The sequence below is a fragment of the Pseudomonas sp. CFBP13528 genome (assembly GCF_005233615.1).
GTDB classification, from domain to species: domain Bacteria; phylum Pseudomonadota; class Gammaproteobacteria; order Pseudomonadales; family Pseudomonadaceae; genus Aquipseudomonas; species Aquipseudomonas fluorescens_AM.
Window position 1 is genome coordinate 1 of the sequence record NZ_QGAJ01000018.1, and the last position, 104,319, is coordinate 104,319.

Below are 104,319 nucleotides of genomic sequence, written 5' to 3' on the forward strand. Positions count from 1 at the left end.
GCCGGGTTGCCCACGGATTCAAGCCTGCGTTCGGCCAGCGTGGTTTAACGGGGCGCCTAAGATCAAAAGCAGATCAAGATCAAGATCAAGAGCGACTCGCTGCGCATCGTGGTTAGCGGGTTGGCGGGTTGGCGTTGGCCGCTGCAGATTTGGATAGTTTGTCCCCGGTGGCACAAGCAGCCGCCGGACATTGCTGATCCGGCGCCTGACTAAAACCGGACAATTCCTACAGGATCCATCAATGCCCATTGCTACCGTCTCGCGGGACCGCCCACCTCCTGTGGTGACGGCACGTGAACAGCAATGGAGTCGATTGTGCAAAAGCGTTTGATCGCAGAACTTCTGGGGACTTTCTGGCTGACCTTCTGCGGGTGTGGCAGTGCCATTCTGGCGGCGGCATTTCCACAGTTGGGCATTGGCTTTGCAGGGGTGTCGCTGGCGTTTGGTCTGACGGTATTGACCATGGCCTATGCCGTGGGCGGTATTTCCGGCGGGCATTTCAACCCGGCGGTGACCATTGGTCTATGGGCCGGGCGCCGTGTGTGCGGTGCGGATGTGCTGCCTTACATCGCGGCGCAGGTGAGTGGGGCCATTGTGGCTGCCGCGGCACTGTACTTGATCGCCAACGGCCAGCCCGGTTTTGAACCGGGCGGATTTGCCGCCAACGGCTATGGTCCGTTGAGTCCCGGCCACTTCGACATGAAGTCCGCAGCCCTGGCCGAGCTGATTGCCACGTTCTTCTTTGTGTTGATCATCATGCGCGTCACGGCCCCGGGCGCGGTGGCCGGTTTTGCGCCTATCGCCATCGGCCTGGCGCTGACCCTGATTCACCTGGTGCTGATTCCGGTGAGCAATACGTCGGTCAACCCCGCGCGGAGCACCGGGCCGGCGTTGTTTGCCGAGGGGCAATACCTGTCACAGCTCTGGTTGTTCTGGCTGGCGCCAATCGCCGGTGGGGTGATGGGGGCGTTGGCAGGGCGTGCGTTGGATGATCGCCCGGAAAACTGATGCTGGCGGGCCAAATGCAGGCGGGGGCGTGCTCCCGCCTGCACTTTTTGACCGCGTTCGGTCTTGCTGTTTCACAGCGCAGCCAGCACGGCCTCGAGTTTCTCCTGATCCCTGGCAAACTGGCGAATCCCTTCGGCCAGCTTTTCGGTGGCCATCGCATCCTCATTGGAAGCCCAGCGAAATTGCGCTTCAGTCAACCGCTGACGTGCTTCACCGTCGGCGCCTGGCGCCAGCTTGCGTTGCAGTGGGCCGCTATCCTCATCCAGCTTTTGCAGCAGTTCCGGGCTGACGGTCAGGCGATCGCAGCCGGCCAATTGCTCGATCTGGCTCAGCGTGCGAAAGCTTGCGCCCATCACCACGGTGTCGATCCTGTTGGCCTTGTAGTAGTTGTAGATACGCGTCACCGACTGCACGCCCGGGTCGTCCGCGCCGGTGTAGTCCAGGCCGGTGTGCTTGCGGTACCAGTCGTAAATGCGGCCTACGAACGGTGAAATCAGAAACACACCGGCATCGGCGCAGGCCTGGGCCTGGGCGAAGGAGAACAGCAGCGTCAGATTGGTCTGGATGCCGGCTTTTTCCAGGCGTTCGGCGGTGCGGATACCCTCCCAGGTGGACGCCAATTTGATCAGCACGCGGTCGCGACCGACGCCGGCCTGGTCATAGAGGGCGATCAACTGATTGGCTTTGGCCCACAGCGCGTCTTCATCGAAGGACAACCGTGCATCGACCTCGGTGGAGATACGTCCCGGAATCACCTTGAGAATGCCGCAGCCCACCGCCACGGAAAACTGATCGCAGGCCAGGCCCAGGTCGCCTTTGGACAGGTCGAGTGCGCTGCGCAGGATTTCGCCGTAATGCTCGATGGCCGAGGCCTTGAGCAGCAACGAGGGGTTGGTGGTGGCATCCACCGGGCGCAGACGGCTGATGGCTTCCAGGTCGCCGGTGTCGCAGACCACGGTGGTGAATTGCTTGAGTTGTTCGAGTTTGGACGTCATGCGTGCAGGCCTCCGATAAGGGTTGGCGCAAACCCCTGTTGTACCACTTCCCGAGCAGTAATCGATGCATTCAGACAGGCGACACAGGCCAAATGTGGGAGGGGGCAAGCCCCCCGATGACGGTGAGTCAGATACAGATTAATTGGTGACCCGTCGCATCGGGAGCAAGCCCCCTCCCACCGGGGTTATGGGGTGCTGGCGGGTCCGGGTTGCAGGCAATCCAGTGCGCGGCGCGGTCGGCGAGGGTGCTGGCCATGTCGCTCAAGATCAGGCGACACAGGCCAATGTGGGAGGGGGCTTGCCCCCGATGACGGTGGGTCAGATACGGATTGATTGGCTGACCCACCGCATCGGGGGCAAGCCCCCTCCCACATGGGTTATGGGGTGCTGGCAGGTCCGGGTTGCAGGCAATCCAGTGCGCGGTCGGCAAGGGTGCGGGCCATGTCGATCAAGTGGGCGGTGGAACAGGCCATGTCGCGTCGGGTGCCTTTGAGGCCTTCGGCGGTTTCGGTGGCCGTGGTGGCGGCGCAGCGTAGCAGCGAGGAAATGTTGGCGATGGCGTCTTCGAAACTCAGGTCTTCGTGGGCAACGAACACCGGATAGGGTGGATCGGGGACGATTTTGCTCATGCGTGAAGCTCCTGCCTGGATTGGAAGCCATTCTCTTGCCGATCTCACACGTCAAAAGGTGGCAGCTATGTGCGGGGTGAGATACCGGAAAGCAGGACCCGGCCAGACCGAAGTCTGCCCGCACATAGCCGCCATAGACGGTTGTAGCGCATGGCGCCTGCTCATACACGGGATCTCACACCCGTCGCTGATATGCAGCGACGAAGCGAGGGCTAGCCAGTGCATTGAGCAGGCGCAAGGCCGAAGGATTGCCTAGGAAACGTCCTGCAAATTAAAGGGATATGGCTTGCTGGCCTTTAACAATGCATGTCGAGCAGGCGATGCAGATAAGGGAAATGATTACTGACTGGGCCGTCAGCGATCTATCAGATGTTTACGACGAAAACCTCGGAATCGTCCGACTTTACCCTAAGTAAATCCCTCTCCAAAGTTTGGCTTGCCACTGACTTCCTCGTTCTCCTTTACCTCGATTGAAATGCGTCATGCATCAGGTTTCTTATCGAGACGAGCAGGGAAATTCGGACAAAAAACTTCATGGACAAAGGAAAAAACAATGAGCGTAGGTTATTTCATTGGCCTGGGTGACAAGACCACCTGCGGCGGGGAAGTGCTGGATGGAGATAGAAGAATCAACATCCATGGCCTTCTCCACGCGTGCGAAGGTGACCGCGTCACCTGTGGCAAGGATGGGCAAACTTATAAGATCTTCGGTGGCATTTCCTTCATGAACAGCCATGGCCGGCTGATGGCCGGTACGCTGGATAGTTACAGCGATTGTCCCTGTAAAGCCGAGCTGATTCCTTCGGTGTTGTCAGCTCAATATGGGAAAGATAGCAGCGCTACGAATTCCGCCAGAGAGGCAGCTGTGCCGGTCCGAGCAGCTACCAACGGATCAGCGCCCTCTCAAGGCGCTTATGCAACACCAAGCCGTTCAGTCCCGCCTGCATTTAACGGTCTATCCGGCCAGGACCCAGGTTTTTATATCGTGCCCAAAAGCATCAGCCGCGAGGTTTTGGAGGCGACTCTTTTTCCAGATCTCGATCCGGCCGTGATGCGTAAATTTCAAACGCTGAACCCCAACACAGGCAACGTCAAAGCCGGTTCGATGATCGTGCTCAGCGATCCGAATAACACCTCCTGCACCTATCAGGAAGCGCAATTGATGCAGGCCGCTCAGCAGGTCGATGCTTCCCTGCATTCCCTGACGCCGGGCGAGGCCGACTTTCTGTATCGCCATGGTGCCGAGATTGCCGGTTTCATCAGCCACACCTCAACCTGGCTGGGCGTCAGCGCGGTGATGATGGAGAAGCACCTGAGTAATCTGCGCGACACGCTCCAGGCCATGGAACGGCTGCATCAGCAAAACTATCGACAGTATGGGCATCTTAGATCACCGCAGTTTTTTGCTGATCGTCAGCGTCTTATGAGCCAGCTGGATGCCCATTTACTTAACTCAACTCGGTTACGCGGCCAAACAACCCTGGGCGATCACCCCAAGTTGAAAACGGCCCTTGGAATATCCAGTCGAAGTTTGGTGCATCACTGGGACAAGGCAGGTGGGCCAGGGCAGATTCCGGGGTATGCCGCTCATGTAGAAGCAACCAGCCGCGCACTCAGATACATGACGGCGGGTGGTTACATTGGAATTGGCCTTGGTGGCGTATCCTCCTCGTTGGCGATACAACAGGTTTGCAATAACGATTCCGAGGCGGCTTGCGAAAAGATCAAGTTCACAGAGGGTGGAAAGTTCACCGGTTCTGTTGGTGGCGGTGCATTTGGCGGATGGGCAGGTGGCATTGCCGGTAGTGCGGTCTGCCTTGGACTTGGTGTTACGACAGGTATCGGAGGTGTTGTCTGTGTCGCGGCTTTGGTTGGGACCGGCGCATGGGTGGGTACGACTATCGGTGGTAAAGGTGGCGAAATGGGCGGAGAGATTTTGTATGAGAAAAGTTTGCCATGACGACGGAAGAGTTTTGGAAATCCTGGCTGGCTTTCTGGATCGTCGCTGGCGGCCCGCTCCTGCTTGGATTTACTGGCCTCGCATTCAGCCTTTACCTCACCCACCGTCACTTGGACGCCATCAAGGAGGCTTTGAAAAACAGCCGTTATATCTACCTTTGGGGAGACAGCCTCGGGAAGCGAGGTTTGATTTGGTCTCTTTTGGAAATGTCAAAAATCGCTGGAATGATCTTGTTGCCAAAATCCCATATTCGCGTAGGCGACTTGGACCCTGTCGACTTTAAAAACTTTCCACCCTATCTAAAACGGTATCTCACAATCGTTACGACGATGATCTTTACCGCCATGATTTGGATGGCAGCTGTAGCCATTGCTTTGGAGTTCAGGTAGCTCAACTGGGCCTCACCCGAGGCCCGACATCAGCAAAAATCACGTGCGATTGCGTCCCCATAAAGGACGGAAATTTGCTTACGAACCGCACTGGCCCTGAGGTCACCACGAGCGGTCTTTGCCCTAAACCAACCTCCCCCCGGAACCATTCCCCACTTCCCTTGTCCCCGCTTCCCATGTCACTCCCCACCCCGCAAATCCCTTAATTTTCCAAGCCTGCCGGAAGCCTCTCCAGGCCCCCGGCTGCGCCCGTTGTTTTTTCAGGGCGCAGAGCAGCCGATTCAAGCGGCAAAACTGAATACGGACATTCTCTTCAACCGTGACTTATCAGGCAGGTTTCCCCATGCAGTTCAGCGAATTACTGGCAGCGATTTCCACCCATGCAATCCGTCTGCAAATGGAAGAGGGCGACCTGATTGTCCTTGGCGATGACGACGCGCTGGATGACGCGCTGTGGGACCAACTGATCGCGCACAAACCCCAACTGCTTGAGTGGGTCGCGGCGCATGGCGGCGACTGGTCGAGCCCGGCCTATCGCATCACCCCGGACATGCTGCCACTGGTCACGCTCGACCAACCGGCCATCGACCGCATCGTCGCGGCGATCCCCGGCGGAGCGGCGAATGTGCAGGATATCTACCCCCTGGCGCCGCTCCAGGAAGGCATGCTCTACCACCATCTTCGCGCACAGCAGGGCGACCCCTACGTGCTGCACGCGCAGTTCGTGTTCGACAGCCGCGCACGTCTGCACAACTTCGCCCAGGCGTTGCAATGGGTCATCGATCGCCACGACATTTTGCGCACGTCGATGGCCTGGGAGCGCCTCGACGAGCCGTTGCAAGTGGTGTGGCGCAACGCAACCCTGGCCTGTGAAGAAGCGCATCTTGACGGCGCCGACCGCCTGGCCCAACTGCTCGCACGCTACGATGCGCGCACCTATCGCATGGACCTGGGCCAGGCGCCGTTGCTGCGCCTGGTGTTCGCCGACGACCCGGCCAACGAGCGCGTGGTGGCGATGCTGCTGTTTCACCACACCATCCTCGATCACACCGCCCTTGACGGCGTGCGCGGGGAAATCCAGCTGTACCTCGCCGGCAAGCAGGCGCAGGCCGCGCCGCCGGTAGCGTTTCGCAGCTATATCGCCCAGGTGCGTCAGGGTGTGAGCGAGCAGGCTCACGAAGCCTTCTTCCGCGACATGCTCGCCGACATCGACGCACCGACGTTACCCTTCGGCCTGCAGGACGTGCAGGGCGATGGCCTGGGCATCGACGAAGCGCGCCTGCCGGTTGATCACACCCTCAGCCTGCGCCTGCGCAGCCTGGCGCGTCCGTTGGGCGTCGGTGTGGCAAGCCTGATGCACCTGGCGCTGGCGCGCGTGCTGGGGGTGGTGTCCGGTCGCGAAGCGGTGGTGTTCGGCACGGTGATGCTCGGCCGCATGGGGGCGGGCGAGGGCGGTGAGCGCGCCTTGGGCATGTTCATCAATACCTTGCCGCTGCGCGTGGATGTCGGTGCGCAAGGCGTGCGCGCCGCGATTAAAGCCACTCACGAGCGCCTCACCACCTTGCTTGAGCACGAGCATGCCTCCCTGGCACTGGCCCAGCGTTGCAGCGGGGTGGCGGCGCCGGCACCGCTGTTCAGTGCGATGCTCAATTACCGTCACAGCGCCGCCAGCGACATGCACGCGGTGATCGAGGTGGCCGAAGGCATCCAGGTGCTCGGCGCCCAAGAGCGCACCAACTACCCGCTGACGGTCAATGTCGATGACCTGGGTGAAGACTTTGCGCTGACGGTGATGGTCGATGCGTCCATCAGCGCGCACCGCGTCGCCGGCTACCTGCACACGGCCCTTGAAAGCCTGGCCGATGCCCTTGAGCAACGACCGGATATGCCGCTCAGCGGCCTGAACATCCTGCCCGACTCCGAACGCCACACCCTGCTGCACCGCCTGAACCAAGGCTCTGTCAACCAAAGCCCCGCGCACTACGCCGACACCGCCCTGATCCACCAGCAAGTCGAAGCCCACGCCGCCGCGCGCCCTGACGCGATTGCCGTGCGCTTCGAACGGCGCAGCCTGACCTACCGTGAACTCAACGAACGTGCCAACCAGGTCGCCCATGCGCTGCTGGCCCAGGGCGTGCGCCCCGACGCGCGCGTGGCGATCTGCGTGGAGCGCGGCCCGCAGATGATCATCGGCCTGCTCGGCATCCTCAAGGCCGGTGCCGGTTATGTACCGATCGACCCGGCGTACCCGCAGGAACGCATCGCCTACACCCTGGGCGACAGCACGCCGGTGGCGGTGCTGGTGCAGGCCGACACCCGGCACCTCGTCGGCAACCTGGCGCAGATCGACCTCGACGCCCTGCACCAGCAGGCCACGGTCAATCCGCGCCTGCACCTGAGCCCGGCCAACCTGGCCTATGTCATCTACACCTCCGGCTCCACCGGCCAGCCCAAGGGCGTGATGATCGAACACCGCCAGGTGGCGCGCCTGTTCAGCGCCACCCAGCACTGGTTCGGCTTCAATCAGCACGACGTGTGGGCGCTGTTTCATTCCTTTGCGTTCGATTTTTCCGTGTGGGAAATCTGGGGCGCGCTGATGCACGGCGGCCAGTTGCTGATCGTGCCGCAACTGGTCAGCCGTTCACCGGATGAGTGCTACGCGCTGCTCTGCGAAGCCTCGGTCAGCATCCTCAACCAGACGCCGAGTGCGTTCCGCCAGTTGATCGCGGCGCAAGGCAACAGCGACCGGGCGCATTCATTGCGCCAGGTGATTTTCGGCGGCGAGGCGCTGGAGCCGGGCATGCTCAAGCCCTGGTATGCACGGGCGGTGAATGCCGGTACGCAACTGGTGAACATGTACGGCATCACCGAAACCACTGTGCACGTGACGTACCGCGCGCTGGAAGCGGCCGATGCGCAGTTGGTCGGCGTGAGCCCGATTGGCGTGCGTATTCCGGACTTGCAGTTGTACGTCCTTGACGCACAGCGCGAGCCGCTGCCGTTCGGTGTGGTCGGTGAGTTGTATGTGGGCGGCGCGGGGGTGGCGCGCGGTTATCTGAACCGTGACGCGCTCAACGCCGAACGCTTCCTGCACGACCCGGCCACCGGCCTGCGCATGTACAAGACCGGCGACCTTGGCCGCTTGTCAGCCGACGGCAGCGTCGAGTACCTGGGGCGCAACGACGACCAGGTAAAGATCCGCGGTTTCCGTATCGAACTGGGTGAAATCCAGGCCCACCTGGCCACCGCCGACGGCGTGCGCGACGCCGTGGTGATTGCCCGGGAAGACACCCCCGGCGACAAACGCCTGGTGGCCTACGTGATTGCGGACGGTGCGCCCAGTGCGGCCGCCTTGCGCGACCATCTGCTGCTGAACCTGGCCGATTACATGGTGCCCGCAGCCTTTGTGCTGCTGGAGCGGTTCCCGCTGACCACCAACGGCAAACTCGACCGCAAAGCGTTGCCCGCACCCGATGCCGACGCATTGGCCCGGCGCGGTTATGCGCCGCCGCAGGGCACGGTGGAAACCACCATCGCCGCGCTCTGGCAGGACTTGCTCAAGGTCGACCGCGTGGGGCGCGAGGATAATTTCTTCGAACTCGGCGGCCACTCGCTGTTGGCGGTCAAGCTGATCGAGCGCATGCGCCAGGTGGACTTGAGCGCCGATGTGCGCGTGCTGTTCGGCCAGCCGACATTGGCGGCACTGGCGGCGGCGGTCGGCGGGCACCCTGAAGTGCAGGTGCCGGCCAACCTCATTGAAGAACACAGCGCGGCCATTACACCGGACATGCTGCCCCTGGTCGACCTCGACCAGGCCGCCATCGACCACATCCTCCAGGCGGTACCCGGCGGCATTGCCAATGTGCAGGACATCTATGGCCTGGCGCCGTTGCAGGCCGGGATTCTCTACCATCACCTGGCAACCGCAGAGGGCGACCCCTACGTGTTGCAGGTGCAGTTCAGCTTTGATGACCAGACGGCGCTGGACGGGTTTGTCCAGGCGCTGCACAGCGTGATCGAGCGCAATGACATCCTGCGCACCGCGATTCTCTGGGAAGGTCTGGATGAACCGGTGCAGGTGGTGCTGCGCCAGGCACCGCTGGCGGTCGAGCGGGTCGAGGCCACGGGCGACGATGCCCTGGCGTCTCTGCAACAACGCTTCGACCCCCGTCACTATCGCCTGGACCTGTCACGCGCGTCGCTGATGCGCCTGGCGTACAGCGAGGAACCGGACCGTCTGGTCGGCATCCTGCTGTTGCACCACATCCTGCTCGACCACACCGCCCTGCAAGTACTGGTGCAAGAGATGAGCGCCAGCCTGTCCGGCAGCAGCGCGCAATTGCCAGACGCGGTGCAGTACCGCAACTACGTGGCCCAGGCCCGCCTCGGTGTGAGTCAGGCGCAGCACGAAGCCTTCTTCAGCGAGATGCTTGGCGATATCGACGAGCCAACCCTGGCCTTCGGCTTGCAGGATGTGAATGGCGACGGCAGCGGCATCGTTGAAGCGCATCTGCCGCTGGATCCGGGGCTGAGCCTGGCCCTGCGCGAACAGGCGCGGCAGTTGGGCGTAAGTACCGCGAGCCTGGTGCACCTGGCCTGGGCGCAGGTGCTGAGTCAGGTGTCCGGCCAGCGCGACGTGGTGTTCGGCACCGTGTTGCTGGGGCGCATGCAGGGCGGCGAGGGCGCCGATCGGGCGCTGGGGATGTTCATCAACACCTTGCCATTGCGGGTCAGCCTTGGCGCCACGGGCGTGCAGGCCGGTGTGCGCGCCACCCACGCACGCCTGGCGCAATTGCTCGGGCACGAGCATGCCTCGTTGTCCCTGGCCCAGCGTTGCAGTGGCGTGCCGGCATCGTTGCCGCTGTTCAGTACCTTGCTCAACTATCGCCACAGCGCCCCGGATGAAGCGCCGGGTGACAGCCCCTTCGCCGCGTCCGGCATCCAGGTACTCAGTTCCGAAGAGCGCAGCAACTACCCGCTGGTACTCAACGTCGATGACCTGGGCGCAGGTTTGGCCCTCACGGTGCAGGGCGTCGCCACGCTGGACGTGCAGCGCGTGGCGGACTACATGCTCACCGCGCTGCGCCAGCTGGTGACGGCCCTGCAACAGGCGCCGACCACCGCGCTGCAGGCACTGTCGATCGTACCGCCGGCAGAGCGCCAGCAACTGCTGGTGGAGTTCAACGCCACTTGCCGCGATTACCCGGCGCATCTGAGCGTCGCCCAGCTGTTCGAAGCCCAGGCGCTGGCACGGCCTGAAGCAGTAGCGGTGGTGCAGGGCAAACTGTCCCTGAGTTACCGCGACCTCAACCGCCGCGCCAATCGCCTGGCTCACTGCCTGATCAGCCAGGGCGTGCAACCCGGCGAGCCGGTGGCCCTGGCGCTGCCGCGCAGCATCGACCTGGTGATCAGCCAACTGGCCGTGCTCAAGTGCGCGGCGGTGTACGTGCCGCTGGACGTCAACGCGCCGGCCGACCGCCAGGCGTTCATGGTGCAGGACAGCGGCGCCCGTCTGGTGCTGGACGATCTGGCCGGGCTGAACCTGGACGGGCTGCCGGCCGACAATCCCGAGCGCGAACAGTCCGCCGACAGCGTGGCCTACATCATGTACACCTCCGGCTCCACGGGCACGCCCAAAGGCGTACTGGTGCCCCAGCGCGGCATTACCCGGCTGGTAATCAATAACGGCTACGCCGACTTCAATGCCCAGGACCGCGTGGCCTTTGCGTCGAACCCGGCGTTTGACGCGAGCACCATGGACGTATGGGGCGCGTTGCTCAACGGTGGCCAGGTGCAGGTGATCGACCACGCCACCGTGCTCGACCCGCAGGCGTTCAGCGCCGAGCTTGCGGGCGCTACGGTGCTGTTCGTCACCACTGCGCTGTTCAACCAGTATGTACAACTGATCCCTGACGCACTGGCCGGCCTGCGCATTCTGCTATGCGGCGGCGAACGCGCCGACCCAGCCGCCTTCCGCAGCCTGCTGGCCCAGGCCCCGGCATTGCGCCTGGTGCACTGCTATGGCCCGACCGAAACCACCACCTACGCCACCACCTACGAAGTGCGCGCGCTTGCCGATGACGTAGAAAGCGTGCCGGTGGGTCGGCCTATTTCCAACACCCAGATCTATGTACTGGACGCGCAGTTGCAGCCAGTGCCACTGGGCATCACCGGCGAAATCTGCATTGGCGGCGATGGCGTGGCCAAGGGCTATTTGAACCGCCCGGACCTGAGTGCCGAAAAATTCGTCCACGATCCATTTTCCGAACAGCCCCACGCCTTGATGTACCGCACAGGCGACCTGGGACGCTGGTCGGTCGACGGCTTGCTCGAGTGCCTTGGACGCAATGACGACCAAGTGAAAATCCGTGGTTTTCGTATCGAACTGGGTGAGATCGAGGCGCGCCTGGCGAGCTGCCCCGGCATCCGCGACGTAGCGGTGCTCGCGAGGGAAGACGTACCGGGGGACAAACGCCTGGTGGCCTATTTCACCTGGACCGACGCCGCGCTGGGCATCGACGAGGTGCACGCGCACCTGCAAGGCCTGCTGCCGGACTACATGCTGCCCTCGGCCTATATGCCGCTGGCCAGTCTGCCCTTGACCAACAACGGCAAGCTCGACCGCAAGGCCTTGCCCGCGCCGGATCCGCAAGCGCTGCTCAGCCGTGCCTACGAGGCCCCCCAGGGCGAGGTGGAAACCCTGCTGGCGCAGATCTGGCAGGACGTGCTCAAGCTCGAGCGCGTCGGCCGGCATGATCATTTCTTCGAACTGGGCGGGCATTCGTTGCTGGCGGTCAGCCTGATCGAGCGCATGCGCCGCGTCGGCCTGAGCGCCGATGTGCGCGTGCTGTTCAGCCAGCCCAGCCTCGCGGCATTGGCGGCGGCGGTGGGCAGCGGGCGTGAAATCGTGGTGCCGGCCAATGGCATCCCGGCAGGCTGCACGCACATCACCCCGTCGATGCTCAGCCTGGTGCAACTGGACGCGGCTGCCATCGAACGCATCGTGGCCAACGTGCCGGGCGGTGCGGCGAACGTGCAGGATATCTACCCGCTGGCGCCGTTGCAGGAAGGCATCCTCTATCACCATATCAGCGCCGAACAGGGCGACCCGTACCTGCTGCAATCGCGCATGGCGTTCGACAGTCTCGAGCGCTTGCATGCTTTCATGGGCGCGCTGCAACAGGTGGTGGCCCGCCACGACATCCTGCGCACCGGGGTGGTCTGGGAAGGCCTGGACAGCCCGGTGCAAGTGGTGTGGCGTCAGGCGCAGCTGGTGGTGCAGGCCGTCAGCCTGGACCCGGCCGACGGCGGCATCATCGAACAATTGCATGCGCGCTTCGATGCGCGGCACTACCGGCTGGACATCACCCAGGCACCGCTGCTGCGCATGGTCTATGCCCAGGACCCGGCCAACCGGCGTGTCGCGGCGATCCTGCTGTTCCACCACCTGGCCCTGGACCATACCGCCATGGAAGTGGTGGGCCAGGAGATGCGTGCCTTCATGCTGGGGCAGGCGGACGACTTGCCCGAGGCCGCGCCGTTTCGCAACTACGTGGCCCAGGCGCGCCTGGGGGTCAGCGTGGCCGAGCATGAACAGTTCTTCCGCGGCATGCTCGCCGATGTCGACGAGCCGACGCTGCCGTTCGGTTTGCACGATGTGCAGGGCGACGGCCGCACCATCGAAGAAGCCGAACGGCAGCTGCCGGCCGAGCTGGCGCAGCGGGTGCGCGAGCAGGCACGCCACTTGGGCGTCAGCGCCGCGAGCCTGATGCACCTGGCCTGGGCGCAGGTGCTGGGGCTGGTGTCCGGGCGTGACGACGTGGTGTTCGGCACTGTCCTGATGGGCCGCATGCAGGCCGGCGACGGGGCGGACCGCGCCCTGGGCATGTTCATCAATACCTTGCCGCTGCGGGTCGATGTGGCGGCCGCTGCTGCCGACGCGGTCAAGGCCACCCATGCACGCCTGAGCGCCTTGCTCGGGCATGAGCATGCCTCGCTGGCCCTGGCTCAGCGTTGCAGTGGGGTGGTGACGGCCACGCCGCTGTTCAGCGCCTTGCTCAATTACCGCCACAGCAGCCCCGGCGAAATGGCCCGCGACGGTCACGGGATCTGGGAGGGCGTACAGCTGCTCGGCGGCGAAGAGCGCAGCAACTATCCGCTGACCCTGAGCGTGGATGACCTGGGCGAAGGCTTCGCACTGGCCGTGCTGGCGTTGCCGCAGATCGGCGCCCAGCGCCTGTGCGACTACATGCACAACGCCGTGGCGCAGTTGGTGGACGCCCTGGAGAACGCGCCGGACACCCGCTTGTACCATCTGCCGATTCTGCCGACGGCGGAACGCGACACGCTGCTGCGCGAATTCAACGCCACCGCCCATGATTTCCCACGCGGGCACACCCTGCACGGCGCCGTTGAAGTCCAGGCCGAGCGTCAGCCCGAGGCCATCTCGGTGATGCAAGACGGTTTGGCGCTGACCTATCGACAGCTCAACCAACGCGCCAACCAGCTGGCGCATCACCTGCTGGAGCTTGGCGTGCAGCCGGATGATCGCGTGGCGATCTGCTGCCGTCGCGGCCCGCAGATGCTGGTGGGCCTGCTCGGCATTCTCAAGGCCGGCGCGGGCTATGTGCCGATCGACCCGGCGTACCCCGCCGAGCGGATCGCCTATCTGTTGCAGGACAGTGCACCGGTGGCGGTGCTCTCTGAAGCTGGCACTCGGGACCTGCTCGGCGGCGTCGCCAGTGTCGACCTGCAGGACCCGCGTTTGCAGCAACATCCCCTGAGCAACCCGCAACTCGGCGCACTGACCCCGGCGCACCTGGCCTACGTGATCTACACCTCCGGTTCCACCGGCCAGCCCAAGGGCGTGATGGTGGAACATCACCACGTGGAAAACCTCGTGCACTGGCATTGCGAGGCCTTTGGCCTGGGGGCTGCCAGCCATACCAGCAGCGTCGCCGGTTTCGGTTTCGATGCGCTGGCCTGGGAAGTCTGGCCGGCGCTGTGCGTGGGCGCGACCCTGCACCTGCCACCCGCCGAGGTGGGCAATGAAAACATCGACGAACTGTTGGCCTGGTGGCTGGCGCAGCCGCTGGACGTGAGCTTCCTGCCCACCCCGGTGGCCGAGTACGCCTTCAGCCTGAACCTGCAACACCCGACCTTGCGCATGCTGCTGATCGGCGGCGACCGCCTGCGCCAGTTCAGCCAGGAACGACGGTTTGCCCTGATCAATAACTACGGCCCCACCGAAGCCACGGTGGTCGCCACCTCCGGCCGCGTACGTGCCGGGCAGCCTTTGCATATCGGCCGGCCCATCGCCAATGCCACCAGCTACGTGTTGGATGCCCACTTGCGTGCGGTGCCCGTGGGCGTGGCCGGTGAACTGTATGTCGGTGGCCGCGGCGTGGCGCGCGGTTACCTGAATCGTCCGGACCTGACCGCCGAGCGCTTCCTGCAAGACCCGTTCAACCCCGGGCGCATGTACCGCACCGGCGACCTGGTGCGCTGGCTGCCCGATGGCAACCTGGAATATCTGGGGCGTAACGATGACCAGGTCAAATTGCGCGGGGTGCGGGTTGAACTGGGCGAAATCGAAGCCCGCCTGGCCGCGCTCGACGGTGTGGCGGAAGCCGTGGTGCTGGTCCGCGAAGGCCGCTTGATCGCGTGGTTCACCGAGCGCCAGGCGCTGTCGTTCGACACGCTGCGCGCGCAACTGCAGAAGGAGCTGCCCGAGGCACTGGTGCCGGTGGCCTACGTGAAACTTGCGGCCTTGCCCCTGACCGCCAACGGCAAGCTCGACCGCAAGGCCCTGCCGGCCCCCGATCAAGCCGCGCTGCTGACCCGTGATTACGAAGCGCCCCAGGGCGAGGTGGAAACCCGCCTGGCGCGGATCTGGGCCGAGGTGCTGCAGGTGGCGCAGGTGGGGCGCCATGACCACTTCTTCGAACTGGGCGGGCATTCATTGCTGGCCGTCAGCCTGATCGAGCGCATGCGCCAGGTCGGCCTGAGCGCCGATGTGCGCGTGCTGTTCAGCCAGCCGACCCTGGCCGCGCTGGCCGCCGCCGTGGGCAGTGGCCGCGAAGTGCAGGTGCCGGCCAACCGTATTCCTGACGGCTGCCAACGCATCACCGCGGACATGCTGTCGCTGGTGACGCTGGAGCAATCGACGCTCGACCAGGTGATCGACCAAGTCCCCGGCGGCGCCGCCAATGTGCAGGATATCTATCCGCTGGCGCCGTTGCAGGAAGGCATTTTCTACCATCACATCAGCGCCGAGCAGGGCGACCCGTACCTGCTGCAATCGCACCTGGCGTTTGACAGCCTTGAGCGCCTGGACGCCTTTGCCCAGGCGCTGCAGCAGGTGATCGATCGCCACGATATCCTGCGCACCGCAGTGGTCTGGGAGGGCCTGGTGCAACCGCTGCAAGTGGTGTGGCGCAAGGCTGAACTGGCCGTGCAATGCGTATCGCTGCAAGGCAACGTCATCGAGCAGTTGCACCAGCGTTTCGACCCGCGCCATTACCGGCTGCCGATGTCCCAGGCGCCGCTGATCCGCCTGGTGTATGCCGAGGACCCCGGTCAGCAGCGGGTCGTTGCGATTTTGCTGTTCCACCATATTGCCCTTGATCACACGGCACTCGACAGCGTACGTCAGGAGATGCAAGCCAGTTTGCTCGGGCAACCCCGTATCGCTGAAGCAGCCATTCCTTACCGCAACTATGTGGCTCAGGCGCGCCTGGGCGTCGAAGAGCACGAACATGAAGCGTTCTTTGGCCAGATGCTGGGAGACATCGACGAGCCGACGCTCCCGTTCGGCTTGCAGGACGTCCAAGGTGACGGCAGTGCAATCGAAGAGGTGCAGCAGAGCCTGGCCCCGGCCTTCAGCCAGCGTCTGAGGGCGCAGGCCCGCCTCTCGGGTGTCAGCGCCGCCAGTCTGTTTCATCTGGCGTGGGCCCGGGTGCTGGCCAGCACCAGCAGCCAGCACCGCGTGGTCTTCGGCACGGTACTGCTTGGCCGTATGCAGGGGGGCAAAGGCAGCGACCGTGCACTGGGGATGTTCATCAACACCTTGCCGTTGCGCGTGGATATTGATGGCACCGGTGTGCGCGCCGCCGTCAAGCACACCCATGAGCGCCTGACGGCACTGCTCGGCCATGAACATGCCTCCCTGGCTCTGGCCCAGCGTTGCAGTGGCGTCGCCGCGCCGCTGCCGTTGTTCAGTGCAGTGCTCAATTACCGCCACAGCGCCAGCCAGGAGGCGACGGTGTCGCAGGCATGGCAAGGGATTCACACCCTGGCCAGTGAAGAACGCACCAATTACCCCTTGACCTTGAACGTCGATGACCAGCGCGATGGCTTCCGCCTGACCGTCATGACCCCCGCGCACATTGGAGCGCAACGCGTCTGCGGTTATATGCAGACGGCTTTGCTTGGGCTGGTCGAGGCGCTGGAACAGGCGCCGCACCTGCCGATCAGCCGCGTGTCGATCCTGGGGCAGCAGGAGCGCGAAAGACTCTTGCACGGCTTCAACGCGACCGCAGTCGATTACAACCTTGACCAGACCTTGCACGGCTTGTTCGAGGCGCAGGTCTTACGCACGCCGGATGCCGAGGCCGTGAAAGCGGGGGATCAACGCCTGAGCTATCGGCAACTCAACGAGCGGGCCAACCGTCTGGCCCATCACCTGCGTGAACTGGGCGTACGGCCCGAGTCACGGGTTGGGGTGTGCCTGGAGCGTGGCCTGGACATGGTCATCGGCTTGTTCGCCATCCTCAAGGCCGGCGGCGGTTATGTCCCGCTTGACCCGGCCTATCCCCACGAGCGCCTCGCCTACATGCTGCACGACAGCGCACCGGTGGTGGTGCTGGCCCACGGCGCAACCCGCGACTTGCTGGGTGAGATACCCACCCTTGATCTGGACTGCGACACCTGGCAGCACCAGCCGAGCACCAATCCCAGCGTGCCGGAGCTTACTGCCCGGCATCAGGCTTATGTGATCTACACCTCCGGCTCCACCGGCCAACCCAAGGGGGTCATTAATGAACATGCCGGGGTGGTCAACCGCCTGCTGTGGATGCAGGACGCGTACGGCCTCAACGCGCAGGATGCGGTGTTGCAAAAAACACCCTTCAGCTTCGACGTGTCGGTGTGGGAGTTCTTCTGGCCGCTGATGACCGGCGCCCGCCTGGTCATGGCACGTCCGGGCGGCCACAAGGACCCGGCGTATCTGTGTGAAGTGATTGAGGCGCAGCGCATCACCACGCTGCACTTTGTGCCGTCGATGCTCGACGTATTCCTGGCCCATGGCGATGTCAGCCAGGCCGCCGGGCTGTTGCGCGTGATCTGCAGCGGTGAAGCGCTGCCGGGCAGCCTGGTGCGACGCTTCAAGCAGCAACTGCCGGGCATCGGGTTGTACAACCTGTATGGCCCGACCGAAGCCGCAGTGGATGTGACCGCATGGAACTGCGCACGCAGCGACGTGCCGGACAACACGCCGATCGGCAAACCGATTGCCAACACACGCATGTACGTTCTGGACGCCCAATTGCAGCCGGTGCCGCTGGGGGTGGTCGGTGAGCTGTTCATCGGTGGCGTGCAGGTGGCGCGGGGGTATCTCAACCGTGCGCAACTGACCGCCGAACGCTTCCTTGAGGACCCGTTCAGCGCGGGTCGGATGTACCGCACGGGCGACCTTGGCCGCTACCTGCCGGACGGCAATCTCGAGTACCTGGGCCGCAACGATGACCAGGTGAAAATTCGCGGCCTGCGCATCGAACTGGGGGAAATCCAGGCGCGACTGATCGAGCATCCAGCGGTGAAAGATGCCGTGGTCGTGGCCTGCGAAGATCGCCTGGTCGCCTACTACACCGGCGCGGCCACCGCCATCGACGCCCTGCGCAGCCAGCTCTTGCAGCACCTGCCGGACTTCATGGTGCCCGCGTTGTTCATGCACCTCGACGCGCTGCCCCTGAGCCCTAATGGCAAGCTCGACCGCAAGGCGTTGCCGGCCCCGGGCACGGCGTCGTTGAGTGTGCGTGAGTACGAAGCGCCCGAAGGCGACTGCGAAATACTGCTGGCCAGACTCTGGGCCGAGCTGCTGAAGGTGGAGCGAGTAGGGCGCCATGACAATTTCTTTGAACTGGGCGGGCATTCGCTGCTCGCCGTGAGCTTGATCGGGCGCTTGCGCCAGGAAGGCATGGAAGCCGATGTGCGAGGGCTGTTCGAGCAACCGACCCTGGCCGGCTACGCCGCAATGACCGAACGAATGGAGATCGTCCTGTGAACATCCAACAATTGCTGGCAACCCTGAAAACGAAGGATGTGCAACTGGCGCTCAAAGGCGAGCAACTGTCCGTACAAGGCAACAAGCAAGCCTTGAGCGACCCGGCGATCCTCGCTGCGTTGCGCGAACACAAGCCGGCCCTGATGGAACGGATCAAGGCGGGTGAATACTCGGCCGGCAAAGCCGGTGAGGTGCAAGTACCGGCCAACGGCATCGCCCCGGGCGCCGAGCGCATCACCCCGGCCATGTTGACGCTGTCCACACTGAGCCAGGATGAGATCAACCGCATCGTCGCCACCGTCGAGGGCGGCGTGGCGAATATCCAGGACATCTACCCGCTGGCGCCGTTGCAGGAAGGCATCCTCTACCACCACGCGAGCACGGAGCAGGGTGACCCGTACATCATGCAGTCGCAGTTCGCCTTCGACAGCCTGGCGCGCTTCGAGCAGTTTGCCAACGCCTTGCAGAGCGTCGTGGATCGGCACGATATCCTGCGTACCGGGGTGGTTTGGGAAAGCCTCGAACAGCCCTCGCAAGTGGTCTGGCGCCAGGTCCGGTTACCGGTGCAAGCCCTTGAGCTGGATCCGGCTGAGGGCGATATCGCAGAGCAGTTGCGCCAGCTGTTCGATGTTCGCCATTACCGCCTGGACGTGACCCAGGCGCCGATGTTGCGCCTGGTGCGCACCTGGGACGAACCCGGCCAGCGCGTGGTGGCAATGCTGCTGTTTCATCATATGGCCCTGGACCACAGCGCGCTGGACGTGGTGCGCCATGAACTGCAGGCGCTGTTGCAAGGCCGTGGCGAACAATTGGGCCAGCCCATCCCGTTTCGCAATTACGTGGCGCAGGCGCGACTGGGCGTCAGCGAGCAGGAGCACGAGGCGTTTTTCCGTCAGATGCTCAGCGATATCTGCGAGCCGACCTTGCCTTTCGGTCTGCAGGATGTGCAGGGCGACGGCCGCGATATCGTCGAAGCGGACCTGCCGCTGTCGGCAGCGCTCAATCAACGTGTACGCGAGCAGGCACGCCATCTGGGCGTAAGCGCGGCGAGCGTGTTCCATATGGCCTGGGCCCAGGTGCTGAGTGTGTTGGCAGGCAAGCAAAGCGTGGTGTTCGGTACGGTGTTGATGGGGCGCATGCAGGGCGGTCAGCAGACCGACAGAGCGCTGGGGATTTTCATCAATACGTTGCCGTTTCGTGTGGACGTCGGTCATGCGGATGTGCGCACCGGCATCAGGGACACCCATGCACGGCTGACGACGTTGCTGCGCCATGAGCATGCCCCTTTGGCGTTGGCGCAGCGCTGCAGTGGAGTGACTGCGCCCACGCCACTGTTCAGTGCGTTGCTCAATTACCGGCACAGTGGTTCCGGCAATCAGGCCGAGGCGGTGGCGGCATGGAACGGCATCGAAATGTTGAGCTCGCAGGAGCGTACCAACTACCCGCTGACGCTGAGCGTGGATGACCTGGGCGATAGCTTCATCTTGCGTTTGCTCGCCTGCACCCAGGTCGACCCGCACCGCGTCTGCGCCTACCTGCAAACCGCACTGGAAAACCTGGTGAGCGCCCTGGAGCAGGCCCCGCACACCGCGCTCAACCAACTGCCGGTGGTGCCGCTGGCCGAGCAACGCCTGTTGCTCGAGCAGTTCAACGCAACCCAGGCGGTGTTCCCCCAGGGCTGCACCTTGCACGCGCGCATCGAGGCCCAGGCCGCGCTGACCCCGGATGCCATTGCGGCGGTGTGCCTGGACCGCACGTTGAGCTACGCCGAACTCAATCAGCAAGCCAACCTGCTGGCCCATCATTTGCTGGCGCTGGGGGTCAAGCCCGATGACCGCGTGGCCATCGTCGCGCGCCGTGGCCTGGACACCCTGGCCGGGTTGCTGGCGATCCTCAAGGCCGGCGCCTGTTATGTGCCGGTAGACCCGTCCCACCCGCCCGAGCGCCTGAGCTATCTGCTCAGCGACAGCGCCCCGGTGGCCGTGCTGACCCAGCACGCGTTGCTCGAGCGCCTGCCGGAGCTGGACGTGCCGGTGATCAACCTGGACCGCTACACCTGGCACCACCACGCGGCGAGCAATCCCGAGGTGGCCATGACGGCGTCGAACCTGGCCTATGTGATCTACACCTCCGGCTCCACCGGCCTGCCCAAAGGGGTGATGGTGGAGCATCACACCGTGGCCAATCTGGTGGATTGGCATTGCAGCACCTTCGACCTGCGCGCCGGGCGGCATACCGCCAGTGTGGCCGGCTTCGGCTTTGATGCGATGGCCTGGGAAGTGTGGCCGGCGCTGTGCGCGGGCGCCACCCTGCACCTGCCGCCGGCCCAAGACGGCGCTGAAGACATCGACGCGCTGCTCGCCTGGTGGTGCGCGCAACCGCTGGACGTGTGCTTCCTGCCGACACCGGTGGCCGAGTACGCCTTCAGCCAGAACATCGAACACCCGACCCTGCGCACACTGCTGATCGGCGGTGATCGCCTGCGCCGGTTCGGGCGTGCACAGCGCTTCGAGCTGATCAACAACTATGGCCCCACCGAAGCCACGGTGGTCGCCACCGCCGGCAAGATCGAGGCGGGCCAGCCGTTGCATATCGGCAAGCCCATCGCCAATGCCAGGGTCTACCTGCTGGACGAACACCTGCGCCCGGTGCCTTTGGGCGTGGCGGGCGAACTGTATGTGGGTGGCAAGGGCGTGGCGCGCGGCTACCTCAACCGCCCGGAGCTGACCGCCGAGCGTTTCCTGCGCGACCCGTTCAGCAGCGGGCGCATGTACCGTACCGGCGACCTGGCGCGCTGGTTGCCCGACGGCAACCTCGAGTACCTGGGACGCAACGATGACCAAGTGAAGATCCGTGGCATGCGCATCGAACTGGGCGAAATCGAGACCCGGCTCAACCAACTGCCGGGCATCCTGGAGGCAGTGGTGCTGGTGCGTGAAGAGCGGCTGGTGGCGTATTTCACCGAAAATCCGCAACTCGATGCGCTGGCCGTCGCTGATATACGTGCGCATTTGGTGGCCCATCTGCCGGACTACATGGTGCCGGCCGCTTTCATGAAACTCGACACGCTGCCCTTGACCGCCAACGGCAAGCTCGACCGCCAGGCGCTGCCGGCGCCGGATATGGCTGCGGTATTCAGCCGTGAATACGAGGCACCGCTGGGCGAGATTGAAAGCGTGCTCGCGCAGATCTGGGCTGATGTGTTGCAAGTGGAGCGGGTTGGGCGGCGCGATCACTTCTTCGAGCTGGGCGGGCATTCGCTGCTGGCCATGCGCATGGTGTCCCAGGTGCGCCAGCGCCTGGGGGTGGAGCTGGTGCTGGGCGACCTGTTCGCCAACGCCGAACTGGCGGCCGTCGCTCACGTGCTGGCCCAGGCAGGTCGCAGCACCTTGCCGGATATTCTGCCGGCCAATCGTGGCGAGGATGTGCCGCTGTCGTTCGCCCAGCAGCGCCTGTGGTTTCTGGCCAACATGGACGGGGGCAACAGTGCCTACAACATCCCCATAGGCCTGGCCCTGCGTGGGCAATTGCACGTGCAGGCGCTGCAAGAGGCGTTGGCCTGCATCGTCAGGCGCCATCACACCCTGCGCAGCCGTTTTGTCCAGGTGGGCGATGACACCCAGGTGCTGACCGTGCCCGCCGCCGATGCCATGCCGCTGCAGTCGCTGGACCTGCGCGGTCATCCCGAGCCGCAACAGGCCCTTGAAGCGCTGATCCGCCACGAGGCCTCGGACACGTTTGACCTGGAGCGCGGCCCGCTGCTGCGTGGGCACCTGGTGATGATGGCCGACGATCATCATGTGCTGCTGCTGACGTTGCACCACATTGTCTCCGACGGCTGGTCCATGGGCGTGCTGACCCGCGAACTGATGGCGCTGTACCAGGCGTTCATCCACGGCCAGCCCGACCCGCTGCCGCCGTTGACCATCCAGTACGGTGATTTCGCCATTTGGCAACGTTTGTGGCTCAGCGGTGAAGTGCTGCACCGCCAGAGCGATTACTGGCAGCACGTGCTGGCGGATGCGCCGGCCTTGCTCACGCTGCCCACTGATCGTCCACGTCCGGCGCAGCAAGACTATGCCGGCAGCAGCGTCGAGGTGCATGTGGACGAGCGCCTGACAGCCGCGCTGAAAGCGTTGAGTCAACGCCATGGCGTCACGCTTTACATGACCCTGTTGAGCGCCTGGGCAGCGCTGCTGGCACGGTTGTCCGGCCAGCATGACCTGGTGATTGGCTCGCCGGTGGCAAACCGGACGCGCAGTGAAGTGGAAGGGCTGATCGGCCTGTTCGTCAATACCCTGGCCCTGCGCATCGATACCTCGGGTGAACCGAGCACCGAAGTGCTGCTGGCGCGGGTCAAGGCGGTGTCGCTGGCGGCCCAGTCCCATCAGGATCTGCCGTTCGAACAGGTGGTGGAGATTACCCAGCCGGTGCGCAGCCTGGCCCACACGCCGCTGTTTCAGACACTGCTGGCCTGGCAGGACGCCAGCGCGCCCACCCTGACGTTGGGCGATCTGGTGATTGAAGGCGTTGCTCAAGAGAGCCTGTTTGCCAAGTTTGAGCTGACCCTGGACCTGGGTGAAGACCAAGGCAGGATCCGTGGTGCGCTGCAATACGCTGTCGCGCTGTTCGATGAGGCGACGGTGCAGCGCTACGTCGGCTATTTCACCCGCCTGTTGCAGGCCATGGTCGCCGATGACCGTGCGGTGCTGGCCCATGTGCCGCTGATGGAGGAACTTGAGCGCCAGCGGGTGCTGGTGGACTTCAATGCGACATCGATGCCCAACAACGTCGAGCAGACCGTGCACGGGCTCGTCGCCGCTCAGGCCGAGCGCACGCCCAATGCCATTGCGGCCAAGGCCGGCGAGCGCCACCTGACCTATGCCGAACTCGACAGGCACGCCAGCCATCTGGCAAATCACCTGCGCGGCCTGGGCATCAAGCCCGACGACCGCGTGGCCATCGTCGCCCGTCGCGGCCTCGATACCCTGGTCGGGTTGCTGGGGATCCTCAAGTCCGGCGCGTGCTATGTACCGGTCGATCCAGCGCATCCCGCCGAGCGCCTGGCCTATCTGCTCTGCGATTGTGCCCCCGTGGCAGTGCTGAGCCAGCGCGCGCTGCTGCCAAGGCTGCCTGCCCTCGACGTGCCGGTAATCGAGCTGGATGGCGATGGCTGGCGTACCCCCACGCCACACCATCCCGAAGTCGCCGCCGGCCCGTCCAATCTGGCCTATGTGATTTACACCTCCGGCTCCACCGGCTTGCCCAAAGGTGTGATGGTGGAGCACCACAGTGTGGTGAACCTGGTGGACTGGCACTGTCGTGCTTTTGATCTGCATGCCGGCGACCATACGGCCAGTGTCGCCGGCTTCGGGTTCGATGCGATGGCCTGGGAGGTCTGGCCGGCGCTGTGTGTCGGCGCGACCCTGCACGTGCCGCCGGCCCATGACGGCGTCGAGGATGTCGACGCGCTGCTCGCCTGGTGGTGCGCGCAACCGCTGGACGTGTGCTTCCTGCCGACGCCGGTCGCCGAGTACGCCTTCAGCCAGCAGATCGAGCATCCGACGCTGCGCACCTTGCTGATCGGTGGCGACCGCTTGCGCCAGTTCACGCGCCCGCTGCGTTACGCATTGGTCAATAACTACGGGCCCACCGAAGCCACAGTGGTCGCCACCTCAGGCCAGATCGAGGTCGGCCAGCCGCTGCATATCGGCAAGCCTGTCGCCAATGCCACGGTATACCTGCTCGACGAACAGCAGCGTCCGGTGCCGCTGGGGGTGGCCGCAGAAGTGTATGTCGGCGGCCAAGGCGTGGCGCGCGGTTACCTGAACCGCTCGGAACTGACCGCCGAACGCTTCCTGCATGACCCGTTCAATGAGGGGCGCATGTACCGCACCGGTGACTTGGCGCGTTGGTTGCCCGACGGCACCCTGGAGTACCTGGGCCGCAACGACGATCAGGTGAAAATCCGTGGTGTGCGCATCGAACTGGGCGAAATCGAAACCCAACTCAACCAGTTGCCGGGTATCCAGGATGTCGTGGTGCTGGTCTGTGACGAGCGGCTGGTGGCGTATTTCACCGCGCATCCGTCGGTGGGTACCTTGGCTGGCGCTGATATCCGTGCGCACCTGGTCGCGCGTCTGCCGGGCTACATGGTCCCGGCCGCGTACATGCGGCTCGATGCGCTCCCGCTGACGGCCAACGGCAAGCTCGATCGCAAGGCCCTGCCAAAGCCGGACCTGTCGGCCCTGTTTATCCGTGAGTACATTGCGCCCGAGGGCGAGCTTGAAAGCGTGCTCGCGCAGATTTGGGCCGATGTGTTGCAGGTGGCGCAAGTAGGCCGGCGCGACAACTTTTTCGAACTCGGCGGTCACTCGCTGCTGGCCATGCGCATGGTGTCCCAGGTGCGTCAGCGCCTGGGCATAGAGCTGCTGCTGAGCGATTTTTTCGCCAATGCCGAACTCAGCGCCGTCGCCGCCGTACTGGCCCAGTCCGGTCGCAGCACTTTGCCGGATATCCTGCCGGCCAATCGCGAAGAACACGCTCCGTTGTCGTTCGCCCAGCAACGCCTGTGGTTCCTGGCGCTGATGGAAGGCGCCAATACCGCCTATAACATTCCCATCGGCTTGCGACTGCGCGGGCAATTGCATGTGCAGGCGCTGCAACGCGCCTTGGCACGTATTGTTGCGCGACATGAAACCCTGCGCAGCCGCTTTGCCCAGCACGGCGACGACGCCCGGGTGCTGATTGCACCGCCTGAAGAGGTGTTGGCGCTGCAATTGCAGGACCTGCGTCGTCATTCCCATCCTCAACAGGCACTGGATGCGTTGATCCACGGCGAAGCCTCGGCACCGTTCGACCTGGTACAGGGGCCGCTGATGCGTGGACGCCTGGTGACGCTGGCCGACGATCACCATGTGCTGCTGCTGACCCTGCACCACATCGTCTCTGATGGCTGGTCCATGGGCGTGCTCACCCGGGAACTGATGGCGCTGTACCAGGCCTTCAGCCATGGCCTGCCCGACCCGTTGCCGCCACTGCCGATCCAGTACGTCGATTTTGCCGTGTGGCAACGGCGCTGGCTGAGTGGCGAAGTCCTCAACCACCAGAGCGCTTACTGGCAGCAAGCCCTGGCCGGCGCGCCGCCGTTGCTGTCCCTGCCTACCGATCGGCCCCGCCCGGCGCAGCAGAGCTATGCCGGCGATACGGTCCAGGTGCGCCTGGATGAGCGTCTGACCGCCGGGCTCAAGGCGTTGAGCCAGCGGCACGGGGTGACGCTGTACATGACCGTGATGAGCGCCTGGGCGTCACTGCTTGCACGGTTGTCCGGTCAGCACGACCTGGTGATCGGCTCGCCGGTAGCCAACCGGGCCCGCAGTGAAGTGGAAGGACTGATTGGCTTGTTCGTCAACACGCTTGCCGTGCGCATCGACACCTGCGGCGAGCTGAGCACCGAGGCGCTGTTGGCGCGGGTCAAGGCGGTGACGCTGGCGGCTCAGTCTCACCAGGACCTGCCGTTCGAAAAAGTCGTGGAGATCCTCCGACCACTGCGCAGCCTGGCACATAGCCCGATCTTCCAGGTGCTGCTGACCTGGCAGGACAGCAGTGCACCGGCGCTGGCCCTCGGCGACCTGACGCTGGAGGCGATCGTCGAGAACAGCCACTTTGCCAAGTTCGATCTGGCGCTGAGCCTGGGCGAAGTCGACGGCTGCATTCTAGGCACATTGGAATACGCGGTGGCCTTGTTCGATGAGGCGACGGTGCAGCGTTACGTCGGCTACCTGATTCGTCTGTTGCAGGCGATGGTCGCAGACGACCAGGCGGTGCTGGAGCATACGCCGTTGCTGGGCGCGCGCGAGCGTCAGCAGGTGCTGTTTGATTTCAACGCTACGGCAGTCGACTACAACCTCGACCAGACCCTGCATGGCCTGTTCGAAGCGCAGGTTGAACGCACGCCGGATGCGATTGCGCTGAAGGCGGGCACGCAGCAATTGACCTATGCCGAACTCAATAGCCGCGCCAACCAATTGGCCCATCATCTGCTGGCGCTCGGTGTGCAGCCGGATGCCCGCGTAGCCATCTGCGCAGAGCGTGGCCTGGACATGGTTATCGCCCTGTATGCGGTGCTCAAGGCCGGCGCGGCCTATGTGCCGCTGGATCCGGCGTATCCCCAGGAGCGGATCGCCTACATGCTGCAAGACAGTGCACCGCAGGTGGTGCTCGCCCAGGTCGCTACGCGTGGTTTGCTGGGCGAGGTGGCGGTGCTTGAATTGGACCAGCCGTGCTGGCAGCACCAGCCGGACGATAACCCTGCGGTACGCGGTGCAAGCGCTTATGTGATCTACACCTCAGGTTCTACCGGGCAGCCCAAGGGGGTGATCAACGATCACGGTGGGGTGGTCAACCGCCTGCTGTGGATGCAGGACGAATACGGACTGACCTGCGACGACGCAGTCCTGCAGAAAACCCCGTTCAGCTTCGACGTATCGGTGTGGGAATTCTTCTGGCCGTTGTCCATCGGTGCTCGGCTGGTGATGGCGCGTCCGGGCGGTCACAAGGACCCCGCTTACCTGTGCGAGGTCATCGAAGGTGAAGCGATCACGACGTTGCACTTTGTGCCGTCAATGCTCGATGTCTTCCTTGCCTATGGCGATGTCGGCCAGGTAGCGGGCCTGCAACGCGTGATGTGCAGTGGTGAAGCGCTGCCAGGCAGCCTGGTGCGGCGCTTCAAGCAGCAACTGCCGGGCGTCAACCTGTATAACCTGTACGGTCCGACTGAAGCGGCGGTGGACGTGACGGCGTGGTCCTGCCTGCCTTGCGACGTGCCGGAAAACACGCCCATCGGCAAACCGATCGCCAATACCCGCATGTACGTGCTGGACACGCAGATGCAGCCGGTGCCCCTGGGGGTGGTGGGCGAGCTGTTCATTGGCGGCGTGCAAGTGGCGCGGGGCTATTTGAATCGTCCTGAACTGACGGCCGAGCGCTTCCTTGATGACCCGTTTACCGAGGGACGCTTGTACCGTACCGGTGACCTCGGCCGTTATCTGCCCGACGGCACACTCCAATACCTGGGGCGCAATGACGACCAGGTGAAAATCCATGGCTTGCGGATAGAACTGGGGGAAATCCAGGCGCGACTGACCGAGCATCCCGCGGTGAACGAAGCGGTGGTGGTGGCCCGTGAGCAACGCCTGATCGCTTACTACACCGCCGACGCGTGCGACATCCATGAGCTGCGCAGTCATTTGGCGCAACAGCTTCCGGCGTTCATGGTGCCCGCTGTGTTTGTGCGCCTGGACGCGTTGCCGCTGAGCCCCAACGGCAAGCTCGATCGCAAGGCACTGCCGGCGCCGGACGTGGAGTCGGTGAGCGTGCGCGACTACGAAGCGCCCCAGGGCGATACCGAAATCGCCCTGGCCAGCGTGTGGGCCGAGTTGCTGGGGGTGGAGCGTATAGGGCGGCAGGATAACTTCTTCGAGCTGGGCGGGCATTCATTGATGGCCGTGAGCCTGATGGGGCGCCTGCGCCAGCTCGGATTGTCGGCGGACATGAACGTGCTGTTCAGCCAGCCGACGTTGACGGCCCTGGCGGCGACCCTGGGTGGCAGCCGGGAAGTGGCCGTACCCGCCAATGGCATCGCCGCCGATTGCGACGCCATCACACCGTCCATGCTGACGCTGGCGCGCCTGGATCAGCCGGCCATCGACCGTGTTGTCGCCGCCATCCCCGGCGGGGCCGCCAATGTGCAGGATATCTACCCGCTGGCCCCGTTGCAGCAGGGAATTCTCTACCACCACCGCGCGGTGCAGGAGGACGACGTGTATGTGCTGCAGGCGCAATTTGCCTTCGACAGCACGGCACGCTTGCACGCATTTGCCGAGGCATTGCAGGCGGTGATCCGGCGTCATGACATCCTGCGTTCCTCGTTCCATTGGGACGGCTTGCAAGAGCCGATGCAAGTTGTGTGGCGTGAGGCGTCCCTGCACGTTGAGAAAGGGCCGTTGCCGCAGCGCCTGGACCTGGCTCAGGCACCGGTGATGCGCCTGGTCTACACCGAGGAACCGCAGCGCGTGGTGGCCACCTTGCTGTTTCACCACTTGGTGATGGACCACGTGACCCTGGGCATCCTCAAGCATGACATGCAGGCCTTCCTGGGGGGCAAAGGCGATACGCTGAGCGCACCGGTGCCTTATCGCAATTACGTTGCCCAGACCCTCCTGGGCATCACCGACGAAGAGCATGAGGCGTTCTTTCGCGACATGCTCGCCCACGTCGATGAGCCGACCTGCCTGTGCGAGCTGGGCCCGGTTGAACAGGTGCAAAGCCTGCTCGATCGTGCGCTGAGCCAGCGCCTGCGCACCCAGGCGCGTCGGGCCGGCGTGAGCGCTGCCAGCGTCATGCACTTGGCCTGGGCCCTGGTCATGGGCAAGGTGGCCGTGCGCGAGTCGGTCGTGTTCGGCACCGTGATGCTGGGCCGCCTGCAGGGCGGCGAAGGTGCCGAACGGGCGATGGGCGTCTTTATCAATACCTTGCCGCTGCGCGTCGACCTGGGTGAACACTCGGTGCGGGGGGCGCTGCGCGACACCCATGCGCGCCTGGCGCAGTTGCTCAAGCACGAACACGCGCCCCTGGCGCTGGCGCAGCGTTGCAGCAGCGTGCCTGCAGGCACGTCGTTGTTCAACGTGCTGTTCAACTATCGTCACAGTGCCGAGGCACCCGGCACGCCAAATGACGATGCAGCAAAGGCATGGCAGGGCATCTATTTGCTCGAGGGCGAGGAGCGCTCCAGCTACGGCCTGTCGATGAGTGTGGACGACCTGGGCGAGAGTTTCAGTCTGAGCGCAGCGGGTCAGGGCGCGCGGCGTCTTTGCGGTTACCTGGCCACGGCGCTTGAGCAGATGGTGACGGCGTTGGAGGGCACAGTCGACAGCGCCATCAGCGCTGTGTCGATCCTGCCGGCCGATGAACGCCGACAATTGCTTGAGGACTTCAACGCCACCGCCCGCCAATTCCCCCGTGCACACACGGTGCAACGCTTGTTCGAGGCCCAGGCCGGGGCCCGTCCCGGTGCGCTGGCGGTGGTGCATGGCGAGCAGCGCGTGAGCTACGTTGACCTCAACCTTCGCGCCAACCGCTTGGCCCATCACCTGCTCGGCCTTGGCGTGCACACCGGGGACAGCGTAGCGATCCTGCTGCCACGCGGCGTGGACTTGATAGTCGGCCAACTGGCCGTGTTGAAATGCGCCGCCGCCTACGTGCCGCTGGATATCAATGCACCCGCCGAGCGCCAGGGTTTCATGCTGCAGGACAGCGGCGCGGTGCGGCTGCTGACCCGCAGTGATATAGCCGTCGACTACCCGGCTCAACGCCTGGACCTCGATACGCTGACCCTGGATGCGCAACCTGACCACAACCCCGACCTGTCGCAATCGTCGGACAGCGTGGCCTACGTCATGTACACCTCCGGGTCCACCGGCACGCCGAAGGGCGTCGTGGTGCCTCATCGTGGCATCACCCGGCTGGTCATCAACAACGGCTATGCGGATTTCAACGCGGGTGATCGTGTGGCATTCGCCTCCAACCCGGCCTTTGACGCCAGCACGATGGATGTGTGGGGGCCACTGCTCAACGGCGGGCAGGTGCAGGTCATCGATCATTCCATATTGCTCGATCCGGTGGCGTTTGGCGCTGCGTTGGAGGGGGCGACGATACTGTTCGTCACCACGGCGCTGTTCAATCAGTACGTGCAACTGATACCCGATGCGCTGGCGGGGTTGCGCATCCTCCTGTGCGGCGGCGAGCGCGCTGATCCGGCAGCGTTCCGCAGCTTGTTGGCGCGCGCACCGGCACTGCGTCTTGTGCATTGCTACGGGCCGACGGAAACCACCACTTACGCGACCACCCATGAGGTGCGCGCACTCGCCGACAACACGGACAGCGTGCCGATCGGTCGACCGATTTCCAATACTCAGGTCTATGTCCTGGATGCGCAGTTGCAGCCGGTGCCGTTGGGCGTGACCGGTGAAATCTGTATCGGTGGCGACGGCGTGGCCCTGGGGTATTTGAATCGTGCGCAATTGAGCGCCGAACAGTTTGTGCACGACCCCTTCAAGCCCGATGCCCTGATGTACCGCACCGGCGACCTGGGTCGCTGGAACGCGGACGGCTTGCTGGAGTGCGTGGGGCGCAACGACGACCAAGTGAAAATTCGCGGTTTTCGTATCGAACTGGGCGAGATTGAAGCACGCCTGGCGATCCACGCCGCCATTCAGGAGGCGGTGGTGCTGGCCCGTGAAGACGCACCGGGCGACAAACGCCTGGCGGCCTATTTCACCTGGGCGGCAGAGCCTGTTGGCATCGATAGCCTGCGTGCCCATCTGCAGGAACAACTCCCGGACTACATGGTGCCGTCAGCCTATATGCCACTGGAGCGGTTACCCCTGACGGCCAATGGCAAGATCGACCGCAAGGCCTTGCCGGTCCCCGCGCTGCAAGCGCCGGCTGACCGCGTGTTCGAACCGCCTCGCGATGCTTTGGAGCACAGCCTGGGTCAGCTATGGGCCGACGTACTCAAGCTTGAGCAGGTCGGCCGCGATGACAGTTTCTTCGAACTGGGCGGTCATTCCTTGCTTGCCATTCGCCTGGTCGGCCTGATGGAGGAGGCGGGTCTGCAGGTGAGCCTGGCCGAGCTCTTTGAGCACGTCAGCGTGGCGAACGTGGCCTCGATGTTGCGCGAGCGTGACGAGCAGGCAACGCGCTGCACCACGGTGGTAACCGTGCGCAGCAGCGGTGCCCAGCCGGCCTTGTTCCTGGTGCACGAGTTCAGCGGCATGGACGTGTATTTCCCGGCGCTGGGTCAGCACCTGCCGGGTGACTACCCAATTTATGGTCTGCCGGGCCTGGCGCTGGGCGAGGCTCACCTGAACACCATGGAGGGCTTGGCGGCGCGCATGGTCGGCCTGATTCGCGAGATCCAGCCGCACGGACCCTACCGTGTGGCGGGATGGTCGTTCGGCGGGGTGCTTGCCTATGAAGTGGCCATGCAACTGTTGGGGCTGGACGAAAGCGTCGCGTTCCTTGGTCTGATCGACACCTTCGTGCCGCGCATGACCGATCAGGGCAAGGCACGCTGGGAAGGGCCGCAGGCGCTCAAGCGGCATCTGCTGCTGCAGTGCACGGCTCATTGGACCGTACAAGGAGGCACGCATGAAGTGGCGAGATTGGCGCAACTGGAAGCAGACACTCAACAGTTGGACCTTGCGGGCCTGCTGCAATGTTGTCGCGATGAAGGTTTGTTATACCCGCAAATGGCGGCGGCCGCGGACGCCGACTTGATCAGTTTCATCGAGCGCGAAGTCGGGCATGGGCATGCGCTGGCGCATTACAGCCTGTTCCCGCTGCCGATTCCGGTGCATCTGTTCAGCGCCCGGGAACGGCCGACCGAACTGTCGCGGCGCAGTGAGTCGTTGGGCTGGGAGGACGCGCTGGCATCCGGGCAGCTGCGCCAGATTGAAGTGCCCGGCAATCACCAGAGCATGATGCAGGCTCCGCATATCCGCAGCCTGGGCGCGGCGATGGCCCAAGCGTTGGCTGAGTCTTTACCGGTGATGGAGGCGGCGCATCAGCCCTTGCTGCGTATCCAGGGCGGCAAGGCCGGGCATGCGCCGCTGTTCTGTGTACCCGGTGCGGGCGACAGCGTGACCGGCTTCGTCGGCTTGAGCGAGGCGCTGGGGCGGGACTGGCCGTTGTACGGCCTGCAGCCGCGTGGGCTGGACGGTGAAGCGGTGCCTCACAGCCAGGTGGAAGCGGCGGCGCAGTGTTATCTGGCGGCGCTGATTCATGAGTGCCCGGCGGGGCCGGTGCACCTGGTCGGGCATTCGTTTGGCGGCTGGGTCGCGCTGGAAATGGCGCTGCGCTTGCAGGCGATGGGCCGCGAGGTGGCGTCGTTGACGGTGATCGACAGTGAGTCGCCGGGGGGCAATGGTGTGGTGGGGCGGCCGTATACGTCGACGGCGGCGTTGTTGCGGTTGATCGAGGCGATGCAGTTGGCGGCCGGGAGGTCCCTGGGGATTGATTCGCTGGATTTTGCCGCGAGTGATGAGGTGGCGCAGCGCCAGGCGTTGCATGCGGGGATGGTTGGGGTTGGTTTGTTGCCGGCGCGGTCTGCCGGGGATGCGATGGTTGGCCCTGCGCGGACTTATGCGGCGGCGTTGCGTACGGTGTATCGGCCGCAGGCTCGGTATGACGGGGTGGTGCGCTTGGTGCTGGCGCAGGATCCGGCGCTGGATGCGGCGGGCAATCAGCGTGAGCAGGGGTTGATGATCGAGGGGTGGCGGGGGCAGGGGCGTGCGTTGCAGGTTTGGTATGGCGGGGGGAATCACTTCACTTTGCTCAAGGCGCCGAATGTGTTGGCGTTGGCCAGGTGGTGGGTTGAGGGGGTTGTGGTTGGGGAGGTGGTGTCTTGATGGCCGCCACATGTGGGAAGGGGTTTGTTCCCGATGGCGGCCTGTCAGCCAACGGTTATCCATCTGATACACCTCGGTTCGAATGTGGGAGGGGGCTTGCCCCCGATGGCGGCCTCTGGGCCGACCAGGATGTTGGGTCGGACCGGGTACATATCCGTTTCTGCGGTCACGGCTGCTTAGGGTTCCGCTTTTACAGCGGGTCACTTTGGAAAAGCCCCAAAGTAACCAAAGGGCTCTTGCCCCACCACTCGGCACCTCGCCTAGGCTCGGTGTGCCCTCTCTCCGGCTTGAATCCGTGGGCCGCCGCAATGGGCCATCCATGGCCCAGTGCGGCTAACCCGGCGTCCTGCCGGGTTGCCCACGGATTCAAGCCTGCGTTCGGCCAGCGTGGTTTGACGGGGCGCCTGAGATCAAAAGCCAGATCAAGATCAAGATCAAGATCAAGAGCGACTCGCTGCGCATCGTGGTTAGCGTTGGTTGCTGCGGCGTTGTGTGGATTTCCATGCTCAATCAAAAAGCCCAACTTTATGGTCATTTATGCAAATGTCTAAGTTACGCAAAATCGGCATATTCGCAGTGTTGGCCATTGCCGTCGGATTGGTTATCTACACCGTCAAGGCGCCGGCCGATGCGCCTCAATATCTCACGGCCACGGTTGAACGCGGCGATATTGAGAATGCCGTTCTCGCCACCGGCCTGTTGGAGGGCGTCAAGCAGGTCGATGTGGGGGCGCAGGTTTCCGGTCAGTTGAAGTCGCTCAAGGTCAAGGTCGGTGACAAGGTCAAGAAAGGCCAGTGGCTGGCTGAAATCGATCCGCTGATCCTGCAGAACACGCTGCGCAAGGCCCAGGTCGATGAGGAGAATCTGCAGGCTCAACGCCGCGCCACGGCGGCGCAGGTCAAGCAGGCCAGGTCGGTGTATGAGCGCTACAAGGGCTTGCAGGCCGATGAGTCGGTGTCGCGCCAGGATTTCGAGGACGCCGAGTCGACCTTTCAGGTGCAGCAGGCCAATCTGTTGTCGTTGGATGCGCAGATCAAAAGTGCGCACATCCAGATCGACACGGCCAAGGTCAACCTGGCTTATACCCGTATCAATGCGCCCATCGACGGCGATGTGGTGGGCATCGTTACCCAGGAAGGCCAGACCGTTATCGCCAACCAGCTGGCGCCGGTGCTGCTCAAGCTGGCCGACCTGGACACCATGACTGTCAAGGCCCAGGTGTCGGAAGCGGATGTGATTCATATCAGCCCCGGCCAGCAGGTGTATTTCACCATTCTCGGTGAGGCCGACAAACGCTATTACGCCAAGCTGCGTGGCACTGAACCGGCACCGCAGAATTTTCTGGAAACCCAGACCGCCGGCACGCCCAAGCAGAATACGGCGGTGTTCTATAACGCCCTGTTCGATGTGCCCAACCCCGACCACCGCCTGCGCATCGCCATGACCGCCCAGGTGCGTATCGTGCTAGACACCGCCGAGGCTGCGCTGATGGTGCCGGTGGCGGCGCTGGGCGCGCGCAATGCCGAGGGCGGCTATGCAGTGCGGGTGTTGGATGCCAAGGGCAAGGCGCAGGTGCGTGAGGTGAAGACCGGTATCAACAACAACGTCAAGGTGCAGATCCTCGACGGCCTGGTCGAGGGCGACAAGGTGGTGATTGGCGACGCCACGCCTGCCGTGGCGGGGAATTGAGCCATGACTCAACCTCTGCTGGAGCTCAAGGGCATCACCCGCAGTTTCATGGCCGGCGAGCGCGAATTCATCGCGCTCAAGGGCATCGACCTGACCATTCACGCCGGGGAAATGCTGGCGATCATCGGTGCCTCGGGTTCGGGTAAATCGACGCTGATGAACATCCTCGGCGGTCTGGATTACGCCACCGCCGGCAGCTACAGGATCAACGGCATCGAAACCCGTTCCCTGGGCGATGAGCAACTGGCGGAACTGCGCCGCGATTACTTCGGATTTATCTTCCAGCGCTACCACCTGCTGGCGCACCTGAGTGCCTTGCACAACGTGGAAATGCCGGCGATCTATGCCGGCGTCCCGGAAAGCCAGCGCCACAGCCGCGCGCGGGAGTTGCTCGCGCGCCTGGGCCTGTCGGGGCATATCACCCATCGGCCGAGCCAGTTGTCCGGTGGGCAGCAGCAGCGCGTGAGTATCGCCCGGGCCTTGATGAATGGCGGTGAGGTGATCCTCGCCGACGAACCCACCGGCGCCCTCGACACCCACAGCGGCAAGGAGGTGATGCGCATCCTCGCCGAGCTGCACGCGGCCGGGCACACGGTGATCATCGTCACCCACGACCCCAAGGTGGCGGCCAATGCCCAGCGTATCGTCGAGGTGTGCGACGGCGAGATCGTCAGCGACAAGGCCAACGACAGTGCCGGCCTGGAGCTGCCCGGCGAAGCGCCGCTTGAGCCCCGGCGCAGCGGCGCACGGCGCCTGGTGGCGAGCCTGGGGTTGTTCAAGGAAGCGTTCAACATGGCCTGGGTCGCGCTGATTTCCCATCGCATGCGCACCTTGCTGACCATGCTCGGCATTGTCATCGGCATCACCTCGGTGGTGTCGATCTCGGCCATCGGCGAGGGCGCCAAGCGTTATGTGCTCAAGGACATCCAGGCCATCGGCAGCAACACCATCGATATCTTTTCCGGCACCAGTTTCGGTGACAGCCGCGCCTCGGCCATCGAGACCCTGATGCCGTCAGATGTGGACGCGTTGAACCAGCTGTATTACGTCGACAGCGCCACCCCGGTGGTGGGGCGCAATCTGTTGCTGCGCTTTGGCAATATCGATGTGGATGCACAGGTCAACGGCGTCAGCGACCGCTACTTCAAGGTCAAGGGCGTGAAACTCGAGGCCGGTATCGCCTTCAGCGAAAGCGATGCACGGCGTCAGGCGCAGGTGGTGGTGATCGACCACAACACCCGGCATCGCCTGTTCGGGGCGAACGTCGACCCCCTGGGCCAGGTGATCCTGGTCGGCAACCTGCCGTGCACGGTGATCGGGGTGACGGCGGACAACAAGAACCTGTTCGCCGCCAGCAAGGTGCTGAACGTGTGGGTGCCGTATGAGACGGCGGCGGGGCGCCTGTTGGGCCAGCGCCATCTGGACAGCATCACCGTGCGCATCAAGGACGGCCAGCCGAGCAAGGTGGTGGAAGACAACGTCAATAAGCTCATGCTGCAACGCCACGGCACCAAGGACTTCTTCACCAACAACCTCGACAGCATCATGCAGACGGTGCAGAAAACCAGCCGCTCGCTGGCGCTGCTGTTGTCATTGATCGCGGTGATTTCATTGCTGGTGGGTGGCATCGGGGTGATGAATATCATGCTGGTGTCGGTCACCGAACGCACCCGCGAGATTGGCATTCGCATGGCGGTAGGGGCGCGGCAATCGGATATCCGCCAGCAGTTTCTGGTGGAGGCGGTGATGGTGTGTCTGATCGGCGGGATTATCGGGATCTCGCTGTCCTATGCCATCGGCTATGTGTTTTCGCTGTTCGTGAAGGAGTGGGAAATGGTGTTTTCCCTGGGCTCGATCATCACCGCGTTTGCCTGCTCGACGCTGATCGGCATCGTGTTCGGCTTTGTGCCGGCGCGCAATGCGGCGCGGCTGGATCCCATTGAGGCATTGGCTCGGGATTGATCCCTTTTCATCCAATGAGTAACAAATGTGGGAGGGGCTTGCCCCCGATGTCAGGGTGTCAGTCAATGCATAGTCAAGCTGACACACCGCTATCGGGAGCAAGCCCCCTCCCACATTTTTACCGATGTCGACTTAGAGACTGGTGTTGTCTTCGGTGGAATACATCCACCGCAACAACGAATGCCGGCGCGCAATGCGGCGCGGCTGGACCCGATCGAGGCACTGGCTCGGGATTGATCTCTGTCTGCCAATGAGTAGCAAATGTGGGAGGGGGCTTGCCCCCGATGGCAGTGTGTCAGTCAATGCATAGTCAAGCTGACACACCGCTATCGGGAGCAAGCCCCCTCCCACATTTTTACCGATGTCAGCTCAGAGACTGGTGTTGTCTTCGGTGGAGCACATCCACCGCAACAACGAATGCCGGCGCGGCTGGACCCCATCGAGGCATTGGCTCGGGGTTGATCTCTGTCTGCCAATGAGTAGCAAATGTGGGAGGGGGCTTGCCCCCGATGGCAGTGTGTCAGTCAATGCATAGTCAAGCTGCCACACCGCTATCGGGAGCAGGCCCCCTCCCACATTTTTACCGATGTCAGCTTAGAGACTGGTGTTGTCTTCGGTGGCATACATCCACCGCAACAACGAATGCCGCCCGCTGATGCCCAGCTTGATCGCCGCGCGCTTGAGGTAGCTCTCGATGGTGTTGACCTTCAGCGCCAACTGTTCGGCCAACTCCGGCGCGGTGCGCCCGGCCAGCAGGCCTACGCAGACTTCCAGTTCACGGTTGGACAGCGTTAACCCCGATTGCACCAGGCGCTCCTGAATGCGGCGGCGCAAGGTTTCGATGCCCTGGTTTTGTGGTTCCTGCGGCGTACTGCCAGGGGGGCATGGCTGGATCGCGCTGATGTGATTTTCTACCATGGGCAGCAGCAGCGTGGAGAAGTCCTGCAGCATGCTGCGCTCTTGCGCCGAGAAGGTTTCGGACTGGTGCGAGCGGTACACCGACAACACATACCGCACATCGTCTTTACGGCGGGTGAGGTGCAGTTGGGCGGCCGGTTGCTCTTCGCCCAACGCCACCGCCGAGTCGGTATAGACCGGGCTGATCCTGCGGCGGGTGTGGCCGGCGGCATTCACTCGCAGTTGTGTGATGTGCGTGGCGTCCACTGCCAGTTGGGTAAGGATCAGGTCATGCAGCATACGTGGGAAGTGGCGACTGCCGGTGCTGGCGATGACCTTGCCTATATGTGGGAACAGGTGTGAGTTCATCAATTCGTCCATGAGTTTCGGGTGCAGGTATTGGGTCTTATAGCGACGGGGATTAAGAGGCTAGCCAATGGGAATAACCTGCAATGTTAGTGCTGCCCGCCGAACCCTATGCTAGTACAGCCTGACAAAAGGGTGGGGATCCAATCGTTAAAAAAAACAGATTAAAAGCGCATAACGACCATTGCGCCTGATTTCGTGGTGGGCGTAAGGAGGTCGCCTACAGCTTCGGTGGTCGATGCCCAAGCCAGTTTCCGTAAGCGCCTATACAAGAGGGCGAAGCAACGTGCAGTTTGTCGGGTTGGGGGCGCTCAAGATGGAACCCCAGCCAGATAGGAGTGTGCGTATGAAAACTGTTGCCTCTCTCCCCAGTGATGCGTCGCGGCTTATCGAAGCCTTCCGGCATCGAGATGATCGCGGCGGTGACATCCGCCATAACGGCTTGCCCTCCAAATCTGCCGAGGATGCGGCCTCGCACCTCTGGCGAAAGAGCCCGGGGTGGCCGGACAAGAACGGTGATGGCCGCTATGACGTGACCTACGAATTTCGTACCCCGCCCGTTGACAAGGACGCGAGGCAGTTGGGTAAAACCGGGTTCACCCATATCCTGGAGAACCAGCGCCAGCAGACCCGGCTCAGCATGCAGAGCATTGCAGACGTTGCGAATGTCAGGTTTACCGAGGGGCCGAGAACGGCAGCCAGCGAAGGGCACATTACCCTTGGAAACTTCGGCCAGAGAATCAATGGTAAAGGTCAGCTTTACAACGATACGAGCTATGCCGTGTTGCCTGCGCCAGGTGTTGCCAGCAGCGGTGATATCTGGTTTGCGGTCAGCAAAGGCAACACCTCTGTGGTTGACGCCGCATTGGGAAATGCGGGGCGCTATACCATCGTCCATGAACTGGGGCATGCCCTGGGGCTAGCCCATACGGGCGACTACGACAGGACGCTGACTAAAGAACAAGTGGGCTATCACGAGGACTCGCAGAGTCACAGCGCCATGAGTTACCGGGGCGAGCGCACCGGCTATATGAATCATGCGGGCATGCGCGCTTCGGCGCCGCAGCTTGACGATATCAGTGCCTATCAACGCAAGTACGGCGCCAACCACGACACCCGCAAGGACGACACCACCTACGGCTTCAACTCCAATTCGGACCGCGACTTCCTGAGCGTCAACACTGCCAAGGATAAAATGGTAGCGACCATTTGGGACGGTGGCGGCAATGACACCCTGGACTTCTCCGGCTACACGCAGCTTCAGCGAATCAGCCTGCGGGAGGGGACCTTCTCTGACGTCGGTGGCCTCAAGGGGAATGTGTCGATTGCCTACGGCGCGATGATCGAAAATGCCATCGGCGGCTCCGGCAACGATTTGATGGTAGGTAACGAGGTGGCCAACGAGCTCAAGGGCGGAGAGGGCGATGATTGGTTATATGGGGCAGAGGGGGCCGACACGCTGTGGGGCGGCAAGGGCAAGGACCTGTTTGCATATGGGCGCGCCAGCGATTCGACCCAGGCCGCACCCGACCGGATCATGGATTTTGTCAGCGGCGAAGACAGGGTCGATGTCTCGGGCGTCAGAGCCTCGCTGGGGATTGCGCAACTGACCTTCGTCGACGCATTTTCCGGCGCCATGGGTGAAGCTATGTTGACTTATAACCCAGTGCTGAAAATGAGTAGCCTGGAGATCTGCGCTGCGCCGAATGAGCCGAATTTCGTGCTTAGCGTAGAGGGTCAATTGCAGCGCAGTGATATCGTCAGTTGAGGCTTTTCATGCCTGCGCAAGCCGATGCCGCAGCAGCGCCTCGAACACCCGCTGCGCCCGTGGCTCATCACTATGGGCCACATTGAAGCGCATCAAGTCCCGGTGAGCCGGGTCATAGCCAAACAGCACGCCGGGCGCCAGCACCATGCTGCGCTTCAGGGCTTGCTGGGCCAGCAGTTCGCCGTTGACACCCGGCGGCAGGCGCGCCCAGATAAACATGCCGCCTTCGAAGGCCATCGGCAGTTCGCAGCCGCAGCGCTTGAGCCATTGCTCGACGCGCCCACCGGCTTCCATCAGGCGCTGGACCATGCGCTTGCGGTGTTTGGCGTAGCTGCCTTCACTGAGCATGCGGTACACGATCTGCTCGAACAGCTCCGAGGTCACGCCGCCGCTCATCAACTTCATGTTGGTCAGGTTGGCGGCCAGTTGCGGCGCGGCCACCACGTAGCTGACGCGGGTATTGGCGCTGAGGATCTTCGAGAACCCCGACAGGTAGGTGACCTGGTCCAGCCCGGCGACGGCGGCCAGGCGCGGCGGCGGATTGGGGTGCAGGTCGCCGTAGAGGTCATCCTCGACGATATGGCAGTGATACTGCTGGGTCAGTTGCAGCAGGCGAAACGCCTGGCCGGGGCTGAAGGAATGGCCTGTGGGGTTATGCAACACGCTGGTGGTCAGGTACAGGCTGGGCCGGTGTTCGGCCAGCAGGTGTTCGAGGGCGGTGAAGTCGAAGCCGTCGGGGCGGCGTTCGAGCGTCACCACCTTGACGCCATGCAGGGCCAGGTTGGCGTGGAAGTTGAAGTAGCAAGGCGCGTCCAGCAGCACCGTGTCGCCGGGACGCACCAGCAGGCGCATGAGCATGTCCAGGCCCTGCACGGTGTTGGGTGTGGTGATGATCTGTTCCACCGGCACCGACAGGCCTTCGCTGTGGAGTTTCTGCTGCAGCGCCTGGCGCAACGGCAACAGCCCGGCCGGCGTGCCCAGCCCGGCGATGCGCAGCGACGGCGCGCGCACCACGCTGCGCATGGCCTGGCGGATCGCTTCGCCGTTCAGCCAGTCCTCTGGCAAGTGCCCGCCACCGGGACGCAGTTCACCACTGGCGGTGACCAGGGGCCGGCGCAACACGCTGAGCAGGTCCTGGGGCAGCAGGTCGACCCAGGTCACCGACGCCGGGCGCGCGCTGTCCATCGCCACGAAATAGCCACGGCCCTGGCTGGAGGTGAGCAGGTTGCGCCCGCGCAGACGGTCCAGGGCCTCATTGAGGGTGAACTTGCTGACACCGAGAAGTTCGGTCAACTCGCGTACCGACGGCAACTTGCTGCCGGGCGCCCATTCACCGGCCTCGATGGCCTGGCTGAACGCTTCCACGATCTGCTGGACCTTGGGTGTGCCTTCCACAAAGGCGATGGCGGATACCAACATGAAACGTCCTTATGTTTGCCGGTGATTTTACCGGTGAAGTCAGGCCGGATTAGGCATCACTTTACCTGCCTGGCGCAATGCCATTCCCCTAGACTGCGCGCCATCTCGCCAGGAGTTGGCGAAATTTCCTATACGCGAGCAATGGATTTTGCATTCTCATGAAGACTTATATGTGTGCACCCTGCGGTTTTATGTACGTAGAAGAATTGGGCATTCCGGAGGACGGAATTCCCGCCGGCACCCCTTGGGAAGAGGTGCCTGAAGACTGGACATGCCCCGATTGCGGCGTGACCAAGGCCGATTTCATGGCCATCGAACTCGCTGACGCTGTACCCGCCTGACCCTCCATCAACGAAAGGAATCGCTCCATGGAAAGTAAACTGATCAACCCCGCCGTGCCGTTCTGCACCGGTGTGGCCCACCAGAAATACCTGGCCGCGGAACAGGGCCTGCAAGCCGCCATCGAAGGGCAGTGCACCCACTGGTATGTGGACGGCAGCCTGTTCGGCGAAATGGTCGACGACTGGACCGATGCGCGCATCGAAAGCCTGCAGGCGCAGATCGCCGCCAGCGGCGTCAAGCCGGTCTTCCATGGCAACTTCAAGGCGCCGCTGGGCAGTGACGTCGAGGCGTTCCGCGTGGCCGCGGTGGCCTATGTCAAGCAGGAGATCGATATCGCCAGTCGCCTGGGCGCGCCGCTGATCATTCACGGTGGCTGCATCGTCGAGCCGAAAATGGTGCTCAAGGCCAAGAAGGTGGCGCTGGAGCATTACCTCAAGTCAGTCCAGGAACTGGCCAGTTACGCCGCGGCCAAGGGCACGGACATCTACCTGGAAAACCTGTCCAACTACGTCAACTATCGCCCCTTCCACTACATCTTTACCCATGAGGCGGAATACGCGTTCGTGTTCGAGCGCCTGCAAGCCCACGACAACGTGTATTTCTTCCTCGATGCCGGCCACGCCAATATCGAAAACGGCCTGCCGGCGGCCGTGGTGCGCAAGTATCACCACTTGATCAAGGGCATTTCCTTCAGCAACAACAACGGCGTGCAAGACCAGCATTTCGGCATTCACGACGGCAACTGTGACTACGCCGACGTCATGCAAGCCATTGTCGAAACCAATTGGAAAGGCCTGGTGGCGTTTGAAACCCGCAACCAGACCGCCAAGGCTGCCCTGGCCGACCTGGCCTTGATGTACCGCGAATCCCTGACGACCGAAATCGCCGTCGCCTGATGTCATCCAGGGGCGTGCGCCTGTGGTGCCCGCCCCGTTGTTGCCGTTCTCTCCATTCAAGGTCCCGGACCATGACAAGTGCGTTAACGCTGTCTTCTTTTCTCTACTTCCTGTTGTTCTGCGCCACCATGACCTTCAGTCCCGGCCCCATGACCCTGCTGTTGTTGAGCCTGGGCTTGAAGGACGGCCTGCGCAGTTCGATCCCGGCGCAGATCGGCGCCAGTGTGTCGTACCTGATTTCGATCCTGATCTTTGCCGTGGGCTTTTCCGAGCTGATCAAGGGCAACCTCGCGATTACCCAGGCCATCCAGTTTGTCGGCGTGGCCTACATCCTTTACCTGGCCTACAAGCAGTGGACCAGCAGCGGCGTGTCGATCGACAAGGCTGGCGCCGTGGAGGGCTCGCGCAGTCTGTTCGGCAAGGGTTTGCTGACCGGCTTTTCCAATCCCAAGACCATCATCATGTTCAGCGCCGTGTTCCCGCAGTTTGCCGGGGCGGGTGAGCACAGCTCGGCGGCGGATATCGCCATCCTCGGCCTGACCTTTCTGCTGCTGCAATTTGCCAGCGGTTGCCTGTACTGCTATTTCGGCCAGCGCATCAAGCACGTGCTGGAAAACCCCCGGCGGCGAGTGCTGCTGCAGCGGATCACGGCGGTGATGTTGCTCGGCGTGGCGTTGATGCTGGCACGTGGCTTTTCGCACTGAAGCATTAGCCTGCAAGCAGTAGTGGCGTTTTGACTTTACCCTGATAGACTTCAGGCATTGACCCAGGATGCCCCTATCATGCCAGCCGTCGGAGGAAATGGACTTCCGCTCGCTTCGCGCTTGTACAAATCCCGTCTCCTGGGTATGACGCTCGGCTTTGTGTGCGTGGCGTTTGCGATGTATCCGCTGAACCCGTCCCCATGGGTGTGGGCCTGGATGTTGATCAACGCGTTTCTCTGGCCGCACCTGGCATTTCAAGCGTCGTTGCGTGCCGCCCATGCGTTGCGCAGTGAGCGCCGCAACCTGTTGTTCGACTCTTTCTGCGGCGGGTTCTGGGTCGGCGCGATGCACTTCAATCCGCTGCCCAGCGTCACCACCTTGTCGATGATGAGCATGAACAATGTCGCCATCGGCGGGCGGCGCTTCATGCTGGCGGGGTGGGTGGCCCAGGCCCTGGGTATCGCCACGGCGCTTTTGATATTCGCGCCGGCCGTTATTGCCGTGACCACCCAGGTCCAGTTGTACGCCTGCCTGCCGATCCTGATGCTGTACCCCCTGGCCCTGGGCTGGATCTGCTACCGCCAGGCGCTGACACTGGCGCGGCACAAGCGTGAACTGCTGGCCTTGAGCCGCACCGACAGCCTGTCGGGCCTGCTCAACCACGGTGCCTGGAAAGACCATCTGGAACTCGAGTTCCAGCGTTGCCGCCGTGGCCCGTCGGGAGCGGCCATTGCGCTGATCGATATCGACCACTTCAAACTCATCAACGACACCTATGGCCATCTCACCGGTGATATCGTTTTGCGCCAGTTGAGCAAGGTCTTGCGCCAGAACCTGCGCGGCACCGACCTTGCCGGGCGCTACGGCGGCGATGAGTTCTGCGTGATCCTGCCGGACATGCCGCTCAACCGCGCCACTGAGGTGATGGACGCCCTGCGTGATCGTTTCAACGCTTTGGCGTACGCCCAGGACCCGACCCTGCGTGCCAGCTTGAGCATCGGCCTGGCGCTGTATCACCCCAGCCATGTCGACTCCGTCAGTTGGCTCAACGATGCCGACCGTGCCTTGTACGAAGCCAAAAGCAGCGGGCGCAACCGGGTCAACTCACTGCAGGGGGCTTGGTTGCGGTCCGTTTAGTGGGGTAGGGTGTGATGGCACCCCTTCAACAAAAACAAGGACCGGTTCATGCTCTTCACCTTCCCCCGTACCCTTCTGGCCGCCACCCTGGCCTTGTCCTTCGCCCTGCCGGCCTACAGTGCCGAACCGCACAAACAAATCCAGGCGGATGCCGAACAGTACAAGGATCAGGCCCTGAAACTGTTGGAACGCCTGGTGAATATCGACTCCGGCTCGGGCTACGAGCCCGGCCTGACCCAAGTGCGCGATATTGCCGTGGATGAATTGAAACAGCTGGGTTTCAGTATTCAACTGGTGCCGGACAAGGCCGCCAACAGCAGCCATGTAGTCGCCACCCTCAAGGGCACCGGCAAGGCCAAGATCCTGCTGATGGCGCATATGGATACCGTGTTCAAGGAAGGCTCGGCCGCCGAGCGTCCGTTCCATATCAAGGATGGCCGTGCCTATGGCCCTGGGGTGATGGACGACAAAGGTGGCATCGTCGCCGGCATCTACGCACTGAAAGTCCTGAAAAACCAGGGTTTCAAGGACTATGCGCAGATCACCTTCCTGCTCGATGCCAGCGAAGAGACCGGCTCCGACGCCGCGTCCGAACTGATCCGCACCACCGCCAAGGGCCATGACGTGACCCTCAACCTGGAACCGGGCCGCCCAGCCGACGGCCTGGTGGTCTGGCGCAAAGGCAGCGCCACCGCGGTGGTCGAAGTCAAAGGCAAGGCCGCCCACGCCGGCGTCGCTCCCGAATTGGGGCGCAATGCCGCCATGGAAGTCGCGCACCAGATCCTGCAACTGGGCAAGCTGGGGGACGAAGAAAAGAAAACCACCATCAACTTTACCGTGCTCAAGGCCGGCGACCGCACCAACGTTATCCCCGACCAGGCCACCGCCAAGGCCGACGTCCGCGCGGCGTTGCCGGAAGAGTTCGACCGCATTGAGAAAGACCTGGCGCGGGTTTCAGCGGACAAACTGATCCCCGAAACCGAAGTGAAGACCAGCCTGCAACGCGGGCTGCCGCCAATGCCGCAAACGGCAGAGTCGGACAAACTCGTCGCGATTGCCCAGGGCATCTACGGGGAGCTGGGCAAAACCCTGACCATCGAAGGCAGCGGCGGCGCGGCGGATGCAAGCTTGTCGGCCGGGGTAGGCACGCCGACGCTGGATGGGTTTGGGATCGTGGGCGGCAATATTCATACGCCCGAGGAATATGCCGAGGTGGAGAGTGTGGTGCCTCGGGTTTATTTGTTGAGTCGGATGATTATGGAGTTGGCCAAGCGTTGAAGTAGATCATGCACTTGTGGCGAGGGAGTTTGCTCGCTCGCCACAGGCGGTGGGTTACCAAGTTGATTGGTCTTCGCGGCTGGCTTTTTGGAGGTCGTCTTTCCAGACTTCATTGGCGAGTCGGTAGATGTCGGCGAAGAAACCTCGAAGGTCGACTATTTCTGTTTCATCCCAGGCCATCGTAGTGTATTTGTCTGGATCGTCCTCAAAGTAAGATCGGAAGTTGAAATTCACGGTGTTTAAGGCGAAGGATAGGCTTTCTATTAATTTGTATCTGTGTCGATAGGAGAGTCTTTTGTATGGGTCTAAGCAATATTTTAGTATGAGATTTTCTCTGTCTCTACTGTTATTCGGGTTATAGCGAGCGAGTTCTTTCCCCTTGGTTTCTTCCCTGTCATAAATATCAAAAACTCCCACGAAATAGTAAAGGCTGGCGTCGAATGGGACGGTGTCGGAGCCGGGGTGATATAACATTTGTTGTCATTCCTTAATGGGGAATAAGGTGAAAGGTGTGCCGTCTTCTCGAAATTTCATTTCTACAGCATTCATGGATGGGTTAAAGGTTGGGTTGGTTGGGTCTCTTCTGTTTGGCCTGTAGCCTCGTCCAGCTCCTGGTAATTCTGAACGTACAATATCGTTTCTGCTGTCATCAACGCCGGTGTAGCGCGGTAGCCCCCGCTCTGTCCGCGAGGTGGCTTTTGTCCATGCCTGAAGCTGAAACTTCCAACTGTTAAATTGCGAACTCGGGACCCCCCTTCTATTTATTGGCGTTCTCCCCGTTATTGGGTCTGTTCCATCAAACGATCGCTTTTCTACCTTGTGATTCTCTACCTCCGGCCGTGCTTGCCGACCATATGCATGTCGTACTTTTCTTCGTACTCCAGGATTCGACGCTTCGCATTGGCCTCGGTAAGTTCCTCAATCCTGGCCTGTCTAGCTGTCAGCCGCGGCTCGGGAGTTCGTGGCTCACCAGAGTCAACTCTAGCGGAATCAAAAGGACTTTGGGCTTTATAAGCTGGTCTGCATTCAGCGGACTCCGGACAAGAACTTAATCCCAGCGGATCTACCCACCCAGTAGGATTGGGCACGTACTGGTATGCATTGACCCCACCCGCCAGCTTTACCGGGTCCGGCGTCAGGTAACGGCCGATATTCGGGTGGTAGTAGCGATGGCGGTTGTAGTGCAGGCCGCTTTCCTGGTCGTAGTACTGGCCTTGGAAACGTAGAGGGTTGTCGATTTTGCCTACGTCGAGGCGGCTGATTTCGCCGTAGGCGCGGTAGTGGGCGGACCAGGCGATTTCGCCGTCGGGCGTTGTAAGTTCCTGCGGTGTGCCGAGGTGGTCGAGTTGGTAGTGGTAGGGCTTGGTCTCTTCTGGGCCGAAGCCTTCCAACAGTGCCAGTGGGCGGAAGCTGTCCGGTTCGTAGAGGTAGCTGCGATGGCGATCGGCGTGGTGTTCGGCGATCAGCTTGTCGCCTTGCCAGAAGAACTCTGTGGTTTTCTCTTCGAGGGTCTTGCTGATGCGGCGACCAAACGGGTCATAGCGATAGCTCGCGGTCTGGCCGTTGGGTTGGGTTACTTCGATCAGCCGGTGCTGGCAGTCATAGCGGTACTCGGTGACGAGTGAATGGCCCTTGCCTCGTCGCTCACGGATCAGGTTGCCGAAGGCGTCGTAGTCGTAATGGTGATCGCCTTGAATCACCAGCCGATTACCCGCCACGATGTCCGGGCCCGGCCTGTCTTGCATGAGCAAGTTGCCGGCGGGGTTGTGGCCGAAGCGCTCCTGGACGTCCTGGGAATGATCGGCGCGGGTCAGGCGCTGGAGCGGGTCGTAGCGGTAACGGTGTTCGCCTTTGCGGGTGTCGAGCAGGCGGGTGAGGTTGCCGGCTTTGTCGTAGTCGTATTGGCGTTGGTAGAGGTGGTTTTGCTGTTGGGTGACGGCGTGGGCGTGCAGGCGGTTTTGGTCGTCGTAGTGATAGTGGCTGAGCAGTTGGCCTTGTTGGCGTTGGTGTTCGCGACCGGCACTGAACAGGTGGGAAGTCAGTAACTTGCGTGTCGGAAGAGATCGGCGCCACCAGTGCGACGTCATCCCCGACCTTGAACACCTGCTCGACTTCCAGAGCCGAGCCACTGAAAAAGCTGTCGGCCCACGCGTCGAAGGTGTTCAGGCAATTGCGCAAATCTTCAAGCACGCGTTCAACATCCGGCGCTTCGGGGTCCATGGGCCCCAGGACGAAGCTGGCCAGCGCCGGAATCAAAACACAGCCCCGACAACCGGGGCCCTAACGAAAAGAACCATCTGCAATCCCTCGCACTGTTTGATCAGGCGAGGGACTTTGCAGCGGTTCTCGGGGCAGGGGAGTAGAGCTTATCCGGCAGTTACGTAGGAAGTTTCAACAACCCTGTCGCGCAGCACCAGGCTGCACAGCGCCGGCAGGAACAGCAGCGTCAACACCGTGCCCACCAGCACGCCGCCGATCAGCACATAGGCCAGGGACGACCAGAACACCGATAGCGTCAGCGGAATAAAGGCCAGCGCCGCTGCCAGGGCGGTGAGGATCACCGGCCGCGCGCGACGCACGGTGGCTTCGACAATGGCTTCGCGTATCGGCATGCCGTGGTCCTGGTTCTGGCGAATCTGGTCGGTGAAGATCAGTGTGTTGCGCATCAGAATCCCGCCGATGCCGATCAGCCCGAGAATCGCGTTGAACCCGAATGGCTGGTTGAACAACAGTAAGGTCGGCACCGCGCCGATCAGCCCCAGCGGCGCGGTGGCGAAGACCATCAACATCACGCCGAAGGAGCGCACCTGGAACATGATCACGGTGAGGGTCAGCAGGATCATGATCGGGAACAGCGCCGCCAGGGCGACGTTGGCCTTGGCGCTTTCTTCCACCGGGCCGCCGATATCGATGTGGTAACCGGCAGGCAACTTGGCGATCAGCGGCTGCAGGTCCTTGTACACGGCCATTTCCACATCGGGCGGTTGTACGCCGTCGACGATGTCGGCGCGCACTTCCACGGTGGTGGCGCGGTTGCGGCGCTTGAGGATCGGTTCTTCCATCACCGCCTGGAAATGCCCGACCTGGGCCAGCGGTACCGAGGTGCCGGCGCTGTTGGTCAGGGTCATGTTGTTGAGGTTGCCCAGGTCCTCGCGTTGACTGCCCTGGGCGCGTGCCACCACCGACACCGTACGGTTGCCTTCACGCACTTCGGTGATCGGATTGCCGCTGAGCAGGGCGTTGAGCTGGGACTTGACCTCGTCGGGCGTGAAGCCGAGCAGGCGCAGGCGATCCTGGTCCAGCACCAGGCGGTAGCTGCTGGCGCGCTCGCCCCACTCAAGGAAGGCGTCGCGGGTCAGCCTGTTGGCGGCCACCACTTGACGCACTTGCTCGGACAGCCCGCGCAGCACGTCCAGGTCCGGTCCGGACACACGGAACACCACCGGGAACGGCACCGGGGGGCCGAACACCAATTGTGTGACGCGCACCCGTGCCGCTGGAAACTCACCGGCGGCGATGCGCTCGCGCATGCGCACTTTCAACGCATCGCGTGCGTGGGAGTCCGGGGTTTGCACGATCAACTTGGCGAACGCCGGGTCCGGCATCTCAGGGTTCAACGACAGGAAAAAACGCGGAGCGCCGCCGCCCACATAGGTGTCGACCATGCTCGTCTGCGGTTCCTGCAGCAAGGCTTTCTCTACTTGCGCCGCCACCGCTTCAGTGCTTTTGAAGGCGCTGCCAGGGGGCATGTACACCTCCAGGATCAGCTCCGAACGGTCGGAGTCGGGGAAGAACTGTTTCTTCACCACTGCCATGCCCAGGCCGCACAGCACAAACGCCGCCACCACCATCCCGGTCACCAGCCAGCGCCCGCGCACACAGGTTTCCACCAGGCTGCGCAGTTTCTGGTAATAGCGCCCGGCGTAAATCGCATCGTGCCCGCCGGGCACCGGCTTGATCTGCGGCAACAGCTTCACGCCCAGATAGGGCGTAAACACCACCGCCACCAACCAGGATGAAATCAACGCAAAGCCGACGATCCAGAAGATATTCCCGGCGTACTCGCCGGCACCGGAGCGCGCGAACCCCACGGGTAGAAAACCGATGATCGTTACCAGCGTGCCGGTCAGCATGGGCGCCGCCGTGGAGCTCCAGGCGTAGGTGGCCGCATGGATGCGGTCGAAGCCTTCTTCAAGTTTAACCACCATCATTTCAATGGCGATGATCGCGTCGTCCACCAGCAGGCCCAGGGAAATGATCAGGGCGCCGAGGGTCACGCGGTCAAATTCACGCCCGGTGACCAGCATGATCACGAACACGATCGACAGTGTCAGCGGCACCGCCGCCGCCACCACCAGCCCTACACGAAAGCCCAGGGCCAGCAGGCTGATCAGCATCACCACGGCCAGGGCGACGAAGAACTTGAGCATGAACTCGTTCACCGCCAGGCTGATGTTTTTTGCCTGATCGGAGACCTTGGCGAAATTCACGCCCAGGGGCAGGTCGGCCTGGATCCGGGCTTCCTGGGCCTGCAGGCGCTTGTCCAGTTCCAGGCCGTTCCAGTGCTTCTGCATGATCACCCCGAGCATCAGCGCCGGGTCGCCCTGGTGGCGGATGCGGTAGCTGGGCGGGTCTTCATAGCCACGCCGGACCGTCGCCACATCGGCGATGCGCAGCACGCGGCCATTGACTTGCAAGGGCACGTTCTCGATCAGCGCCAGGCTGTCGAAGGCGCCATCGATACGGATATAGGCGCGGGCGCCGGCGGTTTCGACGAAGCCTGAGGGCGCCACGGCGTTTTGCGCGGCGAGGGCGGCGAAGATCTGTTCGGGTTTGATGCCCAGGGTCGCCAGGCGCTCATAGGAGAACTCGACAAATACACGCTGGGCCTGTTCGCCGAGGATATTGACCTTCTTCACCCCCGGCAGGTTGAGCAGGCCCTGACGCAGCGCTTCGGCCATTTGCACTTGCTGGCGATGGGGCAGGTGTTCGGCCTCCAGGGCGTACAGCGCAAAGTACACATCCGAATACTCATCGTTGAAAAACGGCCCGATCACGCCCTTGGGCAGGTTCGCGGCTTCGTCGCTGAGTTTTTTACGGGTCTGGTAGAACAGGTCCTGTATCTCGCTCGGCCGGGTGGATTCGAGGAAGGTCATGCGCATCGAAACGAAACCCGGCTGGGCGATGGTCTCGACGCGGTCGTAGTAATCGAGTTCCTGCAGGCGCTTTTCCAGGCGGTCTGCCACCTGTTCCTGCATTTCCTCGGCAGTGGCGCCGGGCCAGGCGGCGGTGATGGTCATGACCTTGACCGTAAACGACGGGTCTTCGGCGCGCCCCAGTTTGCCGAACGCGAAGATCCCGGCGGCGATGATCGCGATGATCAGGAACAGCGTGACGGCGCGGTGCTTGACCGCCAGTTCCGAGAGGTTGATTCCACGCATGCTCATTGGTCCTGTTTACGGTTGAGGGCCAGCGCCTGGGCGGGCAGCAGGCGTACCCGGTCACCGCTGTGCAGCAGGTGCGCGCCGAGGGCGACGATGGTTTGGCCAGGCGTGACGCCGCTGTCGAGCAGGGCTTCTTCCTGGCCGAGACTGGCGACTTTCACCGGGGCGAAGCTGATCGTGTTGTCGTCACCGATCAGCCACACGCCGGTGCCTTGCCCCGCGTCCTGCAACGCACCGATGGGCACACGGGTTTGCTGGGCCTGGCCGTCACCTTGCAAGCGCACGGTGATGGTGGAGCCGAGGGCGAAACGCTCGACCGCGCCGTGCAGCACGTAGCGCGCGCGGTAGGTGCGGGTGGTGGGGTCGGCGCTGGCGGACAGCTCGCGCAAAGACGCGGTAACGGCCTGGTCCGGCGCACCGAACGGGAAGGCCAGGGCGTTTTGCGCGGCCCGGGCGCGTTGCTGTTCCGGCAGGTTGACGATGGCTTCGCGGGCGCCGTCATGGGCCAGGCGCGCCACGATCTGCCCTTCGGCGACCACCTGGCCGCGATCGGCCAGCACGTCGGTGATGATGCCGTCGCCATCGGCCTTGAGCACCGAATAGGTGCGACGGTTCTCGATCTGGCTGGCATCCGATTGCGCCGCCGCCAGTTCCGCTTCGGCGACGCGCAGGTTGGTCGCCGACTGGTCGAATATCTGCCGCGATACCGCGCCGGTACTGGCCAGGCGCTGGTAGCGGTTTTCGTCGTCACGGCGCTGGCGCAATTGTGCCTGGGCCGCGTTGACGCGGTTTTTCGCCGAGCGCAACGCCAGTTCGAAGTCGCCGATATCCAGCACCAGTAGCGTGTCGCCACGAGAGACATGCTGGCCGGGATCGACCTTGCGTTCGATCACTTTGCCGCTGACCCGAAAGCCCAGGTTGCTTTCAGTGCGGGCCGCCACTACGCCGGTATACGCGCTTTGCTGGGTGCCGCCAGCCTCGACCTTGGCGGCCAGCACCGGACGCGGCGGCGAGACCTGGGTGGCGTTGTCGGCCTGGCTGTTGCAGCCACTGAGGATCATCAACACAGCCAGGGGCGTGAAAAGGCGCAGGTGCAGAGGGGGCATGACGAACTCCTGGGGGACCATGGGAAAAATTATGGACATAATTTTTTGCTCATATTATGGTCGAAATATAAATTAATCCAGCCCCCGGATATTCCCCATGGCAAACGCCCCGGCACCTTCACGCAGCTTGTTGTTCTTGCTGGTCGCCCTCACCGCATTGGGTGAAGTGTCAACGCAATTGATCATCCCCGGTCTGGGTGCCATCGAGCAGGCGCTGGCGGCGCCGCAAGGTTCGGCACTGATGGCGCTGTCGGCGTTTGTTGCTGTGTTTGGCCTGGGGCAACTTGTGTTCGGGCCGCTGTCGGACCGTATCGGCCGCCGTCCGGTATTGATCGCCGGCCTGACGCTGTACGTGCTGGCGACGCTGTCGATGCTGCTGGTCACTGACATCCAGCAATTTATCGCCGCCCGCGTGCTGCAAGGCCTGGGCGCGTGCGCCGCGCTGGTGCTGGCGCGCACCGTGGTGCGTGACGTATGGAAAGCCGAGGCGGGCCCGGCCCTGGCGCTGACCATGATCGGCATGCTTTATGCCATCGTCGTGGCGCCGATGGCGGGCGGCTTGCTGATCAAGCTGTTCGGCTGGCATGCGCCGATCATTCTCGCCCTGCTGATCGGCAGCGTTGTGTGTCTGCTGGCGGTGCTGTTCTTTCGCGAGAGCAACCATTACCTCGATCCCGGGGCCGCGCATTGGCGCACCCTTGGCGGGCAGTACCTGGATTTGCTCAAGGGCCGCCCATACCGCGCCTATGCTGTGGCCCTGGCCTGTACCTACGGCGCCATGTTTGCGGTGATCGCCGGTTCGTCGGCGGTGTTTATCAACCTGCTGGGCCTGAGCAGCCTGGAGTACGGCATCAATTTCGGCCTGATCGTGTCGATGCTGATCGTCGGTTCCACCTATACCCGGCGCAACATCCTGCGCCTCGGGCCGCAGCGGATTGTGACCATGGGCGTGACGCTGGTGGCCGCAGGTGGGGTGTTGGCACTGCTGATTTATGCGCTGTTCGGGCTTTCCGTGGTGGGCCTGGATATTCCCATAGCCCTGGCCACGCTCGGCGGCGGGCTGGTATTGCCCGGCGCGGTCACGGGCGGGGTGATGCCCAACGCCCATCGTGCCGGGCTGGCGGCCGGGTTGATGGGCTTCGCGCAGATGTTCGGCGCCACCTGCAGCGGCGTGCTGTTGAGCCAACTACGCGATGGCAGCGCGACGCCGATGATCGTCATCCAGGCCGCCTTTGCCGTCATGGCCTTCGTCGCATTTCATCTGTTGCGTCAGCGCGCGCCCAAGGCACTGTCCTATACATAGGACGATCAAGGCCGCTTTTGCCGGCTAGTGCTCTGCGGCCTGGGGACTTATGGTGTAGGCACTTTGGAGGTACACCATGAAAAAACTGATCGGTCTCTACACCAGCCCCCGTGCCCACTGGGTCGGCGACGGCTTTCCGGTGCGCACGCTGTTTTCCTACGACACCATGGGCAAACACATCAGCCCATTCCTGTTGCTGGACCACGCCGGCCCGGCCGATTTCACCCCCACCGAAACCCGTCGCGGCGTGGGCCAGCACCCGCATCGCGGCTTCGAAACGGTGACCATCGTCTATGACGGCGAAGTCGAGCACCGCGATTCCACCGGTGCCGGCGGAAAAATCGGCCCGGGTGATGTGCAATGGATGACGGCGGCCAAGGGCATTCTCCATGAAGAATTCCACTCTGAGGCTTTCGCCCGCACAGGCGGGGCACTGGAGATGGTGCAATTGTGGGTCAACCTGCCGGCCAAGGACAAAATGGCCGACGCCGGTTACCAGACCCTCGTCGATGGCGACATTCCGGTGCTGCCGCTGGCGGGCGATGCGGGGCAACTGCGCCTGATCGCCGGTGAATTCGCCGGTACTCAAGGGCCTGCCCGCACCTTCACGCCGATTGACGTGTGGGACTTGCGCCTCAATCCCGGTAAGGCGGTGACGTTGGACTTGCACGCCGGGCGCAACACCGCGCTGGTGATCCTGAGCGCAACTGTGCAGGTCAATGGCGAGGACGTCGCGCGCCAGGGGCAGTTGGCGTTGTTCGAGCGTGACGGTGACCGCCTCACCCTGGAGTCCAACGACCACGCCAAGGTCCTGCTGCTCAGCGGCGAGCCGATTGACGAGCCCATCGTCGGCCACGGCCCGTTCGTGATGAACACCGAGCAGGAGATCCACCAGGCGTTTGCCGATTTCCAATCGGGCAAGTTCGGGCGGATGCAGGCCTGAAGGCCGGTGGTTGAATAACCCCTTGTGGGAGGGGGCTTGCCCCCGATAGCGGTGGGTCAACCAACATCAGTGTTTGCTGGGCTGACGCCATCGGGGGCAAGCCCCTCCCACATTTTGCTCTGCGCTATACCCGCCATCTTCATTTCATGCGATCTTTCTCGGCATTCGCCCTGGAGTCGCCTGGATGCCCTCATTTATCGCTGAAAACCCGATGGTGTGCGCCCTGGCGCTGATCCTTATCGACATTGCCGTATGGCGCCTTATCACCCCCGCGCTGGCCAACTGGAAACTCGCGGCGCGGCTGGTGATCTTTGCGGTGTTCAGCGCGGTGTTGTTCAACGACGGCATGAACCCCATGCAAGCGGCGCCCTATGTCGACGACACCGCCCGGCATCTGGCGGCCACGGCTTTGCAGATCGGCTGGTGGCTGTTCGCGGCGCGCACCCTCACGGTGTTGCTCGGCGCGGTGATGATGCAGCGGGTCGGTCACACCGGGCGCTTGTTGCAGGACCTGATGGGCGCGGTGATTTTCCTGATCGCCATCATCGCCGCCATGGCCTACGTGCTCGACCTGCCGGTCAAGGGCGTGCTCGCCACTTCCGGCGCCGTGGCGATCATCGTCGGCCTGGCGCTGCAAAGCACCCTGAGCGACGTGTTTTCCGGGATCGTGCTCAACACCACCAAGCCTTACCAGATCGACGACTGGATCTCCATCGACGGCACCGAAGGCCGCGTCACCGATATCGACTGGCGCGCCACGCGCCTGCAGACCTCCCAGGGCAGCCTGGCGGTGATCCCCAACTCCCTGGCGGCCAAGGCCAAGATCATCAACTTTTCGCGCCCGGCGGACATGTTCGGCCTGGCGGTCAGCCTGCAAGTCAGCCCCCATGCGCGCCCGCAAACGGTGATCGAGGCCCTTGAGCGGGCGATGCAGGGCTGCCGCGCGCTGTTGGCCAAGCCGGCGCCCAGCGTCGCGTTCAAGGCTTCGGCCAGTGGCGGCGTGGAATATGAAATCAGCGGTTTTGTGCCGGCCATGGGCCTCAAGCGCGAAGTGCGCAACCAGCTTTACGACCTGGCCTTCCGGCATTTGCAGGCGGCGGGCGTGGGGCTGTTGTCCGCCACCGAAGGCAGTACGCCCGCCACGGTCTCCGGCGCGCGGGCACTGCTTGAGCGGTCGTCGATCTTCTCCACCCTGCGTCAGGAAGAAAAAGACACCTTCAGCCAGAACATGACCCTGCACACCTACCGCGCCGGCGACATGATCCTGCCGGCGGGGGAGGTCAGCGATCACCTGTTCATCATCGAGTCCGGCGTGGTCTCGGTGATGCTGGTCAAGGGCGGCCACACGTTCGAGGCCGGGCGCATGGGGCCGGGTGAGGTGATCGGCGAATCGGGCATCCTGACCGATCAGGCCACGCTGGCGGATTTCACCGCCAAGACCTACTGCACGCTGTACCGCATCGAAAACGAATACCTCAAGCCCTGCCTGGACGCGCGCCATGACATCGGCGAAGCCATGAAGGCGCTGCTGGACTTCCGTGTGCACGCCGCCCAGGCGCTGACCGAAGACGCGCCGGTGGTGCCGGTGAAGAAAGGTTTCCTGCAGTGGTTGAGGAGCCGTGGCCTGTAGATTGGTCACCTGTTCTTCGCCCGGATTGGCTATTTCTCCAGACCGCCCAGGTGACTAATCTGCGCACCAATCCCCACCGTTCTGGAGTTCCACCATGCAAACCCGTACCGATTTCTACAGCGCTTCCCCGGACGCCATGAAGGCCATGCTGGCCCTGGAGGCGGCAGTCGGCAAGCTGTCCATCGAACTGCCACTGCTGGAACTGGTGCGCCTGCGCGTCTCGCAAATCAACGGCTGCGCATTCTGCCTGGACATGCACACCGCCGATGCGCGCAAGGGCGGTGAAACCGAGCGCCGCCTCTACACCCTGTCGGCCTGGCGTGAAACGCCGTTCTTCACCCCGCGTGAACGCGCCGCCCTGGCCTGGGCCGAAAGCCTGACCCTGCTCAGCCAGACCCACGCCCCCGATGAAGACTTCAACGCCCTGGCGGCCGAGTTCAGCGCGCAGGAACAGGTCGACCTGAGTGTGGCGATTGCCACCATCAACAGCTGGAACCGCCTGGCGGTGGGTTTTCGCAAGATGCCCCAGTAAGCGCTCAGCCGGATTTGAAATAGCCACGCGGCGTGGTCCCGGTCATGCCTTTGAAGAAGGCGATCAACGCACTGTCGCTGGCAAAGCCCAGTTCAAAGGCGCAGTAGCCCAGGCTGCGCCCGGTGGCGAGCAGTTCGATCACCCGCATCAGACGCCACTGTTGGCGCCACTGCTGATACCCCAGGCCGGTTTCCTTGAGGAAAATCCGGCCTATGGTCTTGGTGCTGGCGCCAATGTGCTTTTCCAGCCCCTGCAATGTGGGGGGCAGGCGGTCGAGCCGGGCCAGCAGCGGGGCCAGGCGCTTGTCCCTTGGCAACGGCAGGAGCAGCGGCTGTTCGGCGGCGTGGCGGATTTCATCAAGGCACAGGCCGAGCAAATGCGCGTAGCGGCCCGCGTGCCAATCGGTCTCGAACGGGGCCAGAGCCATCGGCTCCAGCACTGCCCTGAGCAGGGCACTCACTTCGATCACCCGCACCTGGGCCGGCAACTGCTCGGCCAGGGCTGCGCTCACATACACTGAGCGGTAATCCACGGCCTGCTGCATCACCGCGCGATGGGGCAAGCCGCCGGGTATCCAGGCCGCGCGCGTGGGTGGCAGCAGGCACAGTTGATTGTCCAGGGTGATCCGCGTGCAGCCTTGCTGGGTGAACAGCAGTTGCCCGCGCTGGTGCCGGTGCAGCCCGGAATCGTGGTTGCCCAGCACCGCGGCGATGCCGATCACGGGCGCCGCGAATGCGTCGGGGTTGAACGACGCGGCGGCCTCAAGCCAAGCCATGGGATGTCCGATTTCAGGGATAAAGTGTCGAAGTCCGGATAATACCCCAGGCGGGGCGCTCTAGAATCCCTGCGGTGTATTTAGGGATGGATCTGGTGATGAAGTCGAACAATCTGCTGATGCTGACCATGGCCCTGCTGATGTTCCCGCAATTGGCGCAGACCCTGTACAGCCCGGCCCTGGCTGATATCGCACGGGCTTTTGCGGTCGCGCCTGAACGGGCGGGGCAGACCCTGTCGGTGTACTTCCTGGCCTTCGCTGTGGGCGTAGTGGTATGGGGCCGTTTGAGTGATCGTTGGGGGCGGCGGCCCGTCATGTTGGCCGGGCTTGCGATGTATGTGGGGGCCATGGCGCTGGCGTTGAACGTGGCAACGTTCAACGCCTTGCTGCTGGCCCAGGCCGCTGCCGCCTTTGGAGCAGCCGTGGGGTCGGTGGTCACGCAGACGGTGCTGCGTGACCGTTTCCACGGTGCCGAGCTGGCCCAGGTATTTTCCGCGATGGGGATTGCGCTGGCGGCAAGCCCTGCCATCGGGTTGTTCAGCGGAGCGAGTCTGGTCGAGTATTTCGGTTATCGCGGGGTGCTCGGTGGGCTGTTGCTGCTCGCGCTGCTGCTGTGGGGCTGGAGCCTGTGGGCCCTGCCGGAAACGCGTCCGGCCTCGCTGCCCACGGCCGCCCTTGGTCAAACACTCGGCATGATGCTCAAGGACGCCGGGATCTGGCGCTCGGTCGGGTTGGTCGCGGCGTTCAATATCGCGTTGTTCAGCTATTACAGCGTGGGGCCGTTTATCTTCGCACAACAAGGGCGCTCCACCGCCGAGTTCGGCTACAGCGGCGTGCTGCTGGCCCTGGGTTCCGGGTTGGGAGCGTGGCTGAACAGAATCCTGCTTAGACGCGGGATGGACAGCGCTCAGTTGGTATTCGTCGCTGCGGTGGTGGCGGTGCTCGGCAGCTTGTTGGTGTTGGGCCTGCAACACAGTGGGCTGCTGGTAGGGCCGATGCTGCTGGTGGTACTGGCATTCGGCATGGCGATTCCCAACGTGCTCGGGGCGGCGCTGGTCGATTATCGCGATCGCCTCGGCACCGCCGGCGCACTGTTTGGTTTGTTGTACTACCTGGTGATTGGCAGCGGCCTGAGCCTGGTGGCATGGGTTCAGGACCTGGGCTGGAGCCTGCTGGTGTGCGGTCTGGCGGCGCTGGGGCTGGCAACGCCGCGGCTCTTCAGAAGTTGACCGATGCACTCAAGCGCGCTGTCAGCGGCGCACCCTGGAACAGGTAGTCATCGCCCATGTATTCGCCCGCGTCGCGCCAGTAGCGCGTGTCGAACAGGTTGTCGACGCTCAGGCGAAACACCGTTTCATAACCATCGACTTTGGTGGTGTAGCGGCTGCCGATATTGACCACGGCGTAATCCCCCACTTGCACGTTGCCGGTGCGGTTGGCGTACTTTTTGGCGCTGTATTGCACGCCGCCGAGCACCGCCAGGCCATTGACCCATGGCAGCGCATAGTCGGCGTACAGGCTGGCGCGCAGTTTGGGCACGTTGATCGCCTGGTGGTCTTCGTAGCTCGGCGTGCCGCTGCCGCTCACCCGTGCCCGGATGGCGGCCACGCTGGTGGCGATCTGCAGGCGGTCGGTGGCCCAGCCGTTGGCGGACAGCTCCAGGCCGGTGTTCTTCTGCTGACCTTGCTGCACGTAGGTGAAGCCGCCACTGTCGGGCTTGGCGTACTGATAAGCCTGGCGTGTCTGGAACACGGCGGCGGCGAAGCTGATACGGCGCCAGTCGTATTTCACCCCGGCTTCGAGCTGGCGCGAGACCGTTGGCGCCAGTGTTTCGTCTGCGTTCTCAGCGAACCACGGCGCGGTGCCGCCCAGGGACAGGCCCTTGCTGTAACGGGTGTACAGCGACACGTTGTCCACCGGCTTGTAGATCAATGAGGCCTGGGGCAGGAACACGTACTGTTGGGTGTGGCGTGTCGGGTTGCCGGTGACGCCGTCGAAGGCTTTTTCATCCAGGCGCACTTCGCGGCCGCCGAGGAGGGTTTGCCATTGCTCGTTGAAGCGGATGCGGTCGGTGACGAACAGCCCGTACTGGCGGCTGTCGAGGTTGCGGTGGCTGTCATTCAACCGTTTGTCGGTAGGGGTAAAGCTCGGCACCTGTTCGTCGATATTGGCGGTGCCGATGAATTCGTTGACCGACTTGCGCTTGTCGATCACTCGGCGAAAGGCGCTGGTGCCGAATGTCAGTTCATGGCCTAAGCCTGCGGTGTCGAACAGGCCGGTCATGGCCGCCTGGATTTCATCGTCGCGGCGCGTATCGTCGGGGCTGCGGTAGTCGTAGACGTCGTAATTGCCTTCGGGGCTGAAGTAGTTCGGCACGCTTGCCGAGCTGCAGCTGGTCGACCCGTAGCAGCCCCACGCAAATGAGCTGTAATCGTCAATCACCACTTTGCTGCGCGCCGCGCTGACACTGCCTTTCCACTGGTCGCTGAAACGGTAGTCAAATGTGCCGTTGAGGTTCAGCGAATCAATGCCCACCTGCTTGCCTCCGGTCTGATGCCCCAGCAGTTTTTTCGGCGAAGCGTCGTGAGGCACTTCAGTGCCGCCCAGCAATTGATAACCCGGCACCGAGCGCTGTTGTTTGTTCTGGTATTCGGCATCCAGTTGCAGCACCGCGTCGGGGCTGATGTTCCAGTCAAAGGCCAGGGACATAAAATCGCGCTGGCCGTCGGCATGCTCCACATAGGCATTGAGGTCTTCATGGGCGACGTTGGCGCGCAGGCCAAATTGTTGCTCGCTGCCGAACCAGCCGCCGACATCGGTGGCGATATAACCGCTGCCGCGATCATCGGTGGACACCGTCACCGAACGCACATCCTCGGGGCGCTTGGTCACGTAGTTGATCACGCCGCTGGGCTCGGAAATGCCGCTCTGCAACCCGGCCAGGCCCTTGAGCACTTCGACCTGTTGCTTGTTTTCCAGGGCGACGTTCTGCTCGCCGGTGATGGTGCGCCCATTGATCTTGTAGCTGCTCGCCGCATTCAGCGAAAACCCGCGCACCACGAAGTTTTCGTAGTAGCCGATGGGCGCGTAGCTGTCGCCCACCGAGGCGTCGTTGCGCAGCACCTCGCTGAGCAGGCGGGCTTGCTGGTCCTTGATCAGTGCAGCGTTGATCACCGTTATCGAGGCCGGGGTATCGAGCAAGGGGGCTTCATTGAAGCTGCTGACGGAGGCTGTATCGGTTTGATAGCCGCCGCGCTCTTGGCCTTGAACCCTGATGGGCGTCAGTTCAATTTCGGCGGCCTGACCGACCTCCATTCCACAGCCGACAAGCAGGGTCGCGGTGAACAGCTCAAGCGCGCAGCGTGAGGCTGGCTTGCTGCGCAAGGAAGGTCGAGAACGATTAGCCATCAAGGGTTCCGTTATCAGAAAGAAGGTCGGATGCCAAAGGTGCATAAAGGGCGGGCGCGATCCTACCCTATTTGGCCAGGTCTTCATCGGCTGTCGGCTGAGGTTTCCGATTTTTTAGGTAGTCGGCCGACGATAGATTCGAGCCTCTTTCAAATCGCAAATGGAACTGCACACTATGACAGAGCAATTAATGGGTGCCGGACGCGCCTCATTGAACGATGCCGTACAGGCCGGCGTTCCCCTGACTCCGAGCGCTCACGGCGCAAAACTGATCCGGCAGAAGTGGGGGGCGCATGTTGACCCGATGACTGCGCAGCTGGTCACCCTCGATTACGACTACCACGGTCATCCACCCATCGACGGTGTGCATCAAGGCAAAATTCGATTCCAGCAGTCGCTGGTGCAGGCCCTGCTCAGTGACTACCAGGCCGTAGCCGATGATCGATTCGGTGAGACGGTATTCGGTGTATATACCCCCCCTGCGGTCGGGCCGCGAATCAAACTTGTCGAGCATGTCGATGAGTTCGCCTATCGGGGCAGTGGCAATCACACCGACTATGAAGGCATCTACCGCCAGACCATCCCGCAGACCTACGGGCCTGAAACACAGATAGCCATTACACCGGCGGCGTTCAAGAAGTGGGTGTGGGCGCTCGAGTACAAGGATTTGTACAAAGACTACCTGGACGGCGTACTGCCCTCTGATGCAACGATCAAGGGCGTAGCGCCCTATGCTTTGCGCACCACCGTAAAGACGGCTTTCGTCATGGCCGCTTTTCTTCAAAAACGTGAAGGCAGTCTGTCGCTCCAAGGCTTGCAGCTCGCGCTGTCGTCGGCCGGGTTGGGGGAGGGGCAGATCGAGTTTGGTTTCGTCAACAACGCGCAACTGGAACACAGCACTCATCCCATGGCCCATGTCGAAGCCTCTCTACTGATGATTTATCGCTACACCGCAACGGATATCTGGGTGTTTCGTCATCGAACCAGCGGGCTGATAGTGCTGTATGTGCCGGGTAACTCGTCACCGTTGCATGAGTTTTCCAGTCTGGATGCAATGAGGGCATGGGTGGTGCAACAGGGCCAGGATTCAGTAAAGAGGAAAGCCCTCGCCCTGCATTTCGCCAAAGACGACCGCTTCGATACAACGTGGCACGCAGGCGTCATGACAGCCCTGACGGGAATGACCGAGTATCCGCGCATGCATCGCCTGAACCGTGATGCCGGCTTCTTCAATAACGACGGCTATTGGAACCCGGCCGATTACATCAGCCTGGATACTGTAGCTGGCAGCACCGACCCGTTCGTGGCGTTGGTCAAGGCGACCAAACAAGCTAACCTGCACGCCGCTGAAGAGGCGATCCGTGACGATGCGGATGTCAATCGTGCCAACTTGAGTGCGGTGATAGAGCCCGTGGTGGGTTGGATTAACCGCTGGGGGGCCTTGGCGATATTTTTCCCCGGTGGCGAAGGCTTGCTGGGTCTGGCCGGGCTTATCGAGGCGGGATACGGACTCAACGAAATAGACAGCGCCGACAACCATGCTCAGGTGTCAGAGGGCATCACACGTACGGTCTTCGGTTTGCTCAATGCCTTGCCTTTGGTAGTCAAGGCCGGCCTCGGTGGGGCAGTGATCAAAGGCGAAATCGAGGTGACGACCAGCGCCGTAGATCCAGCACTGACTGTGGCTGAGGGCGCTCCCGATCCCGTTCCTTTACCGCGTGTGCCGGTCACTCGCCCCGCTGGCATCCTGCATCCGCCGCCCGGCACCGAGGGGCTTGCATTGACTGAGTGGACCCGTGCGCAATTGATGCGTGGTTTCGGCCCGCAGGTCGAAGCGTTGACCGATGAAACCCTGGAGCAAGTGCGTCAGGTCAGCGGTGTGTCTGACGATCACTTGCGATATTTGCATGCCGAAGGCCTTCCTCCCCAAGGGGTGTTGGCGGACACGCTGACCCGCTTCAAGATTGATCGTCAGATTCAGACGTATATCACGCAGTTGGCCACCGATGAGTCGATCCATGCCGACTTGCATCTGGTGCAGTGGTTGACCTCGGATACCGACTGGCCGGCGAGCGTGCGCATGGAATGGGTGAAGGGCGATCAGGCGATCTGGTCGTCTCAGGCAGCCACTGAGCCGGGTAAGGTGTTGCGGGTCGACGAGGACACCACGCTGTTCCCGGAGCTGGCCAGGGGCCTGGATGAGCAGCAGACGCGTGCGTTCCTGGGAAGCCAACTGCCCGTCGACCAGCCTTACCCGGACGTTTATACCCGTGCCCGGTTATTGCGCCAAAAAGCGCTCGGGATTGCCAGGGAACGGCGCACCGATCTGTTCGAGGAGCATTATCAGGCGGCGGTAAAAACCGATAATGAGCTGCTGCTGGCGTTAAAACAGCAACACCCGACATTGCCTTACGTGGTACTTGAGCAGATGTTGAGTCGCCAGAAAATTGATCCGAACATGCCCCTGACACTGGCACAGACCAAGGAGGTTTTTCAGCGGCTGGAGCCTCTGGCTGAAGGTTACGGACAGGAAGTACGCCTCGCCAGGGCCTACGAAGGGGTATTCACAGATTCGGTGCGCAATCCCGACAGCGATGCCTTGTTGTTGCACAGCGTCCAACAGATGCCCGGATGGCCCACGGACGTTGCGATCGTCGTACGTGAAGGCAACATCAGCGGGCCGGTGCTGGATCGGATCGGATCCGCCAACTTATCCAACCAGCGCGTGCTGATTAAGACCGGTGAGCATTTCCAGGTCTACGCTGCGCTGCAGCCGCCTGGCTACACCCACGGTGACCTTGCCGACATGATTCTGCACAGTTTGACCGATGATGAGCGTGGCGCGATGAATGTGAGTGTCGATCAGGGACTGGAACATTTCAAATTCAAAATCCGTCGTAACTTGCTGCGTCGACCACAACTCTCAAGCGTATTGCATCGGCAATCATTGAGAACGCCGTTTTATGAGCCTGAGGAGGGCGGGCTGGCGGGTGGCAGCGCATCCTCGACGATAACCGAGCAGGGAACGCTGCTCCCGCGCATCACCCGAGGGCATGTCAAAGCCTATTTCCCTGACTCCACCGATCAACAGGTGGATGATTTCATTGCACGCTTTGACCATCTGGATGACCTGCAACGGGAGCTTGAACGTATCAGGCAGGCGTTCGTCGAGTTTGACCGCACCTTGAGCACGTGGGAGATGGTCAATGAGCAAGACGTGATGGAAGCTTTCGATCTGGTTGATATCGATTTGGCTGCTGACGGCGTGGATCCGGAGATCAGCAAGTGGGTGGAAGAAGAGCGCAGTCGGCGTACTGAGGTCGGGGCCACGTTACGCCGGTTGTTTAAATGGCAGGGTGAAGGCTCGGAAAATATTTACCGTGACGGCAAGTTGGTCGGCTTGCATCTGCAACTGGACGGGTCGCCGCAGACACCTTTCCCCTATGTCCACCCTCCCATGGATTCGGTGATTTCTCTCACCCTGTCAGGTGGTGCGCAAAGTGTTGACGGTATCCTGTCGGATTTCAGGCATGTTGAATCGCTACAGATGCAGATGCCTGAAGTGCGTGAACTACCCCGTGCCCTCGAGGGGATGACGAAGCTCACACACCTGAATCTGAGCGAGTGCCAAATCACATTGACCACTCATAATTCGGTCGAACGCCTTGCCCGGCTCACCCAATTGGAGGAGTTGGACCTGGATTACAATCCACTGATCGTTGCGCCGGACGTGAGCCGTATGACGCGGTTGCGCTGGCTGAGTCTATCCGATACGCAACTCAGTGAGTTCCCTCGCGGTGTGACAGGCGAGATCCCACTAGGGCGGTTGGATCTCACGGGCAATCGAATCCAGTCAATCCCGACATCCGTCAGACTGCGCGCCGATATTGAACTGTCTGGGAATCCTATTTCCGATCCTGATTCCCTGAGTCGCCTGATCAGTTACCGCCGGCGCACCGGCAACGATCTCTGGCTCAATCCTCAAACCCAGCATTTGCCTCAACCAAGTGTTTGGCTGGCTGATTTACCGCCTGCTCAAATTGCCGGCAAAACGGGGCTGTGGAATCGATTGCTGAGCGATTCCGACACCAGCCTCTTCGCCAGGCGCTTCAGCGATTTGCCCCGCGCTCCCGAATATGCGTTAAACCGCCAGAGTCTGCAGGCGCGGGTGTGGAAGATACTGGAAAAAATCACAAATGCCGATGGAGTGCATCGCGCCCACCTGTGCAAATTAGCCGCTCTGGACCCTAACGGGAGCGCGCCTGCGTTGCTGGAGACGCTGGAACATGAAACGTTGATGTATGAGGCCTGGCGCAAGGGACAGCCGGTGTATCAACTGCCCAAGCGTGCGCGCCTGGAGTAGGGCGTTGCTTGAATATTTCGCTGGGCAGTTCGTGCAACAACGCCCGACAGCTATGCAGTGCGCTCGCCGCTGCTGGCGTTGGAGATGTTGTGGTATCGGTTGCGGGAGATGCTCTGATTCTTGATCCAAACGTGGGAGCATCCGTTAGATAGCGTCAGGATCAGTCAGTACCTTGCGAAACGTCTCCACCAACGGCCGCAAGTTGATCCGATGCCATGCCGCCCACAGCGGTGTGGTGTAACTCAGCCACGGCAGTTCGCGCAGTACCACGCCGGGCGGTGCGTTGCGGCTCAGGCCTTTTTGCACCATTGCCACGCCCAGCCCGGAGGCCACCAGGCCCAATGCAGTGAAGGGCTCGCTGGCTTCCATGGGGATCTGGGGAGTGAAACCTGCGCGGATGCACGCGGCCACGAAGTCGTCAGCCGGGTTGGCGCCGGGTTTGCGTTGCACGCCGATCCATTGCTGGTCGGCCAGGTGCTCGGGCAGCAACTCGCGCTGGCGTGTCAGCGGGTGGTGTTCCGGCAAGGCCAGCAGCATCGGGTCATCGAGCACTTGCCGGGCGGTCAGGTCCGGGTCGTCGGCCGCGGGCGGTTCGCCTACCAGGGCAATGTCCAGGCTGCGCTGGCGCAGGCCTTCCAGTTGTTCGAGAGAGGGCAGGTTATACAACTTGATATGCACGTTGGGCCGGTCATCGCGCAGAACGCGCAAGGCGTTGGGCAATACACCGGCGTGCATGGCGTTCTCGATATAGCCGATGCACAAACCGCCTTCTTCACCCCGGCCCAGGCGCTTGCCCAGGGACTCCAGGCGGTTGGCGTGGGTCAGCAGCGCCCTGGTTTCGGCGAGGAAGGTCTGGCCGTCGCGGGTCAGGCGGATACGTTGCTGGCTGCGTTCGAACAGCGTCAGGCCCAGGCGTTCTTCAAGCTGGGCGATCTGCCGGCTCAAGGGCGACTGGGAAATGTGCAGGCGCTCGGCGGCGCGGCCGACGTGTTCCTCTTCGGCGACCACTTCAAAGTAGCGCAGTTGGCGTAGATCAATCATGTCAGACCTGCTGGGACTCAAATTGGTCTCAGTATGTCTTGGACGGTCCGACCTAGGCAATCTAGGATCTGCTCAACGGTCGACGCGACCTTGAACCGATTGAGGAACCATCATGAGCTTGAAAGACAAACTACCCGGCGTATTGGGCTTTGGTACCGCACCGCTGGGCAATATGTTCCGCGCCATTGCCGAAGACGAAGCCCGGGCCACTGTCGAGGCCGCCTGGAATCATGGCGTGCGTTATTTCGATACCGCGCCGTTCTACGGTTCGGGGTTGTCGGAAATCCGCCTGGGCCAGGCGCTGTCGCACTACAACCGTGACGACTACGTGCTCAGCACCAAGGTCGGCCGGGTGATTCTGGACGAAGTCGAAGACAGCGCCCGTGACCTGGGCGAGAAAAGCGGTGTGTTCGAACATGGTCGTCCGAACAAAATGCTCAATGACTACAGTGCCGACGCCACCCTGCGTTCGATTGAAGACAGCCTGCAGCGCCTGCAGACCGATCGTCTGGACATCGTGTGGGTTCACGATATCGCCCAGGACTTCTACGGCGACCAATGGCTGGAATACTTCAACCAGGCCCGTACCGGTGCCTTCAAGGTGCTGACCCGCTTGCGCGAAGAAGGCGTGATCAAGGCCTGGGGCCTGGGGGTGAACCGCGTCGAACCGTGCGAACTGACCCTGGACCTGGCCGAAGCCCAGCCCGACGGCTTCCTGCTGGCCGGCCGCTATACGCTGCTGGACCACGACCGCGCCTTGCAGCGCCTGATGGAGGCGGCACTCGCGCAGCACGTTGAAATCGTCGTCGGTGGTCCCTACAGCTCCGGCATCCTCGCTGGCGGCGCGCACTTCGAATACCAGCAGGCGAGCCCGGCGATCATCGCCAACGTCGAGCGGATCAAAGCGATTGCCCTGGCGTTTGGCGTCAGCATCAAAGCCGCTGCGCTACAGTTTTCCCTGGCGCACCCGGCCGTGGCGGCAGTGATTCCCGGTGCCAGTCGTCCGGGGCGTATTGCCGAAGACGTGGCGGCGTTGTCAGAGCAGATACCAGCAGCCTTCTGGCAGGCGCTGCGCGATGCGCAGCTGATTTCGCTTCGCGCGCCTCTGCCGCTTTGACTTCAGGAGTTCAACCATGAAAATCGATGTAAGCGGCAAAGTGGCGATCGTCAGCGGCAGCACGGCCGGGATCGGCCTGGGCATCAGCCAGGCCCTGGCGCAGTCCGGCGCCACCGTGGTGGTGATCGGGCGTGATACCGGGAAAGTTGACGATGCGTTGGCGAGTATTCGCCAGGCGGTGCCGGGCGCCAACCTGCGTGGGCTGGTGGCCGACCTGGGTACGGCCGAAGGCGCCGAGACACTGTTCGCCGCCGAACCTCGCGCCGACATCCTGGTCAACAACCTGGGCATCTTCAATGATGTGGATTTCTTCGAGGCCCCGGACAGTGAATGGACGCGCTTCTATGAGGTCAATGTGATCTCGGGCGTGCGCCTGGCGCGGCATTATGTGCCGGGCATGTTCGAGCAGGGCTGGGGGCGGGTGATCTTCGTGTCATCCGAATCCGGCGTGGCGACTCCGGCGGACATGATCAACTATGGCGTGACCAAAAGCGCCAACCTGGCGGTTTCCCACGGCCTGGCCAAGCGCCTGGCAGGTACCGGTGTAACGGTGAATGCGATCCTGCCGGGGCCGACCTTTACCGACGGACTGGAACACATGCTCAGGGACGCCACGCAAAAATCCGGGCGCACCGCGCGGGACGAAGCTGACGTGTTCGTGCGCAGTGCACGGCCGACGTCGATCATCCAGCGTGCGGCGAATGTGGATGAAGTGGCCAACCTGGTGGCGTACATTGCTTCACCGCTGTCGTCTGCCACCACCGGTGCCGCGTTGCGGGTCGACGGTGGTGTGGTCGACAGCATGGCGATCTGAATTTTTTGATGCTCTGGAGTATTTACCGTGGCAACAGCCTCTTCTGTGATTGAAATCCCTGCGTCCGCGGACCAGGTCTGGAACCTGATCGGCGGCTTCAACAGCCTGCCCGACTGGCTGCCCTTTATCGCCAAGAGCGAGCCGGGCGAAGGCGGCCGCGTGCGCCACCTGCATACCGCCGATGGCGGTGAGATCGTCGAGCGGTTGCAGACTTTCGACAATGTGGCGCGCACCTACAGCTACACCATTGAACAGTCGCCCTTTCCGGTGAGTGCCTATCTGGCGACCGTGCAGGTTGAAGCCTTGACTGACGCGTCGGCGAAAGTGACCTGGTCCGGGGTGTTCACGCCGGCTGCGGGCACTACGGATGCGGCGGTGGAGGAACTGTTTGCCGGCGTGTACAGCGGTGGCCTGGAGGCCCTGCGCGGCAATTTTCCCGGCTGATATCTGTCGGGGGCGGGAGCTGCGCCAACGCTCAACAGCTCCGATACTCGACAGATAGGCATGGGCTGCGGTGCCGGCCTGTTCGGGCGTCAACGCTGCCGTATCGAGCGTGAATGGCGGCGTGTCCCAGGCTTCATACTCGTGCGCCAGCACCGATGGCCACGTCGGCGGCAGCAGGCCTGGAATATCGCCCTCACGGCTCTCCACTCGGCGCCGATGCGCCTGCTGATCAGAACACACCACCTGAATATCCATCAGTTCGACGCCCGCCGCCAGCGCCACGGCCCGCCAAGCCTCGCGGCTTTCCCTTACCGGGTTCACACAGTCAGCGATTACCCGCTGGCCCACGCGCAAATTACTCAATGCCAGCGCATTCGCCACGCCATAACCGCTGGCACCCACATCGCCCGCCAGTACGCCAGACTCGCGCAGCGCGTGCTCGATCACATCGATGCGCAGGTATACCGCGCCCATCCGGCGTGCCAATTCCCTGGAAATCGTGGTTTTGCCGGTACCGGGCAGGCCGCTGAATACGATAAGCATGGTCCACCAACCTTCTGCAGGAGCGAGCTTGCTCGCGAAAAACGTCAACGATAACGCGTAGCGCCAGGTAAAAACCTGTTGTCCTTGCGCTTTTCGCGTTCAAGCTCGCTCCTACAGGGGTGTTAGAGTAGGGCTGCCGAGTTGACCACAGGACTGCCCATGACTTTACCTTTCGTGAAGATGCACGCCCACGGCGACGACTTCATCATCATCGACCGCCGTGGCCAGGATAACCCCATTACTCCCGAGATTGCCCGGCGCCTGGGTGATCGACACACCGGTATCGGTTTCAATCAGCTGGCCGTGATCCTCGACTGTGAAGACGCCGCCGCCCGCGTGCAGTTCTGGAACACGGACGGCACGCCCCTGCAAACCTGCGGCAGCGCGACACGGGGTGTGGCGGATCGCCTGATGCATGAGGCCGGTACCCACGCCATCGTGCTGCGTACCGACCGAGGTTTGCTGACGTGCGTGCGCGTCAGTGGCCAGCGCGTCTCGATAGACATGGGTGCGCCTTCGTTGGAATGGGCCGGCGTGCCGCTGGCCAAGGCAATTGACACCCGCGTGCTGCCTATCGACGGTGAGCCGGCCGCCTGCGGCATGGGCAATCCGCACTGCACGTTTTTCGTGGACGACATCGCCGCCGTCGATGTCGAAGCCGTGGGCCCGGCCCTGGAACGCCATCCGCTGTTCCCGGCCAGGACCAATGTGCATTTTGTGCAGGTGCTTGACCGCAACCGTATTCGTCTGCGCATCTGGGAGCGTGGTGGTGGCGTGCCTTTGGGCTCCGGGTCGTGTTGCTGCGCGGCGGTGGTCAATGGCGTTCGACGCGGGCTGCTCGATGACAAGGTAGAGGTCGAATGCGACGGCGGCACCCTGACAGTGCAGTGGGACGGGCAGGGCGGGGTGGTACTCACGGGCAGCGTCGAGCCGATCATGCAAGGTGCGGCGTACCTGCCTGGAACGTCACGCTGAAAGTGGTGCCGCGCGTCGCGCAGGAGTTCACCGCCACATCGCCGCCGTGCACCCTGGCCAGTTCGCGCACGATATACAGGCCCAGGCCCACGCTGCGCACATCGCTGCCCTGGTGGGTGCCGCGGGTCATGGGCTCGAACAGCCCGGCCTGCAACGCCTCGGGAATCGCCGCGCCGTAGTTGTGCACCGAGACCTCGGCGCCCCTGGCACCCAGGCGCGAAGTGATGGTGATCGGCCGTTGCAGGTCGCCATAGGCCACGCTATTGGCGACGAGGTTGCCGATCACCTGCTGCACACGGTCGGCATCCAGGCATGCATCGCCCCGGCCCTCGGCTTGATGCACCAGCGTGGCCTTGGGGAAGGCGACCCGCAGTTCGTCCACGGCGCGATGAATCACACTGTGCAAATCCAGCGGCTGGGCCCTGATGGTGATGCCCTGGCCGACCCGGGCCTGGGTGAAGTCCAGCAGGTCGGCGATCATGCGCTGGGCGCGTTCGGACGACTGGTCGATATGCCCGAGCAACTGGTGCTCCTTGGCCGTGCGCTCGCCGCGTCGAAGAAAGTCCGACGCCATGCGGATCGCGGTCAGAGGGTTCTTCAAGTCGTGGCTGACGATCGCCACCATCTGTTCGGCGAACAACGCGCGTTGCTGGGCAATGGCATAGGCCTCGCTCAATTCGACCTGGGCTTGGTGCAGCGCCCGTTCGGTGGCGGTTTTTTCCTCAAGCAGCGCTTCGGCCAGCTTGCGCGCATTGAGCAGCTCGCGCTCGTACTTGTCGCGGTCGGTGGTGCCGAACAGCGCCAGGTCATACACCACGCCGTCGGCCTGCTGGCGCTGGCTGGCATTGAGCAGCACCGTGACTTTGTGCCCGTCGCGATGGCGAATGTCGAGCTTCACCTCGTTGACGCTGCCATGCATACGCAGCATCGGCGCCAGATGGGTCTGGTAGAAAATCCGCCCGCCCATGGTCAACAGGTCTTGAAAGCGTTGCCCGATCAGTTGCACCGCGCTGAGGCCGAGCCAGTCGCTCAAGCGCTGGTTGGCGTGCACAATCGTACCGTCTTGGCGGGTCACCGCCAGGGCACAGGCGGCGTTGTCGAACAGCGACTCAGCCGGCACTGACGCCTGCCCACGGCGCCAGGAACTGATCCATCGCCGCCGCGCACGCCTGGGGCGCACTCATATGCGGGCAGTGGCCGATGTTGTCCACCAGGTGATAGGTGCTGTTGGGCAGCACGCTGTGCAGGTATTCGCCCACGGCCACGGGCGCGATCAAGTCGTCGCTCGACTGCAGGATCAATACGGGCGTGGTCAGGCCGATCACATCCTGGCGGTTGTCCGAAAGAAAGGTCACCCGGGCAAATTGCCTGGCGATGTCGGGTTCGGTGCGGCAGAAACTCGCGGTCAGTTCGGCACTGAGTTCAGGTTGCTCCGGGGCGCCCATGATCACCGGGGCCATGCTGCTGGACCAGCCAAGGAGTTGCTGTCGAGGGTGTCGAGCAGGTCGTCGATATCGTCGCGCTTGAAGCCGCCGACGTAACCGTCGGTGTCGATATAGCACGGCGATGGGCCAATCATCACCTGCGCCGCAACACGCCCCGGGGCGAGGCGGTCGGCGAGGGTGCCGATCATTGCGCTGACCGAGTGCCCCACCAGAATCACCGAGCCTTGGGCGTAGGCGTCGATAATTTCGTTGAGATCGCGGGCATAGCCGCCCAACGTGCCGTATTTGTCTTTATCGAACGCGCTGAGGTCCGACAGCCCGGCGCCCACCAGGTCATACAGAACCACGCGAAAGCGTTCGCGAAAATGCGGCGCCAGGGCATTCCACATCGCTTGGTTGCAGCCAAAGCCATGGGAAAACACCAAGGTCGAAGCGCCTTGGCCCATCACACTGACGTTGTTGCGGTGACGTAGGTCCATGGCGTTCTCGTAGATGGCTTATTGCTATGCAGCGCAGCCGCAGTTTAGAGAGTCGCGGGCCCTGGGTCACGCGTTTGCGCGCAGATAAGGTAAAGTCGGCGCCTTCAGGAAGAAACTTCAGGTAACAATACATGATGGCGATTCTACGGCAATCGGTCTTGAGCGTGCTGGTTCTGGTACTGGCCAGTCTGTCGATCACTGCCAGGGCTGACATCTCGCCCATCGGCGTTGCGCTTGACCAGCGGGTCATTGACCTGACGAACACCCTCGACTCCGACAGCGTCCAGCGCCTCAAGCAGCAACTGGCCGACCTTGAACAGCGCAAAGGCGCGCAGGTGGCCGTATTGCTGGTGCCCAGCACCGGTGACACCGGTATCGAAGACTATGCCAACCACCTGTTCCGCGCCTGGAAGCTGGGGCGCAAGGACGTCGACGACGGCATCCTGCTGGTGGTGGCCAAGAACGATCACACGTTGCGTATCGAGGTGGGCTACGGGTTGGAAGGCACGGTCACCGACCTGCTGGCCCATCGCATCATCGAAGAGCGCATCACCCCGGCGTTTCGCCAGGGCGACTTTGCCGGCGGTGTTCAACAGGGCGTGGAGGCGCTGACGGTGCTGGTGGACGGCGGCGACCTGCCCGAGGTGGCCGCGCCCCGGATCAATCCGCAATTTTTTGCGCTGCTGGCGGCGTTTGTCCTGGGTGGCCTGCTGGGTGTACTGCTCGCTGGCGGCAAGTTGCATTGGCGCAAAGCCTTGATCGCCGCGGTGGCGGCGACGCTGTTGCTGACATTGCTGGGCGGGGGGCGGGAGTGGCCGATGTTTCTGTTTGTCATGCCGCTGACCTTGTTGATCGGCGGTGCCCTGTTTGGCGCATTGTGGCAGGTGCGAGCGCTGTTCTACGGCGTGATCGGGCTGTTGATCTATATCGCCGCTCTGGTGGTGGCGGACCGGTACGTGGACGTCAATTTTATCCATTGGCTGCTGTGGCCAGTGTGTGTGTTGGTGGTACTGGGGTTGTACCTGGTGCTGCTGCTGATCATGCGGCAAACCTGGCGAACCAGCCGCACCGGTTTTATCGTGCGACTGGTGGCGGCGGTCGTGGTGTATGGGGTGGCCGGGCTGGTGATCGATCACGGCCGCGACGGCTGGCTGCTGGCGTTCCCTATCGCGTCGTTCGTCGCGTTGATTCTTTTCGGCAAGGTTGGCGAAGGGTCGGGCTCGGGCTCGGGCGGTGGCTCGGGTTCAAGTTCCAGCGGGTCCGGTTCCAGCAGCAGCTCGTCCGGTGGTGGTGGTTCCAGTGGCGGCGGCGGGGCGTCGGGGAGTTGGTAACGACGTAGAAGCTGCCACTGAAACCCAAATGTGGGAGGGGGCTTGCCCCCGATAGCAGTGGTTCAGTCAATTCATACAGTGACTGACACACCGCCATCGGGGGCAAGCCCCCTCCCACAGTTTTGACCGCGTTGGGCATGCCAGGTTGGTCGGCTGCAGTTCTTGCAAAAACAGAAAACCCACTGAGACTCTGTATCAAACCCCACTCAACAACTTCCCGCCGTCCATCCGGCGCTTATACGCGCTGTCCCGACTCGCCAGCCAGAAGTACAACGGCGACGTCACCACCAACCCCACCACCCACGACAGGTCCGCGCCGTTGATGTGTTCGGAAATCGGCCCGACGTACAGCGGCGTGTTCATGAACGGAATCTGCACCGCAATCCCCACCGCATATGCCAGCAACGCCTGGGGGTTGTACTTGCCATAGATGCCGCCATCTACGCGGAAGATCGAGGCGATGTCGTATTGGCCCTTGTGGATCGCATAGAAGTCGATCAGGTTGATCGCGGTCCAGGGCACCAGCACCACGAGCAGCACCAGCACCATGTCGACGAAGTGGCCGATGAAGTCTTTGGAGGCAAACACTGCCGCAATTGCGCAGGCCACCAGCACCACAATCGAGATCACCGCGCGGCTTTTTGCCGTGGGGATCCAGCGGTAGGCGAAGGTCTGCACCAGGGTGATGATCGACAGCACCGCGCCGTACAGGTTGAGGGCGTTGTGGCTGATCACGCTGAGCAGGAACAGCACCAGCATCAATGGGCCGATGGAACCGGTGGCGAGCTTGACTGCTTCCATGGTGTCCATGCCGACGGGCGTGGCGAGCACGGCGACGGCGCCGAAGATGAACGCCAGGCTCGAACCCAGGGCCGAACCCAGGTAGGTGGTCCAGAAGGTGGAGGCGACGGGTACATCGGCGGGCAGGTAGCGCGAGTAGTCCGAGACGTACGGCGCAAAGGCGATCTGCCACAACGCGGCCAGGGACACGGTGGCCAGCCAACCGGAAATGTTGAAGCTGCCGCGGGTCAAGAAGTCACTGGTCTGCACATGGGTAAAGATGTAGCCGAAGCCCAGCACGATGCCGGCGCCGAGTACCCAGGTGCCGATACGGTTGAGCACATGAATGAAGCGATAGCCGATGATGCCGATGATCCCGGAGCCGATGGCGCCGATCACGATGCCGACCGGCACCGGTACCGCATCGACCACACCGTGCAGGGACTTACCGGCCAGCACAATGTTGGAGGCGAAGAAGCCGATGTACATCACGCCGGCAATCACCACCACCAACAACGCGCCAAGGGAGCCGAACTGGGCGCGGCTCTGGATCATCTGCGGAATGCCCATCTGCGGGCCCTGGGCCGAGTGCAACGCCATCAACACACCGCCGACCAAGTGGCCGACGAGGATGGCGACGATGCCCCACACCAGGTTGAGGTGGAACAGCTGCACGCCCAAGGCGCCGGTGACAATCGGCAACGGCGCGATGTTGCCGCCGAACCACAGGGTGAACAGGTCTCTTACCTTTCCATGGCGATCTTCCGGAGGCACGTATCCAATCGTGTGTTTTTCGATAAGCGGGGCGGAGGATGTTGCAGTGGTAACCATGACGAGCTCCAAGGCAAGGTGAGTACGTGGACGTACTTCGCTGTGCGCAGCAACGGCGGCGCTTTGTTGTTGGAGTGATCATCTGCAATGGACATGGGGAGGTAAATTAGTAAGTTTGTTGCTACAGACCTTAAAAAAAGTATCTCGCGGTGATTTTTGCTCCGGTATGTTGCATGGGCTTCATTCGTTAAAAAAAGCCGGTTTTTCCTGCACTAGTCTGGGGCAAAACACCCTGTTTCCGGAGGCCTGATGGCTGCCTACAACCTGCGCCAACTCAGATATTTCGTCACCACGGCCGAATGCGGCAGCGTCGCCGAGGCGTCGCGCAAGCTGTATATCGCCCAGCCGTCGGTGTCCACGGCGATCAAGCAGTTGGAAGACAGTTTTGGTGTGCAGCTGTTTATCCGGCATCACGCCCAGGGCGTGTCCCTGACCCCCAGCGGCGCGCGGTTCTATCGCAAGGCGCTGGAGCTGTTGCGGGTGGCCCACGAGTTCGAACAGAACGCCTTGGCCGACAATGATGTGGTGGCCGGGCAGATCGATATCGGCTGCTTTGAAACCGTGGCGCCGCTGTACCTGCCGCGCTTGATCGCCGGTTTCAAGGCGCGCTGGCCGGGGGTGGAGATCCGTATTCGCGACGGTGAGCAACAGGAGCTGGTGCAGGCGTTGACCGCAGGCACCATCGATGTGGCGATGCTGTTCGAACACGACCTGGGCGGCTCCATCGAGACCACGCCGCTGATGCCGCCGCAGCAGCCGTACGCGTTGTTGCCGGCCGGCCATCGCTTTGCACAGCAGGCCAAAGTGTCGTTGGCGGACCTGGTATTGGAACCGATGATCCTGCTGGACGTGCTGCCCAGCCGGACCTACTTCGTGAGCATTTTTGAAGAGCGCGGGTTAACGCCGAATATCGTGTTCAGCTCGCCATCGATCGAAATGGTGCGCGGGATGGTGGGGCGTGGGTTCGGCTTTTCGATATTGGTGACCAAACCGTTCAGCGAGTACACCTATGATGGGCAGCAGGTGGTGTGTATTCCGTTGGTGGAAACCGTGACCGGCTCCGGATTGTCGGCGGTGTGGCTCAAGCGCGCACCGCTGACCAAGCCGGTGCAGTTGTTCGTCGATTACTGCCGTGAAGAACTGGCGCGATTACTCGGGTAAAAACACAAGGTCCACTGTGGGAGGGGGCTTGCCCCCGATTACGGTGGATCAGCTACAGATAAGTTGACTGATACACCGCTATCGGGGGCAAGCCCCCTCCCACATTGGATGGCTGGTGTATTTAGATGCGGAGCGAGTCCAGCATCCGCTGCAACATCGCATCGCAGCCCTTGAGCTGTTCCAGGCTGACAAACTCATCCGGCTTGTGCCCCTGGTCCATGCTCCCCGGCCCGCACACCACGGTGGGAATGCCCACTGCGTCAAACAGCCCGCCCTCGGTGCCAAACGCCACGGTGCCAAACTCCCTGGAACCGGAAAACGCCGCAATCAGCTCGGCGGCCTGGCTGCGCTCATCAGTGACCAAACCCGGGTAGGCCGACAACTCGGTGAACCGGATCGAACTCTGCCGGCTCACGGCCTGCATGCGCGGCAGTACCTCCTGCATGGCGTAGGCTTGCAATGCCTCGGCCACTTCGCCTGGATCCGTCGAAGGCAGGGCGCGGACTTCAAAATCAAACCGGCAATCGGCTGGCACGATATTCAGGGCCTTGCCGCCGCTGATCACTCCGGTCTGCACGGTGCTGAATGGCGGATCGAAGCGCGGGTCCTGGCGCGCGCGCAAGCGTTGGCCGATGCGCCCCAGCTCACCGATCAACTCGGCGGCGTGCTCAATCGCATTCACGCCGGACGGTGCATACGCCGAGTGACACGCCTCGCCATGCACCTCGCAGCGCATCGCCAGCTTGCCCTTGTGGCCGAGCACGGGTTTGAGCTCGGTCGGCTCGCCGATAATACACAGCAACGGTTTCACCGGCCGTTGCTCCAGCACGCCGAGCAGCGAGCGTACACCGAGGCAGCCGACTTCTTCGTCGTAGGACAGGGCGATGTGCACCGGCAGGCGCAACGGCGCCTTGACCAATTCCGGCACCAGCGCCAGCACGCAGGCGATATAGCCCTTCATGTCGGCAGTGCCACGGCCATACAGTTTGCCGTCACGTTCGGTCAGTTGAAACGCTGGCAGCGTCCAGGGCTGGCCATCCACCGGCACCACATCGGTGTGCCCCGACAGCACAATGCCGGGCAGTTCCGCCGGGCCGACGCTGGCGAACAGGTTGGCCTTGCTGCGCGACGCGTTGTAGATCAGCTCGCTGGCCACGCCGAAGCCGGCCAGGTAATCGCGCACGAATTCGATCAACTGCAGGTTGGATTCGCGGCTGGTGGTATCGAACCCCACCAGCGTCTGCAGCAGTTCGCGGCTGCGGCTCATCGCTCGTCCCCGGCCACGCCGTAGCCAGGCGAGCGGTCGGGGGCGAGGGCGCGATCGATGTAGTCCTGCACTTGCGGGCGGTAAGCGTCCCAGAGCTTCTGCAGTTCACCAATGGGCGCGTCATCGGCCCAGTCCACGCGCAAGTTGATGATCGGCCAGGTCAGCTCGCCCACCACCACCAGCGCAGCCGAATGCACCGGGCCGGCTTCGCCACCGGCGGCGATGGCGGCATGCATGGCCGCCAGTAAGCGGTCCGCCAGTTGGCCTTCGCCGTGTTCGAAGGCCTGGACCATCGCTTCGATCACCCCTCGGTCAGCGAGCATATTGCCCGCCGCTACGCACTGTTCGCCCGACACGGCGTTGTGGGTACCCAGGGTTTCGCTGCCGCTGAAATGCACGCTGCGGCCCAGGTGATCGATCGCGGTGAGTTGCCGGTATTGGCTGTAGCCGTTGCGCGTCAAGGCGGTGTCGATAGCATCGGCAGGCGTGAGGCCTTGCTCGAGCAAATCGAGCACGTCCGGTCCAAGGGCCGGCAACGTGATGTTCTGGGTGGACACCGCGCCCACACCAGGGCGCAACCATGGGCAGCGGGCCCCGACGGCGATGCTCGATGAGCTGATGGCGATGCCCAACTGGCCGGTTTCCGCGCAGCGGCCGACGATTGAAAAGGTCATGGATGGCTCCTTATTCGGGAATAACCGCGATCACATCGATTTCCATCAGCCACTGCGGCTGGCCCAGGGCCGAGACCACCAGCCCGGTGGAGATCGGAAACACGCCCTTGAGCCACTTGCCGACCTCCTGGTACACCGGTTCGCGGTAGCGCGGGTCGATCAGGTAGGTAGTGGTCTTGACGATATGGCTGAGGTCGCTGCCGGCTTCTTCCAGCAGTTGTTTGACGTTGCGCATGGCCTGTTCGGCCTGGGCCCGCGGGTCGCCAAGGCCCACCAGTTGGCCATCGAAATCGGTGCCCACCTGGCCGCGCACATACACGGTGTTGCCGGCGCGCACGGCCTGGCACAGGTCGTTGTCCAGGCTCTGGTTGGGGTAGGTTTGCTGGGTGTTGAACATGCGAATACGGGTGTGAGTAGGCATCGTGAAAAACTCCGGCAAGGGGATCAGGCGCTGACAGGGGACGGGCGAGCCACCGGGGCGGCTTCGCGGTACGCAAGGTATTGACGCTGAATGGCGATGTGGTCAGCCACGTACTTGGCGTCATGCCACACGCCCCAGATAAACGACGAGCCACGGCGTGATTGCCAGGGCAGTCCCAGGAAATAAATCCCGGCCTCGCTGGAGACGCCGCGCTGGTGGCGGGGCTTGCCGGCCGCATCGAACGTATCCACCTGGAGCCAGCTGTAGTCCACGGCAAAGCCGGTGGCCCAGATGATCGAGGTGATGCCGGCCTGGGCCAGGTCCAGTTCCAGGATCGGATCCTTGATGCAGTCGGCGTCCGGGAATACGCGGCGGGCGTCGGGCTCCAGGGGCAGGTCGAGGCCGTTGCGCTCGATGTAGGCATCCGCCGCATCCAGCAGGGCCAGGTAGTTCTCGTCGCCACGGGCCAGGTTGTCCACCAGGTTCGGTTGGAAGCTTGCCACGTTGTCACTGAAGGAGTGAGTGAGGCCGACCAGGATCATGCCTTGCTGGGCCAGCTCACGAAAATCGATGGTCTTGCCGCCGTGGGCGCCACTGACTGCGATGGTCACGTGCTCACGGCCAGGTTTCATCGCCGCCTGGTCCCATTCGCCCAGCACCCCCAGCCACCAGCAGAAATCCCGGTTGCGATAAGCGCGAGGGGGGCGGTCATGGGCGCCGACCGACAGGTATACCTGGCGACCGGCGCGCTGCAATTCGTCGGCGATCTGCACCCCGGAAGAACCGGCACCCACCACCAGCACGGCACCTGCCGGCAATTGCGCAGGGTTGCGATAATCGGCGGAATGAATCTGGTGCAGCGCGGTGTCTTTCGGCGCGATGGCCGGGATCACCGGCTTCTGGAACGGCCCGGTGGCGGCCACCACGCGGTTGGCTTCGATCACGCCTTCGCTGGTGTGTACGGTAAAGCCTGGGCGACCGTCGTTGCGCACCACCGAAGTGACTTCCACACCCGTGCGAATCGGCGCATTGAACGTGCGTGCATACGCTTCGAAGTAATCCGCTACGCGCTCTTTGGGCGCGAAGCCATCGGGCGCCACATCATCGAATTCCAGTCCGGGAAAGCGGTCGTGCCAGGCCGGCCCATTGGCGACCAACGAGTCCCAGCGCCCGGTGCGCCAGCGCTCGGCGATGCGGCTGCGTTCCAGCACCAGGTGCGGCACGCCGTGCTTGCTCAAGTGCTCGCTCATGGCCACGCCGGCCTGGCCGGCGCCCACCACCAGGGTGTCTGTTTTTGTTATTGCTTGGGTCATGTGTCTGTCCTTGCGTAATGCAGTTGGATTCAGCTTGGGCATGACTTCAAGGCTAGGGGGAGGGTGGGGTTTAATAAAATATTATTAAGCTTGGGAGTGAGCATAAATATCGGATGCAGAGACGTGGACGCCACAATGGGATAGAGCTTGCTCGTAAATGCAGCGTGACAGCGAGAAGAAGTCGATGAGCATAAGCCGGTATATTTTATGCGTTAACCGCCAAACTCGAGTCAAGTGAGACCGAGTCGCAAATAAAAATAGATTGCAAATACTATCTAGATTTTAAATATGATATGGATATCAGCAGAGTTGAAGAGCTGGTGGCCCGGCTTATCAAATGGATTCGCTAACAAAAAGCGCTTAAATTACAGTCCTTGCAACTCCTTGAGCTTATGCAGTTTTTTCTAAGAGTTGTCGGTGAAGAAAGCAATTTGCCATCTCGAAAAGTGTGCTCTCTCCCATCGTCTGAAACAACAAAACTCGTACCGGAAGACAAGACGTGCCCTTGATCAACAGCATTTGACACTCATAGCGGTAGGGTCTATTACTTTCCATGCCATTTCGGCACATACACACTCAAGGAGTTAACTATGGACAGTCAACAAGCAACTCAACTTGAACTGGATGAACAGTTGGTCGAAGTAGATCTTCACGCAGAAGTTGACGATGAACTGGTGTTCGCTATCTCAGCTCCAACGTCAAACAAAGAATGGCAAGAGTAATATAGCTTTTGCTTAATCCCAAAGCTAGGGCGCCCTAGCTTTGGGTACAAGGATGAAGTATGAAAAGCACACATGAAATTTTTGAGAAGCTTACACTCGTCGATCAATTAGAAGTACGCCCGGCATCAATAGTCGAGTATTACACTCGCAACAAAGTTCATCTTGCACCCTCCATGCCGCTGCGTGGCGGCGAGTTTTATACTGAAGCGTTCTGGCAAAAACAAATGCTGAATTATAAGTTGTCATTGGACGCTGACAGAGAGTTGCGCTTTATGATGTTGGATGGCGACGCTGTCATTGGCAGTATCCATTACGATCAGATCATTAAGGGGCCCTTTCAGGCCTGCTATCTGGGTTATAGCATCGATAGAGACTATCAGGGCAAAGGACTGATGCGAGAGGCATTGTTACACACCATCAGTCAGACACTATCAACGTTCGGGTTGAATCGGATCATGGCAAATTATGAGCCGTCTAACCAACGAAGCGGTAGATTACTCAAGTCATTGGGTTTTGAGCGAGAGGGCTATGCGAGAAAGTACCTTAAGCTAAATGGCACTTGGAAAGATCATATATTGACAAGCTATATTTCAGACTAGATTTCACGTGAGGTCTTACATGGACGTTATGCGTGCGCAGGAAATAAAGAAAAGGCTAGAACGTCGAGTCAAGGAAGTTGATGCATCTACTGTGCTGGCCCTGCTGGCGCTTGATAGCAATGTCATTGATATACGTGAGGACGAAGAAGTTATTCATGGCATGATACCGGGCGCTAAACACGTTAAGCGTGGAGCCCTGGAATCCTGGCTGGAAGATCATGTGCGCGATGTGGAAGATATTATAGTTTTATACTGCGAGTCAGGGAAGCGCTCAGTATATGCTGTTAACGCGCTGATGAGTTTGGGCTATAAAGATGTATCTTCGCTGCGCGGCGGTATAAATAACTGGAAGGCCCTTGGGCTACCGATTGAACAGCCTTCGAGTTTAAATAAATGCGATTTCACCCGATACGCTCGGCAAATGATGCTGCCCGAAGTCGGAATTCGAGGTCAGGAAAATCTGGCGGCTGCAAAGGTATTAGTCGTCGGAGCGGGGGGGCTTGGGTCGCCTTGCTTATATTACTTAGTCGCTGCAGGGGTTGGGACGGTAGGCATTGCAGACCACGACATTGTCGATCAGAGCAATCTTCACCGACAGATATTATACGATCAATATGATGTCGGCACACGTAAGGCCATTGCGGCAGAACGAAAAATCAAAAATCTGAATACTCATGTTAAGACTAATCTCTATATAGACGCCGTCACCGAAAATAACGCCGCCGACATAATTGCTTCTTATGATCTAATTATAGACTGCACTGACAATTTTGCAGTTCGGTATGCATTAAGTGATGCCGCAGTTAAAGTAAATATCCCTATAGTGCATGGCGCGGTGCATCGCTTTCAAGGCACGGTTGGAGTCTTTAATTTGCCAGGTGGGCCGTGTTACCGCTGTGTTTATCCTGAACCTCCTCCCAAAGCCCTATCTCCGAGCTGTACTGACGCCGGCGTATTAGGTGTAACTCCGGGCGTTATAGGCGTACTCCAGGCAGCCGAGGCAATTAAGTTAATTCTGTCGCCAGGCGCCGGCCGACATCACGCCTTGTTGAGATATAGCGGTACGAGCATGTCTTTAACGTCGGTGGAAATCGCAGCCCGTCCAGACTGTCCTTGTCAGTTGAGTAAGAAGAGTGAGGCACCGCAATGTCAAACACTTTTGTAGAAATACTCGATAATTTCTATCCTGACCCCTTAACTATCAGGAATCTAGCACTTTCGTTGGATTATTCCCCTAAGCTGGGTGCTAATTATCCTGGTGGCGAGGCTTATAGTGATACCGTTGATTGGGCGCCAGTCAAACAGCGGGTCTTCTCATGTGTGCAGAGTAAAAACGAAGAAAAGCCAATCCCCGGTAAAAATTTTCTACAAGGAAAATTCCGGCTTGCGAACAGTGCAGATAATGAAACCCGACCTGACGGGGTCCATCAAGACCAACAAAGATACTCGGCGGTTATCTACCTTTCTCGTAATCAAGACTTGTCCGGCGGAATAGGGCTGTATAAGTGTAAAGGCAGCGGGGAGTTGGCGATGACGACCAAGTGGGTTCAGATGATATCGATCAGGTCAAATGCCGTACCCGGCGATGAAGCGTTCACGGCTTATCTGAAATCCTACATGCGTGATTGGGACAACTGGCAGCAGATCGGAGAACTCCCTATGCAATTCAACAGGGCGATCATATTGATGTCCAGGTGTTTTCATGCGTCTACAGGCCTATTTGGCTCATCAAAAATTGACGGCCGCTTAACCCAGCATTTTGAATATTACATTTAGTTATAGGAGGGTGAATGGTCCATATCACACTGAGGTTGCCTGATACTGTCTCATCTGAACCTGAACTGGAAATGAACGCAGAACACTATCAGGATATACCCGCGCAACTAAAAAGAATTGATCGCGACACTTACGAAAATCTGTATATGGAAAGAGCTGGAAAAACCACGCTGAAGCCATTTGCAAGTGTGTTTATAAATAATAAATTATATTTTGAGTGCGCTGAGCAACTGAACGACGGGGACGTCGTTGAGATAACCATAGCCATCGCAGGAGGCTAAAGTGGATACAAAAAGACTGCAGGCGCAATATGTCAGGCTTCTGTATTCCGGAAATACAGCGGTTCTGGATGCCTCAGAAGAGGCGAATTATCTTCTCGCTCACCTTGATCACGCAAGGTTGGAAGTCGAATATAAAGCCAGAATCAGAAATTTGCGAACGACACTTCATGCAGATATGAAATTTCTGAATCGCTTCATAGATAAAGTTTCGTTATTAGAAGCGGTGGAATCCTATTGCGGTTCTGATGACTTCTGGAAACACCAGGGCCGGACGTTGCTTGAGGATTTTTGTTTGTTCTACTGCAACAATCATAGCCACGAGCCCAGATTGAGAATGCTGGCCGAGATAGAAGGCACCGTCTCCGGCATGTCGATTGGAAATGTTACGACGTCTCCTTGGGTTGGCCATCAACAAAAGATGCAAAACACCGTCGAGGTGTTGGCCGCACATTACATAAAAAATATAAAACAGTTGCAAACCGCAACCAGCATAGATGACTTTTCACCCACGCCTGATGGCGGGTTTTTTGAGCTCACCAAGGATGCGAACTCTATACGGATAAAAATGATGGGGGGGCTTAAATGAGCAATGTCGGCCTAGGCTTGGATTTTCAGCACTTGGGAAGCTACGGCGTTTCTTTTGAGAACTTGATTTCAGCCTGCGAAAGTTCGTTGTCCCATTACTCGATCGTAGCCATCACTAATTCAGAAGAAGCCAAACGATTTAAAAAGATGTCAAACGGTACTCCCTTGATACATCATTTTACCGGCGTGGCGCCTGGAGGAATAGAGGGTGTGAACCGACGGCAATTGGCCGTTCAATCAAACATTTCAAGCATTCTCGAGGCCAAGTGGTGCCTGGAAGACTTGGGTATATGGAACATTGGCCCTTACAGCATACCTTATTTCGCACCACCGGTTTTATGCGCTGCCACACTAGAACGTACCATCCAGGAAATTAAGGTTCTACAAGCAGAATCAGCGCTTGAGTTTCTGCCAGAAGTCCCATCCTGCAGTTTTGTAGTCGGTGACATTGGCTTGGGCGTCTTTTTTACAAAAATAGTAGACGCATGCGAGTGCAATATAGTCTTGGATATCAGTCACGTGTTTTCTTATGCGATTTATTATGATATTTCATTGAAAGAAGCATTGATGAGTTTTCCGTTGAATGCCGTCAAGGAATTCCACGTGGCTGGTGGTTCTGTACATCCGGAACATAAATGGAGATACAGAGATACACACAGTGAATATATTGTTCCGGCTGTCCTGGAACTTATGGAGTTCGCCATTCCCTTGTGCTGCAATTTAAAAGCGATTACTTATGAGATCGGTATTGGCTTGCCCCTGGAGTTGCTGTCCGTGGAAATCGGAGCACTTAACGCGATATGTGAAAAAGTGGGGTTTGTTAAGGGTATTTAACTGACGTGCAGTTATACATTTGAAGGGATATCAACGATGAGTGAAGATAGCGGATGTCTTGAATATGACGCAAAGTGTTTGGTTGCAATCTATGATGATGGTGTCGCGGGCGTGGTTTCACCTGTAAACGCATCGGCCACGAGCGGCGACCACTCGGTAAAAGTTGCCAATGTCAAACTCCGTGACTCCAAAATAACGCTGTCCCTTGTGGCGAACGTTTTGTCGGTGAGTTACACCGATTGTATGCGATCAGGCTATGACAAAATAAAAGAACGGCTCGTAAGTGAGTATGGCCAAGTTACCATCGAGGCACATGCCTACTCAGCGCCTGAAAGTGCTAAATTGGAAAAATTTCATAAGCAAATTAGAACGTATAGCCGCGATGAGAAACTTCGGAGTTTAATAATTTGTTCGCCTGGGCATACCCAGGGACACATGCGCTTTCCTGCGACGGTCGTCGGCGTTCATTCTGTTGGTTTGATCACAAGCGATAATCAAATTATTGGAGAGGCGGCTAACGGGGAGCTAAAACCAACCTTTCTCGTACGTGATGAGCCTTTCGAGACTAATGACAAAAATGGCCATCCCCAAGTGTTTCGAGGCACGTCGGCTGCAGTGGGCTATGTAGCCGCCCTGGCGGCGGTTGCTTTTCAGAACCTGAACAATCGGGATGATGCAGTGAATTCGCTGTTTGCGGCGTTGATCTTAATCTCGAGAAAGTATCACGGAAGTTATCTGATCGATAGCGAACGTTTGCTTCATGATTCGCTAAGTGTTATCGAGGTTCCTAAAAAAACTACAAAACGAAGAGTGCTTGATTTGATTTTCGTCAAAGGGAAGGGGCGCGATGGGCGCTTGGCGGTAGTTGCACAGCATTCTAATACACATCATGGTTGGGCCCCTCGTGACATAGCGATATCGGCGACGTTGAACGGTGGATATTCTAAAACAGAAAATAACGCTACGAATGTGTTCATTGATGGCAGCTTGGAAGGCCAGGAAATTAAAATTGAAATCACGCTTGAGGGCGTGTGTGATACTGTAAGTATAGTCGCAAGTGGCGGCACCGCTGTGCTCAAAAGCGAAACCAGCTATTTGGTAAAAGCGCCAGATGATTTGGTCATTGTTGGGCTTTCCGCAAGTCATGATGCATCAGCTTGCGTCATGATAAATGAAAAAATAGCGACGGCGGTACAATTGGAGCGGCTCTCGAGAGTTAAACGTGATGGTGCGGTGTTTCTTCAAGGTGATGATGCGATAGACTATTGTTTAAGTGCTAATGGATTGACATTGGAAGACGTAGATTATTTTGCGTATAACATACAATCATTAACACCCGAATATGTGGGCTTGGGCCAGCCTGTTTCCAAGGGATTGAATGCTTTCGATCCACTCGGTGCAAATGCCATTTACACCAGCCATCACCTTTGCCATGCATTTGCTGCGCTATCTGGATCCAGGTTTTCATACCCGACAGTCGTAGTCGCCGATGGCTCTGGCGGAGTGACTGTGGGTGAACATGACCTGATTATGAACGGTCCGGCGATGGCAGCGTATCTTCACAGGGGGCTGGGCGTAGATAACATCCGCCCGATGCTTCACACCTTTTCCGTGTACGAGTTTTCCCCGACAGGATATAAAATTACGCACAGAGAGTGTTCACCGTCGTTTAATACACGCAGCGGTAGCAGGAGTATGGGGGAAACGTACGCTGCCGTCAGTCAATATATATTTGGGTCCTGGCAAGCGTCTGGAAAACTAATGGGGTTGGCGCCTTATGGTAATCCGGAGGTTCATGGCAATTTGGTGTCAAAAAATGAACAGGGTATATATAACTTCGATTATCAGTGGAAACTGAACCATTCAAAAGTAATTGACCCTGATGCTTATAGGGAATGTGCTGACTTGGCCGCTTCGGTTCAAAAGGGTTTGGAGTGGTCACTTCAAAGTCGTTTTTCCTTATATGTTAAGGGCGATGCTCCAATCGTATTCACTGGCGGCATCGCACTAAATTCTGTTGCCAACCATAAAATAAGAAAACAATTTCCAGCTCAAGATTTTTATTTCTTTCCAGCTCAGCATGATGCGGGAGTCTCAATAGGTGCTGCTGTATCGGCTCACTTTCATATCACAGGAAAGATAATTAATGATGCATTTGACAATGACCATCTCGGATACCTGTACGGCCGAGGAGATGTCAGCAGGGCATTGAATAGGTATTCAAATCTAATAAAATACAGACCTATACACACGGATGAAATCGCCAGAAAGTTGGCGGGCGGGGACGTGCTTGGTTTTTTTTCCTTGGAAAAAGGTAGTGAGTTTGGCCCCAGGGCACTGGGCGCGCGTTCAATTTTGGCTGATCCAAGGCATTTGAAGACGTGGGCTTTTATAAATCGCTGGGTAAAATTCAGGGAAGATTTCCGTCCTTTTGCGCCCATGATTGCGAAGGAGCATGTGGGCCAGTATTTTGAGGAAGAGGGCGATTATCCATATATGTTGGAAGTCATTCATGTTCGACACGCCTACCGAGATCAACTATCAGCCATTACGCATGTGGATGGCACCGCCAGAGTACAAACAGTAGATAAAAGCGACAACGCGTCTTTACACCGCTTATTGATAAGCTTCATGAACGTTGCTGAGTTCCCTATTTTACTCAATACCTCGTTCAACGTGAGAGGGCAGCCGATAGTTGAAACTCCTTGCCAGGCAATTGAAATGCTTTTAAGTACCCATCTTTCTGGTGTTGTCATGGGTGACTATTTATTGGAATTAAAAAATAGTGTTGAAACGCTGACAGGAGAGGATGTTCTAAATTTATCACCTGGGACAAAAATTATTTCGGAGCGGACTTCGACCTCCCTCAAAAGAAAGATGATAGTCGGTCACCAGGGTAAAACTGTTGGAATACCAAATTCTCTATACAGGATACTCGAAAGCATAGACGGAGAGAGAAATATTGCTTCGCTTAGCGGCGGCGACGTATCAGCTTTGGAGCCTGAGGTGTTGGAAAAATTGAGCAGATTCGTAAGGCTTAAATATCTAAATGCGTCTGGAAGGTAGCACATCATGGAGGATTCGAACGTAGGCTTGATACCCTCTCGCTTGCTTGGCGCGAAGGAAGTGGTAGCAAAAGTAATGCCGCTTACCGGCTTATTGGGTATTTCTCGTATAACTGAGACAAACAGTTACGTAGATATTGGGGTCTCAATCGTCTCGGCCGTAAGACCGGGTATTAAATTTGAGCAAGTTTCTTCAACACAAGGCAAAGGGTTTACGCTCAGTCAAGCCATCGCAGGTGCAATCGTAGAAGCACTCGAAAGGTATTGTGCGGCAAACATTGACCAGCGTTCACTATTTTCGGGTACAGGCAATTTAAGCCCGGAAGGCGATACGTTGGGCCTGGAATTTGGATATGGACAGGATTTCTACCCCTCCAGATGGATCCGAGGGGTGGATTTATACAGCAATCTACCTGCATGGGTTCCCGCGCTGGAGGTGGCTTTTCCTTATAAACGGTGTGGCTCCGATCCTCCCTATATACGGCCGAACACATCGGGCCTAGCGGCGGGCGGAGATATCGTCGAAGCCAGTCTATTTGCCATGCTGGAGGTTTATGAACGTCATGTAACGTCTCTTTTTTATCGTCATGTGCGATCCGCGAACATGGGGGCTGTCATTGACCCTTGTAGCGTTGATGATGTCAAGTCCAGTGCCTTGTTAAACGATCTTCGCTCGAAAGGTTATGAACTGCTCATTTTCAGAGTTACGGCTATTTTTCCCACTTATTATGTGGCGGTATTAGACACGTTGGGTTTAGCGCCTAAATTCATGATTGCGGGGACAAGCACTGCGCTTTCAGAAGAAGACGCGTTAAATGGTGCGTTGTTGGAGTGTATACAAGGTCTGGTGACCGGCCTGTCAGGAGGTCGTGAAGATCTTGTCCGTTCCGCCCCCAAGTATGAAAAACAAGTGTATTCAAAAACTAATAATTTTTACAAAATCAGAGACCTATTAATTACCAAAAATGGATTAGAGAAATTTCCCCGGCAGCCATCGAAACCGGTAAGTTGCGAGTGGGCCCTGAAAAGAATCTTGAATTCGCTACAGGACATAATCAAGGGCCCGTGCGTCATGTGTGATCTTAGTCATGACACGCTACCACTGAAAGTTGTAAAAATTGTCGTGCCGGACTTAAATGACTTTCTGGTTAATCCTGGAAGAAAAACACATGCTGATTTCACCAAGGTATAAGCCCATTGTATTCGGCGGTCCATCGCTTGAGCTTGCAATGGAAAAATATGGAAAATATTTCGATTTTAGACCCCCTATACGGCGCGGAGACCTTGAGGCGTTGGCAGGTGATAAACGGCGCTCTGGCTGTGTTCTAATTACAGATGGTGTATTTGGAAGTACCTTGAGTGTTAGCCCGGTTGAGTGTCTTCGCGTACTACAAAAAGGCTGGCTTTTGCTTGGGTCGTCCAGCATGGGCGCACTGAGGGCCGCCGACTGTAATAGCGCAGGCATGGTAGGCGTTGGACATGTCTACATGGGGTATCAACTGGGTTACTATAAGTCTGATGCGGATGTTTCAGTCGTCTATGCGGGTGTGCCGAGTAAAGAGATAACGATATCCTATGTTCACGCAGACTACATAGGACGCATTCTTCAACGCTCGCAATCGCTGTCATCGGTCAATCACCGGAAATTTTTAAGCTTCCTCAGGCGAACGCCCTGGTATGACCGGAACAGGAAAAGTGTAGCGTCAGAATTTTCTATCGCGCATGGGAAAGGGGAGCTCGCTGAAGTTTTTTTGGATATGAGTCATGACGCGAGTTGCCACCCAAAAAAGCTGGATGCTTTATTAGCGTGTGATTATATATGGGGTTTATATAAAAAAAGGGGGCTGCATGAGTGATTTAACACGTACGGTGGGATACCTGCAGAATATTTCCAAGGGGAATGAGTCTGCCGCCGCTCAAATGGCTCATTTGATTATAGGCGTTTTTGGAGGGTTGCCCGCTTATGCCGTTTCTCTTAGAGTCACGATTGCGTTTTATGTATCCTGCATACTGGAAGTTCCAAGTGGTGTGGTGGCTGACATCATAGGGCACGCGCGATCCATGGTGTATGCGTGCATATTTTATTCTATGGCTTGCGTTTTTATCGTCGTGGCTGTCGTGGCATCAAGTGATGATTTCAGTTTAATAATGGTGGTCATAAGTAGTGTGCTTTCCGCGTTGGGTGGGGCGCTTTCTTCCGGGTCATTTCAAGCTTTATTACAAGATTTAATTGATAGGGAAGCTCTTTCCATACCTGCCGTAGAACGCACGAGTTTCAAAATTAGGACACTTTCTCTTTCTCAAGGTCATGGCGCATATTTTGCATCTTTTTTTCCAGTGGTCGTAATGGCGATTCTGTTTTTCTGGGCCAGGTATTGGGAGGGAGAAGAATATATATTGTTTTTGCCAGCCGTAGCATTTGTCGGTTTTGCTATGTATTTTCAGAGCTTGGTGCCGGATCAGGGATACGTTCTTCAAAAGAATAGAGTCAGGGTGGCATGCGCGTCTTACATTGCAGAGTTAAAGCATCTTAAGTCATGGCTTATTAGCGGAGCACTTGATAAGCGTATCTATTTTTATGGGTTTTCATTATTGATGGTTTTTTCAACACTGCTAATGATTCACGTACACACCTATCTTATGATTTCACAATTGCGCGAGGTCGATATTAGGGCGGTTGATGTCAAAGGCGGCGCAATAATTTTTCTGATGCTGGCCTCTTTTGATTTGGCGCATTTGGTAAAGGGCTGGCTCGTCCCGTTCTTGACGAGAAAATTCGCTGACATAGCGTTGCTTTTCATTTCCTATTTTAGCGTGGCGTCGCTGTCTTTTTTGGCATGGCTTGGCTGTTATTATGAATATCAATTGCTTTCTTTAATTGTTTTTGTTCTTTTTTTTCGTGCATTTCTTACGCTGGGTCAAAATATCATCCAGTCAACCGTTCTTGTGATGCTTCCGGAAAATAATCGTGCCACTGCTCTGAGTGCGATACAGGTAATTGTGATAATTATTTATGCTTCTTATTCTCTCTACTTGACATTTGTAGGTATTGAAAGCCCTCCGGAAATACTCATGGAGGTACTGGTGCTTAGTATGTGCTGCCTGTTAGTTGCTCTGATTGTGTATGTTTGCTGTGGTCAATTTAATTTCAAGGATTTAGCGGGTGACTCGGTATGATATGCAGTTGTTTTTCTGATTTCATCCGGCATTAATGTGCCACTGGTATTTGCTCCATTGACGGTCCACTCCGGCATTCTATAAATACAAAGTCCCGCACCCGTCCGGATATTGATCTGCATCAATCGCAACTCACGTTGAGGCATGCGTCACGCAGACGCCTAGAACTCCCCGGAGTATTTCACCGCCGCCGCTGCCCGCGTCGTGACCTTCAAGCTGCGCAGCAACGACGACACATGAATGCGCACGGTAAACGGCGAAATATCCAGGGCCTTGGCGATTTCCTTGTTGGTCTTGCCTTGGGCAATCAGGCGCAGCACGTCCTGCTGGCGGGGTGTGAGCGTATGGGTGTCCAGCGGCAGCAGGCCGGAGGGAGCGAACTTGACCAGCACTTCACCGTCGCGGATCGCCAGCAGCGCCTGGCCGATCTCGTCGGGGGCGATGTTCTTGCCGATAAAGCCGTCGACGCCCAGGGTCATGACCTGTTCGATCAGTGCCGGATCATCCACCATCGATACAACGATTAATGTGGTACGCCGCAGTTGCCGGCGCAGGTCGGCGAGCTGGCTGATGCAGGTCAGGCCGGGAAAGCGCAGGTCGAGGATCAGGGTATCGATGTCGCTTGGGTCGAGCAGCAACCCATGCACCGCATCCAGGTCACCGGCTTCCTGTACCCGGGCCTCGGGTAGCAGGCGTTGCACAGTGCGCGCCATGGCCTCGCGAAACATCGGATGGTCGTCGGCGATGATAATCCGGCCGGTCATGGTGAGCTCCTTGCTGGGCATGGCTGTGTGCAGGCATGCTGTTTTATTATCGGGCCCAATGCCCGCCTCGCTCGTACAAAGGGCCAGGGCTATGACAACAAGGACGTAACCCATGGGTCTCGAGACCAACTCCGAACTCGACCAGGCTAACCTGCGCATTGTGGTGGCAACTATCGCCATTGTGTATATAAGCGTGCTGGGTTTTTTGCCTGGGCATTCGCTGGACACCTACCTGCCGGTGATCCTGTACATCTTCCTGTTTCTGCTGGCGTCCATTGCCTTGCGCCAGGTGATCGCGCGTTGGCCCGGGCATTACCCGGCGCGACGGATTTTCGGCATGCTCCACGACTACAGCGGCACTTCGTTCGGCCTGGTGGTGGGCGGTGAGGCGGCGTTGCCGCTGTATGCAGTGATGGTGTGGGTCAACCTCGGCAACGGCATGCGCTACGGATCGCGCTACCTGGCGATTGCCACGGGGCTGGCGTTGCTGGCGCTGTTGATCGTATACCAGCTCACGCCGTGGTGGCAGGCACAGCCCTTCATGGTGCTGATGCTGATGATCACCAGCACGGTGATTCCGGTATACGCGCATATCCTCCTGGAGCGCACGCGCAAGGCCTCCGAGCAAGCCATCGCCGCCAACCTGGAAAAATCCCGCTTTCTCGCCCAGGCCAGTCATGACCTGCGCCAGCCGATCCACTCCATCGGTCTGTTCACCGCCTGCCTGCGCGAAGCCCGCCTGGGCGATGACGAGCGGCGTCTGGTGGACAATATCGATCGCTCGCTGCTCAATGTCTCGCAGTTGTTCCGTTCCATTCTCGACCTCTACACCCTGGACAACGGGCGTCTGCTGCCCAAACACCAAGTGATCCACTTGGGCGATTTTCTCGCCGACCTGGTACGCCAGAACGCCGAAGCCGCACGCTGGGCGGGCGTGGAGTTGCGCTTGCGACCTTGCGCCCACTGGGTGCTGGTGGATCCGGGGATGCTGGCGACCATGGTGCAAAACCTGCTCTCCAATTGCTTCAAGTATGGCGCGCAACGGCCAGTGCTGATCGGTGCGCGTATTCGTGATAACCGCCTGGTGGTAGAGGTGCATGACCAGGGCCGGGGGATTGCGGGGGAGCATCTGGCCAAGGTCTTCGAAGAGTTCTATCGCGTGCGCCAACTGCGCGACAAGGACGTCGAGGGCGTTGGCCTGGGGCTGTCCATCGTCAAGCGCCTGGGGCAGTTGATGGGGCTGCAGGTGAGCCTGCGTTCGCGGGTGGGCCGTGGCACGTCGGTAAGTCTGCATGGCCTGGCCCTGGCCGCTGCGCCGGCTCAACCGGCATTGCGTGACGACGCACGCCAGGCTGGCCTGCTCAGCGGTTTGAAAGTGTGCCTGGTGGAAGATGACCACAACGTGCTGCTGGCCACCCAGGCCCTGCTCGAACGCTGGGGTTGCGAGGTGCAGGCCGAGTCCACGGGACAGGGCTTGGTCAGCGACTGCGACATCATCGTCGCCGACTATGACCTGGGCAACCACGCCACCGGCATCGAATGCATCGATCACCTGCGCCGGCAACGCGGCTGGGCGGTGCCGGCGCTGATCCTCACCGGGCACGACGTGGAGAAAATCCAGGCGGCGTTGCACGACCGTCAGATCGCCATTCTGTCCAAACCGGTGCGCCCTGCGGAACTGCGCGGCGCCCTGCGTGAGCTCAGTCAGGAAAAAACTATTGCATGAATGGCGTCAACCCATTGCCTCGCGCACCCTTGGGCATGCAATAGGCTGCGGGTTTCATCAGGCCAAAGCTGGCAATCGCAAACAAGCCGCCGCTTGCACCGCTAGGCACTGAGCAGTTGTACTCGCCGGACGCAGTGTTGGCCACGTAGTAGGTGCTCATGGAGTCGCTGCGTACATTGGAGACACGTTTGACCGGTTCGCCCAGGTTGGTCTCTGAGAGCTTCTTGAGATGGTCCTCGGTGGGTTTGATATTGCTGCATCCGGCGACAACGATGATCAAGGCGCCGAGCAGAGCAAGGCGCGTTACAGGGGATGAGGGTTTCATAATGCTTCTTCCTTGGGATTGTTTTGGTTTTTCCAGCGCGCAACGATCCCTCGCGCATTGAAGGCGCGGTGTTGGCTGAGCGTTGGAAGTGCCGGGGAATATAGCGCCGGTGGAGGGGCGGGTCGATTAGCACACATGGGCTAATGGCACATTGAGGTCATGGAAGGAGAGAGCTGTGTTGCAGATAAAACGAGCTACGCCAGATGATGCCGACAGCGCGTTCGAGATTCGTCGTGAGGCCATTCTCGGCCAATGCATCGGCGCCTACACCGCAGAGCAAATGGCGCTATGGACGCGTGGCAGTGCGAGCGATGGTTACAGCGTGCTGATGGAAAAGCACTTCTACCTGGGCTGTGTGAACGGCGAGCCAGTCGCCACCGGCATGCTCGATCTTGCCAACCATGAAGTCGGCGCCTTGTTTGTACGCCCCGCATTCACTGGACGAGGGTATGGCAAGGCAATGCTCGATCACTTGGAGACGGTCGCGCGTCACATCGCCGTTGAAGAAGTGGTATTGGATGCGACGCTCAATGCGGTGAGTTTCTACAAGGCATGCGGGTATGTCGGGGATGAGCAGGCGGTGTATCGCTCGCCGTCGGGGTTGGTGTTGGCGTGTGTGCCGATGGTGAAGCGCCTGCGGCTGATGAGTCAGTCTTGAACCAAATGTGGGAGGGGGCTTGCCCCCGATAGCAGGGTGCCAGTCACCGTATAGGTGGCTGATATATCGCCATCGGGGGCAAGCCCCCTCCCACATTTCTGACCGACCTGGGCTTCAATGCATCTTGCTATGGTCCATTTGGCTATGATCCATCCCATCCAAACCACGCGCTGGCGCCTTCACTTCAATGGTCTGCTCAGCGCCCTTGGCGTCTTTAACCACAAGGGTCAGCGGCACCTGGTCGCTTTCCTTGATCTGGCCGGTCAGGCCCATCAGCATCACGTGGTAGCCATTCGGATCGAGCTTGACGGCTTTGCCTGCGGGCAGGGCTACCGAGTCCACCGGGCCCATGCGCATCACGTCGTCCTGCATGCTCATTTCATGGATCTGCACGTCTTTGGCCACCGGTGATGCCACGCGCAGCAATTGGCTGTCGCTGTCGGCGGTGATGGTCATGAACGCGCCGCTGGAAGGCTGGCCCGGCACGGTGGCACGCACCCAGGCGTCGCTCACTTGCACCTGGGCGCTGGCGTGGGCGGCGAGACCCAGCAGGGTGAGGCCGAGGGTGAGACGCTTGAAGTGTTGAACGGCAGTCATTAGCAGACCTCCATGACGGTGAGCAGGTCTTCTGCGCACTCTTTAGCGGTAAGGGATGCCTGCAAGCCAAGGCGCAGGTTGCCACGGGTATCGAACACGAAGCTGGTGGCGGTGTGGGACAGGGTGTAGGTGTCGCCGGCGGGGATCTTTTCATAAAAGATCCCGAATTCCTTGGCGGCCACGGCGATTTCTTCCGGGGTGCCGTAGAGGGCTTCGAAACTGGGGTCGAAGGCCTTGACGTATTTGTCGAGTATCTCGGGGGTGTCGCGCTCGGGGTCCAGGGTGATGAACACCACCTGCATGATTTCACCGTCGCGGCCCATCAGCTTCTTGGCCTGGGCGGCGCGCGCCAGGGTGGTCGGGCAGACCGCCGGGCACTGGGTGAAGCCGAAGAACACCACGGGCATCAGGCCACGGTACGAGCTCAGGGTGACGGTTTCGCCGTCGGTGTTCTTGAGCTTGAAGGTGCGCCCCATGATCTTGTCACTGAGGTCCTTGCCGTACTTGAAATTCAGCTTGGGGCTGTAGTCACAGCCGCCCAGCAGGCTGCCCAGGCCCAACAGGCCCATACCGGTCAGCACTTTGCGGCGGGTGAATAACGTACTCATCAACTGTGCATCCTGTGAAACGCCTGAATGGCTCTGGAGTTGCCCACCCGGCTTTGAAAAGGAGTAACGAGAAGGGTGCAGAGTCTAGCAACCCTGGGCACCTCGCGTAATCTGCGACGTTCTGCCACAGGGGCGCGCTGCGCTTCATCCTTTTGTGGCTTCGGTGGTAGAGTCGCGGCCATGAAATCGAGCTGCCCCGACCGTGCGCTGATTGCCTGGGCCCTGTACTTCTGCGTACTGGTGAACCTGTTCGTATGCGGTTTGGGACACGGGCAGATGATGGGCCAACAGCTCAATGGGATCGGTGGTCAGTTCTGTTCGGTGGACGGCGGCCAGCCGGCAATTTCCGACAAAGGGTTGGCTGACCCGTCTACCAGCAACATCTCGAACTACTTTGCCTGCCCGATGTGCAGCGCCGTTACGGTCGCCGTCGTATTTCTGATCGGCCTGGCGTGGTTGCTGAGCCTCAAGCAACGCCCGCGTCCTGCCCATGAGCGGCGCAATAAGGCACCGCCGCGTTATACCTGGCCATCGGCCAATCCCCGCGCTTCCCCCACCGTCTGACGTGTGTCCTGGGCCTCCTGTAACCGGGAGGCATTCTATCGTCACGACTGTGAGTGCGTTCCATGAACCATCAGTTGCCAGCGCGCGCCCGTCGCTTGGTCAGCAAGGCCGCCGGGCGTTCGCGTGCGGAACCGGCGCTGCCTGACTACCCGAGTAATGCGCGCTGTTTCGTGCATCTGGATGCACGCTTGCTACCCCACTGGCACACCGTGTTCGATGTGTGCCCGGCATTGCTCAAGCTTGATCCACCGGAGGGCTTGAACCTGTTCCGCAGTTTCATGACCTGGGCCTATCGCCACCAGCTACCCCTGGATTGGACTTATCATTTGAACCTGTGCCGCTGGCTGCTGAGTTCACCCTACCGCGCTCGGATCGCTGCTGAATTTATCGACGCCTTGATGGCCGCCGCTGCCGCGCGCTGGGTCCTCACGGACGACAGTGAGGCGGCGGGGATCGTCCTGAGCTGGCGAGGTTCGTTCGTGTTCGATTGGAAAGGGCTCGTCCCGGGCGCTGCAGAGCAGCCGGCGTTGCCCGCACCTGGCTGGGATTTCGCCTGGTGTGCCTTGAGTGAGCGAGGGACGTTCAGTACGTGGTTGCCGGTGCCGTGAAGCGGCCTGCGCTTGGCAGTTGCGATGGATAACGCGACAGGGCCTGTAAACAGGCCCTGTCGCTTGCGCCGATCAAGCGCAGATAAAGCCGCCAATAGGCCCTACGCAGCCAACGGCTTACTCGTCATGGCCTTTTTATGGGCCGCTTTCATCGCTTCCATTTCAGCCCCGAGATCGTCCAGCATTGCCTTGCCCAGCAGTTTCCTGGCCTGGGGAAACATCTCGGTTTCTTCTTCTTCGATATGGTGTTCCAGCAGTTCCTTCACCACTTTGACGCGACCGGAAAACTCGGTGGTGGACGGGTCGGTCTGCTTCAGGTCGGGCAGCACCAATGAGTCGACGGTGCGGTGCTCTTCCTTGGCTTCGTGGTACATGATGTCCTGTTCCTTGCCGCCGGCTTTTCTGAAAGCAGGGTAGAGAATTTCTTCTTCCAGCCTGGTGTGCAAAGTGATTTCCATCTCCAGCTTGGCCAGCAACTCGGTACGTTTTTTCACCCCGCGCTCGGTGGATTCGCTCAGTTGGGCCAGCAGGGTCTTGACGCGTTCATGGTCAGCTTTGAGAAGGTCGATGGCATTCATGTGGAACCTCACGGGTAATGGTCGGGCATGTCGAAACGCACGCCTCGTGAGTAAGCACAGTGCATCACGCGTACCAACTTTTGCGTATGATAAATTATGTTTAAAATCAAATTGATAGCGTGCTGTCGTCGGTTCGCTGTCGTGCAGCTTGCATGATCGGACATTGCCGGGATTGCACAACGCACAACCGCCGCGACGGGCGAAGTGCGCTGCTGAACAATCCGATGGAACCCCTGACGCATTTACTTGACCTAACCCTTAGACTTCAGGAGGTGAAGCATGCAAATTGAATATATCTGGATCGTACTGGCGGTGATTCTGCTGCTGCTGGAACTGTGGGCCATCAACATCGTGTTGCGCAGTACCGGTGGCTGGGAAACCAAGGGGCTGTGGTTGGTGGTGCTGGTCTTCGTACCGTTGCTGGGGCTGATCGCCTGGGCGATGTTCGGGCCCAAGCGGGAGATGGCGCAACAACGCAAACACTGAAGTATTGAGCTAAAAAAACAGGCGCCCCATGGGGCGCCTGTTTTTATTTCGGTGCAGAGATCAGCCCGCGACAGCCTGGGCAATCGCCTCATTGAACGCGGGTAAATCGTCCGGCGTGCGTGAGGTGATCAAGGTCCAGCCATTGGCCTTGCATTCCTGCACCTGGGCGTCGACCACGCTGGCGGCGCCGGCGTTTTCCAGGTCGATACGCACGCTTTTAAACGCGGTCAGGGTCTTGCCTTTGACCACGCCCGCGTCGATCAACGTCCACGGGCCGTGGCAGATCGCCGCAATGGTCTTGCCGGCCTGGGCGAACTCGCTGATCAAGCGCAGCGCGGCGCTATCCTGGCGCAGGGTGTCGGCATTTACGGTGCCGCCGGGGATGACCAGCGCATCGAAGTCGGCGCCGACCACGTCTGACAGTTGCACGTCGGACGCCACGGTCTGGTCCTTTTCCGTATCGCCCACGAAGGTCTGGGTGATGCCGCCTTTGCTGGAGGCGTGCGTCACGGTCGCGCCGTAGCCACGCAGGGCTTGCAGAGGCTTGAGCAGCTCATCGCGCTCGATACCGGTGTTGGAGGTGATGATCAGGATTTTCTTACCGTTGAGTTGCGCACTCATAAGCGGATATCTCCTGTAGAGGTGGGTTACTTGGCGTATTTGCTTTGCAGCGCCTTGGCCTTTTCCAAGTGAGCTTCAAGGGTCGGCAGGGTCTTGGTGGCGAAAGCTTTCAACTCGGCGTTGTCCGAGGACTCTGCTTCCTTCTTGAACAGTGCGACGGTTTTCTCATGGGCGTCCACTTGGTTGTTGGCGTAGGCCTTGTCGAACGATTCATCGCGCATTTCCAGAATGGCTTTCTTCGCCTTGTCAGTCAGGGCAGCGTCATCCGGCACTTCGATATCGAGCTTTTTCGCCAGCGCCATCAGGTCCTGATTGGCCTTGGTATGGTCAGTAATCATGTGTTGCGCGAAGGTTTTCACATCCGCCGAGCCGCTTTTTTCCAGTGCCAGCTTGCCGGCTTCCACTTCGGTGATACCGCCCTGGGCGGCATTCTCGACAAAGTCGTTGGAGGTGGCGGCCATCGCGGTGGAAATCGAGCCTGCAACCAGTGCGAATGTCAGGCCCATGTGTTTCATCAGTCGAGTCGTCATAGTGTCTCTCCTTGGAAATGGCGTGATGCCGTTACGTGACTGTTGAACCGATGCCCGGGCAAAAGGTTTAAATTTTTTTTACGCGCAGTGACTGAACGGCAGGTGTGGCAATTTCCTTGAACTAATCCAAATTCGCCGGGTTCTGCTGCATAGGGTCGCCGCTGTTGGTGACCTGCCATTACCAGGAGATTGCACTGTGACTGATCACACACCCGCCGATAAGACCCCCGAACCCATCAGTTCCGAAGACGCGCAAAAGGGCAATGCCGACGGCACCAAAGGGCCGACCCTGGAACGTCCGAACCCCAAGACCGAAACCATCGACAAAGTGGTGACACCGACCTCGATCAAGGACCTTGAGCGCCAGACGAACGCTATCAACGAGAAGCTCAGCAAGGGACAGTGAGCATGGCCCGTTCCATCAGCGCATCGGAGCTGGGGATAAAGCTCCAGCCTGACGACGACAGCAGCCTGTTCAAGTGGTTTATCGCCAGTTTCCTGATGGGCAAGCGCATTCAGGCGCCCATTGCCGCGCACGCCTACAAGGTGATTGTTGAAGAGGAGGGCCGCGACACGCCGCGTAAGCTGCAGCACTGCACGTCGCGGGAGCTGGTCGCCATGTTGGGACGCGCGCATTACGTACGTTACGACGAAACCACGGCACAGCGTCTGTTGGACCTGAGTGCGAAACTCAATGCTGATTACGGCGGCAAGATGACACGGATTGTGCAGTTCAGCGATGACCGCCAGGCGTTCGAAAAGCGCCTGGGTGAGTTCGATGGCGTCGGGCCCAAGACCATCGAGATTTTCATGCGCGATGCCGCCACGGTGTTGTTTTGACCGCAGCGCTGTATGTGGGCTGTGCCGGCTGGAGCCTGCCCCGCGAACAGTGGCCGGCCTTCGTTGAACAAGGCACGCATTTGCAGCGCTACGCCTCGCGTTTCAGCGCGGTAGAAATCAACAGCTCGTTTTACCGGCCCCACTTGCCGAGAACCTATGAGCGCTGGCGGGAGTCGGTGCCTGCGGGGTTTCGCTTTTCGGTCAAGATGCCCAAGCGGATCACCCACGAGCTGCGTTTGCAGCAGTGCAGCACTGCCCTGGACGAATTTCTTGCGCAATGCCTGCAACTGGACGAAAAGCTCGGTTGCCTGTTGGTTCAACTGCCGCCGTCCCTGAGTTATGAGCCGCTGGTGGCCGGCGCCTTTTTCGACGCGCTGCGTCAGCGTTTTGCCGGTGCCGTGGTGCTGGAGCCGCGCAATGACAGTTGGCTCGCGGCTGGGAGTCTGCTGCAGGCATTCGAGATCGGTTGGGTCAACGCCGACCCCGCGGTGATCGCAGCAGGCGATGCCTGGCACGGCGTGCGTTATTGGCGCCTGCACGGCTCGCCACGCATTTATCACAGCGCCTACGGGCCCGCGCGGGTGCAGGCATATTCCCAGTTGTTGCGCCAATCGATTGAAGAGGGCATTCCCACCTGGTGCATCTTCGATAACACCGCCAGCGGCCATGCGGTCGCCGATGCCCTCGACTTGCTAGACCTCCACCCGGCGCACCTCCAGCCCTAATTGCTCATAAGCCTCCACGTTCGGCGCATCCCATTCGGTAATCAGCGTATGGATACGGCTGCACGGCGCCACCACGAACGGTTCCACCGCGCCAAGTTTGTCCGAGGTGGTCACGGCCACCACGTGGGACGCGCTGTCGAGCAAGGCTTGCTTGACCGCCACTTCAGTAAAATGCAGGGACGTCATGCCCACTTGCGGGTGCAATGCGCACACGCCGGTGAACAACAGGTCGGCCTTGATGCTCTGGATCAGACGTACCGCTTCATGGCCGCCGGTGGAAAGTGTGGTGGGGTTGAGTTGGCCCCCCGCCAGAATCACGGTCACATGTGGGTGGTCCGCCAGGGCGATAGCGATCATCGGCGAGGGGCTGATCACGGTCAGGTGGAGTGAGTGCGGCAATGAGCGGGCGATCTGCAGGGTGGTGGAGCCGGAGTCGAACAGTACGATCTGGCCATCCTCGACTTGATCCGCAGCCAACTGTGCCAGGCGGCGCTTGGCCTCATTGGTCTGGTCGACACGGGTGAAGAAGTCCTTGCCAGTGTCCCTGGGCCGGGGCAGGGCGCCGCCGTGCACGCGTTGCAACAGACCGGCGGCGGCGAGTTCGCCGAGGTCGCGGCGGATGGTGTCCGGGGATACGGCGAAATGCTCGACCAGCTCGGATGCCGTGACCTTGCCGTCGCGCTCAAGCAGCAACAGGATCTTTTGTTTGCGCAGGGAAGGCAGGTCGATGGCGTGATGGGTGCTTTGCATGTTTGTGCGCTTTGTTGCGGGTTTGTGCGAGATTAAGCGTCGGTCGATATAAACGCAATGGCTGGTTGCCTTGGCGATCGCCGGTTACTCTCTGGGTTCAGTTCAGGGAGAGGTGACCCGATGTCGTTGATCACAACCATCGAAGACTTACGCAAGCTTGCGCAAAAACGTGTGCCGCGCATGTTTTACGACTACGCCGATTCCGGCTCCTGGACTGAGAGCACCTACCGGGCCAATGAAAGCGACTTTGCCCGCATCAAGTTCCGTCAGCGCGTGGCGCGCAATATCGATGAACGTTCGATCCGCGCCAGCATGATCGGCCAGGACATGGCCATGCCGGTGGCCCTGGCACCTACCGGCCTTGCAGGCATGCAGCACGCCGATGGCGAGATCCTGACCGCGCGCGCCGCTGCGGCTTTTGGCCTGCGCTATACCTTGTCGACCATGAGCATCTGTTCGCTGGAAGACATCGCCGAGCACGTCGGCCAGCCCTTCTGGTTCCAGTTGTATGTGATGCGCGACCGCGGCTTTATCGAGCGCTTGATCGAGCGCGCCAAGGCGGCGGGCGTTGATGCGTTGGTGTTGACGCTGGACCTGCAGATCCTCGGGCAGCGTCACAAGGACTTGATCAATGGCCTGTCGGCGCCGCCCAGGCTGACCCTGCCGAACATCCTCAATATGATGACCAAGCCGCGCTGGGTGATGGGCATGCTCGGCACCCAGCGTCGTGGTTTCGGCAATATCGTCGGGCACGTGACGGGCGTGGCCGACATGAGTTCGCTGTCGGCGTGGACCGCCCAACAATTCGATCCGCGCCTGAGCTGGGACGATGTGGAGTGGATCAAGAAGTGCTGGGGCGGCAAGTTGATCATCAAGGGTATCCTCGATGTGGAAGACGCACGCCTGGCGGCCAATTCCGGCGCCGATGCGTTGGTGGTGAGCAACCACGGTGGCCGTCAGCTCGATGGCGCGCCGTCGAGCGTCAGCCAATTGCCGGCGATTGTGGAGGCGGTGGGCAATCGGATTGAGGTGTGGCTCGATGGGGGCATTCGCTCCGGCCAGGACGTACTCAAGGCCATGGCGCTGGGCGCCAGGGGCACGATGATCGGACGCCCTCATCTGTATGGCTTGGGGGCGATGGGCGAAGCGGGCGTGACCAAAGCGCTGGAGATCATCGCCCGTGAGTTGGAGGTGTCGATGGCGCTGTGTGGCTATAACGATATACGCGATGTGAATCGCGAGATCCTGCTGCCGGGCACCTTTCCTGACGGCGTTTGATGCGCAAAAAAAAACAGGAAAAGTAAAAAGAGTTGTCCACGGAAACCGTGGGTATCTCTGTGGATAACTTTGCAAGGCCCCGGCAGCATTGGCGATTTAACCTGCGATCAATATTTGATCAACTTTCAATGACGGCCAATATGGCCAGGGTTTGCGCTTGACAGGCCTTGGCGAAGCCAGTGCCGAAAAGTGCATTTATGAGTCACCGCCTCTGCCTGTGGAGGGGGTGACCACCGGTGACGGCATCGTCGCTTGCATCAGCTTGTCCAGCGCCACGCCATAATTGCGCCCGGCCAGGCTCATGCTGTTGTTATGGCCGGCACCCGGCACCAGTAACAGCCGCTTGGGTTCCTGGGCGGCTTCGAATAATTGCTCGCTGAAACGCGGTGGAACGTAGCGGTCATCAAGGCCATGGACCACCAGCAGTGGCATGTGAATATCGGCCATCTTGTCGATGGAATCGAATTTCTGCGACAGCAACCAGCGCACCGGCAGTGAGGTATTGGCAACGGCGGTGGCGACATCCCCCAGGGACGTGAACGTGGATTCGATCACCAGCCCGCGCACCGGCAACGGTACCTGCCTGCTCAACTGCGCGGCGAGGTCGATGGCCACCGCGCCACCCAGGGAATGGCCGTAGATCAGGCGTTTGCCGGGGTCCGGTTGCAAGGTTTGAAAGCGCTCCCAGGCGATGCGCGCGTCCTCATACACCGTGGTTTCCGAAGGCAGGTCTCCACGGCTTTTGCCAAAACCGCGATAGTCGATGGCCAAGACCGAATAGCCCAGCGCGTGCAGCTGTTCGATGCGAAACAGCTGGCCGGTGAGGTTCCAGCGCACGCCGTGCAGATAGAGGATGGCAGGCGCATCCTTGCGTGCGGCCGGGTACCACCAGCCATGGATATTCTGGCCGGATTTGAACGTGGCCGGCTTGATATCGAACTCCTGAACGGCGCTGGGCAGGCCGGTGTACCAGCCCGCGGTGCCCGGCTCGATGCGAAACACCAGTTCGCGCTCCTTGTGTTGCAGCACGGCGCAGCCGACCGGCAGGCCGACGATCAACAGGGCCATGCACAGCAGCACAAACCGGCGCAGGCCGCGGCGGGGTATGGAAAAAGATGACATGAAGGTTCCAGTACAAGGGCCAAGTACGGGTTGTACCAGATGCCCCGGGCAGAGCTGAAATTAATGCGACGGCCGTGACGCAGGATTGCTTGCAAAGTGTTGCAGCGAGCTCGGGGGCAACCGGCTTGACGCTGCATGGCCTGCACGAGATGCTCCGCTTCTTTGAGCAAAGGCCCGACCATGGACAACAGCCCCGTGCGCATCACCGCCGAAGAAACCCTTTCGGACAACTGGTACCTCTTGAAGAAATACAGCTTCGATCTGCGCCGTCGCGACGGCAGCTGGCAAGCCCAGACCCGCGAAGTGTATGACCGGGGCAACGGTGCGACCATCCTGTTGTACAACCGCGAGCAGCGCACGGTGCTGCTGATCCGCCAGTTCCGCATGCCGACTTTCGTCAACGACCACGAAGGCTACCTGATCGAAGCGGCGGCCGGATTGCTCGACAATGCCAGCCCCGAAGAGCGCATCCGCCTGGAAGCCGAGGAAGAGACCGGCTATCGCGTGGGGCATGTCGAAAAAGTCTATGCGGCCTTCATGAGCCCGGGGTCGGTGACCGAGCGTATTCACTTCTTTATCGGCGAGTACCAAGCGGGCGACCGGGTTGGCGCCGGCGGCGGCCTGGTGGAAGAGGGCGAGGATATCGAAGTGCTGGAACTGGGGTTCGAGCAGGCGCTGGGGATGGTGGCCAGTGGGGAGATCGTGGATGGCAAGACCATCATGCTGTTGCAGCACTTGGAACTGCGGATGTTGAAAGAGCGCTGGTAGAGGCATCGCACCTGATGAGCAAAATGTGGGAGGGGCGGTGCGACGATTCGACTTGCCCCCGATCGCCATAGCTATCTACACAACGCTGTAGCGCCCAACCGTAACCACGATGCGAAGCGAGTCGCTCTTGATCTGGCTTTTGATCTTGATCTGCTTTTGATCTAGGCGCCCCGTCAAACCACGCTGGCCGAACGCAGGCTTGAATCCGTGGGTAACCCGGCAGGACGCCGGGTTAGCCGCACTGGGCCAGGGATGGCCCATTGCGGCGGCCCACGGATTCAAGCCGGAGTGAGGGCACACCGAGCCCAGGCGAGGTGCCGAGTGGTGGGGCATGTACGGGTCAACCACATGGGTTACAAAAAAGTGCACTCACATAGGTGACACTTTGATTGAGACATAACCG

General features: G+C 60.6%; 71 protein-coding genes and 4 pseudogenes. 46 read left to right on the top strand and 29 right to left on the bottom strand.

The genetic code is table 11. From position 1 onward, the window contains the following. The first annotated feature begins 303 nt into the window (after window positions 1–303). Window positions 304–1,008, top strand: a complete 705-nt coding sequence (gene aqpZ, locus PspCFBP13528_RS23870; RefSeq protein ID WP_065953188.1) for an aquaporin Z — start codon at window positions 304–306, stop codon at window positions 1,006–1,008. Window positions 1,009–1,079: 71 nt separating this feature from the next. Here the strand turns inward: aqpZ and tal are convergent, their stop codons facing one another. Both tal and PspCFBP13528_RS23880 read right to left on the bottom strand, forming a co-directional pair. After that, a complete protein-coding gene (gene tal / locus PspCFBP13528_RS23875) occupies window positions 1,080–2,003 on the bottom strand; it encodes a transaldolase (RefSeq protein ID WP_137201661.1) in 924 nt (307 codons plus the stop codon). 377 nt (window positions 2,004–2,380) lie between these two features. Continuing rightward, entirely contained in the window at window positions 2,381–2,632 is a 252-nt protein-coding gene (locus tag PspCFBP13528_RS23880) for a DUF3077 domain-containing protein (protein ID WP_065895963.1), read from the bottom strand. 553 nt (window positions 2,633–3,185) lie between these two features. On the opposite strand from PspCFBP13528_RS23880, the gene PspCFBP13528_RS23885 reads away from it, so the two are divergent. The 6 genes from PspCFBP13528_RS23885 (at window position 3,186) to PspCFBP13528_RS23915 (ending at window position 36,382) form a co-directional block, all read left to right on the top strand. Continuing rightward, window positions 3,186–4,592 carry a PAAR domain-containing protein gene (locus PspCFBP13528_RS23885; RefSeq protein ID WP_101221323.1) on the top strand — a complete coding sequence of 469 codons (1,407 nt, stop codon included), beginning with the start codon at window positions 3,186–3,188 and terminating at the stop codon, window positions 4,590–4,592. Beyond that, window positions 4,589–4,981: a hypothetical protein gene (locus tag PspCFBP13528_RS23890; protein WP_065953192.1), complete on the top strand. Its 393-nt coding sequence runs from the start codon at window positions 4,589–4,591 to the stop codon at window positions 4,979–4,981. The genes PspCFBP13528_RS23885 and PspCFBP13528_RS23890 overlap by 4 nt, the downstream gene beginning before the upstream one ends. A gap of 343 nt (window positions 4,982–5,324) precedes the next feature. Continuing rightward, window positions 5,325–18,263, top strand: a complete 12,939-nt coding sequence (locus PspCFBP13528_RS23895; protein WP_137201662.1) for a non-ribosomal peptide synthetase — start codon at window positions 5,325–5,327, stop codon at window positions 18,261–18,263. Further along, window positions 18,260–32,731 (top strand): non-ribosomal peptide synthetase, encoded by a 14,472-nt coding sequence (locus PspCFBP13528_RS23900; RefSeq protein ID WP_137201663.1) that lies wholly within the window; start codon window positions 18,260–18,262, stop codon window positions 32,729–32,731. The genes PspCFBP13528_RS23895 and PspCFBP13528_RS23900 overlap by 4 nt, the downstream gene beginning before the upstream one ends. A gap of 537 nt (window positions 32,732–33,268) precedes the next feature. Next, the gene (gene macA, locus PspCFBP13528_RS23910; RefSeq protein ID WP_137201664.1) at window positions 33,269–34,420 is read left to right on the top strand and encodes a macrolide transporter subunit MacA; all 1,152 of its coding nucleotides are present in this window, start codon (window positions 33,269–33,271) and stop codon (window positions 34,418–34,420) included. 3 nt (window positions 34,421–34,423) lie between these two features. Next, complete coding sequence (locus tag PspCFBP13528_RS23915; protein ID WP_137201665.1) at window positions 34,424–36,382, top strand: MacB family efflux pump subunit; 1,959 nt, start codon at window positions 34,424–34,426, stop codon at window positions 36,380–36,382. Between the two features lie 594 nt (window positions 36,383–36,976). Here the strand turns inward: PspCFBP13528_RS23915 and PspCFBP13528_RS23925 are convergent. Beyond that, complete coding sequence (locus PspCFBP13528_RS23925; RefSeq protein WP_175413320.1) at window positions 36,977–37,648, bottom strand: helix-turn-helix transcriptional regulator; 672 nt, start codon at window positions 37,646–37,648, stop codon at window positions 36,977–36,979. A 343-nt stretch (window positions 37,649–37,991) separates the two neighbouring features. Between PspCFBP13528_RS23925 and PspCFBP13528_RS23930 the strand changes: the two genes are divergently transcribed. After that, window positions 37,992–39,413, top strand: a complete 1,422-nt coding sequence (locus PspCFBP13528_RS23930; RefSeq protein ID WP_137201667.1) for a serralysin family metalloprotease — start codon at window positions 37,992–37,994, stop codon at window positions 39,411–39,413. A gap of 6 nt (window positions 39,414–39,419) precedes the next feature. Here PspCFBP13528_RS23930 and PspCFBP13528_RS23935 read toward each other — a convergent pair whose 3' ends face one another. Continuing rightward, complete coding sequence (locus PspCFBP13528_RS23935) at window positions 39,420–40,832, bottom strand: PLP-dependent aminotransferase family protein (RefSeq protein WP_065953199.1); 1,413 nt, start codon at window positions 40,830–40,832, stop codon at window positions 39,420–39,422. Between the two features lie 158 nt (window positions 40,833–40,990). Between PspCFBP13528_RS23935 and PspCFBP13528_RS23940 the strand changes: the two genes are divergently transcribed. From PspCFBP13528_RS23940 to PspCFBP13528_RS23960, 5 genes are all read left to right on the top strand, one after another. Then, window positions 40,991–41,173: a rubredoxin gene (locus PspCFBP13528_RS23940; protein ID WP_057721870.1), complete on the top strand. Its 183-nt coding sequence runs from the start codon at window positions 40,991–40,993 to the stop codon at window positions 41,171–41,173. A 27-nt stretch (window positions 41,174–41,200) separates the two neighbouring features. Continuing rightward, window positions 41,201–42,070 (top strand): sugar phosphate isomerase/epimerase family protein, encoded by an 870-nt coding sequence (locus PspCFBP13528_RS23945; protein WP_137201668.1) that lies wholly within the window; start codon window positions 41,201–41,203, stop codon window positions 42,068–42,070. Between the two features lie 71 nt (window positions 42,071–42,141). Then, the gene (locus PspCFBP13528_RS23950) at window positions 42,142–42,774 is read left to right on the top strand and encodes a LysE family translocator (protein WP_065953201.1); all 633 of its coding nucleotides are present in this window, start codon (window positions 42,142–42,144) and stop codon (window positions 42,772–42,774) included. Window positions 42,775–42,852: 78 nt separating this feature from the next. Next, window positions 42,853–43,911 carry a diguanylate cyclase gene (locus PspCFBP13528_RS23955; protein ID WP_137201669.1) on the top strand — a complete coding sequence of 353 codons (1,059 nt, stop codon included), beginning with the start codon at window positions 42,853–42,855 and terminating at the stop codon, window positions 43,909–43,911. A 48-nt stretch (window positions 43,912–43,959) separates the two neighbouring features. Next, window positions 43,960–45,189, top strand: a complete 1,230-nt coding sequence (locus tag PspCFBP13528_RS23960) for a M20/M25/M40 family metallo-hydrolase (RefSeq protein WP_137201670.1) — start codon at window positions 43,960–43,962, stop codon at window positions 45,187–45,189. Between the two features lie 54 nt (window positions 45,190–45,243). On the opposite strand, the gene PspCFBP13528_RS23965 is transcribed toward PspCFBP13528_RS23960, so the two are convergent. The 4 genes and pseudogenes from PspCFBP13528_RS23965 to PspCFBP13528_RS23980 form a co-directional block, all read right to left on the bottom strand. Then, window positions 45,244–45,663: a hypothetical protein gene (locus tag PspCFBP13528_RS23965; RefSeq protein ID WP_137201671.1), complete on the bottom strand. Its 420-nt coding sequence runs from the start codon at window positions 45,661–45,663 to the stop codon at window positions 45,244–45,246. A 563-nt stretch (window positions 45,664–46,226) separates the two neighbouring features. Next, window positions 46,227–47,237 (bottom strand): annotated as a pseudogene (locus PspCFBP13528_RS27970) (RHS repeat-associated core domain-containing protein); the annotation flags it as partial. Window positions 47,238–47,555: 318 nt separating this feature from the next. After that, window positions 47,556–50,630 carry an efflux RND transporter permease subunit gene (locus tag PspCFBP13528_RS23975; protein WP_137201672.1) on the bottom strand — a complete coding sequence of 1,025 codons (3,075 nt, stop codon included), beginning with the start codon at window positions 50,628–50,630 and terminating at the stop codon, window positions 47,556–47,558. 2 nt (window positions 50,631–50,632) lie between these two features. Continuing rightward, window positions 50,633–51,739 (bottom strand): efflux RND transporter periplasmic adaptor subunit, encoded by a 1,107-nt coding sequence (locus tag PspCFBP13528_RS23980; RefSeq protein ID WP_137201673.1) that lies wholly within the window; start codon window positions 51,737–51,739, stop codon window positions 50,633–50,635. Window positions 51,740–51,836: 97 nt separating this feature from the next. Between PspCFBP13528_RS23980 and PspCFBP13528_RS23985 the strand changes: the two genes are divergently transcribed. The 4 genes from PspCFBP13528_RS23985 to PspCFBP13528_RS24000 all read left to right on the top strand — a co-directional run bounded on the left by PspCFBP13528_RS23985 (window position 51,837) and on the right by PspCFBP13528_RS24000 (window position 56,147). Continuing rightward, window positions 51,837–53,042 (top strand): multidrug effflux MFS transporter, encoded by a 1,206-nt coding sequence (locus PspCFBP13528_RS23985; RefSeq protein WP_137201674.1) that lies wholly within the window; start codon window positions 51,837–51,839, stop codon window positions 53,040–53,042. 76 nt (window positions 53,043–53,118) lie between these two features. Continuing rightward, a complete protein-coding gene (locus PspCFBP13528_RS23990) occupies window positions 53,119–53,985 on the top strand; it encodes a pirin family protein (protein ID WP_101221089.1) in 867 nt (288 codons plus the stop codon). A gap of 184 nt (window positions 53,986–54,169) precedes the next feature. After that, window positions 54,170–55,615 (top strand): mechanosensitive ion channel family protein, encoded by a 1,446-nt coding sequence (locus PspCFBP13528_RS23995; protein WP_065951023.1) that lies wholly within the window; start codon window positions 54,170–54,172, stop codon window positions 55,613–55,615. A gap of 94 nt (window positions 55,616–55,709) precedes the next feature. Further along, window positions 55,710–56,147, top strand: a complete 438-nt coding sequence (locus PspCFBP13528_RS24000) for a carboxymuconolactone decarboxylase family protein (protein WP_065951022.1) — start codon at window positions 55,710–55,712, stop codon at window positions 56,145–56,147. Window positions 56,148–56,151: 4 nt separating this feature from the next. On the opposite strand, the gene PspCFBP13528_RS24005 is transcribed toward PspCFBP13528_RS24000, so the two are convergent. Further along, entirely contained in the window at window positions 56,152–56,922 is a 771-nt protein-coding gene (locus PspCFBP13528_RS24005) for a helix-turn-helix transcriptional regulator (protein ID WP_137201675.1), read from the bottom strand. A gap of 98 nt (window positions 56,923–57,020) precedes the next feature. Here PspCFBP13528_RS24005 and PspCFBP13528_RS24010 point away from each other — a divergent pair, with 98 nt between their 5' ends. Continuing rightward, complete coding sequence (locus PspCFBP13528_RS24010) at window positions 57,021–58,151, top strand: MFS transporter (RefSeq protein WP_137201676.1); 1,131 nt, start codon at window positions 57,021–57,023, stop codon at window positions 58,149–58,151. Here the strand turns inward: PspCFBP13528_RS24010 and PspCFBP13528_RS24015 are convergent. Beyond that, a complete protein-coding gene (locus PspCFBP13528_RS24015) occupies window positions 58,141–60,330 on the bottom strand; it encodes a TonB-dependent siderophore receptor (RefSeq protein ID WP_137201677.1) in 2,190 nt (729 codons plus the stop codon). The genes PspCFBP13528_RS24010 and PspCFBP13528_RS24015 overlap by 11 nt on opposite strands. Before the next feature lie 175 nt (window positions 60,331–60,505). On the opposite strand from PspCFBP13528_RS24015, the gene PspCFBP13528_RS24020 reads away from it, so the two are divergent. Next, the gene (locus PspCFBP13528_RS24020) at window positions 60,506–64,693 is read left to right on the top strand and encodes a leucine-rich repeat domain-containing protein (protein ID WP_137201678.1); all 4,188 of its coding nucleotides are present in this window, start codon (window positions 60,506–60,508) and stop codon (window positions 64,691–64,693) included. 144 nt (window positions 64,694–64,837) lie between these two features. On the opposite strand, the gene PspCFBP13528_RS24025 is transcribed toward PspCFBP13528_RS24020, so the two are convergent. Continuing rightward, complete coding sequence (locus PspCFBP13528_RS24025) at window positions 64,838–65,734, bottom strand: LysR substrate-binding domain-containing protein (protein ID WP_065951019.1); 897 nt, start codon at window positions 65,732–65,734, stop codon at window positions 64,838–64,840. A gap of 112 nt (window positions 65,735–65,846) precedes the next feature. Here PspCFBP13528_RS24025 and PspCFBP13528_RS24030 point away from each other — a divergent pair, with 112 nt between their 5' ends. Genes PspCFBP13528_RS24030 through PspCFBP13528_RS24040 form a run of 3 tightly spaced genes read left to right on the top strand, consistent with a single transcriptional unit; the run spans window position 65,847 to window position 68,109 of the window. Beyond that, window positions 65,847–66,851 (top strand): aldo/keto reductase, encoded by a 1,005-nt coding sequence (locus PspCFBP13528_RS24030; protein ID WP_065951018.1) that lies wholly within the window; start codon window positions 65,847–65,849, stop codon window positions 66,849–66,851. A gap of 16 nt (window positions 66,852–66,867) precedes the next feature. Then, the gene (locus PspCFBP13528_RS24035) at window positions 66,868–67,665 is read left to right on the top strand and encodes an SDR family oxidoreductase (protein ID WP_137201679.1); all 798 of its coding nucleotides are present in this window, start codon (window positions 66,868–66,870) and stop codon (window positions 67,663–67,665) included. A gap of 27 nt (window positions 67,666–67,692) precedes the next feature. Then, entirely contained in the window at window positions 67,693–68,109 is a 417-nt protein-coding gene (locus PspCFBP13528_RS24040) for an SRPBCC family protein (RefSeq protein WP_065951016.1), read from the top strand. A gap of 69 nt (window positions 68,110–68,178) precedes the next feature. Here the strand turns inward: PspCFBP13528_RS24040 and PspCFBP13528_RS24045 are convergent. Further along, a pseudogene (locus PspCFBP13528_RS24045) lies at window positions 68,179–68,652 on the bottom strand (AAA family ATPase); the annotation flags it as partial. Window positions 68,653–68,811: 159 nt separating this feature from the next. Between PspCFBP13528_RS24045 and dapF the strand changes: the two are divergent. Then, the gene (gene dapF, locus PspCFBP13528_RS24050) at window positions 68,812–69,627 is read left to right on the top strand and encodes a diaminopimelate epimerase (RefSeq protein ID WP_101221081.1); all 816 of its coding nucleotides are present in this window, start codon (window positions 68,812–68,814) and stop codon (window positions 69,625–69,627) included. On the opposite strand, the gene PspCFBP13528_RS24055 is transcribed toward dapF, so the two are convergent. The 3 genes and pseudogenes from PspCFBP13528_RS24055 to PspCFBP13528_RS27980 all read right to left on the bottom strand — a co-directional run. Beyond that, a complete protein-coding gene (locus PspCFBP13528_RS24055) occupies window positions 69,587–70,747 on the bottom strand; it encodes a PAS domain-containing sensor histidine kinase (RefSeq protein ID WP_065951013.1) in 1,161 nt (386 codons plus the stop codon). The genes dapF and PspCFBP13528_RS24055 overlap by 41 nt on opposite strands. Then, window positions 70,737–71,225 (bottom strand): annotated as a pseudogene (locus tag PspCFBP13528_RS27975) (alpha/beta hydrolase); the annotation flags it as partial. The pseudogene PspCFBP13528_RS27975 and the gene PspCFBP13528_RS24055, both read right to left, overlap by 11 nt. Beyond that, window positions 71,204–71,551, bottom strand: a pseudogene (locus PspCFBP13528_RS27980) (alpha/beta hydrolase); the annotation flags it as partial. The pseudogenes PspCFBP13528_RS27975 and PspCFBP13528_RS27980, both read right to left, overlap by 22 nt. Window positions 71,552–71,682: 131 nt before the next feature. Here PspCFBP13528_RS27980 and PspCFBP13528_RS24065 point away from each other — a divergent pair. Then, window positions 71,683–72,882 carry a YgcG family protein gene (locus tag PspCFBP13528_RS24065; protein WP_137201680.1) on the top strand — a complete coding sequence of 400 codons (1,200 nt, stop codon included), beginning with the start codon at window positions 71,683–71,685 and terminating at the stop codon, window positions 72,880–72,882. A gap of 195 nt (window positions 72,883–73,077) precedes the next feature. Here the strand turns inward: PspCFBP13528_RS24065 and PspCFBP13528_RS24070 are convergent, their stop codons facing one another. Next, window positions 73,078–74,493, bottom strand: coding sequence for a cytosine permease (locus PspCFBP13528_RS24070; protein WP_065951010.1), 1,416 nt, complete (start codon window positions 74,491–74,493; stop codon window positions 73,078–73,080). A gap of 249 nt (window positions 74,494–74,742) precedes the next feature. Here PspCFBP13528_RS24070 and PspCFBP13528_RS24075 point away from each other — a divergent pair, with 249 nt between their 5' ends. Further along, a complete protein-coding gene (locus PspCFBP13528_RS24075; protein ID WP_065951009.1) occupies window positions 74,743–75,654 on the top strand; it encodes a LysR substrate-binding domain-containing protein in 912 nt (303 codons plus the stop codon). Between the two features lie 121 nt (window positions 75,655–75,775). On the opposite strand, the gene argE is transcribed toward PspCFBP13528_RS24075, so the two are convergent. The 4 genes from argE to PspCFBP13528_RS24095 are packed head-to-tail and all read right to left on the bottom strand — an operon-like array spanning window position 75,776 to window position 79,329. Further along, complete coding sequence (gene argE, locus PspCFBP13528_RS24080; protein ID WP_137201681.1) at window positions 75,776–76,921, bottom strand: acetylornithine deacetylase; 1,146 nt, start codon at window positions 76,919–76,921, stop codon at window positions 75,776–75,778. Further along, entirely contained in the window at window positions 76,918–77,595 is a 678-nt protein-coding gene (locus PspCFBP13528_RS24085; protein ID WP_137201682.1) for a DUF1028 domain-containing protein, read from the bottom strand. Before PspCFBP13528_RS24085 ends, argE begins: the two co-directional genes overlap by 4 nt. A 10-nt stretch (window positions 77,596–77,605) precedes the next feature. After that, entirely contained in the window at window positions 77,606–78,016 is a 411-nt protein-coding gene (locus PspCFBP13528_RS24090) for a RidA family protein (RefSeq protein WP_065951006.1), read from the bottom strand. Between the two features lie 23 nt (window positions 78,017–78,039). Continuing rightward, window positions 78,040–79,329, bottom strand: coding sequence for an NAD(P)/FAD-dependent oxidoreductase (locus PspCFBP13528_RS24095; RefSeq protein WP_137201683.1), 1,290 nt, complete (start codon window positions 79,327–79,329; stop codon window positions 78,040–78,042). A gap of 590 nt (window positions 79,330–79,919) precedes the next feature. Here PspCFBP13528_RS24095 and PspCFBP13528_RS28085 point away from each other — a divergent pair. From PspCFBP13528_RS28085 to PspCFBP13528_RS24145, 11 genes are read left to right on the top strand one after another with little or no spacing between them, the layout of a single operon-like run. After that, entirely contained in the window at window positions 79,920–80,051 is a 132-nt protein-coding gene (locus tag PspCFBP13528_RS28085; RefSeq protein WP_256544580.1) for a hypothetical protein, read from the top strand. A 59-nt stretch (window positions 80,052–80,110) separates the two neighbouring features. Then, on the top strand, window positions 80,111–80,650 hold the full coding sequence (locus PspCFBP13528_RS24100; protein ID WP_065951004.1) for a GNAT family N-acetyltransferase: 540 nt from the start codon (window positions 80,111–80,113) through the stop codon (window positions 80,648–80,650). Between the two features lie 19 nt (window positions 80,651–80,669). Next, the gene (locus PspCFBP13528_RS24105) at window positions 80,670–81,815 is read left to right on the top strand and encodes a ThiF family adenylyltransferase (protein WP_137201684.1); all 1,146 of its coding nucleotides are present in this window, start codon (window positions 80,670–80,672) and stop codon (window positions 81,813–81,815) included. Beyond that, window positions 81,797–82,426: a DUF6445 family protein gene (locus tag PspCFBP13528_RS24110; protein ID WP_065951003.1), complete on the top strand. Its 630-nt coding sequence runs from the start codon at window positions 81,797–81,799 to the stop codon at window positions 82,424–82,426. The genes PspCFBP13528_RS24105 and PspCFBP13528_RS24110 overlap by 19 nt, the downstream gene beginning before the upstream one ends. 14 nt (window positions 82,427–82,440) lie before the next feature. Continuing rightward, window positions 82,441–82,707, top strand: a complete 267-nt coding sequence (locus PspCFBP13528_RS24115; RefSeq protein ID WP_065951002.1) for a MoaD/ThiS family protein — start codon at window positions 82,441–82,443, stop codon at window positions 82,705–82,707. Between the two features lies 1 nt (window position 82,708). Further along, the gene (locus PspCFBP13528_RS24120) at window positions 82,709–83,293 is read left to right on the top strand and encodes a hypothetical protein (protein ID WP_065951001.1); all 585 of its coding nucleotides are present in this window, start codon (window positions 82,709–82,711) and stop codon (window positions 83,291–83,293) included. After that, a complete protein-coding gene (locus tag PspCFBP13528_RS24125) occupies window positions 83,290–84,126 on the top strand; it encodes a DUF692 family multinuclear iron-containing protein (protein WP_137201685.1) in 837 nt (278 codons plus the stop codon). The genes PspCFBP13528_RS24120 and PspCFBP13528_RS24125 overlap by 4 nt, the downstream gene beginning before the upstream one ends. A 36-nt stretch (window positions 84,127–84,162) precedes the next feature. After that, complete coding sequence (locus tag PspCFBP13528_RS24130; protein ID WP_137201686.1) at window positions 84,163–87,192, top strand: carbamoyltransferase C-terminal domain-containing protein; 3,030 nt, start codon at window positions 84,163–84,165, stop codon at window positions 87,190–87,192. 6 nt (window positions 87,193–87,198) lie between these two features. After that, window positions 87,199–88,383, top strand: coding sequence for a YcaO-like family protein (locus tag PspCFBP13528_RS24135; RefSeq protein WP_137201687.1), 1,185 nt, complete (start codon window positions 87,199–87,201; stop codon window positions 88,381–88,383). After that, window positions 88,361–89,047 (top strand): TfuA-like protein, encoded by a 687-nt coding sequence (locus PspCFBP13528_RS24140; RefSeq protein WP_161594771.1) that lies wholly within the window; start codon window positions 88,361–88,363, stop codon window positions 89,045–89,047. Before PspCFBP13528_RS24135 ends, PspCFBP13528_RS24140 begins: the two co-directional genes overlap by 23 nt. Beyond that, window positions 89,040–90,368, top strand: coding sequence for an MFS transporter (locus tag PspCFBP13528_RS24145; RefSeq protein WP_083217969.1), 1,329 nt, complete (start codon window positions 89,040–89,042; stop codon window positions 90,366–90,368). Before PspCFBP13528_RS24140 ends, PspCFBP13528_RS24145 begins: the two co-directional genes overlap by 8 nt. A 161-nt stretch (window positions 90,369–90,529) precedes the next feature. Here the strand turns inward: PspCFBP13528_RS24145 and PspCFBP13528_RS24150 are convergent, their stop codons facing one another. Continuing rightward, complete coding sequence (locus PspCFBP13528_RS24150) at window positions 90,530–91,132, bottom strand: response regulator transcription factor (protein WP_065950996.1); 603 nt, start codon at window positions 91,130–91,132, stop codon at window positions 90,530–90,532. A gap of 112 nt (window positions 91,133–91,244) precedes the next feature. Between PspCFBP13528_RS24150 and PspCFBP13528_RS24155 the strand changes: the two genes are divergently transcribed. Then, a complete protein-coding gene (locus tag PspCFBP13528_RS24155; RefSeq protein WP_137201688.1) occupies window positions 91,245–92,858 on the top strand; it encodes a hybrid sensor histidine kinase/response regulator in 1,614 nt (537 codons plus the stop codon). Here the strand turns inward: PspCFBP13528_RS24155 and PspCFBP13528_RS24160 are convergent. Further along, window positions 92,848–93,183 (bottom strand): hypothetical protein, encoded by a 336-nt coding sequence (locus PspCFBP13528_RS24160; RefSeq protein ID WP_065950994.1) that lies wholly within the window; start codon window positions 93,181–93,183, stop codon window positions 92,848–92,850. The two genes, PspCFBP13528_RS24155 and PspCFBP13528_RS24160, sit on opposite strands and share 11 nt — an antisense overlap. 175 nt (window positions 93,184–93,358) lie before the next feature. Here PspCFBP13528_RS24160 and PspCFBP13528_RS24165 point away from each other — a divergent pair, with 175 nt between their 5' ends. Next, the gene (locus PspCFBP13528_RS24165; protein WP_065950993.1) at window positions 93,359–93,841 is read left to right on the top strand and encodes a GNAT family N-acetyltransferase; all 483 of its coding nucleotides are present in this window, start codon (window positions 93,359–93,361) and stop codon (window positions 93,839–93,841) included. Between the two features lie 114 nt (window positions 93,842–93,955). Here the strand turns inward: PspCFBP13528_RS24165 and PspCFBP13528_RS24170 are convergent, their stop codons facing one another. Both PspCFBP13528_RS24170 and PspCFBP13528_RS24175 read right to left on the bottom strand, forming a co-directional pair. Then, complete coding sequence (locus PspCFBP13528_RS24170; protein WP_137201689.1) at window positions 93,956–94,438, bottom strand: copper chaperone PCu(A)C; 483 nt, start codon at window positions 94,436–94,438, stop codon at window positions 93,956–93,958. Then, on the bottom strand, window positions 94,438–95,046 hold the full coding sequence (locus PspCFBP13528_RS24175; RefSeq protein ID WP_034106413.1) for an SCO family protein: 609 nt from the start codon (window positions 95,044–95,046) through the stop codon (window positions 94,438–94,440). The genes PspCFBP13528_RS24170 and PspCFBP13528_RS24175 overlap by 1 nt, the downstream gene beginning before the upstream one ends. A gap of 180 nt (window positions 95,047–95,226) precedes the next feature. Here PspCFBP13528_RS24175 and PspCFBP13528_RS24180 point away from each other — a divergent pair, with 180 nt between their 5' ends. Then, window positions 95,227–95,610 (top strand): DUF2946 domain-containing protein, encoded by a 384-nt coding sequence (locus PspCFBP13528_RS24180; protein WP_104503280.1) that lies wholly within the window; start codon window positions 95,227–95,229, stop codon window positions 95,608–95,610. A 62-nt stretch (window positions 95,611–95,672) separates the two neighbouring features. Further along, complete coding sequence (locus PspCFBP13528_RS24185; RefSeq protein ID WP_137201690.1) at window positions 95,673–96,218, top strand: putative natural product biosynthesis protein; 546 nt, start codon at window positions 95,673–95,675, stop codon at window positions 96,216–96,218. Between the two features lie 101 nt (window positions 96,219–96,319). Here PspCFBP13528_RS24185 and PspCFBP13528_RS24190 read toward each other — a convergent pair whose 3' ends face one another. Further along, window positions 96,320–96,796, bottom strand: a complete 477-nt coding sequence (locus tag PspCFBP13528_RS24190) for a hemerythrin domain-containing protein (RefSeq protein ID WP_137201691.1) — start codon at window positions 96,794–96,796, stop codon at window positions 96,320–96,322. Window positions 96,797–97,075: 279 nt separating this feature from the next. Between PspCFBP13528_RS24190 and PspCFBP13528_RS24195 the strand changes: the two genes are divergently transcribed. After that, window positions 97,076–97,282 (top strand): hypothetical protein, encoded by a 207-nt coding sequence (locus PspCFBP13528_RS24195; RefSeq protein ID WP_065950987.1) that lies wholly within the window; start codon window positions 97,076–97,078, stop codon window positions 97,280–97,282. 60 nt (window positions 97,283–97,342) lie between these two features. Here PspCFBP13528_RS24195 and PspCFBP13528_RS24200 read toward each other — a convergent pair whose 3' ends face one another. Further along, the gene (locus PspCFBP13528_RS24200; protein ID WP_065950986.1) at window positions 97,343–97,903 is read right to left on the bottom strand and encodes a type 1 glutamine amidotransferase domain-containing protein; all 561 of its coding nucleotides are present in this window, start codon (window positions 97,901–97,903) and stop codon (window positions 97,343–97,345) included. Window positions 97,904–97,929: 26 nt separating this feature from the next. Continuing rightward, a complete protein-coding gene (locus PspCFBP13528_RS24205) occupies window positions 97,930–98,433 on the bottom strand; it encodes a DUF4142 domain-containing protein (protein WP_065950985.1) in 504 nt (167 codons plus the stop codon). Between the two features lie 196 nt (window positions 98,434–98,629). On the opposite strand from PspCFBP13528_RS24205, the gene PspCFBP13528_RS24210 reads away from it, so the two are divergent. Genes PspCFBP13528_RS24210 through PspCFBP13528_RS24220 form a run of 3 tightly spaced genes read left to right on the top strand, consistent with a single transcriptional unit; the run spans window position 98,630 to window position 99,998 of the window. Then, window positions 98,630–98,839 carry a hypothetical protein gene (locus tag PspCFBP13528_RS24210; protein ID WP_065950984.1) on the top strand — a complete coding sequence of 70 codons (210 nt, stop codon included), beginning with the start codon at window positions 98,630–98,632 and terminating at the stop codon, window positions 98,837–98,839. 2 nt (window positions 98,840–98,841) lie between these two features. Next, the gene (locus PspCFBP13528_RS24215; protein WP_137201692.1) at window positions 98,842–99,273 is read left to right on the top strand and encodes a DNA methylase; all 432 of its coding nucleotides are present in this window, start codon (window positions 98,842–98,844) and stop codon (window positions 99,271–99,273) included. Then, window positions 99,270–99,998, top strand: a complete 729-nt coding sequence (locus PspCFBP13528_RS24220; protein WP_241669140.1) for a DUF72 domain-containing protein — start codon at window positions 99,270–99,272, stop codon at window positions 99,996–99,998. The genes PspCFBP13528_RS24215 and PspCFBP13528_RS24220 overlap by 4 nt, the downstream gene beginning before the upstream one ends. Here the strand turns inward: PspCFBP13528_RS24220 and PspCFBP13528_RS24225 are convergent. Beyond that, window positions 99,966–100,748, bottom strand: coding sequence for a DeoR/GlpR family DNA-binding transcription regulator (locus PspCFBP13528_RS24225; RefSeq protein ID WP_101221062.1), 783 nt, complete (start codon window positions 100,746–100,748; stop codon window positions 99,966–99,968). The two genes, PspCFBP13528_RS24220 and PspCFBP13528_RS24225, sit on opposite strands and share 33 nt — an antisense overlap. Before the next feature lie 120 nt (window positions 100,749–100,868). Here PspCFBP13528_RS24225 and PspCFBP13528_RS24230 point away from each other — a divergent pair, with 120 nt between their 5' ends. Continuing rightward, window positions 100,869–102,026 (top strand): alpha-hydroxy acid oxidase, encoded by a 1,158-nt coding sequence (locus PspCFBP13528_RS24230; RefSeq protein WP_137201693.1) that lies wholly within the window; start codon window positions 100,869–100,871, stop codon window positions 102,024–102,026. Between the two features lie 195 nt (window positions 102,027–102,221). On the opposite strand, the gene PspCFBP13528_RS24235 is transcribed toward PspCFBP13528_RS24230, so the two are convergent. Continuing rightward, the gene (locus PspCFBP13528_RS24235) at window positions 102,222–103,148 is read right to left on the bottom strand and encodes an alpha/beta hydrolase (RefSeq protein WP_065950980.1); all 927 of its coding nucleotides are present in this window, start codon (window positions 103,146–103,148) and stop codon (window positions 102,222–102,224) included. 180 nt (window positions 103,149–103,328) lie between these two features. On the opposite strand from PspCFBP13528_RS24235, the gene PspCFBP13528_RS24240 reads away from it, so the two are divergent. Further along, window positions 103,329–103,916: an NUDIX domain-containing protein gene (locus PspCFBP13528_RS24240; RefSeq protein ID WP_065950979.1), complete on the top strand. Its 588-nt coding sequence runs from the start codon at window positions 103,329–103,331 to the stop codon at window positions 103,914–103,916. Window positions 103,917–104,319: the final 403 nt, after the last annotated feature.

Bases quoted from the DNA above. Each gene is read 5' to 3' on its own strand.
- PspCFBP13528_RS24110 (WP_065951003.1), top strand. From the start codon at position 81,797: ATGTCAAACACTTTTGTAGAAATACTCGATAATTTCTATCCTGACCCC.
- PspCFBP13528_RS23885 (WP_101221323.1), top strand. From the start codon at position 3,186: ATGAGCGTAGGTTATTTCATTGGCCTGGGTGACAAGACCACCTGCGGC.
- PspCFBP13528_RS23980 (WP_137201673.1), bottom strand. From the start codon at position 51,739: ATGCCCCCTCTGCACCTGCGCCTTTTCACGCCCCTGGCTGTGTTGATG.
- PspCFBP13528_RS23890 (WP_065953192.1), top strand. From the start codon at position 4,589: ATGACGACGGAAGAGTTTTGGAAATCCTGGCTGGCTTTCTGGATCGTC.
- macA (WP_137201664.1), top strand. From the start codon at position 33,269: ATGCAAATGTCTAAGTTACGCAAAATCGGCATATTCGCAGTGTTGGCC.
- PspCFBP13528_RS23945 (WP_137201668.1), top strand. From the start codon at position 41,201: ATGGAAAGTAAACTGATCAACCCCGCCGTGCCGTTCTGCACCGGTGTG.
- PspCFBP13528_RS24035 (WP_137201679.1), top strand. From the start codon at position 66,868: ATGAAAATCGATGTAAGCGGCAAAGTGGCGATCGTCAGCGGCAGCACG.
- PspCFBP13528_RS24125 (WP_137201685.1), top strand. From the start codon at position 83,290: ATGAGCAATGTCGGCCTAGGCTTGGATTTTCAGCACTTGGGAAGCTAC.
- dapF (WP_101221081.1), top strand. From the start codon at position 68,812: ATGACTTTACCTTTCGTGAAGATGCACGCCCACGGCGACGACTTCATC.
- PspCFBP13528_RS28085 (WP_256544580.1), top strand. From the start codon at position 79,920: ATGGACAGTCAACAAGCAACTCAACTTGAACTGGATGAACAGTTGGTC.
- PspCFBP13528_RS23895 (WP_137201662.1), top strand. From the start codon at position 5,325: ATGCAGTTCAGCGAATTACTGGCAGCGATTTCCACCCATGCAATCCGT.
- PspCFBP13528_RS24085 (WP_137201682.1), bottom strand. From the start codon at position 77,595: ATGACCTTTTCAATCGTCGGCCGCTGCGCGGAAACCGGCCAGTTGGGC.
- PspCFBP13528_RS23975 (WP_137201672.1), bottom strand. From the start codon at position 50,630: ATGCGTGGAATCAACCTCTCGGAACTGGCGGTCAAGCACCGCGCCGTC.
- argE (WP_137201681.1), bottom strand. From the start codon at position 76,921: ATGAGCCGCAGCCGCGAACTGCTGCAGACGCTGGTGGGGTTCGATACC.
- PspCFBP13528_RS24030 (WP_065951018.1), top strand. From the start codon at position 65,847: ATGAGCTTGAAAGACAAACTACCCGGCGTATTGGGCTTTGGTACCGCA.
- PspCFBP13528_RS23960 (WP_137201670.1), top strand. From the start codon at position 43,960: ATGCTCTTCACCTTCCCCCGTACCCTTCTGGCCGCCACCCTGGCCTTG.
- PspCFBP13528_RS24145 (WP_083217969.1), top strand. From the start codon at position 89,040: ATGAGTGATTTAACACGTACGGTGGGATACCTGCAGAATATTTCCAAG.
- aqpZ (WP_065953188.1), top strand. From the start codon at position 304: ATGGAGTCGATTGTGCAAAAGCGTTTGATCGCAGAACTTCTGGGGACT.
- PspCFBP13528_RS24205 (WP_065950985.1), bottom strand. From the start codon at position 98,433: ATGACGACTCGACTGATGAAACACATGGGCCTGACATTCGCACTGGTT.
- PspCFBP13528_RS23915 (WP_137201665.1), top strand. From the start codon at position 34,424: ATGACTCAACCTCTGCTGGAGCTCAAGGGCATCACCCGCAGTTTCATG.
- PspCFBP13528_RS24230 (WP_137201693.1), top strand. From the start codon at position 100,869: ATGTCGTTGATCACAACCATCGAAGACTTACGCAAGCTTGCGCAAAAA.
- PspCFBP13528_RS24170 (WP_137201689.1), bottom strand. From the start codon at position 94,438: ATGACTGCCGTTCAACACTTCAAGCGTCTCACCCTCGGCCTCACCCTG.
- PspCFBP13528_RS24020 (WP_137201678.1), top strand. From the start codon at position 60,506: ATGACAGAGCAATTAATGGGTGCCGGACGCGCCTCATTGAACGATGCC.
- PspCFBP13528_RS24190 (WP_137201691.1), bottom strand. From the start codon at position 96,796: ATGAATGCCATCGACCTTCTCAAAGCTGACCATGAACGCGTCAAGACC.
- PspCFBP13528_RS23965 (WP_137201671.1), bottom strand. From the start codon at position 45,663: ATGTTATATCACCCCGGCTCCGACACCGTCCCATTCGACGCCAGCCTT.
- PspCFBP13528_RS23880 (WP_065895963.1), bottom strand. From the start codon at position 2,632: ATGAGCAAAATCGTCCCCGATCCACCCTATCCGGTGTTCGTTGCCCAC.
- PspCFBP13528_RS23925 (WP_175413320.1), bottom strand. From the start codon at position 37,648: ATGAACTCACACCTGTTCCCACATATAGGCAAGGTCATCGCCAGCACC.
- PspCFBP13528_RS24240 (WP_065950979.1), top strand. From the start codon at position 103,329: ATGGACAACAGCCCCGTGCGCATCACCGCCGAAGAAACCCTTTCGGAC.
- PspCFBP13528_RS24180 (WP_104503280.1), top strand. From the start codon at position 95,227: ATGAAATCGAGCTGCCCCGACCGTGCGCTGATTGCCTGGGCCCTGTAC.
- PspCFBP13528_RS24090 (WP_065951006.1), bottom strand. From the start codon at position 78,016: ATGCCTACTCACACCCGTATTCGCATGTTCAACACCCAGCAAACCTAC.
- PspCFBP13528_RS24150 (WP_065950996.1), bottom strand. From the start codon at position 91,132: ATGACCGGCCGGATTATCATCGCCGACGACCATCCGATGTTTCGCGAG.
- PspCFBP13528_RS24075 (WP_065951009.1), top strand. From the start codon at position 74,743: ATGGCTGCCTACAACCTGCGCCAACTCAGATATTTCGTCACCACGGCC.
- PspCFBP13528_RS24000 (WP_065951022.1), top strand. From the start codon at position 55,710: ATGCAAACCCGTACCGATTTCTACAGCGCTTCCCCGGACGCCATGAAG.
- PspCFBP13528_RS24105 (WP_137201684.1), top strand. From the start codon at position 80,670: ATGGACGTTATGCGTGCGCAGGAAATAAAGAAAAGGCTAGAACGTCGA.
- PspCFBP13528_RS24135 (WP_137201687.1), top strand. From the start codon at position 87,199: ATGGAGGATTCGAACGTAGGCTTGATACCCTCTCGCTTGCTTGGCGCG.
- PspCFBP13528_RS23990 (WP_101221089.1), top strand. From the start codon at position 53,119: ATGAAAAAACTGATCGGTCTCTACACCAGCCCCCGTGCCCACTGGGTC.
- PspCFBP13528_RS23985 (WP_137201674.1), top strand. From the start codon at position 51,837: ATGGCAAACGCCCCGGCACCTTCACGCAGCTTGTTGTTCTTGCTGGTC.
- PspCFBP13528_RS24095 (WP_137201683.1), bottom strand. From the start codon at position 79,329: ATGACCCAAGCAATAACAAAAACAGACACCCTGGTGGTGGGCGCCGGC.
- PspCFBP13528_RS23955 (WP_137201669.1), top strand. From the start codon at position 42,853: ATGCCAGCCGTCGGAGGAAATGGACTTCCGCTCGCTTCGCGCTTGTAC.
- PspCFBP13528_RS23940 (WP_057721870.1), top strand. From the start codon at position 40,991: ATGAAGACTTATATGTGTGCACCCTGCGGTTTTATGTACGTAGAAGAA.
- PspCFBP13528_RS24160 (WP_065950994.1), bottom strand. From the start codon at position 93,183: ATGAAACCCTCATCCCCTGTAACGCGCCTTGCTCTGCTCGGCGCCTTG.
- PspCFBP13528_RS24010 (WP_137201676.1), top strand. From the start codon at position 57,021: ATGAAGTCGAACAATCTGCTGATGCTGACCATGGCCCTGCTGATGTTC.
- PspCFBP13528_RS23935 (WP_065953199.1), bottom strand. From the start codon at position 40,832: ATGTTGGTATCCGCCATCGCCTTTGTGGAAGGCACACCCAAGGTCCAG.
- PspCFBP13528_RS24200 (WP_065950986.1), bottom strand. From the start codon at position 97,903: ATGAGTGCGCAACTCAACGGTAAGAAAATCCTGATCATCACCTCCAAC.
- PspCFBP13528_RS24185 (WP_137201690.1), top strand. From the start codon at position 95,673: ATGAACCATCAGTTGCCAGCGCGCGCCCGTCGCTTGGTCAGCAAGGCC.
- PspCFBP13528_RS23930 (WP_137201667.1), top strand. From the start codon at position 37,992: ATGAAAACTGTTGCCTCTCTCCCCAGTGATGCGTCGCGGCTTATCGAA.
- PspCFBP13528_RS24215 (WP_137201692.1), top strand. From the start codon at position 98,842: ATGGCCCGTTCCATCAGCGCATCGGAGCTGGGGATAAAGCTCCAGCCT.
- PspCFBP13528_RS23950 (WP_065953201.1), top strand. From the start codon at position 42,142: ATGACAAGTGCGTTAACGCTGTCTTCTTTTCTCTACTTCCTGTTGTTC.
- PspCFBP13528_RS24005 (WP_137201675.1), bottom strand. From the start codon at position 56,922: ATGGCTTGGCTTGAGGCCGCCGCGTCGTTCAACCCCGACGCATTCGCG.
- PspCFBP13528_RS24235 (WP_065950980.1), bottom strand. From the start codon at position 103,148: ATGTCATCTTTTTCCATACCCCGCCGCGGCCTGCGCCGGTTTGTGCTG.
- PspCFBP13528_RS24115 (WP_065951002.1), top strand. From the start codon at position 82,441: ATGGTCCATATCACACTGAGGTTGCCTGATACTGTCTCATCTGAACCT.
- PspCFBP13528_RS24025 (WP_065951019.1), bottom strand. From the start codon at position 65,734: ATGATTGATCTACGCCAACTGCGCTACTTTGAAGTGGTCGCCGAAGAG.
- PspCFBP13528_RS24155 (WP_137201688.1), top strand. From the start codon at position 91,245: ATGGGTCTCGAGACCAACTCCGAACTCGACCAGGCTAACCTGCGCATT.
- PspCFBP13528_RS24100 (WP_065951004.1), top strand. From the start codon at position 80,111: ATGAAAAGCACACATGAAATTTTTGAGAAGCTTACACTCGTCGATCAA.
- PspCFBP13528_RS24015 (WP_137201677.1), bottom strand. From the start codon at position 60,330: ATGGCTAATCGTTCTCGACCTTCCTTGCGCAGCAAGCCAGCCTCACGC.
- PspCFBP13528_RS24130 (WP_137201686.1), top strand. From the start codon at position 84,163: ATGAGTGAAGATAGCGGATGTCTTGAATATGACGCAAAGTGTTTGGTT.
- PspCFBP13528_RS24065 (WP_137201680.1), top strand. From the start codon at position 71,683: ATGATGGCGATTCTACGGCAATCGGTCTTGAGCGTGCTGGTTCTGGTA.
- tal (WP_137201661.1), bottom strand. From the start codon at position 2,003: ATGACGTCCAAACTCGAACAACTCAAGCAATTCACCACCGTGGTCTGC.
- PspCFBP13528_RS24175 (WP_034106413.1), bottom strand. From the start codon at position 95,046: ATGAGTACGTTATTCACCCGCCGCAAAGTGCTGACCGGTATGGGCCTG.
- PspCFBP13528_RS24070 (WP_065951010.1), bottom strand. From the start codon at position 74,493: ATGGTTACCACTGCAACATCCTCCGCCCCGCTTATCGAAAAACACACG.
- PspCFBP13528_RS24140 (WP_161594771.1), top strand. From the start codon at position 88,361: ATGCTGATTTCACCAAGGTATAAGCCCATTGTATTCGGCGGTCCATCG.
- PspCFBP13528_RS24195 (WP_065950987.1), top strand. From the start codon at position 97,076: ATGCAAATTGAATATATCTGGATCGTACTGGCGGTGATTCTGCTGCTG.
- PspCFBP13528_RS23995 (WP_065951023.1), top strand. From the start codon at position 54,170: ATGCCCTCATTTATCGCTGAAAACCCGATGGTGTGCGCCCTGGCGCTG.
- PspCFBP13528_RS24225 (WP_101221062.1), bottom strand. From the start codon at position 100,748: ATGCAAAGCACCCATCACGCCATCGACCTGCCTTCCCTGCGCAAACAA.